This window comes from Catenulispora sp. GAS73 (genome assembly GCF_041262085.1).
In the GTDB taxonomy this organism is placed as follows: domain Bacteria; phylum Actinomycetota; class Actinomycetes; order Streptomycetales; family Catenulisporaceae; genus Catenulispora.
The window spans coordinates 1-115343 of the sequence record NZ_JBGCCM010000024.1 but is presented as its reverse complement, the minus strand read 5'-3'; the positions used below and the strand labels follow the sequence as shown (position 1 = coordinate 115343).

The 115343-nt window shown below is 65.8% G+C and carries 91 protein-coding genes, 1 tRNA gene and 9 pseudogenes (1 of these 101 running past the window's edge); 54 read left to right on the top strand and 47 right to left on the bottom strand.

The window, feature by feature from the left end:
- Positions 1-213 carry the 5' portion of a SpoIIE family protein phosphatase gene (locus tag ABH935_RS32060; RefSeq protein WP_370381689.1) on the bottom strand. The gene continues 2952 nt to the left of window position 1, outside the view, so 213 of the gene's 3165 nt are visible here — the first part of the coding sequence; it begins with the start codon at positions 211-213; its stop codon lies off the left edge, out of view.
- A 609-nt stretch (positions 214-822) separates the two neighbouring features.
- Here ABH935_RS32060 and ABH935_RS32055 point away from each other — a divergent pair.
- A tRNA-Leu gene (locus ABH935_RS32055) sits at positions 823-906 on the top strand.
- A gap of 195 nt (positions 907-1101) precedes the next feature.
- Here the strand turns inward: ABH935_RS32055 and ABH935_RS32050 are convergent.
- On the bottom strand, positions 1102-2652 hold the full coding sequence (locus tag ABH935_RS32050) for a recombinase family protein (protein WP_370381688.1): 1551 nt from the start codon (positions 2650-2652) through the stop codon (positions 1102-1104).
- A gap of 340 nt (positions 2653-2992) precedes the next feature.
- On the opposite strand from ABH935_RS32050, the gene ABH935_RS32045 reads away from it, so the two are divergent.
- On the top strand, positions 2993-3439 hold the full coding sequence (locus ABH935_RS32045) for a hypothetical protein (RefSeq protein ID WP_370381687.1): 447 nt from the start codon (positions 2993-2995) through the stop codon (positions 3437-3439).
- On the opposite strand, the pseudogene ABH935_RS32040 reads toward ABH935_RS32045, so the two are convergent.
- A pseudogene (locus ABH935_RS32040) lies at positions 3434-4498 on the bottom strand (integrase core domain-containing protein). The gene ABH935_RS32045 and the pseudogene ABH935_RS32040 sit on opposite strands and share 6 nt — an antisense overlap.
- A gap of 56 nt (positions 4499-4554) precedes the next feature.
- Between ABH935_RS32040 and ABH935_RS32035 the strand changes: the two are divergent.
- Positions 4555-4677: a hypothetical protein gene (locus ABH935_RS32035; RefSeq protein ID WP_370381686.1), complete on the top strand. Its 123-nt coding sequence runs from the start codon at positions 4555-4557 to the stop codon at positions 4675-4677.
- 515 nt (positions 4678-5192) lie between these two features.
- Here the strand turns inward: ABH935_RS32035 and ABH935_RS32030 are convergent.
- Both ABH935_RS32030 and ABH935_RS32025 read right to left on the bottom strand, forming a co-directional pair.
- Positions 5193-5711: a hypothetical protein gene (locus ABH935_RS32030; protein ID WP_370381685.1), complete on the bottom strand. Its 519-nt coding sequence runs from the start codon at positions 5709-5711 to the stop codon at positions 5193-5195.
- Positions 5712-6203: 492 nt separating this feature from the next.
- A complete protein-coding gene (locus ABH935_RS32025) occupies positions 6204-7685 on the bottom strand; it encodes a helix-turn-helix domain-containing protein (RefSeq protein WP_370381684.1) in 1482 nt (493 codons plus the stop codon).
- 150 nt (positions 7686-7835) lie between these two features.
- Between ABH935_RS32025 and ABH935_RS32020 the strand changes: the two genes are divergently transcribed.
- The 7 genes from ABH935_RS32020 (at position 7836) to ABH935_RS31990 (ending at position 12840) form a co-directional block, all read left to right on the top strand.
- Positions 7836-8207, top strand: coding sequence for an anti-sigma factor (locus ABH935_RS32020; RefSeq protein ID WP_370381683.1), 372 nt, complete (start codon positions 7836-7838; stop codon positions 8205-8207).
- Between the two features lie 270 nt (positions 8208-8477).
- Complete coding sequence (locus tag ABH935_RS32015) at positions 8478-8975, top strand: transcriptional regulator (RefSeq protein ID WP_370381682.1); 498 nt, start codon at positions 8478-8480, stop codon at positions 8973-8975.
- A 548-nt stretch (positions 8976-9523) separates the two neighbouring features.
- Complete coding sequence (locus ABH935_RS32010) at positions 9524-10861, top strand: hypothetical protein (RefSeq protein WP_370381681.1); 1338 nt, start codon at positions 9524-9526, stop codon at positions 10859-10861.
- Between the two features lie 4 nt (positions 10862-10865).
- Positions 10866-11288 (top strand): roadblock/LC7 domain-containing protein, encoded by a 423-nt coding sequence (locus tag ABH935_RS32005; protein WP_370381680.1) that lies wholly within the window; start codon positions 10866-10868, stop codon positions 11286-11288.
- Entirely contained in the window at positions 11288-11659 is a 372-nt protein-coding gene (locus ABH935_RS32000) for a DUF742 domain-containing protein (protein WP_370381679.1), read from the top strand. The genes ABH935_RS32005 and ABH935_RS32000 overlap by 1 nt, the downstream gene beginning before the upstream one ends.
- A gap of 31 nt (positions 11660-11690) precedes the next feature.
- Positions 11691-12245 (top strand): ATP/GTP-binding protein, encoded by a 555-nt coding sequence (locus ABH935_RS31995; protein ID WP_370381678.1) that lies wholly within the window; start codon positions 11691-11693, stop codon positions 12243-12245.
- A gap of 13 nt (positions 12246-12258) precedes the next feature.
- Positions 12259-12840, top strand: a complete 582-nt coding sequence (locus ABH935_RS31990; protein ID WP_370381677.1) for a GAF domain-containing protein — start codon at positions 12259-12261, stop codon at positions 12838-12840.
- A gap of 227 nt (positions 12841-13067) precedes the next feature.
- On the opposite strand, the pseudogene ABH935_RS31985 reads toward ABH935_RS31990, so the two are convergent.
- The 5 genes and pseudogenes from ABH935_RS31985 to ABH935_RS31965 form a co-directional block, all read right to left on the bottom strand.
- Positions 13068-14068: pseudogene (locus ABH935_RS31985) on the bottom strand (IS5 family transposase).
- Between the two features lie 392 nt (positions 14069-14460).
- Complete coding sequence (locus tag ABH935_RS31980) at positions 14461-15462, bottom strand: beta-ketoacyl-ACP synthase III (RefSeq protein WP_370381676.1); 1002 nt, start codon at positions 15460-15462, stop codon at positions 14461-14463.
- Positions 15463-15498: 36 nt separating this feature from the next.
- Positions 15499-15777, bottom strand: a complete 279-nt coding sequence (locus ABH935_RS31975) for an acyl carrier protein (protein ID WP_370381675.1) — start codon at positions 15775-15777, stop codon at positions 15499-15501.
- Positions 15778-15838: 61 nt separating this feature from the next.
- Complete coding sequence (locus ABH935_RS31970; protein WP_370381674.1) at positions 15839-17389, bottom strand: acyl-CoA dehydrogenase family protein; 1551 nt, start codon at positions 17387-17389, stop codon at positions 15839-15841.
- A 515-nt stretch (positions 17390-17904) separates the two neighbouring features.
- Positions 17905-18459, bottom strand: a complete 555-nt coding sequence (locus tag ABH935_RS31965; protein WP_370381673.1) for a hypothetical protein — start codon at positions 18457-18459, stop codon at positions 17905-17907.
- A gap of 535 nt (positions 18460-18994) precedes the next feature.
- Between ABH935_RS31965 and ABH935_RS31960 the strand changes: the two genes are divergently transcribed.
- Both ABH935_RS31960 and ABH935_RS31955 read left to right on the top strand, forming a co-directional pair.
- Positions 18995-19336 (top strand): sigma factor-like helix-turn-helix DNA-binding protein, encoded by a 342-nt coding sequence (locus ABH935_RS31960; protein WP_370381672.1) that lies wholly within the window; start codon positions 18995-18997, stop codon positions 19334-19336.
- 610 nt (positions 19337-19946) lie between these two features.
- Entirely contained in the window at positions 19947-20291 is a 345-nt protein-coding gene (locus tag ABH935_RS31955; RefSeq protein WP_370381671.1) for a hypothetical protein, read from the top strand.
- 220 nt (positions 20292-20511) lie between these two features.
- Here ABH935_RS31955 and ABH935_RS31950 read toward each other — a convergent pair whose 3' ends face one another.
- Entirely contained in the window at positions 20512-21690 is a 1179-nt protein-coding gene (locus ABH935_RS31950; RefSeq protein WP_370381670.1) for a hypothetical protein, read from the bottom strand.
- 198 nt (positions 21691-21888) lie between these two features.
- On the opposite strand from ABH935_RS31950, the pseudogene ABH935_RS31945 reads away from it, so the two are divergent.
- Positions 21889-23462 (top strand): annotated as a pseudogene (locus ABH935_RS31945) (IS1182 family transposase).
- Positions 23463-23624: 162 nt separating this feature from the next.
- Here ABH935_RS31945 and ABH935_RS31940 read toward each other — a convergent pair.
- A pseudogene (locus ABH935_RS31940) lies at positions 23625-24305 on the bottom strand (uridylate kinase).
- A gap of 406 nt (positions 24306-24711) precedes the next feature.
- On the opposite strand from ABH935_RS31940, the gene ABH935_RS31935 reads away from it, so the two are divergent.
- The 7 genes from ABH935_RS31935 to ABH935_RS31905 all read left to right on the top strand — a co-directional run bounded on the left by ABH935_RS31935 (position 24712) and on the right by ABH935_RS31905 (position 32946).
- Positions 24712-25956, top strand: coding sequence for a hypothetical protein (locus tag ABH935_RS31935; protein WP_370381669.1), 1245 nt, complete (start codon positions 24712-24714; stop codon positions 25954-25956).
- On the top strand, positions 25953-26156 hold the full coding sequence (locus ABH935_RS31930; protein ID WP_370381668.1) for an MbtH family protein: 204 nt from the start codon (positions 25953-25955) through the stop codon (positions 26154-26156). The genes ABH935_RS31935 and ABH935_RS31930 overlap by 4 nt, the downstream gene beginning before the upstream one ends.
- Positions 26157-26218: 62 nt before the next feature.
- Positions 26219-27127 (top strand): hypothetical protein, encoded by a 909-nt coding sequence (locus tag ABH935_RS31925; protein ID WP_370381667.1) that lies wholly within the window; start codon positions 26219-26221, stop codon positions 27125-27127.
- A gap of 7 nt (positions 27128-27134) precedes the next feature.
- Positions 27135-27737, top strand: a complete 603-nt coding sequence (locus ABH935_RS31920) for a hypothetical protein (protein WP_370381666.1) — start codon at positions 27135-27137, stop codon at positions 27735-27737.
- A complete protein-coding gene (locus tag ABH935_RS31915) occupies positions 27734-28765 on the top strand; it encodes a BtrH N-terminal domain-containing protein (protein WP_370381665.1) in 1032 nt (343 codons plus the stop codon). Before ABH935_RS31920 ends, ABH935_RS31915 begins: the two co-directional genes overlap by 4 nt.
- A gap of 216 nt (positions 28766-28981) precedes the next feature.
- Positions 28982-32155 (top strand): amino acid adenylation domain-containing protein, encoded by a 3174-nt coding sequence (locus tag ABH935_RS31910; protein ID WP_370381664.1) that lies wholly within the window; start codon positions 28982-28984, stop codon positions 32153-32155.
- Between the two features lie 164 nt (positions 32156-32319).
- Complete coding sequence (locus ABH935_RS31905) at positions 32320-32946, top strand: hypothetical protein (protein WP_370381663.1); 627 nt, start codon at positions 32320-32322, stop codon at positions 32944-32946.
- 83 nt (positions 32947-33029) lie between these two features.
- Here the strand turns inward: ABH935_RS31905 and ABH935_RS31900 are convergent, their stop codons facing one another.
- On the bottom strand, positions 33030-33485 hold the full coding sequence (locus ABH935_RS31900) for a tRNA-binding protein (protein WP_370381662.1): 456 nt from the start codon (positions 33483-33485) through the stop codon (positions 33030-33032).
- Positions 33486-33675: 190 nt separating this feature from the next.
- Here ABH935_RS31900 and ABH935_RS31895 point away from each other — a divergent pair, with 190 nt between their 5' ends.
- Positions 33676-33975: an acyl carrier protein gene (locus tag ABH935_RS31895; RefSeq protein WP_370381661.1), complete on the top strand. Its 300-nt coding sequence runs from the start codon at positions 33676-33678 to the stop codon at positions 33973-33975.
- Between the two features lie 26 nt (positions 33976-34001).
- Here the strand turns inward: ABH935_RS31895 and ABH935_RS31890 are convergent.
- The 6 genes and pseudogenes from ABH935_RS31890 to ABH935_RS31865 form a co-directional block, all read right to left on the bottom strand.
- Positions 34002-34196, bottom strand: a pseudogene (locus tag ABH935_RS31890) (hypothetical protein); the annotation flags it as partial.
- Positions 34197-34207: 11 nt separating this feature from the next.
- Complete coding sequence (locus ABH935_RS31885; RefSeq protein WP_370381660.1) at positions 34208-35509, bottom strand: MFS transporter; 1302 nt, start codon at positions 35507-35509, stop codon at positions 34208-34210.
- Positions 35510-35654: 145 nt separating this feature from the next.
- Complete coding sequence (locus ABH935_RS31880; RefSeq protein ID WP_370381659.1) at positions 35655-36986, bottom strand: FAD-binding oxidoreductase; 1332 nt, start codon at positions 36984-36986, stop codon at positions 35655-35657.
- The gene (locus tag ABH935_RS31875; RefSeq protein WP_370381658.1) at positions 36986-38266 is read right to left on the bottom strand and encodes a condensation domain-containing protein; all 1281 of its coding nucleotides are present in this window, start codon (positions 38264-38266) and stop codon (positions 36986-36988) included. The genes ABH935_RS31880 and ABH935_RS31875 overlap by 1 nt, the downstream gene beginning before the upstream one ends.
- A gap of 31 nt (positions 38267-38297) precedes the next feature.
- Entirely contained in the window at positions 38298-39527 is a 1230-nt protein-coding gene (locus ABH935_RS31870) for an aspartate aminotransferase family protein (RefSeq protein WP_370381657.1), read from the bottom strand.
- Positions 39528-39850: 323 nt separating this feature from the next.
- A complete protein-coding gene (locus ABH935_RS31865; RefSeq protein ID WP_370381656.1) occupies positions 39851-40735 on the bottom strand; it encodes an aminoacyl--tRNA ligase-related protein in 885 nt (294 codons plus the stop codon).
- Between the two features lie 332 nt (positions 40736-41067).
- On the opposite strand from ABH935_RS31865, the gene truD reads away from it, so the two are divergent.
- Together truD and ABH935_RS31855 are read left to right on the top strand one after the other, a co-directional pair.
- On the top strand, positions 41068-42105 hold the full coding sequence (gene truD, locus ABH935_RS31860) for a tRNA pseudouridine(13) synthase TruD (RefSeq protein WP_370381655.1): 1038 nt from the start codon (positions 41068-41070) through the stop codon (positions 42103-42105).
- 253 nt (positions 42106-42358) lie between these two features.
- On the top strand, positions 42359-43228 hold the full coding sequence (locus ABH935_RS31855; protein ID WP_370381654.1) for a hypothetical protein: 870 nt from the start codon (positions 42359-42361) through the stop codon (positions 43226-43228).
- Positions 43229-43507: 279 nt separating this feature from the next.
- Here ABH935_RS31855 and ABH935_RS31850 read toward each other — a convergent pair whose 3' ends face one another.
- Both ABH935_RS31850 and ABH935_RS31845 read right to left on the bottom strand, forming a co-directional pair.
- Entirely contained in the window at positions 43508-43756 is a 249-nt protein-coding gene (locus ABH935_RS31850) for a phosphopantetheine-binding protein (RefSeq protein ID WP_370381653.1), read from the bottom strand.
- Between the two features lie 113 nt (positions 43757-43869).
- Complete coding sequence (locus ABH935_RS31845; RefSeq protein WP_370381652.1) at positions 43870-46872, bottom strand: AMP-binding protein; 3003 nt, start codon at positions 46870-46872, stop codon at positions 43870-43872.
- Between the two features lie 421 nt (positions 46873-47293).
- On the opposite strand from ABH935_RS31845, the gene mraY reads away from it, so the two are divergent.
- From mraY to dapF, 11 genes and pseudogenes are all read left to right on the top strand, one after another.
- Positions 47294-48370, top strand: a complete 1077-nt coding sequence (gene mraY / locus ABH935_RS31840; RefSeq protein ID WP_370381749.1) for a phospho-N-acetylmuramoyl-pentapeptide-transferase — start codon at positions 47294-47296, stop codon at positions 48368-48370.
- A gap of 538 nt (positions 48371-48908) precedes the next feature.
- Positions 48909-49658, top strand: coding sequence for a thioesterase II family protein (locus ABH935_RS31835; RefSeq protein WP_370381651.1), 750 nt, complete (start codon positions 48909-48911; stop codon positions 49656-49658).
- 109 nt (positions 49659-49767) lie between these two features.
- Positions 49768-50754, top strand: a complete 987-nt coding sequence (locus ABH935_RS31830) for a trans-aconitate 2-methyltransferase (RefSeq protein WP_370381650.1) — start codon at positions 49768-49770, stop codon at positions 50752-50754.
- 120 nt (positions 50755-50874) lie between these two features.
- Positions 50875-51630: a 2-keto-4-pentenoate hydratase gene (locus ABH935_RS31825; RefSeq protein WP_370381649.1), complete on the top strand. Its 756-nt coding sequence runs from the start codon at positions 50875-50877 to the stop codon at positions 51628-51630.
- 23 nt (positions 51631-51653) lie between these two features.
- Entirely contained in the window at positions 51654-52547 is an 894-nt protein-coding gene (locus ABH935_RS31820; RefSeq protein ID WP_370381648.1) for an acetaldehyde dehydrogenase (acetylating), read from the top strand.
- On the top strand, positions 52544-53641 hold the full coding sequence (gene dmpG, locus ABH935_RS31815) for a 4-hydroxy-2-oxovalerate aldolase (protein ID WP_370381647.1): 1098 nt from the start codon (positions 52544-52546) through the stop codon (positions 53639-53641). The genes ABH935_RS31820 and dmpG overlap by 4 nt, the downstream gene beginning before the upstream one ends.
- Before the next feature lie 274 nt (positions 53642-53915).
- Positions 53916-55073, top strand: coding sequence for a PLP-dependent transferase (locus ABH935_RS31810; protein ID WP_370381646.1), 1158 nt, complete (start codon positions 53916-53918; stop codon positions 55071-55073).
- Between the two features lie 76 nt (positions 55074-55149).
- Positions 55150-58194 carry an amino acid adenylation domain-containing protein gene (locus ABH935_RS31805; RefSeq protein ID WP_370381645.1) on the top strand — a complete coding sequence of 1015 codons (3045 nt, stop codon included), beginning with the start codon at positions 55150-55152 and terminating at the stop codon, positions 58192-58194.
- Positions 58195-58273: 79 nt separating this feature from the next.
- Positions 58274-59261, top strand: a pseudogene (locus ABH935_RS31800) (aldo/keto reductase).
- Positions 59262-59304: 43 nt separating this feature from the next.
- The gene (locus ABH935_RS31795; RefSeq protein WP_370381644.1) at positions 59305-60024 is read left to right on the top strand and encodes a sulfotransferase family protein; all 720 of its coding nucleotides are present in this window, start codon (positions 59305-59307) and stop codon (positions 60022-60024) included.
- Positions 60014-60901, top strand: a complete 888-nt coding sequence (gene dapF / locus ABH935_RS31790; RefSeq protein ID WP_370381643.1) for a diaminopimelate epimerase — start codon at positions 60014-60016, stop codon at positions 60899-60901. Before ABH935_RS31795 ends, dapF begins: the two co-directional genes overlap by 11 nt.
- Here dapF and cysC read toward each other — a convergent pair.
- The 6 genes and pseudogenes from cysC to ABH935_RS31760 all read right to left on the bottom strand — a co-directional run bounded on the left by cysC (position 60898) and on the right by ABH935_RS31760 (position 66960).
- Positions 60898-61470, bottom strand: coding sequence for an adenylyl-sulfate kinase (gene cysC, locus ABH935_RS31785; RefSeq protein WP_370381642.1), 573 nt, complete (start codon positions 61468-61470; stop codon positions 60898-60900). The genes dapF and cysC overlap by 4 nt on opposite strands.
- Before the next feature lie 207 nt (positions 61471-61677).
- Positions 61678-62985: an MAB_1171c family putative transporter gene (locus tag ABH935_RS31780; RefSeq protein WP_370381641.1), complete on the bottom strand. Its 1308-nt coding sequence runs from the start codon at positions 62983-62985 to the stop codon at positions 61678-61680.
- Positions 62986-63085: 100 nt separating this feature from the next.
- The gene (locus tag ABH935_RS31775) at positions 63086-63328 is read right to left on the bottom strand and encodes a hypothetical protein (protein ID WP_370381640.1); all 243 of its coding nucleotides are present in this window, start codon (positions 63326-63328) and stop codon (positions 63086-63088) included.
- 251 nt (positions 63329-63579) lie between these two features.
- Positions 63580-64053, bottom strand: coding sequence for a hypothetical protein (locus ABH935_RS31770; RefSeq protein WP_370381639.1), 474 nt, complete (start codon positions 64051-64053; stop codon positions 63580-63582).
- Between the two features lie 507 nt (positions 64054-64560).
- Positions 64561-65781, bottom strand: a complete 1221-nt coding sequence (locus ABH935_RS31765) for an IS701 family transposase (protein WP_370381638.1) — start codon at positions 65779-65781, stop codon at positions 64561-64563.
- Between the two features lie 157 nt (positions 65782-65938).
- Positions 65939-66960: pseudogene (locus ABH935_RS31760) on the bottom strand (IS5 family transposase).
- A 527-nt stretch (positions 66961-67487) separates the two neighbouring features.
- Here ABH935_RS31760 and ABH935_RS31755 point away from each other — a divergent pair.
- The 4 genes from ABH935_RS31755 (at position 67488) to ABH935_RS31740 (ending at position 70092) form a co-directional block, all read left to right on the top strand.
- Positions 67488-68027, top strand: a complete 540-nt coding sequence (locus ABH935_RS31755; protein WP_370381637.1) for a winged helix-turn-helix domain-containing protein — start codon at positions 67488-67490, stop codon at positions 68025-68027.
- On the top strand, positions 67937-68554 hold the full coding sequence (locus ABH935_RS31750; protein WP_370381636.1) for a transposase: 618 nt from the start codon (positions 67937-67939) through the stop codon (positions 68552-68554). Before ABH935_RS31755 ends, ABH935_RS31750 begins: the two co-directional genes overlap by 91 nt.
- Before the next feature lie 377 nt (positions 68555-68931).
- The gene (locus ABH935_RS31745; RefSeq protein ID WP_370381635.1) at positions 68932-69687 is read left to right on the top strand and encodes a hypothetical protein; all 756 of its coding nucleotides are present in this window, start codon (positions 68932-68934) and stop codon (positions 69685-69687) included.
- A 234-nt stretch (positions 69688-69921) separates the two neighbouring features.
- The gene (locus tag ABH935_RS31740) at positions 69922-70092 is read left to right on the top strand and encodes a hypothetical protein (protein WP_370381634.1); all 171 of its coding nucleotides are present in this window, start codon (positions 69922-69924) and stop codon (positions 70090-70092) included.
- 412 nt (positions 70093-70504) lie between these two features.
- On the opposite strand, the gene ABH935_RS31735 is transcribed toward ABH935_RS31740, so the two are convergent.
- A complete protein-coding gene (locus ABH935_RS31735) occupies positions 70505-70753 on the bottom strand; it encodes a hypothetical protein (protein WP_370381633.1) in 249 nt (82 codons plus the stop codon).
- Between the two features lie 1856 nt (positions 70754-72609).
- On the opposite strand from ABH935_RS31735, the gene ABH935_RS31730 reads away from it, so the two are divergent.
- On the top strand, positions 72610-74535 hold the full coding sequence (locus ABH935_RS31730; protein ID WP_370381632.1) for a radical SAM protein: 1926 nt from the start codon (positions 72610-72612) through the stop codon (positions 74533-74535).
- 85 nt (positions 74536-74620) lie between these two features.
- On the opposite strand, the gene ABH935_RS31725 is transcribed toward ABH935_RS31730, so the two are convergent.
- The 3 genes from ABH935_RS31725 to ABH935_RS31715 form a co-directional block, all read right to left on the bottom strand.
- The gene (locus ABH935_RS31725) at positions 74621-78520 is read right to left on the bottom strand and encodes an amino acid adenylation domain-containing protein (protein ID WP_370381631.1); all 3900 of its coding nucleotides are present in this window, start codon (positions 78518-78520) and stop codon (positions 74621-74623) included.
- Positions 78521-78584: 64 nt separating this feature from the next.
- Complete coding sequence (locus tag ABH935_RS31720) at positions 78585-78809, bottom strand: MbtH family protein (protein ID WP_370381630.1); 225 nt, start codon at positions 78807-78809, stop codon at positions 78585-78587.
- A gap of 239 nt (positions 78810-79048) precedes the next feature.
- Positions 79049-79840, bottom strand: coding sequence for an inositol monophosphatase (locus ABH935_RS31715; protein ID WP_370381629.1), 792 nt, complete (start codon positions 79838-79840; stop codon positions 79049-79051).
- Positions 79841-80015: 175 nt separating this feature from the next.
- On the opposite strand from ABH935_RS31715, the gene ABH935_RS31710 reads away from it, so the two are divergent.
- Positions 80016-80306, top strand: a complete 291-nt coding sequence (locus ABH935_RS31710) for an acyl carrier protein (RefSeq protein WP_370381628.1) — start codon at positions 80016-80018, stop codon at positions 80304-80306.
- A complete protein-coding gene (locus ABH935_RS31705) occupies positions 80303-83254 on the top strand; it encodes an amino acid adenylation domain-containing protein (protein WP_370381627.1) in 2952 nt (983 codons plus the stop codon). The genes ABH935_RS31710 and ABH935_RS31705 overlap by 4 nt, the downstream gene beginning before the upstream one ends.
- Positions 83255-83604: 350 nt before the next feature.
- Here ABH935_RS31705 and ABH935_RS31700 read toward each other — a convergent pair whose 3' ends face one another.
- From ABH935_RS31700 to ABH935_RS31685, 4 genes are all read right to left on the bottom strand, one after another.
- Complete coding sequence (locus ABH935_RS31700; protein ID WP_370381626.1) at positions 83605-84444, bottom strand: phytanoyl-CoA dioxygenase family protein; 840 nt, start codon at positions 84442-84444, stop codon at positions 83605-83607.
- Between the two features lie 31 nt (positions 84445-84475).
- Entirely contained in the window at positions 84476-85402 is a 927-nt protein-coding gene (locus tag ABH935_RS31695) for a TauD/TfdA family dioxygenase (protein WP_370381625.1), read from the bottom strand.
- 77 nt (positions 85403-85479) lie between these two features.
- Entirely contained in the window at positions 85480-85731 is a 252-nt protein-coding gene (locus tag ABH935_RS31690) for a phosphopantetheine-binding protein (protein ID WP_370381624.1), read from the bottom strand.
- Positions 85728-86753, bottom strand: a complete 1026-nt coding sequence (locus tag ABH935_RS31685) for an LLM class flavin-dependent oxidoreductase (RefSeq protein WP_370381623.1) — start codon at positions 86751-86753, stop codon at positions 85728-85730. Before ABH935_RS31685 ends, ABH935_RS31690 begins: the two co-directional genes overlap by 4 nt.
- Before the next feature lie 280 nt (positions 86754-87033).
- Between ABH935_RS31685 and ABH935_RS31680 the strand changes: the two genes are divergently transcribed.
- The 3 genes from ABH935_RS31680 (at position 87034) to ABH935_RS31670 (ending at position 90410) form a co-directional block, all read left to right on the top strand.
- Positions 87034-88575: a GMC family oxidoreductase gene (locus ABH935_RS31680; RefSeq protein WP_370381622.1), complete on the top strand. Its 1542-nt coding sequence runs from the start codon at positions 87034-87036 to the stop codon at positions 88573-88575.
- 96 nt (positions 88576-88671) lie between these two features.
- Positions 88672-89541: an aspartyl/asparaginyl beta-hydroxylase domain-containing protein gene (locus ABH935_RS31675; protein ID WP_370381621.1), complete on the top strand. Its 870-nt coding sequence runs from the start codon at positions 88672-88674 to the stop codon at positions 89539-89541.
- 50 nt (positions 89542-89591) lie between these two features.
- Positions 89592-90410: a Rossmann-like domain-containing protein gene (locus ABH935_RS31670; RefSeq protein WP_370381620.1), complete on the top strand. Its 819-nt coding sequence runs from the start codon at positions 89592-89594 to the stop codon at positions 90408-90410.
- A 107-nt stretch (positions 90411-90517) separates the two neighbouring features.
- Here the strand turns inward: ABH935_RS31670 and ABH935_RS31665 are convergent, their stop codons facing one another.
- The gene (locus ABH935_RS31665; RefSeq protein WP_370381619.1) at positions 90518-92206 is read right to left on the bottom strand and encodes a carbamoyltransferase N-terminal domain-containing protein; all 1689 of its coding nucleotides are present in this window, start codon (positions 92204-92206) and stop codon (positions 90518-90520) included.
- 435 nt (positions 92207-92641) lie between these two features.
- On the opposite strand from ABH935_RS31665, the gene ABH935_RS31660 reads away from it, so the two are divergent.
- Positions 92642-93256 (top strand): GNAT family N-acetyltransferase, encoded by a 615-nt coding sequence (locus ABH935_RS31660; RefSeq protein ID WP_370381618.1) that lies wholly within the window; start codon positions 92642-92644, stop codon positions 93254-93256.
- A gap of 415 nt (positions 93257-93671) precedes the next feature.
- Here the strand turns inward: ABH935_RS31660 and ABH935_RS31655 are convergent, their stop codons facing one another.
- Complete coding sequence (locus ABH935_RS31655; protein ID WP_370381617.1) at positions 93672-93818, bottom strand: hypothetical protein; 147 nt, start codon at positions 93816-93818, stop codon at positions 93672-93674.
- Positions 93819-93974: 156 nt separating this feature from the next.
- Between ABH935_RS31655 and ABH935_RS31650 the strand changes: the two genes are divergently transcribed.
- The 3 genes from ABH935_RS31650 (at position 93975) to ABH935_RS31640 (ending at position 95429) form a co-directional block, all read left to right on the top strand.
- Positions 93975-94427 (top strand): hypothetical protein, encoded by a 453-nt coding sequence (locus ABH935_RS31650; RefSeq protein ID WP_370381616.1) that lies wholly within the window; start codon positions 93975-93977, stop codon positions 94425-94427.
- Between the two features lie 21 nt (positions 94428-94448).
- Positions 94449-94970, top strand: coding sequence for a hypothetical protein (locus ABH935_RS31645; protein WP_370381615.1), 522 nt, complete (start codon positions 94449-94451; stop codon positions 94968-94970).
- A 162-nt stretch (positions 94971-95132) separates the two neighbouring features.
- Positions 95133-95429 carry a hypothetical protein gene (locus ABH935_RS31640; protein ID WP_370381614.1) on the top strand — a complete coding sequence of 99 codons (297 nt, stop codon included), beginning with the start codon at positions 95133-95135 and terminating at the stop codon, positions 95427-95429.
- Positions 95430-95953: 524 nt separating this feature from the next.
- Here ABH935_RS31640 and ABH935_RS31635 read toward each other — a convergent pair.
- Complete coding sequence (locus ABH935_RS31635; protein WP_370381613.1) at positions 95954-96211, bottom strand: hypothetical protein; 258 nt, start codon at positions 96209-96211, stop codon at positions 95954-95956.
- A gap of 562 nt (positions 96212-96773) precedes the next feature.
- On the bottom strand, positions 96774-97448 hold the full coding sequence (locus tag ABH935_RS31630; protein WP_370381612.1) for a hypothetical protein: 675 nt from the start codon (positions 97446-97448) through the stop codon (positions 96774-96776).
- A 99-nt stretch (positions 97449-97547) separates the two neighbouring features.
- Between ABH935_RS31630 and ABH935_RS31625 the strand changes: the two genes are divergently transcribed.
- Together ABH935_RS31625 and ABH935_RS31620 are read left to right on the top strand one after the other, a co-directional pair.
- Complete coding sequence (locus ABH935_RS31625) at positions 97548-99794, top strand: protein kinase (RefSeq protein ID WP_370381611.1); 2247 nt, start codon at positions 97548-97550, stop codon at positions 99792-99794.
- A complete protein-coding gene (locus tag ABH935_RS31620) occupies positions 99791-101980 on the top strand; it encodes a PQQ-binding-like beta-propeller repeat protein (protein WP_370381610.1) in 2190 nt (729 codons plus the stop codon). Before ABH935_RS31625 ends, ABH935_RS31620 begins: the two co-directional genes overlap by 4 nt.
- A 24-nt stretch (positions 101981-102004) precedes the next feature.
- Here ABH935_RS31620 and ABH935_RS31615 read toward each other — a convergent pair whose 3' ends face one another.
- The gene (locus tag ABH935_RS31615) at positions 102005-102775 is read right to left on the bottom strand and encodes an FHA domain-containing protein (protein ID WP_370381609.1); all 771 of its coding nucleotides are present in this window, start codon (positions 102773-102775) and stop codon (positions 102005-102007) included.
- A gap of 197 nt (positions 102776-102972) precedes the next feature.
- Between ABH935_RS31615 and ABH935_RS31610 the strand changes: the two genes are divergently transcribed.
- Positions 102973-103713, top strand: coding sequence for a hypothetical protein (locus tag ABH935_RS31610; RefSeq protein WP_370381608.1), 741 nt, complete (start codon positions 102973-102975; stop codon positions 103711-103713).
- Positions 103714-104308: 595 nt separating this feature from the next.
- On the opposite strand, the gene ABH935_RS31605 is transcribed toward ABH935_RS31610, so the two are convergent.
- The 3 genes and pseudogenes from ABH935_RS31605 to ABH935_RS31595 all read right to left on the bottom strand — a co-directional run.
- Entirely contained in the window at positions 104309-104515 is a 207-nt protein-coding gene (locus ABH935_RS31605) for a hypothetical protein (RefSeq protein ID WP_370381607.1), read from the bottom strand.
- 81 nt (positions 104516-104596) lie between these two features.
- Positions 104597-104902, bottom strand: coding sequence for a recombinase family protein (locus ABH935_RS31600; RefSeq protein WP_370381606.1), 306 nt, complete (start codon positions 104900-104902; stop codon positions 104597-104599).
- A gap of 292 nt (positions 104903-105194) precedes the next feature.
- Positions 105195-105722: pseudogene (locus tag ABH935_RS31595) on the bottom strand (recombinase family protein); the annotation flags it as partial.
- A gap of 495 nt (positions 105723-106217) precedes the next feature.
- Here ABH935_RS31595 and ABH935_RS31590 point away from each other — a divergent pair.
- Both ABH935_RS31590 and ABH935_RS31585 read left to right on the top strand, forming a co-directional pair.
- Entirely contained in the window at positions 106218-107585 is a 1368-nt protein-coding gene (locus ABH935_RS31590) for a hypothetical protein (protein ID WP_370381605.1), read from the top strand.
- Between the two features lie 84 nt (positions 107586-107669).
- Positions 107670-108266, top strand: coding sequence for a transposase family protein (locus tag ABH935_RS31585; RefSeq protein ID WP_370381604.1), 597 nt, complete (start codon positions 107670-107672; stop codon positions 108264-108266).
- A 519-nt stretch (positions 108267-108785) separates the two neighbouring features.
- Here ABH935_RS31585 and ABH935_RS31580 read toward each other — a convergent pair.
- The 3 genes and pseudogenes from ABH935_RS31580 to ABH935_RS31570 all read right to left on the bottom strand — a co-directional run.
- A pseudogene (locus tag ABH935_RS31580) lies at positions 108786-108953 on the bottom strand (DUF397 domain-containing protein); the annotation flags it as partial.
- Positions 108954-109134: 181 nt separating this feature from the next.
- Positions 109135-111402 carry a tetratricopeptide repeat protein gene (locus tag ABH935_RS31575; protein ID WP_370381603.1) on the bottom strand — a complete coding sequence of 756 codons (2268 nt, stop codon included), beginning with the start codon at positions 111400-111402 and terminating at the stop codon, positions 109135-109137.
- A 41-nt stretch (positions 111403-111443) separates the two neighbouring features.
- Positions 111444-111785, bottom strand: coding sequence for a hypothetical protein (locus tag ABH935_RS31570; RefSeq protein WP_370381602.1), 342 nt, complete (start codon positions 111783-111785; stop codon positions 111444-111446).
- A 125-nt stretch (positions 111786-111910) separates the two neighbouring features.
- Here ABH935_RS31570 and ABH935_RS31565 point away from each other — a divergent pair, with 125 nt between their 5' ends.
- A complete protein-coding gene (locus tag ABH935_RS31565) occupies positions 111911-114055 on the top strand; it encodes a tetratricopeptide repeat protein (RefSeq protein ID WP_370381601.1) in 2145 nt (714 codons plus the stop codon).
- A gap of 4 nt (positions 114056-114059) precedes the next feature.
- Here ABH935_RS31565 and ABH935_RS31560 read toward each other — a convergent pair.
- The coding region (locus tag ABH935_RS31560; RefSeq protein WP_370381600.1) for a hypothetical protein at positions 114060-115343 on the bottom strand (1284 nt) is incomplete at its 5' end.

Genomic DNA, 115343 nt, shown 5'->3' with positions numbered 1-115343 from the left:
ATAGCTGAAGCCTTCGGCCAACTGCACAGCGTCAAGGTGCCGATTCAACCCCGGCTCCCCAGCCCGCCGCACCAGCACCCGAGCCGCAGCATCGGTCAGCACCACGCACACCGGCGACCCGACCAACATGCCGTGCAGCCGCTCCACCACCGGCGCCGAAGCCCGCAACAGCAACTCCTCGGCACCCATGTCAGGCGCATAGGGCAGGTCCACGTCCCCGGGCCCCAACCCACCGTCCCGACACCGCTGCCACGACGCCCAAATCGCCGCCCGCACAGCCTCCCCGGCATCAACCGCCCCAGAGGTCCCAGCACCAGCAGCACCACCGAAGGCCCCCACCCACACCCCAGCGGCTCCACCCCCGACGCCACGACCAGAGCCCCAACCACCGGCACCAAAGCCCGACCCAAAGCCGGCACTCCCCAACCGGCCAACGCCACCACCAGCGCCGGCCCCAGCACCGCCAAACCCGGCGCCACCAGCACCAACACCACCATCAGCGGCCGCCCCACCGAAACCCTCACCGGCGAAGAACCGCTCCCGGGCCCGCGCGGGCCCCCACTCCGACTCCCAGACACTCCCGATGACGCACCATCCCTGCACAGAAAGTAAGCGGCACCCACCAGAAGCTAACCCCGCACCAGCCCCCGCACCCCCAACCCCCGCCCCAAAGGTCCGAACAATCACCCGTCAGAGTGAGCCCACCCGCCCCACCCACCGCCACACGAAGCCTGTTGAAACAGCACCCCCAACTTTTGATATGGTTGACCCAACGCGAGCGGATCAAGGCGGCAAAAACCCCCAGATCGGCTCAACTCACTCGTCCGAGTGGCGGAATGGCAGACGCGCTAGCTTGAGGTGCTAGTGCCCGTTAAGGGTGTGGGGGTTCAAGTCCCCCCTCGGACACACAATTACCCCATATCGGGCTGCTTTCGGGCAGGCCTTTTTGGCACCCAGGCTTCTTCTCGCCTTATCCCGGGCGCTGGTCGTGCCTCCTATCACCTCCCAACAAATGCGTTCCTTGACGACGGCCGTCGTGTGACGGCGGGTCGCGTGTTCCGGGCTTCTCCTTTCGGCAGTCGGTTCTGATGAGCTGTTCGTTCAGATGGTGATGCGCACCGGGTGCTCGCTGCCGGTCTCCAGCGTCCGAGTTCTGGGGTCGTAGCGGAGCACGAGGGCGTGTTCGCGCAGGTGGTCGATCACCTCCTCGGGGCTTGGCGGGACAGGGCGGGCGGCGCTGGCAGTCGCGCCGGTGATGACCGCAGCCGGTTCGGCGGCGGTAAGTCTGTGGAGCAGCAGCGGCAGCTTGGAAAGGACCCGGTCCTCGCGCAGATAGGTTGCTGCCGCCGGCCGCGTTCCGGGGTCTTTGGCGCTGCTGTGGCCGTGGCGGCAACGGTAGCCGGGCACATGATTGACCCAGTGTCCTTCGAAGGCGCGATCGCAGCTCGCGCAGCGCAGCAGCCCTTTAAGCCGGTAGTCGTGCTTCGCTTTCGCATGCTTGGCGCGCAGGGCCTGCACGGCGACGAAGTCGGCCTCGCTGACCAGGGCCGGGTGGGTACGCCGTTCGGAGATCACCCACTGGTCCGGGGTGTTGCGGCGCCGCACGTCACGGTGCCCGAGCGCGAGGTTGTCCGGGTCGACCAGGTCGCGATCGGTCCGGCTGCGATTCCAGACCATGCGGCCGGTGTAGACGGGGTTCTGAAGGATCTCCCGGACCGTGCCCAGGGTCCACGCGGCGCCGCTGCGGTGCGGGTTACTGTCCGGGTCGGCCGCCGACGGGCACGGGATCTGGGCGTCGTTCAGGGCCCGGGTGATCCTGGCGATGCTGTACTCCTCCAACCGCATCGCGAAGACCCATTCGATGGTGGGGGCCGTGGTCGCATCGACGCCGAAAGTGTGCAGCCGCACGCCCCGCCGGGCCTCCCGCCGGTTGGGGTGCGGGCCGGCATCGACCAGCAGGTAGCCGTACGGCACCCGGCCGCCTTCATAGCGGCCCTGATCGCGAACCTGGACGGTCATGGCGTTGGTGACCCGGGCCCGCGCGCGCAGAACTTCACGACGCGCCAGGATCCCCAGCAGGTCCATCAGCTCCTCGACGGTATCGATCGACGGATCGACCCGGCCACCGAGCTCCGGCATCCACAACTGCACCCCGTGCGACGCCAACAACGGGGCGACCAGGGAATGCTGGTTGCCCGAGAACGCCCGCTCGTTCGACCCGATCACCACGGCGTCGAAGCCGCGATTCGGGTCGGCCAGCGCCGCCAGCAGCGCCGCCGACCCCGGGCGCAGCAGCGGCGACATCGAACGGCTCTTGCCCACATCGGAGAACTCGACCACGATCCGGCCCTCGCCGCCGACCGTCGCCAACGCCTGCCCCAGCTGCCAGGCCCGCGATGTGACTGGGTCCTGATGATCCTCGGTCGAGCACCGCCAATAGAACGCGAACCGCAGCCCGCCCACCGCAGTGTCAGCCACCCGCCGGGCCCGGCCCAACGCCCACGAACCGAGCAGGTCCCGGTCCGGCCGGTCGACGGGGACGAGCGCCTGAGGCGCCGGCACGCACGCTTCGGGGACCGGAGCGCGGTACAGGGGCTGTACCGCGGACAGGGGGAACAGTGCAGGTATCGCGGTCCGCTTCCGCCTCGCCATGTCGCACCACCTGTTCCCGCTGGTCAGGGCCCTTTACGTTGTTCCTCTATCGGTGTCTCAGCACGTCAGACGTGTGGCAAGGATGGCGTCCAGTGGCAGTCGCCAGCGATGACCTGGCGTTTTGCCGACAGACGGCGCCGAGCTCGGTCCGGTCCTGCTGCGGTTCACGCTGCGGCCCGTCAGGAGGTGTCGTCCGGCGCAGCAGGGCAAGAGCTGAACCGGCCGACGCCACTCCGACTTCGAGCCGGCTCGGGCTCGTTGATCGCCGCACGGTGAGTCCAGGACCGATCTCGAGCCGAAAGGCGCCTCGAGCTCTACGGTGTGGCTCTAGATTGGTGCGGTGTCCTTCGAACCCGGCGATGCCCGGCTGAGCGCCGCCGAGTTAGTCATGATGGTCGAGCCCCTTGACGACGACGGCGCTGACGCGGCCGACCGGTTTGACTGGCAGGCCGCGACGGCTGCTGCAGATTGCCTGGCTCTCTACTTGGCCGCACTCGACCACGACGGCCGACTCGCCGAAAACGAGGATCGCCGGATCGTGTGCGAACGGCATGAGGATTGGGTCCCCATTCACGGTGACGACGCGGAAATCGTGTCCGGGAAACACCGTGAGCCGGCGTACGGCTCATACACGACCCTCAACAAGCTCTTCGACGACGGCGGGATTGCTCACCTCTTCCTTCGTTGGCTGGCGCTCGATGAAAAGCCGACGTGCCTGTCGGGTTCCAAAACCCCTGCGTGTGCCCTGACCTTGCCGTCCACGAACACGATCGCAGGGGTCTTATGAGGCTCTGTGGTACTCGTTGAGAAGTCCGCCGAGGATGGGTTCGCGGCGTATTAGGTTTGCGGCGAAGGGAATGACGTTCGGGTCGTCGGCGGGCGCGCGAAGTTTGAGAGCGCGGTGGGGTCTCGCGGTGTTGTAGTGCCGGGTGTATCGGTCCAGGACGGTTCGCAGGTGGCGTTCTCCGAGGATCAGCATGCGGTCGGTGCATTCGGTCCGGGCGGTGAGGACGAATCTCTCCGCGTAGGCGTTCATCTTTGGGGCCTGCGGGGCCGATTTCTTGATCTGGATGCCTTCGCTGGCGAACACGGCGTCGAACGCGGCGGTGAACTTGGTGTCGCGGTCTCGGAGAGGTGGCGGAACTGCGTGGCACGCTGGCCAAGATCCGCGATGAGGTTTCTGGCGCACTGCGTCGCCCACGCCGACGTGGGATGTTCGGTGACGCCGAGGACGTGCACGGTGCGGGTGCCGACCCATGACGAAGAAGACATAGATCCGCTTCAGGGTGACGGCGCAGTCGACGTGGAAAAGGTCGGTGGCGAACAGGGTGGCGGCCTGACTGCGCAGGAAGGCGCGCTAGGTGAGGTCGTTGGCGCGGTGCGGGGCGGGTGGGATCTTGAGGGCGCGCAGTATCCGGCGGATCGTGGAAGCACTAACTCGTCGGCCCAGCCGGCGTAGTCCGCCCTGCACGCGGGTGTAGCCCCAGCACGGGTTTTCTCTTGCCAGGCGGACGATCAGTGCGGCGAGATCGTCAGGGATCGGCGGCCGCCCCGGTGGGCGGGGCTGGCGCCACTTTCGGGCTACGAGTTGGCGGTGCCAGGCCAGCAGCGTTGCCGGGGTGACGAGTCGGTGTGTGCGAAGGGTGCGGGGGAGTAGTCGGGTCAGGGCGGAGAGGATCGCGCGGTCGGCCCAGTCGAGCTTTGGTTTCGGGTTGCCCCGGCGTAGCACCGCGACCTCGTGGCGGAGGACCAAGAGCTCAGCGTCCTTGGACGCCGAGGACCGGGCGAGCAGTGCCAGCCATCCGACAGTGCGGATGAGGACGAGGTACAGCATCCGAAACCACATGATCAGAGTTCATCCCGGCGATCTCGCTGGTGCCGTAACGCGGCAGGTCAACGACCGTGAGGGGATTTGGAACCCGGCAGGGAGCCGACACCCCGTGGGCGGTCGCGAACCTGCCGGGGGACATCACCAGGATCGAGCCGTTCTTCAACACCTGGTACGCGGCCTGGGAAGGGGAGTAGGACACGGAGGTCGTGCCGCGGTGGCCGCTGATGGTCCTCGGCCGTCACGTCCAGTGTCTACCGGCGTTGAGCTTCACGGCGTGACGCCCGGCGCGCTCAGGGTATCCGTGTCCGGGAATCCCGGCAGTCGGTAACGCTCCGGGGCACAGCCGTCCTGCCGGCTCTGGTTGAGGATCGCGGCGGCATCGTGCCAGGGGACCATGAAGTAGTCGTCTGGGCTGGTGACGAAGCCGACGATTTCCGCCCCCGGAGCAGGAACTCCGGGGCCAGGCCGGCGCCGATGGCGGCCGTGGTGACAACGCGGCCGGACGGGATGGTGACGGTCTGCATCGGGGTGATGTAGGTCCCGGAACCGAACTGCTTCGTCTCGCGCATCGTGTTGGTCTGCCAGGCGTACGCGTCGTCAGTCAGCAGCTTCCGGGCCCCGGGCAACGGCGTCGGCCGAGGTGCGTCGGCAGGACGCCAGCCGCGCGGTCCTGGTCAAGGCGCTGCAGGCGATGCCGATCCCGGGCTCATCAGAATGACAGCCGACGATTTAGCGTTGCGATATCTACCACCCGTCGGATCGTTCTGGCGCGCACGGACAGGCTCTCCTCTGCCTCCAAGTACATGGCGTCGGCGTAGGAAGCAAACATCTCCGCGCGGTACTCCGCGTCGGTGCTGAACGCGCCCGAAGAACCCTGATCACGGCGGAACACAGCCAGCACCACGTCTGGATCCAGGTCGGGAAATCTGCTCAGCAGCGCCTCCATCTCGGCTTGGCTTGAATCCAAGTCGCCGAAGGCGATGTGCGCCAATTCGTGAAGCACGTTGTGCAGCCTGACCTGCTCGTCGGGGTGCTTGACGTACTCCACAACGCACCGGCCGGAGGCCTGTCGGTGGACCGTGGCACAAGGCCGATCGGGACTGTATTCCACCTCGACCAGCTCGATCGGCGGGCCAGGGCAGAGCTCGTTCATGCGGTCGCAGAGCGCCTGCAAGTCACGCGTGTGCGGTATTCCAAGATCGCGGGCTAGCTTCTCGTAGTCGGACACCGTTGGCCCCCTATTGTTCCTTGCCGTTGCTGAAGGCGGCTGCGTGTGCGAACAGGCGGTCTGCCTCGGTAGGGGCGAGCGGCGCCCAACTCGCCCTGCCAAGATGCGACGTTCGCAAGCAAATGCGCGCATCCGATATCGGCGAGCCGCCAGGCCTCACCGCGGGCAGCTTTTGCCGTACATCGCCGTGCAGCGTTGTTCAGGCAGGTCGTCTACCCGCACGGCACCTATGGAGGCTCCGGCCGGCAGCTGCCTGGTGGCCAACCAATTGTCGACTATTGATCAGCTCTCAGTGCGCGACCCGCTTGCAGAACACAAAACTTCCTGATTGGAGGGGGTGGCGTCTACGGTGAAGTGTGCACGGTCGGTTCGGCGAATGGTGGATCGTGCCCAGTCGTATAGTGAGGCGGCGGCGATGACGGGGCGAGGGGCCACCGGGCTGGCTGTGGGCCAGAAACACCTCGTACGAACGTAGCGGCAGCACCAACGCCGCTAGCCGGCCGGAAGCAGCTCAAAACCCTCAGTTGCCGCCAGAGCGATTGCTATCTCGTGGGCGCCACCGAATCCGTGCCGCAGCCGCATTCCACCGGCGGCTTCGGCCGCTACCAGCCAGCGACTGGCAGAGTTCGGACTCAACCCGATTCTATGAGCGGCGGCGGTGATGCTGCCATTGGTATGGGCGAATGCCCGCAGCAGGTCGCGCATTCGGGCCCGGCCACGCGGGATCACGGCGGCGTCAAGCTGCTCAAGGAGGCACACCGCCCAGGCCCTGAGTTGCTCGTCTTGTAGGACCTCGGCGAGCGTGGTGTTGCCGCCTCGGGCGACATCACCTGATGGCGCGCACAGCGCAAGGTGAAATGCAGAACGGTGCGGGAGCCGTGCCAGATCCACGTTCAACGCGCTCGATGCCGTAGCTAGCCGGGCGTGTACTGTATTCCGATGCACGCCCAGGATGGAGGCGGCCTCGCTCCGGGTGAAGGTAAGTGCCATCTCCAGGGTGTAACGCAATGTCCCATCATGATCGACATCAGCTAACGGCTGAAGCAGGCCGACAGCCCAATCGACAGCGGTGGCCGGAACCAGTTCAGCAAGACTCCGCGATTGTTCGGCGTTCGCTGTCCGGTTGGGCAGTACAGCGGCTGTGGCCAAGGCGCCGATAGCCTGTGCGTATCCGGTGGCTGTTGCCACGATCGGATGCTGGCGACTGCTGCCTAGGCTGCGGCTGGTCGATTGCGCGACCAACTCGCTCAAGGCTTCGCTGACTCTTGCCTGCCTACCAGTGCTCGGCTTGCTGCCGGTGAGGGGCTCTATCACGATGACGTGGCCGGACCGCGCCGGGCAGGCGATGGGAATGGCAAGCGTGTCGAGGCGCAACTCGCAAGCCTCCAGCAGCGAATCACGATCTCGGATACGGCCAGCGATCACGTGCACCCGGACCAACTCGGCATCCAGGATCCGTGGATGCAGGGCATTGGCCACGCGCTGAGCCTCAGCCACTTGGCCGATCATAAGCAGCTGAAACACTGAGCGGCAGATCGCGCGCCGCCCAGCAGCCAGGCGGGTCCGCTCGGCGCTGTTCTCGTCGGCAATCAGGGTTGTCGCAATGATCGTTGCTGCGCGTAAGGCCTCAGCCTCGTTTTGCAGTGACCACGGCTGTCGGCGCACGGCTACCAGAGTCGGCGTTCCGCTGGCCGCCAGCGGCCAGACGCGGACATGCCAGCCCTGAAATTGGATCTCGTGTCCGAGCTGCCCACCGCCCGCACCAGAGGCTGCTGCGTGTGCGACTTCAGCCCCTGCCGCACTGCCGGCCCGGATGAGCACCGCTCCGTTAGCCCCGAGCAGGACGACCGCGCCGTTCAGATCCGCCGCGAGCGCTGCGATCAGTGCCGCGCCACTGGGCCGGGCTGTCGGATGGCCTAGCAGCCTCTGAAATCTTATCAGCCCACTGTCAGGACCGGCGCCCCTGCTTGTCATGTGACCTGATGTTAGGGCTGTTTGGCCAATCTGTGCACGACCCACCATTTGCGATTGGGAACAGTGCACGCTCGACGATAGACGCCGCCCCTCCGATCAGGGATCTTCGGAGTGCGATACTCAGAGACCGCACCGAGGAGGACATTTTCGATGGCAGCTTTCGACGCCGTACTGCCCAGCCGCATTGGCGGGGAGTTCCAGATCAGCTCGGACATCACGGCCAAGGTGCTGCGTACCGCCGCTGACGGGTCCCCGGCGGCGCTTGAGGTCGTCTTCGCCGCAGGTGCAAAGTGGCCGGGAGAGGACGCGCACACCGACAGCGACGAGTTGGTCGTGGTGAAGTCGGGTGTCCTGCACACCGGAGTTGCCGGTGCCGGGATCGACGGCACTGACGCGTGCCCGGCTGATGCAGTGGTGTGTGCGGAGCAGGGCACCGCCCACGTCCCCTACAGCCCCACCGGCTGTACCCTGCTCCTGTTCTACCCAAGCAAGTGGGCCGGCTCGCAGCCAGTCGCCGAATAAGCCCGCCACCGCAAAATGGCCGTCCGGATACGAGCCACCCGTGTTCGGACGGCGCAAGAGTGCTGTCGCAGCGAGCGGCCGCACAGCCGCTAGGTGAGGTGGCGGGACAACAGGTTTTCTTCGTATCCTGATTTCCGAAGCTATGGGCGATCAGGGAATGCGGCAATCGATGCCATCATTGAGGTCGGCATGGCTGCCTGGGCGCATCCCGACCGCCAGGTGTGATGAACAGGACGCGACCGTGGAGGCGGAGGTACTTCGGTGGATCGGATGAGTGCGGCCGAACTGCAGGTCATCCGTGAGCATCTCGGCTTGCCTGAGTCCTGGTTTGCCGCATATCTGGGCGTGTCCGAGGGCGATGTCGTGTTCTGGCAGATCGGCCACAGCGTCATCCCGGAGGACATCGCCACGCAGGTGTCGATGCTTGCGGACGAGGCCACGGCGCTTGTAGCGGAGATCGCCTCGGACCTTGCAAAGGAACCGCAACCAGTTCTGACCACTTACCTCCATGACGACGACTATCGGAGCATTGATCCTGGTGGGACTATGCCAGCCTCCTGGCACAGGTCGATCGCTGCTCGGGTTGCGGACCGCGTGCCGCGCCTGCGTATTCGGTTCGCCACGGGTTCCGAGCTGCCGGCGTTGAAGGGACCTCTCGGCGATCCTACGGACCGGGAACTTCAGGAAATCGTCGAGGAACCTGAGTGGCAGATGCGCGAAGTGATCCAGCAGACAACGCTTGGTCGCGGTTGGCCCGGACAAAGCTGAGCTACGCGGCCGATGTCGAGCAGTCCAAGGTAGCCAGTCGCCCTGGCGGCAACCGAGGGTTTTGAGCTGCTTCCTGCCGGCTAACGGCCGTAGTGCGGTCGCTGCATCTTCGTACGAGGTGTTGCTGGCCGACGGCCAGCCCGGCGGTACCTCGCCCGTGACCGCCGCCGCCCCGCCATGCGACTGTGCACGATCCACCATTCGCCAAACCGACCGTGCACACTTCACCGTAGACGCCACCCCCTCCAATCAGGAAGTTTTGTGTTCTGCAAGCGGGTCGCGCACTGAGAGCTGATCAATAGTCGACTGTGCGTACCTGACCTCGCCGCAGGCTTGCTACTACCTCGCGGCCGGGGCAGTTCGCGCTTGCATCGCCGAGTCCATCAGGGCTTTGAGTTCAGGCTGAGGGGAGCGTGTGAATGTCGGGTCTGCCCGCAGGGCGGCATGGGCGGCAGGACAGCGAGGACGCTCCAGCCCGGAGCAGATGGGACGGGCGGATCGCCTACGGAGTCGGGATCGCGATCACTGCGGGCGGGCTCGGATCCGGGATGAGCTGGGCCGTCCACAGTCTGAACCTGCCGGCACGGCCGCAAATCGAGATTGCCATCGCGGGCATCTATGGCGTGATCACGCTCTTCTTGATCGCTAAGTTCGCCAGCGCTTCGCAGCAAGCGCGGCCAAGACAGGCCAGCTCGCGTGCTGATCCAACGCACCTGCAAGCCACGTGGACGACACAGCTTGGCAACGCACTGATAGCTGCTGCCGGTCGTCTCGACCAGCAGCAGCCACATACAGTCCAGGCCGTGCAGAAGGCGATTTCCAACGGCGGCATCGCCGGAATCTCGGCCGGCATCGCGAAGCTGAGTGAACAAGCTGCGCTGCCCGTTGCGCCCGCAGAGGATGTGGTCCAGGCGCAGGCATCGATGACGATCGCCCGCAGGGTCCTGACCATGGTGCGTAAGGCTCTGCAGGAGCTCGACATTCTTGAACGCAAGACTGACGACCCGGCAGCGTTGAAGGCCCTGTACTCAGTCGATGAATTGGTCACCCGCGTTCGCCGAGCCGTCGAGACTCTGGCCGCGCTTGGTGGGGCAATCCCGCGCAGCGCCACAGGTCCCGAAGAGTTGAACACCCTGCTGCGCCAAGCCGTCGCCGAGATCGAGGACTACCGGCGCGTTCGGATCCTGCCGCCGGTGAAGGGCCGCGTCCATGGGGTCGCCGCTGCGGACATCATCCACCTGCTCGCCGAACTCCTGGAGAACGCCACGAAGTTCTCCAGGCCGGACACCGAGGTTACCGCCCGGGTCCAAGAGGTCGCCTCGGGCCTGGCCATCGACATCGATGACCGTGGTTTGGGCATGGATCGGACCGGTTACGAGCGAGCCTGCGCCCTCCTATCTGGGATCGACCTCGGCCAGGTACATCAGCGCCTCGATGATGGACAGCTCGGATTCCTCGCCTCCGCCGCGTTTGCCGGGCGCCACGGGATTTCAGTGCTCGTAGAACCGAATCTGTTCGGTGGAGTTCGAGCCTCGGTGCTATTGCCGCAGGCATTGCTGGCTACTTCGACGGCGGGGGCAACGGATGCATCGCGGCAGGCGACGATCCTCGCTCGTGCGCCAATGGCCGGGCTGGGCGACGCTGCGTACCCCGGTCAGGAACTCAACCGCCGCCCGGATTTGGTCGGCTCTGCAGCCAGGCCATCGCTGCCCCGCCGTGACGGCAGCTATCTGTCGGGGCAACCCTCCGCCCCAGGTCCCGGCCCGCAACCAACCGGGATGTCCCCCGCTTTGCTGGCGAAGTACCACAGCGGACTCCGCACAGGCGCCGGCGAACAGCCCAGCGACCGCATAGACGGAGACACCCCGCCCCAACTGGAAGCGTAAAGCAATGACCACAACCGAACCGGCGACGAACGACTTGTCCTGGCTCCTCGACCGCATCGTGCAGCGGCTGCCCGACGCCCGCGCCGCGGTGCTCACATCCACCGACGGCATACGTGCCCACCACACTGGCGTCGATATAGATGACGCCGACCGGCTGGCCGCCCTCGCCGTCAGCCTATTCGCGCTGGCCCGCGGCATCGATAGTTCCGCGGCGCACAGCACCGACGTAGTTCGCCAAGTGATCGTCGAGCGCGATGACGCCTTGCTGTTCGTTGCCAGCGCCGCGCCGCGCACAGTTGTGGCCCTCCTCACCAGCCCCAGCGCCGACCCCGGCCTGGTTGGTCACGAGATGGCGCAGGCCATAGCAGCCGTTTCCAAGCATCTGGCGACCCCCTCGCGCAGCCCAGACGACGAGCTGGAGCGGTAATGGAACATGTGGGCCGAGCCTGGACAGACGATGCCGAGCTCGGTCGGCTGCGGCTGTACACCCTCACAGGCGGCCGTACAACACCTACCCGGCCGCTGGATTTGGCCTCCCTCGTCCACGCCAATTCCGCCGACCCGCCGCAACTGGACGGCGAGCTCGAACAGATCCACGTGCTGTGCCGCTCCGAGACCCGCTCGATCGCCGAACTGGCCGGACTGCTCCGCCAACCCGCCACCGTCATCAAAATCCTGGTTGCAGACCTGCTCGACCTCGGGGCACTGGCCCATGCGACCCCAAGCTTCACCGCCGACCCCACCGACATAAGAATTCTGGAGCAAGTCCTTGCTGGCCTACGCGAACTCAAAGTCTGAGTCTGACGCTCGCGCGGCACGCTCAACGGCCATGAAAATCTTGATCGTTGGAGGCTACGGAGTCGGCAAAACCACCCTAGTCGGCGCAATCAGTGAAATCGATCCGCTGACTACGGAGGCCGACGTGACGGAAGCCTCCACAAAACAGGACCATACGGTCGGGACCGAGAAGAAGACTACGACCACCGTGGCGCTTGACTTCGGGCGCATCACTTTGCCGCGGCAGGGGATGCAGTTGCTTCTGTTCGGCGCCCCCGGCCAGCCGCGGTTCTGGTTCATGTGGGACGACCTGGCAGCGGGCGCGCTAGGAGCCGTGGTGCTGGCCGACACCCGGCGTCTCGCCGACTGCTTCCCGATCGTCGAGTACTGCGAACACCGTCGGCTGCCGTTCGTAGTCGCCGTCAACGAGTTCGACCGTTCGCACCGCTACCTACCCGACGAGGTTCACGAAGCCCTCGGTCTAGCCCAGTCGGTGCCGACCCTCACCTGCGACGCTCGCGAGCGTGCGTCGGTTCAGACGGTGCTGATCACCCTGGCCGAACATGCATTGGCCCTGCACCGCGCACAACAGTCAAGCGAACAGTAAGGATCACGCTGGCATGGCCACAATCGACGCTACCGGTCGTTTTCTTCTGGCTCCCGTAGAAGCGGAAGAAGCGGGGCAGATCCGTGAGATGCTGCAGGCACGGCACGGCCTCCGAGCACATCCGGACCCCGAGCTCGATGCCTTCGCCCTCGACCTCGCACGCGCGGCTGCTGCCCTAATCGGCGCCGGTACCCCGCCGTTCGCGATGGTGAACGTTATCGGCGCCGGCCAGCAGCAGTACTTCGCAGGGTTGCATGTGCCAACCAGTCCCAGCGGACAAAAACCCGACGTAGCTCGGACTATGGCAAGAGACCTCGGATTCTGCGTGCACACACTTGATCGGGGGGAGGCCCTAGTGCTAGAGGATCTCACTGATATCGCCCGCTACGCTACCAATGGTGTCGTCGCCGGAACCGGGATGCGCACCTATCTGGGCGCCCCACTCGTCGATGCGGACACTGGCGTCGCGTATGGAACAATTTGTGTGCTAGACACCCAGCCTCGACCATGGGGCCGTTCGGGGCTTGAGCTGATCAGGAACTGGCGCGACGAGCTTTCCCGCCAGCTGAGCGCCCACAGGGTTACCGAGCGATGACCTCAGCCATCACTACGGACGACGGACTCCGCGGACACCCGCGCCCGGCGACTGGAGCACTTCCTAGTGGTGGGCCACGCGACGACAGAGAGGTAGCACAAGCCGCGGTCGGCGAATGGCGTCGCGGGACGCCAGACCGCGCGGCCTCATTTCCCGAACGCCCCCGGTCGGCCTTCGGCATCGGGTTCTAGGCTGATCGGCGCACTAGGGCCTGTCTGGAGTTGTGTTCATGTGGCGGGGCGGAGGCTGCGGATCCAGATAATTGATCCGCGAAGCTGAAGTCCCGCCATGTAGCTGTCGGGTGTCTTGTCGTATCGGGTGGCCAGGCCACGCCACGCTTTGATCTTGTTGATGCAGCGCTCCACCGTGTTGCGGTCCTTGTACTGGACTGCGTCGAAGGCGACCGGCCGGCCGCCGGCGCTTCCGCGCTTCTTGCGGTTGGCCGCCTGGTCGGCCTTCTCCGGGATGACCGCCTTGATCCCGCGCCTGCGCACGTAGGCACGGTTGGCCCGGGAGGAGGAGTACGCCTTGTCGGCGGCCACAGCATCCGGACGGGTGCGCGGACGACCGACCGGCCCGCGGACCTTGACCTTCTCCAGCACCGGCACGAACCTGGGGCTGTCGGCGGCCTGCCCGGGAGTGAGCACGAACGCCAGCGGACGACAGCGCCGGTCCGCAGCCAGGTGGACCTTGCACGTCAGCCCGCCGCGTGAACGTCCCAGCGCAGCCTCGGCCAGCCGGACCCGGCGACGGCGATGGGTCCGCCGCCGTTCGGCCCGCTCGTCCTCCCGGGCCCGCTCCTCGGCACTCAGTGGGACGGTTTGCCCGGTATCGACCGCCCCTTTTCCTCGGTCGCGGCCTGTTCAAGCGCCACCAGCACGGCCGGATCCACCACCATCCCCGCCGCGTCATGATGCGCACGAGCCACCGTGGAGTCCACGCTGACCAGCGACAAGTCCGCCTGCCGACGGCGCGCAGCCTCGGCGATCATCCCGTTCATCAACGCGGCGAACACCCCGGCGCTCCGCCAGCGGGCGAAAGCGTCGTACACCGTCTGCCAGGGGCCGAACTGCTCCGGCATCTCCCGCCACTGACCGCCGGTACGAAACTGCCAGATCACGCCCTCGAACTGCTCACGCAATCGCTGTGGATAAGGGCCGAACCGCCCGATCGGCAAGAACGGCTCGATCAGCGCCCATTCTTCATCGTTCAGCTCACGCCGCGTCACATCAGTGTTCTACCAGCACGGACATGATCATCGATCCGAAACAACCCTACTGATCACAACCACAGACGCGCCCTAGCGCCGATCAGCCCCTAACCTCTCCTATCGGTGGGTTCGCTGCGTCGCTGTCCCCGCCACAAGACGCCGCCCGGCACTGGCAAGCCTGTATGACGGCGCAGCTGCCTCCAAGTCGAGAACGACAGGGTGAACGAAAACGGACCGTCGCCCCTGGACCCCGACGCGGGCCTAAGACCTAACGCCACCGAGATCTTCCGATCCGGGCAGCTTGCCGCCGTCGAGACCGGGATTGACGGGGCAACGCCGGCGCTACTTTCCCTGACGACCGACCCGTGCCGCCGACCAACCGCCCGCATCATGTAACACAGCGCACAGCGTCAGATCGGTTTGACATCGGGCCACATGAGCGTTGCGGATCCCCACGTCAACCCGCCCCCGAATGCCGTGAGCAGGAGTTTGTGACCGGGCTGGACCGTGCCATCAGTTGCCGCACGGGCCAGCGCGAGCGGAATCGATGCCGCCGAGGTATTGCCCACGCGATCGAGGTCAACGACAGCTCGGGCGCGCGCAAGACCCAGCTCATCAGCAACGCGGTGCACGATGCGAATGTTCGCCTGGTGCGGGACCAGCCGGTCGACGTCGGCCACCGTCCAGCCTGTTTGGCGAATAGCAGACCGACACGACTCGGCCATGCGGACGACCGATTCCCGAAGCACCTCCCTGCCGGCCATTTTTAGGTAGGTGTCAGCCGTCGTTGCAGCGGACTTGGTAGAGCGCTGCCGGGATCCGCCTGCCGGAACGGTGATCAAATTTGCGCTGGCGCCGTCGCTACCCAGATCCAACGCCATCAGCGCCCCCGGTGTGGTCTCCTCGCCGGAACGTAGGATCACGGCACCCGCGCCATCACCGAAGACGACGCCTGTGCTGCGGTCGGCGGGGTCGAGGATGGTGCTGAACGTGTCCGCGCCGATCACCATGACGTTGTCGGCGAACCCGGCGCTGATCAATCCCGCGCCGGCGGCGAGGCCGTACAGGAACCCTGAGCAGACCGCACCGACATCGAAGGCTGCAACACTAGGCAGTCCCAGCCGCCATGCCACCTCTGGAGCGGTCGCCGGACAAGGGTAGTCCGGTGTAGTCGTTGCCAACACCACAGCGTCGGGCCTATCGCCTCCAGCGGACTCGATGGCTCGGGATCCTGCTTCTACGGCCAGATCTGACGTCGCTTGACCGGGTCCGATCCAGTGTCTGGCGGTGATGCCAGTTCGGCCCCTGATCCACTCGTCGGTCGTGTCCAATCGCTCGGAGATCATGTCATTTGTAATTGCGGGCCCTGGCACACTCGACCCGATTCCTGCGATGACAGCGGCCCTACTCACGCTCTGACCTCCGCGCCTTCGACTCGCCCTCGGCCATCACGCTTCCGCCACTGCGGGAATCCCCTTCTTGCCAACTTCGACTTGGATGAATGTCACGATGCTGTCAACTGTAGTGAAGGTGCTGATGTCCTCATCGGTAACGACTATGCCCCACCGCTCCTGAACCTTGTCTGCGACCTCAAACATGCCGAGCGAGTCAATGCCGAGTTCGCCCTTGAGGTTGCCGTCCGCATTGATCTCGCCGCCGTCTAGATCATCGACGGAACTCTCGATGATGCTGCGAAGTGTGTCGAGAACATGCTGATACGACTCCATGGGGATCTTTCTCCTTGGTGGGGAAGTGGGGGGTGACCGCACCTGATATAACACGGCAACTCTAGGCGAGATCGCGATGCAGATAGGCATCGACGGTGCGCCGTTCGCCACCGTAGCTCTGTTGCGTATCGCCGATCGAACGGACATATTGCGCGATGTGGCTGGCCAACACCTCTGCAGGCAGTTCCAGCGCCGGCCTTACCTCGCGATGCGCAGCAGCTAGGCGTTGCTCGAGCCTTTGCACGGCCCAGTGCGCGGCGTAACAATCGAGTTCCGTGCGAGTGTTCTCTGCCGCCTCTGCGATCGCCGCTGCTGTGACGCCCCAACACGCCACTTCACCGACGGCCCGTGCAAGCAAATGCCGCTGCCCAGGGGTGAGGTCTGACCCTGCCCGATCTACAAGGTCGTGAAGGCTGGCCTTGAGATCGCTCCCCAGCTTCGTGGGACCGAAAGTCTTCACCATGGTGGTGTTGAACGACTCCAGATCCCTTAGGATCCGAGTTCCGATGTAGACGGACATGGCCTCGGTGGCGCCTTCAAATATACGAAGGACTCGGAAATCGCGGAAGTATTTCCCCACAATATCGGTATCGACGAAACCCCGCGCGCCCAACAGTTGCACACACCGGTCGACAACTTCACCGGCCAATTCACATCCGATAATCTTGCAGGCGAAAAAGAACTCGTCGGGAACGAGCTCATCGCCATCCATCTTGGTGGCTGCCGAGAATACGAGCGCTTCCACTGTGCGCGCCGCAGCAGTGCAATCTGCCAGTATCCGCTGCGTCACGCCGTTGTCAAGAAGTCGTCCGGTGGCGATGCTCCGGCGGCTGGCAAATCTCTCGGCGAGCTGGATGCATCTTTGCATCGCGCCGGTCCCAGTCGCTGCGAGAAAGGCGCGCCCAGTCCTGAAGGAGTTCTGAGCCACTGCTGCGCCGTCGCCTTCTGCTCCAAGGACTGCCGAGGAAGACAGCCTCATATCCTCCAAGGCGATGTGATCCTGGGGTATCGCTCTTAGCCCAATCGTCATGGCTTCGCTGCGGGGATGGAACCCAGGCGTTGAGGTCGGAAGGAGGAACGCCGTTATGCCTCTCTTTCGGCCGTTGGGCTCTTGTAACTTCGCAAGTACCGTTACGAAGGTCGATGCGGCCCCAAGACTGATCCATGACTTCTCGCCATTGACTATGAATCCCCGATCGGCTTGCCGGACCGCGGTGGCAGTCATTCCGCGTACCACATTCGAGCCCATGCCAGGTTCGCTGGTGGCAACTGTGGTCAGACCACGTCCCGTTGCCAGGATAGGCAGGACTTGTTGTTTCGTAGCCTCATCGGCGAAATCCCGGATCGGCGGTATACCGAGGGAATTGTGGACTACCAGCAATACGGCGAGATTCGGATCTATGGCGGCCGCTTGCCTTATCACTCTGAATGTGTCGACATAGGAAAGCTCGCGGCCTCCATGCTTTCGATCTACTCGCAGCCCGAGCAATCCTTCTGCGCCAAATTGTGATACTAGTGACGGTGGCAGGGTGCGGCGCTCGTCTATTAGCCATGAATCAAGACTGCTATCGGCATAATGACGGAGAAATTCAATCATCCCATCCGCCGTCATAATCTTCCTCTCGCAAAATAAGTTACCTACTTGCAGGCAGGCCAAAGGAGATTCGCGTCGCTCATATCGGAGTGGAGGGCGGCGGAATTATTGTAACGAATAGCATGAGTGCTTCGCAAATTACTATGTGTGAACGTTTACTATTTCACGTGTGAGCTTAGAAGATTCGTTACGTGCATGGCAAGACCCTCCGTCGATCCAAGTTCGACTTGAGGCGTATTGGCAGGTTGGGGATGCTCTCTATGGTTTTCAACCGGTTGAGACACCGCGGTTCTTGACTGCGGGTGCAACGAATCTCAACCGAGCAGCCATGTCCACCCCTCGTATCAATAATGTGTTCGAATCAACGCGGGATTGGAACCTCCGCCGAACATCTGCATCTTCTGCGGTTGGGTAGGCGGTGCGGGCGCGGCAGGACTCAGCGGTGTCGGTCGTGCCGGGGAGAGGGGATGGCCAGCTACGCGGTCCGCAGCCCTAGATGACTGATGTGGGTTGGTGGCGGGGGTCTAGCGTGGTTAGTGGCCGTAGGCGGTGAGGGATCGTTTGTGGTTGGCGCCGATGAGCCAGTTGTGCCAGATCGCGGCGTTGAGTGGGAGTAGGCGCTGCACGATGCGGGTGAACAGTCCGTCGGGCCGGTGGGCTCCGGGCTGTTCGATCCCCTGTGGGTGCTTCAAGGACTGGTTGACCGATTCGATGCGCTGACGAAGCCAGGCCGGGTAGTACCTGGGGTCGGGCTCGTTGGCGTAGGCCGGGCGGATCAGGCGTAGGTGGCGCTGGGCGAGTTCGGCCTCCAATGCCTGGCTGCGCAGGCCTTTGTCGGCCACGATCGTGGTGCCTGGCGGTGGGACGTTCGCCGGCCGGGTCATCACCATCGCCGTCGCCGCTGCCTCGCCGAACAGCTTCGGATTGACCAGTACGTATCCGGTGACCAGGCCATCGGGTTTGGCTCCCCAGTAGTACAGGTTGTGGGAGCGGTCGTAGCCGTAGCCGCACCAGCCGAACAGGTTCGAGCGTTTGGTCGTTTCCCGGGACATGCCGCAGATGATTTTGGTGCCGTCCAGCAGCCGCACAGTATCGAAGCTGGGGGGTGTCGGCGGCCAGCCAGCGCATGGCGGCGTCCATCAGCGGTGCCAGGTGGCGCAGGCGGCGGTTGTACTCGCTTTGCGAAAGCAGGCGCGGGAACAGGTGCCCGACCCGGTCGGGGGCGGCGCGCAGCCAGCGTCGTTCGCTGGTGAAGCCCAGGTGGGCCTGGGCCACGGCCAGGCAGACCAGCTCGGCGTCGGTGACCGCCGGCGGGCCGCCTGGCGAATCCGGGCGAACTTTACGGGAGGGGATGATGCGATCAGTCAGCGCGACATACAGTGCAGTCAAGAGCGTGTCCAGATCGGTGTTCATGTTGACTCCCCGGCCAAAGGGTTCCTCGTCAACACCGATGCTGGACACGCTCCCTGCCGTCGTCAGCCGAACCGGCTACACGCCAGCCCCACGCCACCAACCCACATCAGTCATCTAGTCGTGAGATGGAGCGGCGGATGGCCGCGGTAATCGAGACGGAGTCGGCGCCGTCGGAGTTCAGCACAATCGACCTGTCCCATTTACGTCACGATGCTGCCGGCTCGGCAGCGTCCGGTCTTCATGCTGGCCGTCGACGGGTTGGACCCTGCAGCGATCAGCAAGACACTGCACATCACTTCCGACCACGCCCGGGTGCATCTGCACCACGCCAAGAAGGCCGCGGCCGGCTCCGGCCACCGCAACATCCGGACCGCGGCCAGATTCAGCGGAAGCTGTGGGTGCGGTCTAGGGAGGCGGCGATCGGCAGCCGTTCCAGCCGGCCAGCTTGCCTGCGTTGTTACCGACGCTGCGCAGCGCGGCCCCAGGCCCAGGCGGTCTGGCGGCTGCGGTCCGGTGGTGCGTGCCGGTGGGCCAGGCCCCAGACGGCTGTGATCTCCGGATCAGCTCTTCCAGGGTTTCGTCGGCCTGGCTCGCGTTGACGCGACCGCTGAGCGCGGGCGCATCTGCGCCCTGGCCGCCGATCTGCCCGCGCTCTGGCAGGCCCCGATCACCGGCATGGCCGACCGTAAGGAGCTGCTCCGCACTGTCGTCGACTTCACTACCGTCGCCGTGGTCGGCGAGTCCGAGTTGGTCGACGTCACGCTCCTGGGCCGGAGGACACCAGACTTGCGGTCAGGCCGTCCGCACGGATGCCGGTCTCGAGGTTTCTGCACGTCGACCGGCATCCCGCGCCGCACCGACCACCGGCATCCGGCGGAGCGCACCGGCGCGGCGAGTCGATGACCAAGGGCCTGTGGCAGGTGCCGGTGGTCGAGGCCGTGGAGCCGGTCGCGGCCGAGTGCGCTGCGGACTGGTCGGCCTGTGGCCACCGGAAGATCCACGCTCTGATGGTGGTCGCGACGGGCATGCCGCCTCGGCTTCCACTGTCGAGCGGGCCCGCGCCGCCGCGGTCTGCTGCAGCCGGTTACTAGGGCGAGCGCCGCGAGTTGACCCGGGCCCGCAAGGCGGCGTTCGCGACCCAGCTGCGCCAGGCCCCAACGAGGTGTGGCAGCTGGACTTTTCCGAATACGAGACCACAACCGGCGGGATCTGGCGCCTGGCCGGCGTCACCGACTACTTCACGAAGTACGAACACGGCTGGCACATCGAGCCGACCTGCACCGGTACGGATGCGATCGAGGCTGTCCGGATTGCCATCGCCGAGGCCGGATGCCTGGGCGGGGTACCGTCGGCCCAGCTGCTGTCGACCGACCCGGACACCGGACAGCCGCATTGGATCAAGCTGGTCACCGACAACGGCGGGGCGTTCAAAGGCTTCGCGTTCGCGTCACTCGCGTCAAGAGTTTCGGCCAGAACGGCGTCCGCAAATACGATTTCGGTTCGCTGAAGTACGAGCACTGCTACCGCGTCCACGAGCATATAGCCACCGTCAAATGACCTGCACCGCGAGGCTGAGGCATACCGGGTCGTGTTCAACCACATCCGGCCGCACGAGGCCCCGTGGGCTTCCACCGCCCGATCGAAGTCCTGGCCAACCCGCGGCTACACCCCATCTACAAGAGTCAACCCTAAGATCTTGTGCCACAAGCTTAACGCGCGACACGCGCTCACGCGGAAAATGGTGAGAGTGCCTCATCTAGGCGATGGCGCCAGCGAGTGCCAAGTTCTTCGGCACTGTAGCCTGTGACGTCCTTATCAAGGATGAGTTGGAGGCTGAGGCGACCGTCATGCATGTCCGCGGCGACCGAGAACGGTGCCATCAACTGGCTGTGGCCGTACTCCGCCGGGATCTCGACCGCTGGAACGCCGGCGATGGTCACGTCGGTGACAGGGTCGACCGTGTAGTTCAGAAGCCCGGCGACCGAGCCGGAGAAGGCTGATCCGAGCCCGGCGAGCGTGAGGAACGGTACCTCAGCGTGGTCGATCTCGCTGTACCAGCCGTCGAGGAAGTCCGGTATCGCCTCCGTGAGACCACGCGACCCGGTTAGGTCGACGGAGATGGCGGTGTTCACGAAACATCCTGCGACGGTGGTCTGCTTTCCCCATGGATAGCCGATGACCGCCGACTCGGATTTCGTGATGTCGCGAAGACTCCGATGCAGCGAAAGGAGGATGTACGGAAAGCAGGGGCCAGGGAAACCGCTCGGGACGACGACGTCCGGGACCCGCACGAAGCGGACGATTCGCGGGTTGTCTGGTACCGCCGGTCTAGGGAGCTTATCGGGCAATGCCGCCAGACGGGCCCTCCAAAAATCGAGTGCGCGATCGGTGACGGCGGCGTCGGCCTCGGCCTGTTTACGAACAGCGGCTGCGAAGCGCTCCCACTCGTCGCCCGCGGGAGGTGTCGGACCGGCGAGCTGCTGTCTGAGGGGGATCAGCGATTGGCCATCGACCAACGCGTGGTCATACATCGTCAGTATGTAGTCGGCATCCGGGCAGCGAACAAGGAATCCCGACAACGGCGTGCCGTCCGGGTCGGTTTCGAACTTCTCGACCGCCTCCGCGACGCGGGCCAGGACGGCCTCTTCGCTCTCTGCTCGCAGCTCAGTGAACTCATATGTGGCTGAATAGCGCTCCAGGTACGCGTCGCCACGTCGCAGCCTTATCCGGTGAGACAGTGTGGGATTCCTGAGCATGATGGATTGGAGAACCGTCTCCAGGTCGACAGCCGACAGGAGCGAGGGCTGCGCGCGAAAGAGCTCGTAGACGGCAACTCGCCGGCCTGTCCGCTCTGTCATCAGCGCGAACCCGAGCTGCATGCTCATCAGCGGCAGTCTGTCTTCCATGCGCGCCCCTTTCGCGCCGTAACGACACAGTCGCGGATCTGCGCCGACCGAGTCGAGAGTCTGGTGCACGGTACTGACGCACACGGTCGTCGAGGCACTAGCAATTGACAGGAGCGAGCGCGGCCCCTAGGAGTGTTCTGAAAATCATGGCCGGTTTGGCCCCGGATCGGCTGATTCGGGGTCATGCTGGTTGGTGTGATGGGGAGGTGTGCTGAGACTCCGGTGGGTCCAGATGTGTGGGCTGAGTGCCGGGAGCTGATACCGGCAAGGAGCGTGTTCGCGTTCTTGGCCGAGCATCGGGACGAGCTGTTCCCGGAGTCGATGTTCGCGGGTGTGTACCCGTCGCCGAACGGGCGGCCGTCGGTGCCGCCGCAGGTGCTCGCGGTGGCCAACGTGTTACAGGTGCTGCAGAACATCTCCGACCCGGAGGCTGCCGTCATGGTGCGGGTGGACCTGCGGTGGAAGGCCGCAGCCGGGCTTGGCCTGCACGATCCGGGGTTCGATGCTTCGCTGTTCGTGTACTTCCGCAGGCGGCTGGCCGCCGCTGGTTCCACCGACTGGCTGTTCGAGCGGGTGCGGCAGGTCGTGGACGCCACCGGGGTACCAAAGGAAAGCGGCGGCGGGTGCTGGACTCCACGGTGTTCACCGACGCGGTCGCCACTCAGGACACTGTGACGCAGCTGATCGCCTCGGTGCGGCGGGTGATCCGCGAGGTTCCCGGCGCCACCCAGGTCGGCGAGCGGCACTGCTGCGCGCATGACTACGCCGATCCGGGCAAGCCACGGATCGCCTGGGACGACGAGCAGGCCCGGGATGACCTGGTCGACGCCCTGGTCTGGGACGCGCACCTGCTGCTGGCCCATCTGCCCGAGCGCGAGTTGGGCGAAGCCGCCGCGAACGCGGTGGGCCTGCTGCCCCTGGTCGCGGGCCAGGACGTCGAGCCTGCCCCGGGCTCCGACGGGCGTGACGGCCGCTGGCGGATCGCCGAAGGCACGGTCCGGGACCGGATGATCTCCACCGTCGACCCGCAGGCCCGGCACATCCACAAGACCGTGTCCGACTACCGGGCCGGGTTCAAAGGCCATGTCTGCTTCGAGCCGGAGACGGGGCTGTTCACCGCGGTGGCGATGACGCCGGGCTGCGGGCCGCAGTTCCACGAGGCCGTCGTCGCGGCGGACCTGCTGGCCGGCGAGTCGGGCCCGCGCGCGGTGCTGGGCGATTGCGCATACGGCGGCGCGCAGTCCCGGGCCGAGCTGGCCTGGGCCGGGCACGTACTGTTCGTCAACCCGCCACCGCTGCGCGCCACGGTCCCCGGCGGCTACACCCTGGACGACTTCATCATCGACACCGCCGCCGGCACCGCAACCTGCCCGGCCGGGCACACCGCACAACTAAGCAAGCCGCGCCCCGCCGGAGAACGCAACGCCTCGTTCACCCCGTTCTGCCACGACTGCCCACTGTGAGCCCGCTGCACCAAGGCCAAGGACGGACGCCACCTGACCATCCCGGCCCATCACGACGCGCAGGCCGCCGCCCGGGCGCAGGCCGCCACCGACCGGCACTGGCAGCACGAGTACCGACAATGGCGCCCCGCCGTCGAACGCGGCATCGCCCACCTGACAGCGCACGGCAGACGCCTGCACTACCTGGGCGTCATCAAGAACGACGCCTGGCTCCAGCTACGCGCCGCCGCCCTGAATCTGCGCCGCCTGGTCAACCTCGGCCTCGCCCCGGCCAACGGCACCTGGACCCTGACGGCCACCACCACCTGACCAACACAGCACCCACCCCAGCCAACCCAGGCACACCCAAACCGGTGAGGCCGCCCCACACGCGCGGCGACCTCACCGGAAGATTTTCAGAACACTCCTAGCGCGACAGCCGCAGCCGGGATCTGCCGCAGTGGCCTGGGCCGGCTCTTATCGGAGCAATTATCAAATCCCGTGTATCGATGATGTTGGTCGGACTTCCCAGGTTGGCCAGTCGATTCGATCGTTGTAGACGATGTGTCGGTGTAGCCGGTTGGGCGGGCGAGGGCGAAGTAGAACTGTTGGTGGGATGTAGCGGTCGCGCCAGGACCGATCGATGTTGGCGGTGTCGGCGCTGGATCCGGCCAGCGCGGTGCCTCGGTTCTTGGCGCGATCTACCGTCTGCTCGAAGGGGACGGACACGAAGATGCGCAGGTCCCATCGGTCGATGAGTTCTGGGCGTAGAAGTAATACGTCGTCGAAGAACAGTATGGCGTCCGCGGGTTTGGTCGAGGCCGGTGGGGACGATGGGGTGTCAACGTCGGTATCGGTATCGAGGACCGCGCGGTGGAACCTTCGGTCTCTGCCTGGGCCTAGCGGATCGAGAAGGACCCGGCACGGCGCGGCGCGGGTCGTGAGAGTAGCAGCCTTCGGCCGAGTACCGCCCGCGCCAGTAGCGCCGCGCACGAGGGACGAGGAAGTCGCCGATGGTCGCGCGAACCATGTCTCGGCCCTGCGCGGGCACGACGACGGCGAGCTCGTCGGTCAGGGTAGTGGACCCGGGGCGGGCGGCCCGCCGACAGCGCCCCGCAGCGGGTGCGAGGCCGTGAGCGACGAGATCGCCTTGGCCAGCCGGCTGACGAACACGCCGCGGGTGCCTTGGCCTTTGCTGCCTCTGTCGCAGTGCCTTTATTAGCACCGCATGCCGGGCTGCGTTCGCTGCCTCGTGTTCGACGAGGACTCCCTTCGAACGCCAGCAGCACGTCGGCGTCGTCGACGGCCTTCGTGACGGCCTTCGTGACCGCCTTGGGAAAACTACGCGCCGTACTGCTTGGCGAGCGCCCTGTCCGGCCCGTCGGTTCGCAGCATGTCCAGAAATGTCGATCGAGTCCTTGCAATCCTGTTAGCTGTTAGTACCTCGTGGATCGCTTGTTCCAGTAATTTTGGCGAAGTCACCGTGCGATTCGACATGGGCCAGTTGCTTTCCTGCGCTCATCCGTTGCCAAGCCGTCTCGGGGTCGGTGATCGTGTGATTGCGGCTGGAAGGGTGCGAATGACGGACGAGCTGCCGCTGGTGGGAGCGCAACTCGGGTTTGCGCTGATGGCGGAGCGTTCCGGCAGGCGCACTGCCATATACGGCCTCTACCGTATAGCACCCTCCCTTTTGCCGGCAGCTGACCTGAACGTGATTCTGCAGTCAATCGTGCATCGCAATCCCACGCTGTCCCACCGGATCAGGTTCCGCCGGGGTGTCGGATACCAGGAGCGATATCAGGCTGCGCATGAATTCGCCGAACTGGGGGCAGAGAACGAGGACGAGTCACTGCGGCGTATAATGGAGGAGGTCGCCGCGTTCGAAGGCGCTCCGGATGGCGCGTCGATGGTGGTGCGTCTGGTGCGGAGCCCTCATGCCGACTATCTGCTGTTGATATGCGAACACGCACTCGTCGATGGCCAGGGATTTGATCTCATCAAGAAGCAGCTGGCTGCTCCGGCTCCTCCACGTGAGGGAGAATGGGACCGCTTCGAAGCAGCAGTATACGAGCAAGCCGAGTTTGAAGCCGCGGCGGAGAAGCGTGGAGTCGGTTTCTGGACGGAGCGCCTGAGCGCCTTCCCTGAAGGGCTCCGCAAGGGGGCATTGCGGGGGGACCCGCAGGGCGTCCGTTATGTCTTGGCCCCGAGTGTCGCTATCCCGAGTGTCTTCCGCGGCTCCTGTTTCCCGCTGGTCCTCTTCTCGCTTCACCGCGCAGTGCGTGATGTCGCGGGGGTAGAGCCGACTGTCATCGCATACCCGTGGGGAAGGCCGAGGAAGGCTCCCTCCGCCGTATGCTTCCTGAATACCGTCATCTCACTTGACTTGACCGGTCCGCGAGACATCTCTGAGGCAGTGGGAGACTTCCTCGACGGGTGGTATTCCGAGATCGACTGTGCGGACGTGCCGTTCCAGTCTGTCGCCGCGATCAAACCCGCGGTCTCCGGCTCTATTGCGGGACTCCTGACCTACCAGGTGGCGTCCGGGGATAGCACCGTGAACATCGCTGGGATCCCGGCCGTCGAGATTTCACCCACATATGGGCGTAGTCAGTCGATGGCGCCGTTCACGGTCGCCGCGGTAGTCCGAGGCAAGCAGGTTGAGCTCACGCTTGTCGTCGATGAGGAGATCACAGGCTACAGCGGGGAGCGTCTCGGGGCCCGTTGGCATCATCGGCTCGGCGAAGTGCTCTCCTGTTTCGCAGATGGTGAACAGGGCGCGGTGCGAAGTAGTGAGTCCTCTGAGTCAGGGAGATTGAAAGCGTGAGCTGGGACCCCGATGCGGCGGCGGCCTACACGGTCGTGGTGAACCGCGAGGAGCAGTATCCGGTCTGGCTCGCCGGCCGTGACCTACCGGAGGGTTGGCGCGCCGAAGGCTTCGGCGGCTCCAAGCGGGAAGGCCTCGACCACGTCGACCAGGTGTGGACAGACACGCGGCCGCTCAGTCTGCGGAACGCCACGCGCTGAAGGCGAATCGCATGGAGGCGTCTCTTGCGACCGGTGGATCGGTTCGCAGACCGGATGGACCGGTGTTCCTGGACCGCATCGACCGTCCGGGCCTCGTCATGGCTGGGCGGATTGCGCGGCTCACCAGGGCGGCGTACACCGGCTCTGATCCGCTGCCCGGCCTGCCGGAACCGGACGGGGCCCGTGACAGCGCCGCGTCCGTCCTCGCGTTCGCCGCCGGCGGAGGCACGATCTGGAGTGCGGTTGGCGGAGATGGCAAGCTGGTTGCCACGTTGCGTACCTCGACCCCGGCCCGGGCTGATGGCGAGTCGTTCATCTCTCGCGTCGCCGCCGTGCGGACGGGCGCCGGGCGGTGGCTGCTCGGTGCGGTCGAGCGGCAGCTCGCAGCTCAGGGCATAAGCAGGGTCCTCCTGGACGCCGTCGTCGAGCGCTGTCTGCCGGACTACTATGCGCGTCTGGGTTACCGGCCGGTCGAACTTCATCTAGCAGTCGATGACAAAATGCTGACAGAAGTGTCCATGGAGCGCGACCCGCGGACCACCCGGCGGCCAGCACCGCCGTGGACCGGCGCTCCGGATGGAACGGCGGAGCACGCCGGCACGCTGTGCTGGTTCCTCGACGCGAGCGGCATGATCGCGGTCCCGGGCCCGGCCCGAAGGCTGCTGCGAACCGCTGCCGCCGAGGCGGCGAATCTGCTCGACGGCTCTGGGGTGCTGATCGGCATGGATATCTGGCGCGGGCCCGTGGATGCCTTCGACGAGGTTCTGTGCCGCCTGCCGGGAGCGCGGGCCTGCGGTGGCCGGCGCGCCTACCGGTTCACCGGGGGCAGGCCCGACGTGGCGGCGCATCTCATGCCCAGGGCACATCACCGGCAGTTGTGGGCCGCGCTGCGTTACCGGCCCGGTCGCGAGCCGCAGGCCGTTCCGTGGCTTCACAGTCCACAAGACCAGGCAGGTGCTGACGAGGAATGAGGAGACCTTGACGTTACGGTCGGCTCTCGAGGTTCAGGGCGCTGTCCCTGTTCCCATCGCAAGCCATTTCGACAACCGCGGCATAACCCGGCAGGAAGACAAAGCCCGCGGCGAGTTCAATATCTGGTTCAACAGCTTCCCGGCCGAGCAGCTGCCACCTGTGGGCGGCCGAATCACCCTGGGCGCCGTGCCCTTTCTCTTTCCCGCACGTGACGATCACGGCCACGATAACCTGCGCTGCGGCGAGCAGTGCATCGAACTGCCGCTTGGCCGCTACGACTGGATTTACCTGATAGCCGCCTCCGAGCGGCGCAGCGAGGATCCGCTACACCTCCGCTACGCGGACGGTTCACTCGACCCGGAGTGGCTGCGGGTTTCGGACTTCTGGCCCGAGACCCCGGCCCACTTCGGCGAGCCGGACGGACTGCACTGTGCGGACATGCACTATCCGCGCCATGTGCAGAGGGCGATGGGCCCCTCTGTCTGGCGTAGCCGTGTGCCTGTCACCCGTGAGACGGAGTTGGCGGCGATCAGCTTGCCGGACAACCCGGCCATCCATGTGTTCGCCCTCACCCTTGTGCCCGCGAACCCGATCGGAGCCTCAGTGTGATCAATCCGAGCAGCCATGTCATCGAAGCGGTGCCTTCCTGGCGGTATGACGTCGTCGGCTGCTTGTGGACCAGCGCGGGTACGCTGCTGGGCTTCCACGGCGCGCCGATTCTGGAGACGCTCGGCGCCGCCTGGGGATTCCGGCACGACCCTGCGCAGCTGCGCCGCGAGGAGTACTACTTTCCGTGCCCGCCGGGCGCATCGCTGTGGGAGGCCATCGCTCCGTATCATCCGGTGCGCTCGACCTGGCGCGAGCCGGCCGACGCGGAAGAGGGCTGGGCGCAGGTGCGGGACGAGGTACTGGCCGGCTGGCCGGTGATCGTGGCCGCCGACAACTTCGACCTGCCATTCCGGCCCGCGTATCAAGACGTCCACACCAACCATTTGGTCGTCGTCTACGGCTTCGACGAAGCACGTTCCACAGTGCGGGTGCTCGACGCGGTCCCGCCCCGGTTCGACGGCGACATCGCCATCAAGGAGCTGATGGCAGCGCGGGACTCGAACAACCCGGAGCTGCATGCCCGAGACATGTTCTTCACCAACCGGCCGATCGCCAACCGGTGGCTTGAGGTCGAGATCGACACCGCCGCCTTCCCCGCGTTCGATCTCGACACCTTGCGTCGCACCATCCGCTCCAACCTCGACGGCTTCCGTGCCGAGAGCTCCGTCGAGGCCTTCGTGGGCGCGGGGGGCCAGCGCCGTTACCTGCGGGACGTCGTCGTCAGACTGCGCGCCGGCGAGACGATCTGCGATGAGTTGTTCCTTGTCGCCGGGGCTGTGCTCGCCCAGACCGCGCTGCACGCGGCCTGGCTCGCGCTGGCCGCCCAGCGGTTTGACATCCCGCGGTTGGCTGTCGCGGCACGCTCGGTGGAACGGATCGCACACCATTGGAGTGCCGTGCGCATCGCCGGGGCACTGACCCGGAACGGCGAATACGAACCGGCACGCCTCGAGCGCAGGTTCCATGTCCTCGTGGATGATCACGGGCGTGCCCTTGATGAGCTCGAATTCCTTCTCCCCTCGCTCTGAGCGCCGAGGCTGAGCATCAGCGGTGCCACGGTGAGCGCACGAGCGGCACCACAGAAAGGACGCACGCAAATGGCTGCAGAAACCGGCGGTTTCGTCGCCTCCGATGGCTCGGCGCCCCTAAGCGCTTGGGGAGCGATGCCGGGGCCGCAGACGCACCGGCAGTCTGTTGGGTCGGCCGGGGGCGGCCAGATCACGCCCGTCCCGCGCGAGGGCGTGTTGGCCGCCACCGAGCAGCAGCGGTACCTGTGGCGTCTGCACCAGACGTCACCCGGCGGGCTTGCCTCCAACATCACCTGCGGGCTCCGGTTGCGTGGACCGCTGGATACTGCGGCGCTGCACACGGCCTTCGCCGATTTGCTCGCACGGCACGAAGGACTGCGCACCCGGTTCGGCTCCGAGAACGGGGTGACCCATCAGCTCGTGGACCCCGTTCCCGAGAGCGTGCCGGTGGGCGGACCGGAGCAGCAGGACCTCGGTGCCGATCACTGGGAGCACGTCCTGGCCCTGGCCGTCGATGAGGCTCGCCGGCCGTTCGACCTCGCTGACCAACACCCGGTGCGGTTCTGGCTCGCGCGGATCGCGGACGGCGACAACTTGCTGATCCTCACCCTCCATCGGATCGCCGCCGACAGCTGGGCCGCCGGGGTCCTTGTTCGCGACCTTGCGGCCTACTACTCGGCGGCGGTCCGGTGCGAACCAGCCGACCTGCCGCAGGTGTCAATGGCCCCCGTGGATTTCGCGGTCTGGCAACGCCGACAGCTGGACGGCGAGACGATGCCCCGTCAGCTCGACTACTGGCGATCCGCACTGGCCAGCGTTCCGACGCTCGACTTCCCCAGTGATCGAGCCCGTCCGATCGAGTCTGTCGGGACCGGCTCCTCGGTCGCACGGGACCTGCCGGCCGGACTGGTCGCTCAGGCCAGGATGTTCGCTGCGGACGCGGACGCGCCCCCGCTTGCCGTGTTCGTCGCCGCGCTCCTTCTAGTACTCGGCCGTTGTGCCGGGCAGGAAGATCTGGCCGTCGGCTCGATCTTCTCCGGCCGGATACGTCCTGAGACCGCGCCGGTGGTGGGCAATTTCACCAACATTCTGGTGTTGCGCGCGAGCCTTGCCAACGACCCCACCGTAGGCGAGCTGGTCGCGCGCTGCCGGGATACCGTGCTCGGCGCGATAGCCCACCACGACGTTCCTTTCGGCACTCTTGTAGAGACCATCCAGCGCGAGACGGCGTTCGGCCCCGGCCCACTGGTGCGGATCGTCTTCAGCCTGTTGACGAACGAGGGTTTCGATGACTCTTGGCCTCGGGGGCTCGACGTCGAAAGTGTGGAACTGCCGACCGGCATCGGCGAATTCGACCTCGCACTGCGGCTGGCTGTGCGGCCTGACAACGGGGCCAGCCTGTGGGCCGACTACTCGGAGGAGCTGTACGACCGGCCTCGGATCGAGCGGCTGCTCGGCTACTTCGTCATCGCCTTGAGCGAGATCGTCACCGATCCGAAACGCCGGATCAGTCGGATCGGGATCCTGCCGCCGGCGGAGCGCGACCGGCTGATCCACGGCTGGAATCCCGTGGCGGTCGACTTTGCCACCTCCACGCTGCGGCTGCACGACCTGGTCGCCGAGCACGCCGCACGGGCACCCGGGCATCCGGCAGTGCGTTTCGAGGGCACCGACGTGACCTACGGCGTGCTGATGGACCGCGCCTACCGGCTGGCCTGGCTGCTCCAGGAGGAGCATGGCGTGGGTCCCGACATCGTGGTGGCGTTCCTCCTCGACCGCGGCCCCGACGTGCCCACCGCGCAACTGGCGGTGCTCGCGGCTGGCGGCGCGTGGCTGCCGCTCGACCCGGCCTACCCGGCGGATCGATTGGCGTATCAGCTCCGGAATTCCCAAGCCCGAGCTGTGATCACCGTGAGCAAGCTGGCCGATCTGCTGCCATCCGGGATGCCGAGCATCATGCTCGATGACCCGGAGCTCGCAGCGCGCATGGCGGCACAGCCCGGCGGGGCGCCGCCGTGCGCCGCTCAGAACGAGCATGTTGCCTACGTGATCTACACTTCGGGCTCGACCGGTACGCCCAAGGGCGTTCAGGTCACGCACCGGGCTGCGGTCAACTTCGTGGGCGGCGCGGCCGACCGGCTGTTCGCGGTCACTCCCCGGGACCGTGTGCTGCAGTTCGCGAACCCGACCTTCGACGTGAGCGTCTTCGACGTCTATGCCGCGCTGTGTTCCGGCGCCACCTGCGTCGCCGCGCCGATCGAGGTGCTCCACAACCCAGACGCACTGACTGGATTGATGCGTGACGAGGCTGTTACTGTCGCGGACATCCCGCCCGCAGTCCTCGGCATGCTCGACGATGCCGGCCTGCCGGCGCTGCGCGCCTTGTTCGTAGGCCTTGAGGCGTTCTCGGCCGAGCTGGTCAACCGTTGGCGTACCGCGGACCGGGCCTTTCACAACGGCTACGGTCCGACCGAGGCCACCGTGGCCTGCGTGGACTATGAGTGCCCGACAGAGCCGCTGACCGCCCCGCCGCCGATCGGCCGCGCCATGGCCAACATGCGCTCCTATGTCGTGGACGCCCACGGCGATCTGGTGCCGACCGGGGTACCCGGCGAACTGTGCGTCGCGGGTGCGCAGTTGGCTCGTGGGTATCTGGGACAGCCGGGCCTGACCGCGGATCGGTTCGTTCCATGCCCGTTCGGCGAGCCCGGCGAGCGGATGTACCGGACCGGCGACGTCGTGCGCTGGCGCGGCGACGGTCAGCTGGAATTCCTGGGCCGGGTCGACCGGCAGGTCAAGATCCGGGGCTTGCGCATCGAGCTGGGCGAGATCGAACACACTCTGGCCGCGCATCCGCAATTGCGGCAGGCCGCGGTCGTGGTCGCGAATGGTTCGGGCGGTCCTCGCCTCGACGCGTACGTGACTGCCGAGTCCGGCGCGGCCCCTAGCGCCGAGCAGCTGCGCGAGTACGTGGCCGAGCGATTGCCGCTGCATATGGTGCCGACTACCTTCACCGTACTGGGCACACTGCCGTTGACCTCCAGCGGCAAGGTGGACTACCGCGCGTTGCCGCAAGCGGACGTGTCGGTTGAAGGGCAGTCCGGACTACCGATGACCGAAACGCAGCGCGCGATGGCGCGGATCTGGCGCGACCTGCTTGACACACCGCCCGAACAGCAGATTGGCCTACGAACCGACTTCTTCGCGCTGGGCGGCAGCTCGCTGGACATGGCCCGCTTGACCGCCGCGGTCCAGGACTGTTTCGCAGTTGTGGTGGAAGCCAGAGCACTGTACTTGGCGCCGACCCTCGACGGGGCGTCTGCGCTGGTGGACCGTGCGAAGGCGGGAGGTTGGGCGGAGCATAGCGCTTCGGGTCACGCGGTCTCGTAGCCCGGTATGCGCGGACCTTGATGTCAAACCGGGTCGGCACCGGCCGCCACCTGTTCCGGGAGTCGCAAATGATCCGGACTCTTGTCGCGCACGGGGAGCAGCGTCACAGTAAGGATGGGTTGTATGTGTGACGCGCTGATTTTTGTATCGTCGCTGGGTGGGCAATGGCTGACAGACATGCGGCATCGGCCGCACGGCAGGTCGATCTGGCGGGGACGCCCGGTGCGGTCGTGGACTTCTTCGCTGCGCTGACCCCGGGCGAGGTCCTGGTCGTGACGCGGGATGGCGAGCCGGTGGCGACGGTAACCGCGCCGGGAGGCCTCCGGACGAAAAAGGTCAGCGGCCGCGAGACCGAACCGAAGTCGTCGACGGGCCGTCTGGACGTCAGAGTCGTCGCCACGGCGATGAAGCTGTCGGAAACGACGCGCACATCCTTGTCCGCCGAACTCGGCGCGGACTACGCGGTCCTCGACATCCACGCGGCGCCGCAGACCGCCGATGTACTTCTGGTGCCGCCGATCAGCGCGTGTCTGTTGGGCAAACTGCGCTCGATGTTCCCGGCCGCGCAGGTGGTGGTGGCCGAGTTCGACGATCCGGAGCTCGGCGCGAGCTGTCGCGGTCCAGTCCGGCGACTGCTGGACTCCGGTGCGGACGCCTATGTCGCCTCGACGACCGTCGCGACCTTGGCCAGGTATCTCGACCAGGCCGTGAGCCGGTGGGAGGTTGCAGCCGCGGTGCCGTCGGGAAACGGCGAGATCGCTGGGCCCGGGTCCGGTACCTTCGCCTCCTGAGTCGGCGGGATCCCCCGGATCCCGCCGAATGTGTGCCGCGTGGTGTGCCGGTCGTGCCCTTATGCCGCGCGGACGGGGGCGTGTCAGCCGACCACGTCTCCCGGAGCGGACGCTGCCGCCGGTGACAGCAGATGAACGTTGCCGTCGGGACTGTAGGACCCGAGCAGCAAAAACTCGCTCGTGAACCCCGCGATGCGCTTCTTCCCGAGGTTGACCACACCGACGACGGGGCGGTCGATGAGTTCGGCGGGACTGTAGTTCGTCACCTGTGCGCTCGTGTGAAGGACGCCGACTTCCCCGAAATCGGCCTGGATCTTGTAGGAAGGCTTCCGGGCCGCGGGGAAGTCCTCAACCGATACGATCCGGCCGACTCTGATATCGGCGGAGAAGAAGTTCTCGGCCGGGATGGTCTGCTTGTCAACGGGAGTGCTCATCGGGATCCTCCGTCGTGGCTGACTCGTGAACGGTCGCTCAAGCCCCGAGAGTAATGCCATCAGTCGGCGGCCGGCATCGGGGCGGGACAACACCCGCCCGAGCATATCGGAATTCCCAACGGCGAAACCCGAATCCGGAGATCCTGACTGGTGGCAGTATGGGCGGGTCCAAACCCGCGAGTATGGTCACGCATCAAGCCACGATGCTCGGCCGCTATGTGGTCGTCCAGCGACCGCTGGAAGGCTATAAAGTGACCGATGCCTCGCAGTATCGACTGAACCAGCAGGAGATTTCGTGCTCACGGTTGACACGCCACTGTCTGGCGGCGAAGAGTCCTCCGGCTCACTCTGGCTCCGGGTGTTTCGCAGAGTCCTGGAAGACAGCGACGTTGACATAGAAGTAGCCATAGAAGAGGACACGAACTTCTTCAACGTCGGGGGGCATTCGCTCCTTATACCTCTGCTGCTGTCGCGCTACGAGTCCGCATCAGGATGGCGTCCTCCGGCTAGCCTTATCTTCAGGTGCCCGTCGCCGCGCCAGCTCGAGGAAGCCTCAGCCATGCTTCGCGCGGAAGCCGCCGCGGAAGAAGGCTGAGCGGCGGCCCGGGTTCAGCTCCGCAGGCATGCCTCGCCGCCGAAGATCAACAGCCTGGCGTCGGCCAGCGGCTCCACCGGCCACAACGAGGCCAGCGTCGGGACCGTCGAGACCACGGTGATGCCGTTCTCCACCAGCCACGGACCCAGGTTCACGCCGCTGTGCACCAGTGCCCGCGGCGCCGGAACCAGGCACGCGCTGTCGCGCCAGGCCAGCCACATTCCCCGACCGTTCAGAGCCCGTTGAGCGCGGGCACGCCCGACTCCTTGCCGGGCTCGGCGCCGTCCCGCTCCTCGGCGGTCGTGGACGGCACCGGTTCGGACGCGCGCCGCTGTTCCTTGCGTGTGGTCAGGTAGATCGCCGCAGCCCCGACGCCGACGGCGACCATGAAGCAAAGATCGCGGTAGTCGACGTGGTCGATGACCGCGGCGCCGACCGCGATACCCACCGACTGGGGGGCGGTGATCGACAGGTCCACCACGCCGCCGACCCGGCCCATCATGGCGTTCGGTGTGCTCTTCTGGGTGATGGTCATCGCCCCCACGAACACCCAAGGCATGCCTAGCCCGAAGAACACCGCGGCGACCAGAACGACCGCCGAGACCGGGACCGCGGACAGCAGGCTGAACGCGGTCATCGCTGCCAGCCCGGTCACGGTCAGCAGACCGTCGCCGATCCGCCGCGCGATCCGGCCGGCCGTGAACCCGCCCACCAGTCCGCCGACGCCCTGCATGCTCACCATCAGACCGACCCAGCTGGGTTTGTGGTGCAGCCCGACGGTGGCGATCTGCAAGTCGATGGTCTCGTAGAAGCTCATGAAGAACACCGTGACCGCCAGGGCGAAGCACATCTGGCGTAGAACCGGAGCGCTCGCGACATACCTGAAGCCGGTGGCGATGTCCGCGGTCCACCGGCGCCGGTCGGCCGGGCCATCCTCCTGCCCCGGCTCGGTGTCGGCCGACGCCTCGGCCTCGTCGACCCGGACTCCGAGCAACAAGCTGGCGGCCACGAGGAAGGTGCCCATGTCGACCAGTACGACAGCGTGCGCGCCGAGCCAGGAGAGCAGACCGACGCCGACCAGCGGGGTGATCAGGCGCATGCCCTGGGTCGTGGTCTGCTGGACCGCGTTCGCGTCGGCGAGCAGGTCCTCGGGGACGATCTTCGTGATCAGGGCCTGCTGGGCACCGAAGCTCATCGGGCCGGAGATACCGTAAAAGAAGGCCACCACGTAGATGATCCAGACCTGGTCGCGGCTGTGTACCGCCAGCATGGCCGCCACCAGGACAGCGGTGCCGAGGTAGGTGCCGATCAGCAGCCGTTTGCGGCGCACTCGGTCGACGATGACGCCTGTCAGGGGCAAACACAGCGCGCCGAGGATTGGCATGAGAAACGTCACGCCGGACTCGCCGGTGGAGCCGGTGAGGATCTTGACCCACACCGCGAGAGCGATGTAAAGAGCATAGTCGCCGAAGGTCGAGATCGCGCTCGCCAGATAGAACGCGCGGACGCGCGAGTCGGACATCACAACTTTCACAGTTCTATTCTTTCCCCAGTTCGATGGCAGATCCGCTATCGCAGTGTCCGTAGATGTTTATCACGGGATGGCGCCCATCGGGTGCGCGCTGAGCTGGTCCACCCCGACCCGGCGAGCACTCGGTCCGCGAGCGGTCCGCCCGATCTCATTGCGCCGGAGCGCTCAGGTAGCCGGGGAAACGGCCTTCGGGATCGCGGGCGGCTCGGATCCGCTGGAACTTCGACCAGGCCGCGTCGGACATGATCCGGTCGGGACGCACGGTGAAGTCGCTGTCCCCGAGATAGCAGCCGGCTGAGTACGGCGCCAGCCGGTCCATGGTGGCGTCCAGCCACGAGCGGCACCGGTCGTCGTCAGCTGGGTCCCGGCTGATGACGTACGCGGCGAAGTACAGGTCCGGACGTACTGACAAGGCCATATCCGGCAGGTCCGGCGAGTCCTGGGGTCTGAAGTCGCCCAGAATGGTGAACGTGTTGGGGGTGGGCAGGTCGCAGAAGGCCGGCGCCAGTTCCGCGATCACGTCCGAAGCAGCCCCGGCGAGATAGGCGTTGTCCACGAAGTAGCGGTGGCTTTCGGGATTGGCGCGCGCGTGCTCAGCGAAGAGATCGCGGATGTCCACCTGCCGAGCCGGTGTGTAGGCCAGCGCCTTGCCAGCTACGGGGCAGGTGTCCAGCGCCGCCAGCGAAGACGGGCCGCCGTCGAAGGACAGGCCGTCGACGATCAGCGCCGGAGTGTCCAGGGCCGGCGGGGTGGCTCCGACAGCGACTAGCGCCACCGACGAAGGCACATCCTGTCGGACGGAGTGAAACCAGGTCAGCACCTCTGACGCCAGCTCGGCGGGATAGACGTAGCCCGAACGCGTCAGACTCCGGTACCGGGGGCGAGTGTGCAGCCGGAACGCGGTGACCACACCGAAGAAGCCGGGGCCCGACCCGCGGGCCGCCCAGAAGAGATCAGCGTTCTCCGTTTCGGAACACCGGACCAGTTCCCCCGAAGCGGTCACCACGTCCATCGACGCGATGGACTCCGCGGAGAATCCCCAGCCTCGGCAGTTCCAGCCCATCCCGCCTTGGAGAAGGAACCCGCCCATGGCCACGGTGGGATGGTGGCCGACGGCGAAGAACCGGTCGTGCCCGGCGAGGAACGGGTCGAGGTCCAATCCGCCGCGCACCCCCGGACCGACCGTCGCGATGCCGGTTGCGGCGTCGTAGAGCATGTCCTTGAGCAGAGCCAGATCGATGAGCAACGCGTCCTCGCGCAGCGACCAGGCGGCCCAGCTGTGGCCACCGGAGCGGACCGCGACCTGCCAGCCCTCCGCCGCGGCCAGCTTCACCCCGGCCACGACGTCGGCGGCGTCCGCGGCGCGCAGCACTGCCGCCGGGCTCCGGGCCGGTCGGCGATGGTTGAAGACGCCCGACAGGGCGGCGTCGGCGATCGCGGGATCGCGGCCATGCCGGAAATCGCCGGTGAAAGATATCATCAGGCCCCGCTTCCGGCCGCCTGCAGGAACCCCTCGGCCGATCGGACGAGGGCGGCGACAGTGTCCCGGGAGAACATGTTCTCGTCGTACCGCACGCTCACGTGCGGGGCCGAATCGTCCAGGCGCCACGCGAAGATGAGGGAATCGCTCATGAACGTTCCGACCGGCATCTCCAACGGGACGAATTCGGCTCGGGTGCCGGCCAGGAGCGAAGTCCCCATGGTCTCCACCTTCTGGTTGAGTGTCACATGGACGTCGCATCCCCTGCTCATGGACACGAGTTCTTCGTTCCAATACCTTCCGGCTGCCTGCAGCGGAAGAAGGTGCTCGAAAACGTCGAGACCGTGGGTGAAGACTTCGCGCACCGTTTCCAGCGGATCGCTTCGACGGTTTCGCAGACGCAAGGGGGCGCCCAGTGCGAACTGGCCGAGCATCGCGGACGTACCCGGCATCAGACGGCCATGGTGAACGGTGTCGAGCCCGACGTCCGTCGCGCCGCTCACCTCCTGCAGGGCTGCCAGGACAGACGCGTTCACCACCGCGGACGACGTCGCTCGGACGTACCTGGCGGCGTTACCGACGCGCACGCTCAGGTCCGCCGGCAACGGCTGCTCAACGAAGTTCAGCGAAGGCTCGGCACTCGGCTCGCCCACGGACGGGAACAGGGGAGGATAAAGCCCGTGTGCCTCGGTGTAGGACAGCCAGAAGGCCTTACGCTGATAGCCCCACTGCGTGGTCAGCTCGTGGCGTAGCAGCGTGGCGTAATTCTGGTAGGACTTGTCGCGTACCGAGTCGGAAGTGATCGCCTCACCGGCGACGGCGCGCGCGTAGAGCTCGCCGAATTCCTTCACGAGAAGGCCCCAGGAACTGTGATCAGTGATGATGTGGTCCAATGCGATCCCGAAAAGATGTCGTCGGTCGTCGCGGCGCACGACAACGATACGCGACAGTCCCACAGCGTCGAGCCGGAAAGGGGTCCCGAGGATCCGGTGCATGACCTCGATCGCTTCAGTGTCCGTGTCGGCGGTGTGGAACTCCACGTCGCTCAGCACATCGTCATACGTCCACGCATCGTCCGGCGACGCGTACGCCCGGCGCATAACGTCGTGACGCAGACACAAGGCCCGCCAGGCGTCCCGGACCGCGGGGAGGTCCAGGCCCCCGGTCAGCCACACCGCGCAGAAGACCAGATTGTGCCAACCATCGAACTCCCCCGTCAGCCGCGCCTCCTCGACGAGCGAAGTCGGCCCCGGGGTGGCCGCAGCTCGACCCATGATCATCTCCCTTCCTCGGTGTTAGGGCTTTGTTGCCTCAGTTGAGATGGGAGACAGCCGCACAGAGCTTGTCGACGAGTTCCATCGCCTCGTCGGTGGTGATCGTCAACGGGGGCGCGATTCGCACCACCGAACGCTCGTCGCGCACCAGCAGGCCGCCCCGGACGGCCTCCGCGGCGATGACTCCCGCCGACTCCGGGCCGTCAGCCTCGATAGCGATGACTAAGCCCAGTCCGCGGACGTCGGCGATCCTGGGGTGCTCCCCGAAGGCGGCCTTGAGGCCGTCCAGGATTCCGGCGCCCTGGACGGCCGAGTTCTCCACGAGCTTCTCCTCGGCGATGATGTCGAGGACGGTGTTCGCGACCGTGCTGGCGACCGCGTGACCACCGGTCGTGTGCCCGTAGCGGAGTCCCTGGGGGACCGACAAGTTCCGGAAAGTCTCCTTGATCGCAGACCTGGCCGTCACCGCGGCCAGCGGTATCAGGCCGCCGCTGAGCCCCTTGCTCATGATGACGATGTCTGGGGTGATCTCCGCGTGGTCGAACCCGAACATCCGGCCGGTCCGGCCGAACCCGCAGAACACCTCGTCCAGAATAAGCAGCGTTCCGTGCCGGTCGCACAGCTGCCGGAGCCCGGCGAGGAATCCGTCGGGGAGCACGAGGCAGCCGCCAAGGCCGAGCAGCGGCTCGACGACGACTGCGGCGGCGGGTGTGCCGTTCTCCAGCGTCTGGGAGAAGCGCGCGAGCAGTGTCTCGGCGCCTTCCGCCGTGCGCAGCGCGCGGGGCGATTCCGGCGTGGCCACCTGGTTGACCGGGAACCGGTCCTTCCACTCGTTCACGGTGAAAGGCAACCCCGACAGCTCCTGGGCGAGGGCCGTGGAGCCGTGGTATCCGGCCTCGAAGGTGACGACGCGGTCGCGGGGCTCGCCGATGTTGTGCCAGTACTGCCAGCAGATCTTGAGCGCCGCCTCGGTTCCCTCCGATCCGCTGTTGAGCAGGAAGGTCTCGCCCAAGTCGCCCGGAAGCAGCTCGGCGAGCCGTGCGGCGAGAGTCTGGGCGGGCTCGTGGCTCGCGGCCATCGGGTCGTAGTGGGCCAGCCGTTGCATCTGCTGGGTCGCGGCCTCGACGAGCCGGGGATGGCCGTGACCGCAGGACGCGTTCAGGACGCCCGAGATGCCGTCCAGGTACCAGGTCCCTTCTGCGTCACGGACCCGGCTTCCCTTCGCCTCGACGATGTGCAGCGTGGAGGCCGGCTCACTGACGGGCATCCAGGGCCGCCATAGCGGACTCGTGGAAATGGATCGGCTCACGTTTTGTGCCCTCCAAGGGTGAGGTCGTCGGGAATGCCGAAAGGGAACGCACCGGCGCACCTCGTGCAGCGGACCCGGGCATGGCGCCTGTGACATCCGGCGGCGCCGTGTCGGGCCACAGAGGTGCGGATCTCGAAGTGGTTGGGTGACAAGGACCGAAGCAGGGCTGGTCGCACCTGCCGTACGAAGCAGCCCTTTGTACCTGTGCGAGCCTGTTCCGAGGTACTGGTATCCATCAGGGCCGGAGCACGGATGAGCCGCTGCCTGGCGCCGCGGGGCGGTCACGCGGCGAGCGCCTCGTCGCAGCCGGCATGCAGCACCGCCATCGCGAGGCGTTCGAGCCCGAACCCGATGCACGCGCTGTGGGCCGGGCCGCCCTCCGGCAGCCGCACGCCGAACGTCTCCCCGAAGTGGGATTTGTGGCAGTTGGCTGAGACCACCGCCTGCCGCACCCCGTCGGCCACCGGCGCGGCCAGCTCGAACTTGAGCTCCTGGGCGCGCTGGCTGCCTGAGAGCAGCTTCGCCCCGGTGCCGAAGAAGGGATCCGTGGCTGCCTCCACGGTCACGTCAAGCCCCAGCTCCGTCAACCAGCGGCTGGCGCGCTCCCGCCATCGGTCGCGGAACTCGATACAGGCCTTTGGTTCGCCGACATACACCAGTTCACGCATGCGGAAGGAACGCAGCCTTCCCGGCTCTGAGGTCGCTTCGTGCCGGTAGCACCAGGACTCCACCGCGAAGCGTGCGGGCAGCGCTTCGGGCTGTGCGGAGAGGAACGGGTAGACGTGGTAGCAGGCCGCTGGAGTGAGTACCACGTCGGCGATCGTCTGAGTCTCGTGCCACAATCCGCCCGGTACCGCCGCGGTGCGCCGGGTGAGCCAGTCTGTCGCGTCGCCGCCGTAGTTGTGCACGGAACCGAGCAGGTGTGGGAACTCGCGGACGTACCCGGACCGTTCGACCACCTCTCGCGGCAGCACCGGGGGAGCGGTGAGCGCCGTGAAATCCTCGGCCGCGGCGATCTCTTCGATGGCCGCGCGCAGCTTCGCGACGATGCGCTCGAACGCCTCCGGAAACAGCGTCACGCCCGGCGCAGAAGTGGCCGAGAGAAGGGCTTGTGCTGCACTGCTGATCATCGATTGCTTCCTCGTAACCTCGGGGGAGTAAACCATTGAGCCGTCCGCGGTACGGCGGCGCTGTCGCACGAACCAGGATGAGAACCAACAGTTCCTCGCTCCGCAGCCGCCGCGCCTCGGCGCTCTCGCAGCCACCCACAAGGATGCCGCCGTACCGTCGGGGACGAGATCCTGACTCGTGTCAGTACAGACGCTTCTCGCCGGGCCAATAGTGTGACTCCTGTTTGAAGATCGCCAGCTGTCGCATGGATATGGCTCGATTCTCCGAGATGCTGCGTCCCGCCAACATGGACGCCACCAGCATGATGACCAGTGTTCATCCGATCCCCTTTTCTGATCACCGGAGGCATACTTGTGGGAGGGCTGCTGTGAGTGGCGATATCAGGGTGAAGCACCTGCCCGAGGATTTCCTGGTTCGCGAAAGCACAGCGATTCGCTGCGTTTCGCCGAACGATGCCCGGTATCGCCTCTACCTGCTCCGCAAGTGCGGTTATACGACCTTCGAGGCAGTGGAATGGATAGCGGAATCGGTCGGGATACCACAATCAGAGGTCGGCTATTGCGGACTGAAGGATGAGGACGGCGTCACTGAGCAGGTGATATCGGTGCCGATCGGGCTCGGCGATCCGGCGGATCGGCTGACTGCGGCCGGCGGCGACCGCTGGATGCGTTTCCTGCGCTACGGTGAGAGTGCCGCGCCGCTTCGGATCGGGGAGCTGGAAGGGAATAGCTTCAAAATCGTCCTCCGGAATCTCGATCCCCGGCAGGGCGAAAAGGGTCTGTTGGCGGCCAAGAAGGTGATTCTCTACTTCCTCAACTATTTCGACACGCAGCGGTTCGGTGTACCGGGAGGGCCGAAGGTCGCCCATCTCATCGGCGCGGCGCTGTCGGACGGACAGTGGGCGAAGGCTCGGGAACTGCTGGCCTCCTCGGGGTCCGGCGAAGCGGCGGCCGCCAGGGAATGGACCGGCGCGGACGCCGACTTCTTCGCCGAGTTGGACGGGCGGGTGACATCGTTCTTCCTCGCCGCGCACGCGTCGCAGCAGTGGAATCGGACGCTGGCCGAGCAGGTGGAGAAGTGCCTGCCAGACGCGCGCCGGGTGGACGTCGAGGGCATCGGTTTCACCTACGCGCGGGAAGTCGGCGACTGCGTGAGCGTCCTCGCCGCGCAGCCCGCCATCCCGATCACCCGCTACACCGTGCGTGACGGTGTCGTGAAGGAACGGCGATCCGTGCGCGCGGCAGTGGTGCAGACCGTCATCGAGATCGACGACCGGCGATCGGACGAGCATTTTCCGGGGCGGATGCGGGCGGAATTGAGCTTCTTCCTGCCTTCGGGATCGTACGCCACCGCGGCTGTGCGTCAGCTGACCACCTTGATGAGCGATCGCGACGATCGCACATGAGTTCAGAGCGGGAGATGGCGTACATCGAGGAACATCTCTGCGGAACCGGCTGCAAGGCCCGGTAATCCCGCCGCCTCGCACCGCGCCCGCTCTGACGTGGCCTGAGGCGGCGCTCATCGACCGGAGTTCCGGGCACAAGCCCGGAACGAGGGGGACGCGCCGCCTCAGGTTCCCGACATTTCCGCGGCGGACGGCGACCGGGTCGCCCCTCCCGCTGCTTCCCGTCGCCATTTCCCAACAGAAAGCGCCATAGATGACTGAGAACGCCGCGCCCCGTTCCGTGACGCCCGTGCCCCTGCCGCCCATCGCCGAGCCGTTCGGCCTGCCCTTCTACTGCGGTGCGCTGCACAGCCTCGGCGTTGACTACCTGGTCGACAAGGCATCCGCGGCGAAGGTCCTGGGCCGTCTCCACCCGCGCCTGGACCCAGCCGAATTCGACGGTCGCGCGTGCGTTTCGATCAACTACATGACCTTCTTCGCACAGTACGGCGACGGCTCCAGCATCACCGAGGAAGTAGAGATCAGCATCGTTGCGTACCCGCGTGGGCAGGGGCATCGAATAGCCACCGTGTCGTACCCGGAGTATGTCTCGGGTGTCGATCAGAGCAAGCTGCTCGGCATCGGCAGGATCCACGTGCTCTGTGACAACACGGTCGCGATCGAAGCCGGAACCAAGCTTTTCGCGGAGCCAAAGCGCCCGGCGCGATTCACCGCGAACATGCCGTCGCTCAATGGCTCGCACACGGATCCCTGGCGTATCCGTGTGCTGGACGCCGACCTGGCCGACGACGGGACGGTCACCCCTGGAGGGGAACTGCTGTTCACCATTTACGCGCGATTGGCCGGCCTGGTCGGTGCTCCGGTGAACAACACACCCGTCACCGGCTACGGAACCGACCCGGAGGGTCGTCTCCTGAGCAGTCGGCTCAGCGTGTACCATCCTTTTCAGTTTTACCCGCTGAATCCCGAAACGGCGAAACTGGTCTCAGTGCACGTGGCGGACAGGGGCTCACCCGTGGGCGAAGACCTCGCGATGCTGATCGACGGCCTTGATCCAGCCGGTGCGTGGACCTACCAGTCTCCTCCGGTCCTCGCCCACAATCGGCCCTACTACCTGCCGTAGCGCACGTCGTCGCAGGGCCGGCTACCACCGCTGAACCGGTGCCTACCCAGGGGGAGCCGGGGTAGGCGACAGGTGGATGACCGCTCTGCCGCTGGACCGCCACGGTGGCCATCGTGCGGGTGTGGCGTATCGCCTGCTCCCCTGGGGGACGGCCCGACCAACTCGGCGCTGTTCCGCGGCATCGGAAGGCCGCCGCATCCGAGCGACCCGGACTTGCCGTCCCGTCGTACCCGAGGAGGTCTCGTACCGGTTGGCACAGAATCCGCTCAGTCGCGGGAGTCAGGCGCCCTGCTCCCCGATGAACGCCGACAGGCTCTGCGGTGAGGCGTGCTCGAAGATCTGGCGCAGCCGGAGGTCCAGGCCCAGGACGTCGTAGACCCTGCCGACGATCTCCAGCACGTGTATGGACGTGCCCCCGACATCGAAGAGGTCCGAGGTCTCGTCGATGTCGTCCATCTTGAGCACATCGCGCCAGATCGTGGTGAGCGCCGCCGTACGGTCTGTCACATTCGCGTATTCGGTGTTCATCGGTGAAAGCTCCTTGAATCGGCTGGGACTCCGGCTCGCGTGCTCGGCTGGCTCGGTCTCTTTGCTGAAGCGGACTTCGTCTCCTGCGTGTGTGCCGGTGGATCAGCGACGGTTCAGCCCTCTGATCCATGGGCCGTGCCCTCCGTATCCAGCAGTCGGGCGATCACTCCCGCGCTGACGCGCCCGGCTGTGGACGCGGTCACCAGGGCGGAGTCATAGGCGACCTGGACTCCTGACGCGACGCCGTCTTCCGCGATCAGCTCGACGAACAGCGGAGCGGCGAGGTGCTGGTACGGGAGGTCGATCGGATCCACGGCGCAGTCACCGAGCTGGAGCTGCGCGGCGGGGGAGTCCTGCACCGCTGCGATGACCTGGTACAAGGTCTGCCCGGTCTGTCCGGCGGCCCGGGCCACCTCGGCGATGGAAAGGTCGCTGTTGCGCAGGGCGGCCTGGACGGCACCCGCGGCGTGGGCCGTGGCGTCGCCGGCGCCGTCTGTCCGCAGCCTGACACACATCATGTTGATCAAGCACGCGACGGTGTCCTGCAGTGCGGGGGTCGACCGCTGGGAAATCGGAATGCCGATGGTGACGTCCTCGGCGCCGGTGACATCGACCAGCGTCTCGCCGAGCGCAGCTATGAACCGCGCGAGCAGGCCACTGCCGATGGCGCGGCGGCCGACGAGATCTGCCTCCGCCGCTGTCAAGGGCACATCGATCCGCTTCACGCCGCTGTCCGCGCACAGCGTGGGAGTGATCCACGGTGCGGGACCGGCCGGTATCCCGGCCAACTCGGTCGCCCAGTACTCCCGCTGCTTCGCGAGCTTGGCCAAGCTGCGGACTCGTTCGGTTTCCGCGTACACCGCCGACGGTACGGTCGCTGCGTGGGCGAACCGCGGCTCGCAGCCCGCACACCGGGCACGGTACGCCTCCGCCACATCCTCCACGAGGATTCGCACCGACCATCCGTCAAAGGCGATGTGGTGTACGGATACACCCAGGAGATGCTGCTCGCGCTCTTTAAGCCGGCAGAGCACGGCACGCCAGACGTTCCCTTCGAACAACGAGAAGGGTGTGTCAAGCGTGGACTGGAGCAATGGGAGAGCACTCTCCTCGGTCGGAGCCTCCAGGTACTCGATCGTGATCGGGCGTTCGGCGCGATTCCAGGTCGCCCGATCGGCGAAGGCGTAGCGGCCCTGAAGGTAGCTGTGTCGGTGCTGGACGTCCTGGAGTGCCTCGGCAAACCGGTCGACATCGAGCGGGCCAGAGACACGCCAGGCCAGCTGGGCATGGTTCTGCGCGTCATTGCCGTCCAGATGCTGGAACAGGAACGCGGATTGCATTCCGGTCAAGGGCGACGATGCGGCCGGGCCGGCCGCATCGGCACTTACGGGCGGCACCGTCACCGGCTGCTCGGCGATCCAGGCCCGCATCATGCTCACCGACGGATGACTGATCACGACGGACGCGGGAACGCTGAGACCGGTTACCCGGCTTAGCGCCCTGCACAGACGGACCGCGCTCAGCGACGTGCCGCCCAGGTCGAACAGAGAAGCTTCGGGATCCACGTGGGCTCCACCGAGAACTTCGGCGAACGCGGCTCCGACGGGATCGCTCGCATCGCTGTCTCCATGAGCGGACATCACCTTGGCTGCGGCAGCGTGCAGCGCGACCGTGTCCAGCTTCCCATTGCCAGTCAGCGGAAACGCCGTCAACCGGACTACAATATCCGGGGCCCACCCCGGGGGGAGACTGTTTCGCAGCGTGTTCTTCAGACTTCCCTCGTCGAAGTGATTGCCGGCCGGGACGACCGCGAGGGCGATCGACTCTGGTCGGCGCGAAGGACCGAGCAACGGGACCACAGCGCACTGCGCGACTCCGTCGAAAGCGGATGCCGTCCGCTCGATCTGTCCGGCATCGATACGGTTTCCACGAATCTTCAGCTCGCGGTCCCGACGGCCTGCGAACGTGAACACCCCATCAGCGGTTTTGGCCCCGTAGTCCCCAGTACGATAGATCCGTAGACGGCGGCCTCCGATGAGCACCTGGACGAACTTGGCCGCGGTCGACACCTCGTCGCCGAGGTATCCGGGAGACACCCCGTCGCCGGAAACACAGAGCTCCCCGACCTCATCCGGGCCGCACTCGCGCTCACCGTCAAGTATGTGTACGCCGGTTCTCGGTACCGGCCTGCCGAGCGGGATGGCGCCGCGTGTGTCGTCGGACGTCACCCGGTGTACCAGTGCGAAGCACGTCGATTCGGCGGGACCGTAGCCGTTGAATAGAGGGATGCCGGGGTGCCTGGCCAGGAACCGTGCGACATGCGCAGAGGAGAGCTCTTCGCCACCGACGTAGACGACGCGAAGGTCGTCGAACGCCGACGCATCCTCGTCGACTAGGACGTGGAAGAGGGACGTGGTGAAGAAGACGGAATTGACACCGCGGTCGGTGATCTCCCTGCGGAGCTCTTCGGGGGCGAGCGCCCTGTGCTTCCGGAGTACGGATACGCCGCCGTTCAGCAGCGGTCCCCAGACCTCGAACGGAAGGGCGTCCCAGGCGGACGACCCCAAGTGCGGCATCACCGTCTGGTCGTCGAAGTACGCCAGCCGCTGCTCCCCGACGAACAGCCGTACAGTCGCGTCGTGCGTCGAGAGCACCGCCTTCGGCTCACCGGTGCTCCCCGAAGTGAAGAAGATCGTTGCCACATCCCCACCTTCGACGGGGGCGGCTTCCCGGGCGGAGTCCGCGAAGACGAAGGGCTCGTCGAAGACCGGCAGCTCGATCTCGTGGCGGAAGCAGCCACTGACCCGGCCAGGCCCGGCGACCGAGAAGGCACCGCCGAGTACCTCGTCGATCCTTCGGAGACGCTGCACACTCCACTCTTGGTCCATGACCGAATAAGCGGCGCCGAGCTTCAGTACACCGACGGCGGTGGCGATCAGGGTCGGCGACGTCTCAAACTGGAGGGCGACGATGCTGCCGGCAAGGACGCCCGCCGCCGCGAGATGGTCGGCGATGGCGTCGGACCACGCGTCGAGTCGGCCTCGGCTGATGATGCCATCGCCGTGGATGAGCGCAGGGTGTTCCGGATCCGCCAGAGCAAGATCGTGCAGAATCATGTGGATGGATGTAGCGCTCATATCTCATACACCCTTCCATTCTTGTAAGAATCCTCGCTCGCGCATTCGTCAGGACAAGTGATAACGATCCGCTGCGCCGTCGCGCGTGTGGAAACAGCCATCCAGCGATGGATGACACGGGGCAGTCTAGGCTGGAGGGCCCGGCATCGCCCCTGACACGTGCCAGCAGCCGACACTGAAATGATTCCAGCAACCATCCACAAACCATCTTGTGCTCGAACCGTTCGATGGCCGTCGCGGCCTGACGGAGATCTGGATGCTCGAACGCGGGCACGGCATGTCGATTGTCACAGGCCGCTGATTGAGGTCTGCCGGTGCGACGCAGGATCGCAAAGCCCTATGCTTGCGCCTCGTGCCACGCGCTTTCCGCGTGGTCGTGCCCGTATTGGAGATCAGTGCCTTGAGAGCAGTCCTGTTCGCCACCGTCATTGGCCTGGCCCTCTCGCTGGTCGGCACACCGCTGGCGATCCGCTTCTTCGCGCGTCGCGGTTATGGACAAGAGATCAAGGACGTTCTGCGGTCGCATCAGGTCAAACGCGGCACGCCCACCATGGGCGGCACGGTGATTGTGCTGGCGGCGCTGGTCGCGTATTTCCTCACCAAGCTGCTGACCGCGAAGGTGCCGACTGCTTCGGGATTGCTGGTGCTATTCCTGACCGCGGGGCTCGGCATGGTCGGATTCGTGGACGATTTCATCAAGATCTTCAGGCAGCGATCGCTCGGTCTGCGCGCCCGCGCGAAACTGATCGGTCAGCTCATGGTCATCATTCCCTTCGCGTGGCTCTCCCTGCGCCAGCCGAACGCCAGGGGTCTGACACCGGCCAGCGACCACGTGTCGTTCCTGACGGACATCAGCTGGCTCGGCCTCGGATCGGTCCTTTTCGTGGTCTTCGCCTACTTCGTCATCGCGGGCTGGTCGAATGCGGTGAACCTCACCGACGGTATGGACGGCTTGGCCACCGGCGCCTCCGTGATGGCGTTCGCGGCGTACGCGGTGATCGGCGTGTGGCAATACGGCCAGCCCTGCGGTTCGCACGTGACCGCCGGCTGCTACCAGGTACGCGATCCGCTGGACCTGGCCATTGTTGCCGCCGCGCTGATGGGTGCATGCTTCGGCTTTCTGTGGTGGAACGCCACCCCCGCCAAGATCTTCATGGGCGATACCGGCGCGCTCGCCCTCGGCGGTGCCTTCGCGGGCCTGTCGATCTGTTCGCGCACCGAGCTGCTCGCACCGGTGATCGGCGGACTATTCCTGATGGAGCTGCTGGCGGTGATGACCCAGGTCGGCTACTTCAAGCTGTCCAGGCGGATTACAGGCACGGGCAAGCGCGTGTTCAAGATGACGCCGATCCACTTCCACTTCGACCTACTCGGCTGGTCCGAGGCGAACGTCGTCATCCGCTTCTGGCTTATCGCCGGAGGCTGTGTCGCGTTGGGGCTCGGCGTGTTCTACGGCGGGTTCGCCGCCACGAAGTGATCTTCTCGGCGCGCCGGTCCCAGCGGCGGCTTCATCTGCGGGCAGGGCTCTTCCACTGAAGGCGCGGCCTGTCGCTGTGACTTGGTGCCTGGGAACAATGCGCGGAAGGGTCGATCGGGCGTCATGCCGCAGTCCCGACGCGGCGGCCCGATGGCCCCATTCCGTTCGTGAGCCGGCCCGAACGACTCCGCGACCTCACCGTGGCAGAAGACGCACCGCGGGCCCACATCGCCCCTGCTCCTTCCCACCGGCATGCGCGGCCGACGGCTTTGAGAATCCGTGTGCGAAGGAGATCCTGGCCGGTGTCAGTACGGCCGCCATCCAGCCGTGCAGTAGCGTTTCTCATGGATCTTGGTACCCGGCCGCTTTGAGTTCGCTCCAGAACCGACGCTCAAAGCCGGGGCCGTCATGGCACCGCGCGCCGATGTGATCGCTTCAGCGTGCACGCGTCACCTCAGCGTACTACCCGGGGGCCGTCCGATCACCGCAGCTCTCAACCACCGGCCGAAGCTCAATCAGCAAGGAGGCGAACCAGCCGATGACCAATGCGACAACGGGCAGGTGGTTCTTGCGTACGCCGCTGGCCGAGTCGTCGGCGCGGGTGTTCTGCATCCCCTACGCGGGCTGCGGGGCGAGTATGTACCGCCGTTGGCCCGAGACTTACCGCGGTGTCGACCTGTGCCGCCTGCAGCTGCCAGGGAGGGAGAACCGCTTCACCGAGCCGATCATGGCCACCTATCAGGAGCTGGCGCAGGCGCTGGCGGACGCCGTCGAGCCCTACCTCGATGTCCCGTATGCCTTCTTCGGCCACTGCAGTTCCGCGCTTGCGGCCTACGAGACGTCCGCGGAGATCGAGCGGCGCGGCTGGCGGAGGCCGGACCGCCTGTTCGTCTCCTCGCAGGTCGCGCCGCAGGACGGCCCGGTCAATCGATGGTTTTCCCTGGACCGGTCCGAGCTCAAGGACGAACTGGACGAATTGACCGTCGCGATGGGCGGTACACCGATACCCGATCTCACCGAGCTTTTCGTGGACGTCCTGGAGGCGGACATAGCCGTGAACAAGCGGTACGTCATGCCGAACCCGCGACGGCTGGCGACGCCGATCACCAGCATCGGGTGGAGCCAGGACATTGAGGTCGATCATCGGCTCATGGGGGGATGGACGGCTTGTGGGGACACCCGATCCGTGCTCCTCGACGGGTCTCACGAGCGCTTCATCGAAGGACCGTCAGAGCTCTTCGAGACGTTCGCCATGGGCCTGCAGGTCCTGGAGACGAAGACCGGCTGACGGCGGCAACGGCGAACCGCGCGGGCCGACAGCCATGGCGTCCCGCCGACGTCCGAGTATGGAAGCAGGCGACCCCCTGCGAACCACCCACCGGTGATCAGGAGCTGATATGGGCTTGGGGCACGACCGTGATGTGGCAGCGGATCTGGCCGCGTACACCGCACTCCTCGAGATCGCGGACAACCTCGGACTCTCCAAGGTCTTGGACGCGGCGCGGCCCTTCACGCTCGCCGAACTGGCGGCCGCCGCAGGGGTGACTGAACCGATGGTGAGCGACTTCCTGACCGCGCTCCTGGCGGCGGGCCTCGTCGAGCCGGGCACGAGCCCCGAGCATTTTGTACCGTGCCCCGACATGGCTGAGCACAGATACCAGGCGGGGTATCTGGCCTGGTCGCTGAACGCGAACCGGCCCTATATCGACCACGGCGCCGAATTCCTCCGCGATGCCGAGGCGGCGGGCTCTTTGTACCAGCGAGTCGGACGCACCGTGGCCGTCACTTCCCGCTGGATCGGGACGAAGGGCTTCTACCCCGTCGTCCACGAGGAGATTATCGGCCGCGAGCCCCAGCGGATCGTCGATCTCGGCGCGGGAGCTGGTGCGCTGCTGATCGACCTGCTGACGGCTGCGCCGACGGCCAGCGGCCTGGCGTTGGACATCAGCGCCGGGGCGTGCGAAGAGGCCGAGCGTGCCGCCCGTGACGCCGGTGTGGACGACCGGCTCCAGGTCGTGAACCGGTCCATCGAGTCGTTGGCTGACGATCCGTCCCCACTGTTCGGCGCGGACGTGGTGCATACAGGCTTCGTGCTGCACGACGTCGTGAACCAGCCGGAACTGATCGGCCGCGTTCTGCGCGCCTGCCGGGAGTCGCTGAGCGAACACGGGTGTTTCGTGGCCGCGGACGCCGTGTCCTACGCGAACGATGAACGAGAGCGTGCTTATAGCGCGCTTTTCACCTATCTACATCGGGCCTCTATGGGGGTCAGGCTGCCCTCTGAGCAGGCCTGGCTCGCACTCTTCCGGGCCGCGGGATACCGCGAGGTGACCTGCCGGCCACTGCGGACACCCGGAACCAGGTTGTTCGTCGCCACTGTCTGACGAGTCCGGCGCGGACGCGGCGTTTCCTCAATACCCTCATTGCCTGATCATGGATATGACGAACTCGATATCGGAGCAGATGTCGTGAACCTTCCGCACAAGCCGTCGGTCTATCGGGCTTTGGCGGCCGAACTCCGTGACGCCAGAGTCCAGCGCCGCCCGATGCAGCCCATCACCTCGCGCTATCCGAGCCTGGCGTTCGAGGAGGCGTCGGCGATTCAGCACGAGCTGCGGGAGTTGGAGACCGCGGACGGCGCCGTTCTCGTCGGACACAAGATCGGTGCCACGAGCACAGCGATCCAGGAGATGTTCGGTATCGACCATCCCGACTTCGGCTTCCTCACCGACCGGATGCTGCTCCGAAGCAGTGCGGTGCTCACCATCGACCACTTCATCGCACCGTTGGTCGAAGCGGAGATCGCGTTTCGCATGGCGACGGATTTGGCCGGCGAGGATGTCACAGCTCAGCACGTCCTGACCGCCACGGCGGAAGTGTTCCCGGTACTCGAGGTGCTCGACAGCCGGATCGCCGACTGGAAGATCCAGCTCGGCGACACGGTGGCGGACAACGCCTCGTGCGCAGTGGTCGTTATGGGCGAGCCAGTGCCCGTGACCCGGGCCGACCTGGCAGCGGAGACCATGGTCCTGGAAGTGGACGGCCAGGTGGTGCGAGGGAACGGCGCGGCGGTGCTCGGCCACCCGGCAGAGTCTGTCGCCTTCCTCGTGCGGATGCTGGCAGCCCAGGGCCGTGGGCTGAGAGCTGATGAGCTGGTGCTGGCAGGTGCGTGGGCTTCCGCCCTCACGCTTCGTGCCGGCAGCCGCGCCCGAGCGGTCTTCGAGAATCTGGGTTCGGTTTCGTTGTCGGTCCACCAGTAGCAGTATCCAGAATGGGAAGTCGCATGCATGATCGACCGGACTCATCCCCGAAGACCCTGCGCGCCGCGATCATCGGTACGGGCAACATCGGGACAGATCTTCTGCTCAAACTGATCGCATCGCCGATGCTGGAGTGCACGCTGTTCGCTGGCCGTAGAGCCGACTCCCCAGGGATGTCTCTCGCGGCACAGCGCGGAGTGACGGTGAGCGACCGGGGACTCGACGCCGTGATCGAGGCGGCGGCCGACGTGGACGTCGTTTTCGACGCGACCTCGGCCACCCAAGCCGCACATCACTGGTCCGTGCTTAAGCCTCTGGGCATGTCCTTCATCGACCTGACTCCCGCCAACATGGGAAGTCTGTGCGTGCCAGCGCTCAATCTCGAGGAATGCCTCGACGAACAGTACGTCGGCATGGTCTCCTGCGGCGGCCAGGCGGCCGTGCCAATTGCGCACTGCATCAGCCGAACAGCGGGCGGACTCGACTACCTGGAGATTGTCTCCGCCAGTTCCTCGGCTAGCGTCGGGCCGGCGAGCCGGGCGAACATCGACGAGTACGTCGGTACCACGGAGCGGGCGACGTACAAGTTCTGCGATGTCGCGCAGACCAAGACGGTGCTGATCATCAACCCGGCCGAGCCCGGGATCGTCATGCGCAACTCCATCGCCGTCACCGCCTCCACCGAGGTCGACATGGCAGCGCTTCGCACATCGGTCGCGCTGATGGAAAGCGAGATTAGTGCCTACGTTCCCGGTTACCGGGTCGTCGTGCCGCCGGTGCGAACCGATGACCGGATCATGGTCACGGTAGAGGTCGAAGGCCGTGGGGATTGGCTTCCCCGGCATGCCGGAAACCTCGACATCATCACGTGCGCGGCGGTGGCCGTCGCCGAAGCCCGAGCGAATAGGAACCCATGACCGTGGCCCCGCGGCATAACCTCACCATCTGCGACACGACGCTCAGAGACGGCAATCACGCTGTGGCCCACCAGCTCGGCCGCGCGGACATCCAGGTGTACGCGCGAGCCGCGGAGCTCGCGGGCGTCGACGTTGTCGAAGTCGGACACGGCAACGGCATCGGTGCTTCCTCGATCCAGGTCGGTCGTGCCGCGCTCAGCGATCTCGAGATGCTCAGGACGGCGAAGGCGGAACTGCGCGAGTCGAAACTGGGTGTGCTCTCCATGCCCGGCTTCGCGTCCATCGAGCGGGACCTCAAGCCGGCCCTCGACTGCGGAGTAGACGAAGTGCGCGTTGGTGCACACTGCACCGAGGCGGATGTCACGCGCCAGCAGATCACTGTGCTGCGGAACATGGGAGTGACGGCCAAAGGGCTGCTGCTGATGACGCACATGGTCTCGCCGGAGAAGCTGCTCGAACAGGCACGGCAAATGCAGGACTACGGTGCCTGCGCACTGATCCTCATGGATTCCGCTGGCGCCTACCGGCCCGCCGAAGTCGAAGTGAAGGTCGGCCTCCTGGTCGCCAACCTGGATATCGAGGTCGGCTTCCACGCACACAACAACCTCGGTCTGTCCGTGGCGAACGCACTAACGGCTCACAAGGTCGGCGCAACCATAGTGGACGTCACGGCAAGAGGTTTCGGTGCGGGTGCCGGGAACGCGCCGTTGGAGCTGGTGGCCGCGAACCTCCATCAGGAGGGCGTGGATACACGGCTGCGACTCTACGGCGCCCTCGATGCCGCGGACGTGGCCGCCCGGCAATTCGTCCTGCACGTCCCCGGCAACGACAGCGTGACGATAGCGAGCGGAATCGCTGGCGTCTTCTCCGGTTTCGCGGGGCCTGTGCGCAGGGCCGCTGACCAGTTCCGGGTGGACCCGCGGGACATCCTTCTGGAGCTTGGGCGCCGGGGTGTGGTGGCTGGCCAGGAAGACACCATCGTTGAGGTCGCGATGTCGCTTGCCGACAGGTGGAATAAGACCCACCGCACCGAACCGGAAGCCGAGGGACTGATGACCGCTGAGAGGGCGAGGCCGCCTGCCTGGACGATGTGAGACCGTCATCGGCTAGAGGCTTCCAGGCCGAGGATCTGTCGGCGGATCACTGGTAGAGCGGCAGACCGCACGCGCTGTCACGGTGAGGTTGTGGGGCGGGAACTGAGCCCTGATACCTATCAGCACCCTGAATGTCGATGGACTGGTACCGTCCGGCATGCGCGCGAGGGTAAGGAATGGCCTCCCCGGATATGGGTGCACCTGATGCGCGCGGCTATATCAGGCATATTTATTCATCGGTTTGTTGATGCCGGGGTCCAGAGGGGTGATGCGGGTGACGCGAAAGCGAGCCTCAGAGGTCTATACCAACAGTATAGCCGCGCCTGTTTATCAGAGCGCTTCTTACTATTTCGATGATGCCGCTCATGTCAAGGCGGGCCTTCATGAACGGTCGGCCCCGGCGGGTCGCTACGGGCGTTACAGTAATCCCACCTGGGTCGCGGTTGAGGAGCTGCTCAGCGAATTGACCGAGGCCGAGTCCTCCTTGCTGTTCTCCTCGGGAATGGCCGCGCACGTCACCACGTTCTTGGCCTTTCTGCAAGCCGGTGACGAGGTCGTACTGCCGGCCGAGTCCTACCGGCAGGTGCGCAATGTGTTCCATCGCATCCTGCCCAAGTTCGGCGTGGTGGTGCATGAGATTTCTATCAGTGACCCCAGGGCGTTCCTCGATCGGCTCGGCGAGCTCGCCGAGCGGGTCAAACTGGTCCACCTGGAGATGCCTTCCTCCCCGCACATGTTCCTGATCGACATCAAGAAGGTGCGCGCGATCCTGGGGCCGGACGTCCTGGTCACCCTGGACAGCTCCTTCTCCCCACCACCCAACTTCTATGCGCTCCGCTGGGGCGTCGACCTTGTGCTCTTCAGCGCGACCAAATATCTGAGCGGACACGGCGACATCGTCGCGGGCGTGGTGTCCGGTCGAGCCGACCTGGTGGAACAGATCCGCTGGTACCGGGACACCACAGGCCCGGTCGTCGACGGGCACACGGCCGCTCTGCTGCAGCGCAGCCTCTACACGTTGCCGTTGCGCATGGAGCGGGTCAATTCGTACGGTATGGAGGCCGCCTGCTACCTCGATGCGCACCCGGGGGTCAGCCGGGTCTACTACACGGGACTGCCCAGCCATCAGCACTACAAGCTGGGCATGGAGTACCTGGCGGGACACGGCGGTGTAGTCACCTTCGAGCTCGGGTTGAACGAGGCGGACACTGCGAAGGTCATTGACCGGCTCAGGCTGCCGTTCATGGCGTCCAACTTCGGTGCGCCGCAGACACTGGTCGAGCAGAGCACCTTCTTCACGTACTTCGAGTACGACGACGCCGGACTGCAGAGCATTGGTGTCGACCGAAGTACTGTGCGCTTGGCACTGGGATACGCAGACGACATCGTTCGAATCATCGAAGATCTCGATCGCTCGCTACCTGGAGGGTGAGAGGCCGGCCCGGGAATACCCGGGCTCGGCTCGAGCACCGAAATTTGCCGGACATCCGATGAATCTGGAGCGATCTATGTCAGCCCTCTCCCACAGTGGTCGTTCGGTCGACTACGGGCCATTCCGCGCGGTTCCGGCGCTGATCGAGGGGCAGGCGGATCTGGCCCCGGAACGACCTGCCGTGTCCCATGACGGAAGAACCCTGAGCTATGGCATGCTCGACCAGCTCGCCAACGGCCTCGCGGCAGAACTCGCACAGCGCGGCGTCGGCAGGGGCGACACCGTGCCGGTACTGCTCATCAACAGCCTTGAGCTGCCGGTCTCCTATTTTGCGCTGATGAAGCTCGGCGCTGTTTTCGTGCCGCTCGACCCGGCGTGGCCGGAGGCACAGGTGCGGACGATCCTAGAAACGCTGGGCCCGAAAGCGGTGTTGTGCGCGAGCGCGAGACATGTGCCGGGCGACGACCATCGCCTCGCCGTGGTGGTGAACGTTGACAGGATCGTGCCGACCGGAGTCCGCCCCGGTGTTGAGCTGCTACCAGGGGAGCCAGTCTACGGGTTCTTCACCTCTGGGACGACCGGCAGGCCCAAGTGCGCGATGAACCTGCACGGCGGTCTGGCGAACCGGTTCGAGTTCATGACCCGGTATTTCGAGGCGACCGGAGAAGAGGTGGTGCTTCAGAACAGCAAGCACACCTTCGACTCCTCGGTGTGGCAGCTGTTGTGGCCGCTGACGACGGGTTCGCGCACGATACTCCCCATCCAGCAACGGTTCCTCGACCTGATCCAGACGGTAAATACCATCGAGGCTCACGGAATCACCGCCTGTGATTTCGTCTCCAGTATCTTCAACACCCTGGTGACACTCGTCGACAACGATCCCGCGGCGGTGACCAAGCTGCGCTCGCTGCGTTGGCTCGTCGTCGGCAGCGAGCCGGTCAATCCGGCCATGGTCCGCCGGCTGACCTCGCTGTTGCCGGGGCTCAAGGTGACCAACGGGTACGGTCCGACCGAGACGTCGATCGGAATGGCCTTCCATCCGATGTCCGAGTCCGACGGCGATAGCGTGCCGGTCGGGCGGCCGATCGACAACTGCTACGCGGTGATCGTGGACGAGGGACTCCGGCCGGTGCCACAGGGCGACATCGGCGAAATCGCGGTCGGTGGAGCGTGTATGGGCGCCGGCTACTTCGGCGCGCCTTCGGTGACTGCGTCGGTGTTCGTGCCGAACCCGTTCACCGCGTGGATCCCCGGCGACCGGCTCTATCTGACCGGCGACCTCGGTCGGCTCGACGAGCAGGGCCGGCTGTTCCTGTCTGGGCGGAAGGACTTCCAAGTCAAGATCGGCGGGGTACGGATCGAGCCGGGCGAGATCGAGCAGGTCGCCGAGCGCTGCCGCGGAGTGCGCCAGGCCCAGGTGTTGGTCGCTGGCCGGGACAACGCGAAGTCCCTGGCTTTGTTCGCAGTATGTGACCCCGAGGTGACCGAGGAGACGGTCCGTGCGTGGCTGCGTTCCGCGCTGCCACATACCAGCCTGCCGCGCCATGTTCTGCTGCTTCCGGCGATGCCGTTGAGTGACAACGGCAAGGCCGACCGCACCGAGCTGCAGCATCTGCTGGAACGCCGACTGGCGGCGGACGCGGTGCGGCTGTCGCAGGGCGTGGCGCCGCCCGGCCTGGAGGGCTTGGTGCTGTGGGTGATGCGGGCGGCGCTCGAGCGCCCCGACTTCGGCCCGGACGAACACTTCATGGACGCCGGTGGCGACTCGCTCAAGGCGCTGGTCGTGATCAATTCGGTACGTGCCGAGATGGATCTTCCCCAGCTGTGCGTCCAGGACTTGTTCGACCAGCCGACGGCGGCGCGCCTGGCCATGCTGATCGAGAACTACCGGTCCGACCGCGCCGTGAACCTGTCCGAAGTCGAACTGATGGAGCAGGACGCCGCGCTCGCGCCGCTGGAGGTGCCCCGGTACCCGGACCAGGCTGCAGACCTGCGCACAGTGCTGGTCACCGGTGCGACCGGATTCGTCGGTAGCCGCGTCGTCCACGAACTGTTGCGCACCACCGACCTGCGAGTCATCGCCCTGGTGCGGGCCGGAGACGACGAGCGGGCGCGCGGCCGGGTGGTGACGGCGTTGGCGGAACGGGACCTATGGGATCCGCAGTTCGCTGATCGGCTCGAGGGTTGCGCCGGGGACCTAAGCCTGCCCTCTCTCGGCCTACCTACCGCTACCTGGGGTAGGCTTGCCGGGACTGCAGACCTGGTACTCAATTGCGGGGCGATGGTCAACTTCCTGTTCGATTACCGCGCTCATCGGCGAGCCAACGTGCTCGGCGTTCATGAGCTGCTGCGACTGGCGGCCGAATCCCGGCCGGTACCCGTACATCAGGTCTCGACGACGGCCGCGTTGCAGAGCTCGACGGACATAATCGGGCCGGGCCTGGCGGAGGACTGCGATGTGGAGGCGGTCGACGCCCCGCCCGGCGGGTACAACCGGTCGAAGTGGGTCGCCGAGCGCTATCTCGACAGGGCTAGGCGTCGTGGTGCGGCGGTGACGCTGCTGCGGCTCGGTGAAGTGATGCCGAGCACGGACACCGGCATGCCCAATCCGGTCGCGCTCACGCACCTGCTGCTGTCCTCGTTCGTCCGGCTCGGTGTCCGGCCGCGGGCCGAGATCCGCTCGGACTTCACCCCCGTCGACTACGCCGCCAAGCGTATTGTCGCCGCGGTCCTCGACCGTGAGATCTGGGGCTCGACCCTGAACATCCTCCACCCGGGCAGCCGGAATTTCGCCTGCCTGCTCGACGACACGGACGAAGCACCCCGGGAGATCTCCTGCCGGGATTATCTGGCGAGTGTGGACCTTGCAGCAGCGCAGAGCGGAGAGCGCGAGCTCGTCGCGCTCTCCGCTCTGCTGCCGGATCCGTCAGCGGACGACGAAGCCGGCCTGCGGCGCGGCCTGGACCACCTGCTGACCGACAACGCCGCGCTCTACCGCAGGGACAATTGCCAGGCAGCCGAACAGCGCTGGCGCCTTGACGAGCCGGTGCTGGACGATGCGATTGCCGCCTACGCGAAACACCTCGTCGACCATTACCGCATGCCCGGACGCCCTCGGTAGCGCGTGCCGCGTAGGCCGCCCGCCGGCAGCCCCCTCATTCAGCTGCTGCTCGACGATCGACTGAAGGATTCAACCACTCATGCAGTACCGTAAAATGGGCCGACTGGGCTGGCAGATCAGCGAGATCGCCTACGGCATGTGGGGCATCGCCGGCGGTTCCGGGGGGTTTGCTGCCGGTGCCGATTACGAGGAGGCGCCGCATTGTCTGGACGAAGCCGTCCGGCTGGGTTGCACCTTCTTCGACACCGCCTCGTCCTACGGCCGGGGTGTGAGCGAGTTGATGCTCGGGGCCCTACTGCGTCGCCACCGAGACCGCAAGGTCTATGTTGCCACCAAGATCCCGCCGAGGAATCGAGAGTGGCCGCCCGGTCCGGACGACTCGCTCGACGACGTCTTCCCCCACGGACCACATTCGGGACTATACCCGCCGCAGCCTCGACAACCTCGGTGTGGACCGTATCGACCTGCTCCAGTTCCATGTGTGGGAGGACCGCTGGGCGACGGATACGCGGTGGCAGGAGGCTGTGGCAGGGCTCAAGCACGAGGGCCTGATCGAGGGCTTCGGAATCAGCGTGAACCGATGGGAGCCGGAGAACTGCCTCGCAGCGATCGACACCGGGCTGGTGGACGTGATCCAGGTCATCTACAACATCTTCGACCAGGCGCCGGAGGACGAGCTGTTCGATCGCGCCCAGCACGCGGGGGTGGGCATCATCGCTCGTGTCCCGTTCGACGAGGGCACGCTGACCGGGACGCTCACAGCGAAGAGCAACTGGCCCGTCGAGGACTGGCGAGCCACGTACTTCGGTCCGGAGAACCTGGGCCCGAGCGTGGAGCGGGCCGAGCGACTCAAGGCGGCTGTGCCACCGGAGGCATCGCTGCCCGAGCTCTCGCTGCGTTTTATCCTCCATCACCCGGCAGTCAGCACGGTCATCCCGGGCATGCGCACACTGAAGCACGTGCGCACGAACCTGGCGGTCAGCGACCTGCCGCCACTGAGCGAGGAGGAGATCGCATCACTGCGGGCGCACCGCTGGGATCGCAAGCCGACGGCCTGGTCGGGATGACGGAGTATCGGCGGAGCCGAAACAGCGGCGGAAGGGGGCCGGCATGGCTGTGATTGCGATGTGGGCGCACTCGCGTTCCACCTCAACAGCGTTTCTGCGCATGATGATAGAGCGCGGCGATGTGGTCGTTGTCCACGAGCCATGGCTTGAGTTCACAGACACAGGGCGGGTCGAACTGCCGGGAGCGGACGGCCGACAAGCTGTCGCCACCTCCGATCAGGAATTGATCGACCACTTGACGGCGCTCGGCGCCAATAGCACGGTCTTCGTCAAAGAGGTACTCGACCACCGCTATCCCGGGGTCTTCGAGAACCCGGCGCGGCTCGCACCGTTCGTCCACGTCTTCATCGCTCGCGAACCACGGCAGACGATCGCTTCACACTATGCCATGAAGCCCACGGTGACCAGACCCGAGATCGGCTTCGAGAGACTGTACGAGTTGTTCGAGCTTCTGCGGGGGGTTTGCGACCGGCAACCCCTGGTACTTCGGTCTGAGCGGTTACTTACCGACACCGAGACGGCAGTGCGGACCTTCTGCCGTTACACCGGGTTGCCGTACCTGCCGCGTGCGATGTCCTGGCAGCCGCAGGAGCGCGCGGAGTGGCAGCGGCACCGTGCCTGGCACATCGACGCCATCAACAGCAGCGGATTCGCGGACCGGGGTAACGACTACGAGGTCACGGTGGACAACAGCCCGCTGCTGAAGGACTTCTACGACCACCATCGGCCGTTCTACGAGAAGCTCGTCGAGCATGCCGACTAAGGAGCCGAACGAGGTCGGCCGTGAACCGACGCGGTCCGTGACCTTTGCCAAACTCGTTGCCGCCGGCAACGACTTCATCCTGCTGGACGCGGACCGGCATACTCCGCCGCGGGAGCTGTCGGCGTTCGCTGTGTGGGCATGTCGCAGGGAGTACGGCATCGGTGCTGACGGCGTACTGGTGATACGGCGTCATACACCTGACCACATCCTGCTAACTGTCGTGAACCCAGACGGGTCGGTGGCGAAGATGTGTGGAAACGGCGCGCGATGCGCTGCATTCCATGTCCTGCAATCAGGGGCTTCGACACAGCTCACCGTGGAACTCCGGGGCCGAGAACGCACGCATGTCCTGAAGGCACGCCGGGCTTCTGGCGACATGGTGGAGGTGACCTCTCCGCAGCCGACGGCGTTGGAAGGACCGTTTTCGCTCTACGGATTCGATTTCTACCGGATAGACACCGGTACGGAGTATGCAGTGACCTTCGTCGAGGACGTGAACGAGCTCGACGTCACCGCCCTCGGCCGCGCGGTCCGAAACCACCCCTGCTTCGCACCCGGCGGTACGAGCGTCGCGTTCGCCGAGTGGCAGAGCGAAGAGCTCAAAGTACGGACATATGAGCGCGGCAACGAAGCAGAGACGCTTTCATGTGGCAGCGCCGCGGTCGCATGCGCCATGACGGCACGCCATTTGGGTTTGACTGTTCATGACCCGATACGCGTGCACAATCGGTCAGACACTCCGCTTGCAGTTCGGATCACGGGAGTCGGGCCGGGGTTCACAGAACTCGTCCTGGCTGGACCGGCGCAGCAGGTCTTCACCGGGAACGTGACGTGGCCGAAAGAACCGGGCATCATGCCGACGCGTCGAGCCTGCTAGACGACACCCCGCTGTACGAGGAAGGTGTGCACAGCATCGACGGACTCCGACACGGATTGTCGGTGCGTCGGCACGCTCAGGTCGGGCGCCACGGGAATCTCGTAAGGATCGCCGACGCCGGTGAGATTGCTGATGACGCCGGCGGCCTGCTTCGCGTACAGGCCTTTCACGTCGCGGCCGGCGCAGACCTCGACCGGAGCCGCAACGTGGACCTCAAAGTACAAGGTGCCCTGCTCGGCGTGGCGAGCCCTAACCGCGGCGCGCGTAGCGGCGTAGGGGGCGATGGCCGGTACCAGTACCTTGACGCCGTGTTGGGCGAGTAGCTGCGCCACGTAGCCGATCCGACGGACGTTGGTATCGCGGTCTTCCTTGGAGAAGCCCAGATCCGGCGACAGATGGGTGCGCAGTTCGTCGCCGTCAAGTACTTGAGAGCGGTGCCCGTTGGCGGCGATACGGGCGGCCAGTTCGTTTGCGAGTGTGGTCTTTCCTGAGCTGGGCAGGCCGGTCAGCCATATGGTGACCCCCCTGACCGCCGCCGGACAGTGATTATGTACGGTCGGGTTCGGCATAGTCCTCAATAATAGGTTCTCTGCGTGATCAACGTGCCTCGAGTGACGCTAGGAAGCCCTGACTTATGCCAGTACGATCGCAGTCGGCGACGGACCACGCCGTGATGCCGCCTACGAGGACTACGAACATGATCGAAATCGCGTTGCGTTGCTCGCGCCGTCCGACATGAATGTCAGAGAGATTGTCGGCAGCAATCCCAAACACGATCACCGTAATCGGCGCAAGGGAAGTGGTGACCACCGGTATAATCCCATGCCAAGCCACATAGGCTCGAATTGTGACGCAGGCGGTGATGCCGAGGATGACAACCTACGGGGCGAGGACATCGGTAATGATCTTGGTCGGGCGAGGATTCTCCGCGTTACCCTAGCGGTTGGTCGCACGGCCGTGTTCCTAGGCAGGCGGTTGGCGACGGCGAGCATCCAAGGCAGTCCTCTACTCTGCCCGGCGAGGGTGGTGGTGTCTTCGGGAGGCGGGCTTCCGGCCGCTGCGGACTGGACGGCGTCACTAATGATCATGGCATCGACGGTGTCAGGCGACGGGCGCCACAACACGCCGAATCGTCGGCGCCCGGCAGATTGGGCAACAGAAGGGTCGAAGCGCGTCGCCAGGGCCGCCAGGCTGTCGGAAATCTCGGTCATCCGACGACCGAGGAGGAACGCCGGCTGTTTCTGAGCCTCAGCATCGACGTGCAAGATCGCGCCTGAGTGGACCGACGTAACCAACATCCATAGCGGCTCGATGGCCTTAGTGCTCTGCGCGATGCGACGCAGTCGGCGCCGTTTGGACCACCGCCCACCGATCGGCGGCATAAGACTCGCGACGGTGGGGGCGGAGGCATAGGCGAACGTGAATGCGGCAACCATTCGCGCCTCAAAAGCCACGCTCAGTTTGGCCCCGAACGCGATCTGGGGCAGGTAGACGCCCTTGTATGCGAAGTAGCCGTAGCCCATGAGAGTTCCGGCCGACATCCAGTGTATGCTGCGGCGGGTCCAGCGATCGGGCGTGACCGATGCGAACTGGTATGTTCGGCGAACTATGTCGATCAGGCTCCAAGCCCCGTAGGACAGGAACACGGCCATGTACCAGTACAGCAGCCGGTGATCGTCACGCTGCACCATGTTCAAATTTCGGCGCAGACCCGGCGAGGCGGAGTACAGGTTCACCATCGCCGCAATGCTCGCCCCAAATATCCAAAGCCTCCGGCGCGAGCGAGACTTGGCTTGTGTCGGGTCGTCGACATTGACTAGGTAGATCACCAGACGTTGGAATCCGAAGCCGGACAGAAGTGCGAAGCAGTGCCCGAAGAGATAGCTACTATTTGCGGCCCCGAACAGAGCGTACCTGTCGACTAGGCGTTGCAACGGTTTGATGAATATGGTGAAAGCGACGGCCAAGGATCCGATTGCTAACAGCGCCGACTGCTTGGCGGCATCCGTGCGGTGTGCTGCCCAGCGCCGCAGCAGATTGGCGGTCGCGAACCACAAGACGGCTACAACGACATCTTCCAGCATTTTCGAACCCCCGACCTCGAGCCCCCATGACGACGCCATAGCGGCGATTCGCCGAGTAGTATCGCGTGGTTTCTATTGCGAAACAAGAAGGGTTGCCACGTCAGAACGTGTTCTGCCGTCGTTGCGCGCATACGTTTTCCTCTGTCTCCAAAATTAAAGCATTCGCATAGGAAGAAGACATCTCTCTGAGATACTCCGCCTCAGGATCGAATGCCCCCAAAGAAAGCTGATCGCGACGGAAGACAGCCAGCACCACGCCTGGATCCAAGTCCGCGAACCTGCTCAGCAGCGCCTCCATTTCCGCCTGGCTCGGATCCAGGTTGCCGAAGGCGAGGTGGGCCAACTCGTGGAGTACGTTGTGCAACTGGACCTGCCCGTCTGGGTGCTTGACGACTCCACAATGCGCCAGTGGTAGGCCTTTTGTTGGACAGTGTCGCAAGGCCCGGCAGGACTGAACTCCACTTCGAAAAGCTCGATCGGTGGACCCGGATAGAGTTTGCTCATCCGGTCGCACAGCGCCTGTAAGTCATACATCTACGGTATTCCATGCACGCGGGCTAGGTGCTCGTAGTCGTCGGCCATGCCCAACCTACATCAGTCTTCGGCGTGGGATGTTTCGCCCTCAGCGAGGGTCAAGGCGGCCATGACGAGGGCCTGGCGTTCAGGCGACAGGTTCGACATTCGGTGCGCCACGGCCACAACATTCGCGTCCTGCTTCAAGGCTGACAGCTCTTCGAGCTGCTTCTCGATCCGCAAAGCGTCGGGCCCGTCGGCGAAGAAGGAAATTGGAGTACCGAATTCCTCGGCGAACACGACCAAGTTTTGAAAGAGCGTATCCGGCCACTTGCCGTTGCGCTGGCGGCGAAGTTGCCACGACCACTGCTTGGTGACGCTCAGCAGCTCAGGCAGCCGTCCCTCCCGGTACATAAGCTCTGCTCTGGCGTTCATGCGTTTCGCGATCTCATCATTCGACGGTGGCTGCTGGCCAACGGGCGTGGTCGCCTGGAGCACAAGCTCGATTTTTTCGGCAAGACCGCGCCGGGGCGGTCGCTCATCCGAACTCGACATTGAACCCTCCGGGGACACGTTGCGATCGGTGACCCTTCATTATCAGGACACGAAGAGGTCTGACAAGCCGCGAGCCAGAGAACACGGACTCAACATCAGCTTCAGATGACAACAGTGTCGCGCCTTAAGCTTCTGCCGACAAGCTCCCCCTGATGGGAGGTGCGTTCATGCAGCAACCCACATCCCGCCAGGAGGCTTGCCGCAGGTGAGGCAACGCTCAACCAAGTCGGCCCAGTGTATTTGGTTTCACCTGCTTGACCAGTGCGGGGGAGAGTATGTCACGCGCCTTGCTGTCTGCCGACGATGGCAGGAGCCTAGTACTCCAGCAGCGGTTTGGTGTTTGTGCTGGTCATCAGCCTCGTCCTGATTGTAGGGCGGGGTCGTGATCGTTGGGGCTGGTTCGGGCGCGGCGCTGGTAGTGGCAGCGGCGGGCGACGGCCTGCCGCTGCCGGCGCCAGGTCGACCAGGCCAGGACTGCGAGGATGGTGCGTGGGATCGGCGGCGAGGTCAGAGCCGCCAGGAGTCGCCGGATCTCTGCCACTGACAGCGGTATAACAGCGGGTTGACGTTCGGGTTCGCCCCTTTTTCGACGGCGTCGGCGGCCTGGGCCGCCAGGAACGCGTGCGCGGCCATGGCCAAGGTGATGTGCCGATACCAGCCGGTCCAGCGCCGCACCTCGTACGGGTCCAGGCCGCATTCGTTCTTTGCCGCACCGAAGCATTCCTCGATCGCCCAGCGCATCCCCGCGACTCGGGCCAGGTCGTCGATGGTGGTGCCGGCCGGGCCGTAGGCCATGTAGTAGGCGATCTCGCCGGTGGCCAGGCTGCGGCGGGCCAGGATCCAGCGTTCGAAGGCGGGGCCGCCGTCGTCGAGATCGTCGAAGTCCGGGACGTAGGGCAGCAGGCCCACGACCCAGTCGTAGATCCGGGGGCCCTCGGCGCCGTCACCGGCGGAGATCCGCTCCCAGGCCTCGTCCGGCGCGGTGCCGATGACCTGGTCGATCCGCCAGATCCCACGGTCGGTGCGGACCTGTTGCGACTTCGGCACGGCCAGCACGTAGCCGACCCCTGCGGACTCGCACATCCGCCGGAACTTGAACTCCTGACCGTAGGCCTCGTCGGCCGCGACCCAGGCGGCCGGCAGCCCGGCGTCCAACAGCCGGGCGACCATCGCGCGGGCGATCTGCGGCTTAGTCACGAACTCCCGACCCGGCGGAATCCGCGCAGCGGCACACCGCTGGGGGTCTTCGGTCCAGGACTTGGGCAGGTAGAGATCCCGGTCGATCAGAGCCCGGCCGCGGGATGAGGCGTAGGCGGCGAACACGCCGATCTGGCAGTTGTCGACCTTCCCCGACGTGCCCGTGTACTGCCGGGAGACCCCGGCCGAGGTTACGCCCTTCTTGATGAACCCGGTGTCGTCGACGATCAGGACCCCGTCGGGCTCGCCGAGGCGTCCGGCCACGAAGTCTCGTACGTCATCGCGCACCGCGTCGGCGTCCCAGACGCAGCCGGCCAGCAGCCGTTGCAGCCCATCGGGTGTGGCGTGACCTGCATACTCGGCCAGCTGCCAGCTGTTCTTCCGGCTCACCGGGCCCAACAGGTCGCGGACGTAGTCCCGCATGCGTAGTCGAGGCTCACGCCGACGGAACCGTTCCCCCAGCCGCAACAGGAACGACTCCAGCTCGGCCTGCCACACCCCGACCTGCTCGATCTCCTCGGATATCGCCATGACCTGCACAACGACGGCTCAGAATACTGAGTTATTCCGAATCCGCGCCCGAACCAGCCCCAACGATCACGACCCCGCCCTACAATCAGGACGAGGCTGATGACCAGCACAAACACCAAACCGCTGCTGGAGTACTAGGGGCTGTTCGGGGTTCGGATCATGTGGTTGAGGTGAGGAGTTTCAGCCACATGATCGAGCCTTTGAGGTGGAGTCCGGCCGCGTGGCTCTCCGGGGCTTTGTCATAGCGGGTGGCCAGGCCCCGCCAGGTCTTGATCTTCTGGAAGCAGCGTTCGACGGTGTTGCGCTGCTTGTAGCGGTCCGCGTCGAAGTTGACTGGCCGGCCGCTGGCCGAGCCCCTCTTCTTCCGGTTGGCCTGCTGGTCGGTCTTTTCTGGGATGACCGCGGTGATCCGGCGTCGCCGCAGGTAGGCCCGGTTGGCTTTGGAGGAGTAGGCCTTGTCCGCGGCCACCGCGCCGGGGCGGGTGCGTGGGCGGCCGACCGGCCCGGGAACCCGGATCTTGTCCAGGACCGGGATGAACTGCCGGCAGTCAGCAGCCTGCCCTGGGGTCAGCACGAACGCCAGCGGCATCCCGGCCGCGTCAACCGCGGCATGGACCTTGCTGCTCAGCCCGCCTCGGGACCGGCCGAGCCCGGCTGCCGCAGCGCGGGCTTTGCGGCGCCGTCGTGTGGCGGCACGATCCGGACCCGGCGATGCGTCCTGTTCGTCCGCACCGGGCGTGGCCTGCGGCGCACCACCCGCCACACCGGCGGTTGATCGTCCAGCAGAGCCCCTTTTTCCTCGGTCAGAGCCTGCTCCAACGCATCCAACGTCTCCCCGGCGATCGCCAACCCGGCTGACTCGTGGTGAGCCCGGACGATCGTGGAGTCGACGCTGACCAACTCCAGCCCGACCAGTCCCCGAGATGCAGCCTCAGCGATCAGTGCGTCCATCAGGGCCTGGAACACCTCAGCTTTGGACCACGCGTTGAACCGGTCGTAGAGCGTTGACCAGGAACCGTAGCGCTCGGGCACGTCACGCCAGCCCGAGCCGGTGCGGAACCGCCACAGGATCCCGTTGAACTGCTCCCGCATCCGCCGCGGCAACGGCCCGGTGGCAGCCACCGGCAGATGAGGCTCGATCAAAGCCCACTCGGCATCCGTCACATCAAAGCGCGCCACATCCGAGTTCTACCAGCCACCACCAGCCCGCCACCGGGCCACACCGAGATCCGAACCCCGAACTGCTCCTAGTATGAATCGACCGGGTCGTTGAAGTGCGGGATCGAGACGGCATCGTTGTGGCTCGTACGGCCGACGGCCCTGTCACCTCGCGCGACGTGATCGGAACTCGTTTGCGGAGCCTCAGTTCCTCGGTTCCGATCTGACGGCCGCAGGGAACCCGGCCGGTGAACCGGCCCGTCACAACAATTGGCCGCACCTTGTGTCTGTCGTGGTCGAGGACATGAGGTCTACTGACGGTCAACCAGGTGTACGGGCCCGATCGTGTAGCTGCCCGGATCCGGAAGAGGGCTTTCCGGCCTCGACGTGCAGCCGGCTGTGAGTACGTCGCCCCGGCGCTCGTAGAACCTCGTTGCGCCCCTCAGGCTCGCAGTTCATAGGGCTCATCCGCTTTGTTTGTCGCTACTGACTTTGAATGCGTGATGTCGTGTACTGACAGGTCTTGATCCCTGCGGTACGTCGTAAGTGTGAGGTATCCGCAGGGTGGGGGCCTGACCGCCAAGCAGCGCGAGTTCCGCGAGCAGGTCCGGCTGTCCGCGATCGACTTCTTCGAGACCGGCGACGACAACAAGGCTGTGGCCAAGGCACTGCGGGTGTCGGTGCGGTCGATCGAGCGGTGGCGTGCGGCCTGGGAAGCCGACGGCGAGCAGGGCTTGCACTCCAAGGGGCCGGCGTCGCTGCCGAAGCTGAGTCCGGCACAGTTCCAGGTTTTGGAGGATGAGCTTCGCAAGGGCCCGGCCGTGCATGGCTGGGACGACCAGCGCTGGACGCTGGCCAGGATCAAGACGCTGATCGGTCGCCGGTTCCACAAGTCCTACACGATCCGCGGGGTGTGGGGGTTGATGCGCCGTAACGGCTGGTCCTGGCAAGCCCCGGCGCGTCGTGCCGTCGAGCGGGATGAGGCGGCGATCGAGTTGTGGAAGAAAGAGGTGTGGCCGGCCGTGGAAAGGCAGCCGCGGCTTCAGGAGCGTGGATTCTCTTCGAGGACGAGTCCGGATGCGTCCTGAGGCCGCCGCATGCCAAGACCTGGGGTAGGCGTGGGCAGACGCCGATCGTCACAGTCCGTGGGCGCGGCTCGGGCCGGGTCAACATTGCCGGCCTGACCTGTTACCGGCACGGACACCGCTCGCGGTTGTTCTTCCGGCTGCTGGTCTACCACGGTCGCAAGAACGAGAAGAAGGGCTTCGGCTGGAACGACTACCGTGACCTGCTGACTGCCGCGCACCAGCAGCTCGGCGCCTCGCTGATCGTCATCTGGGACAACGCGCGCGCCCACTGGATGCCCGGGATCACCGAATTCGCTGCCGAACACGACTGGTTGACTCTGGTGGCGCTGCCCAAGTACGCCCCGGAGATTAACCCCACCGAGGGCATCTGGTCGCTGATCAAGCGAGGCCCGCTGGCAAACCTGGTCCCGGTCGGCCTCGACGAGCTGGCCGGCACCGTGCGCTTCGCGCTCAAACGGATCCAGTACCGGCCCGAACTCGTTGACGGCTGTCTCGCCGAGACCGGCCTGGTCATCCACCCGCCCTGACCCGCGACGACATCACGCATTCAAAGTCAGTAGCGGTCGGGTCGCCGCGACCTCGCGGGGAAGCGTGCGGCGAGCTCCGCTGCCCTTCTGGCAGTTCCGGGGCGAACCGTGAAGAGGCTTGACAAACAGTAAGTCAGAACACATAGACTCGTATCAGCTTAAGATGACGGCTGTGTGGAGCCTTCATCTACTGCTGACGCACTGTCTCCTGGCGGGATGTGGGAAGGCGAATCGTCAACCCCATCCTGCCAGAAGGCGGCCGATCAACTGCAGCCAGTCAACCCATTGCACTCTTCATCGCAAGGTAGGCATAGCTGCGGTTGATCACTGCATTCACGGGAAGAGGGCAACATTATGTGTGAGCGTTGCATGGGCAGTTGGCCGGGAAGGTCGGTGGAGAGGTGATCGTGACATGGTCGAACCACTCCGGACGCCAGCGCGACAGCGGGGGGCAGATTAACCTCAAGGTCGGCGATGAGCTGAAGTTCGGGATATCAGAGCGCACTGGAAACTTTCAGCCAAATATCGAGACGGGCATCGGCATTCTCAAAGCCTCGAATCACCGTCCACTGATCTCCAATCTTACCGCCACTACCACCTATGCAGTTGAAAATCTTGAGGGCGGGGCAGAGTTGATCAAGGTTCGCCCCCGTCAGCTTGAGATGGCCATACCGTTCGAGATATCGCGTATCCTCATCCCCACAGGTAGCGGCATCGTTGAACTGATCGTCTACGCCTCGCCTCCACGCCTGCTCAGATTGGAACTGGCCACGAGCGCGCTTACCTCTTCGATCCACCTCGACAAGGCCAGTAAGTACTTCGCGGTCCTCGTCGCGCTGTGCGAGCCACGCCTGCGAGGGTCGTCCATGGCGGCGGTGCCCTCGGTCCGCGAGGTCGTCGCGAGACTGAAGAGGATCGACCAATTCAAGGACGCGAATCGCAGCAGCATCAACTATCACATCGACTACCTGGCAGTGCACAAGCTTCCGGTCAGGCAATGGTCGAAGTACATGGCCGGGGGCCGTATGCATTCGAAGCGTGAGGCTTTGGTTGCCTTTGCGCTCCGGTTCGACCTGGTGAGTGAGGAGCATCTCAGCCTGCTCCCCAGCGCCCGCCTTCTGACAAGCAGCTGACTCGGCTCGGACCGCCGCGCTGTGCATGTCGCCGGTTGGATGGCCCCGGCAGTAGACATGACGGGTCGGGTACCGCCGTCACGCCTGTGGCAGGCCGATGACGATGATCTCAGGGTTGCTTTGTGTATCCGCCGGTCGACCTTGAGACTTTTGTAGACGTAGCAATACAGCGGCCGTTTCACCGCGCGTGGGACTGACCCGTAGGCGACGATCGGGCATGAGGTTGTCCACGACGTGGCGGCCATTGTCCTGAGCTGGTCGCTGACGGTGTCGGCGATGACGCCGGCGGCCTTGACGACTTGGTCCGGAGTGGACCCCAACGCGACGCTGATCGAGGCCTGGTCCGGATCGACGTCGTGGGCCGTGTCGGTGACATCGGCGATCGCGATCTGGATCACCTGGTAGTCGAGGAGCAGCGCGTAGATCTCCTGGGCGATCCCCGCTGGAGTTCCGGCGCGCAGCACTCGTCGTGCGAGCATCGTCTTCTTGATCTCGGAGCAGGCAGATTCCACGTTGCGGCGCTCGTGATATAGCTTGACCCGTGCGAACGCCGGATGTCGGCCAGAGTCCAGCAGCGTGGGTCGCCAGCCGCTAGATCCTGGTCTGGCGTCCTTGGGAGGTGGCGATGGTGATTTCGCATTCGATGATCCGCACCGGCCCGCCGCCGAGCACCGATGGGGTACGAGCCGTCGGCGAGGCGGCACAGCACCGGCGGGCGGCGCAAGCCCGACAAGCGGCCCAGCACATCGGCGCCGGTGTCGGCGATCGCGGTGAAAAACGCGTTTGCCGGTAACCCCCGGTCCAGCAGCACGATCATTCAGGCCCGCAGTGACCGGGTCAGCCGTAGTCCGGCCACGCTCTCCCCGACGCTGGTCGGCCCGAACACCGCGCAGATCACGGCGCGGGTGCCGCAGGCCACCAACGTTATCAACCGAATCTGCGGATAGCCGGCGGCCTCGTGCTGATAGCCGTGCTTGCACAGCCGGTGGACGTTCGACACCGTGGCGGTCACGTCCAAGCTGGTGCCGTCGACCGCGGTCACCAGCAGGTCGAACAGCACCCGCAAGCGGACGGATCCGTAGCCGGGCCCTGGTCTGCCTCAGCCCCGAGCCGGTGACGGTCGCCACCGGCAGAGCAACCAGCCCGCCGGTGAGTTTGTGCCACACCCCCAGGTAACCGGTCTGCTCGAACGAGCCAGCCGCGAGCAGCAAGTAGACTTAGGGATCGGTACCTGCGCGCTTCCGATCTCGGTGAGGACCGCATCAACTATCCCGAACGGCATGATCTGTTCAACTCGTCCAGATACCCCGGCGAGAACGTGCCTTTGGCTACTTCGACCGTACCAGTGGTGACGGCCTGACCAGGCAGCGGAACAACAAAGGATCGACTCGTCTTGGCGGACGCGTCGTTCTACCGGAGCTCCGCTGTTCGCGTCCTGCGATCGATCGAGCCGATCAGGATCCTTGACACCGCACCCCCGCAACCTTCGCGGCCTTGTCCTAAAGACCGTGTTCGGAACGGCAGATCGGGTGGATTCGCGGCTCGTGGTCGCAGCCGAGAGGCGATTTTCAAGCGGGGAGGGCTGGTGGCGGAGCACCGATTCGGGCTCCGCAGCGGCCGGGGAAGTGGTCCGAGAGGGACCGACGACGCGACCCGATAGTGTCCGAAACGCGCTCCGGGCCTTCAGGGTACATCTGGTGCCACTGCGGGGCCCTGCCAGGTGTCGCTGGGTGCCTCCCAGGCACGATGGCTCACAGCTCTGTGGACCTATCGTGCTGTTCTCGCGCCAATAGTCCTGGCGGACATCACTCGGCCGCGATTTCCGCCCTTTTGGCTGCTCTCTGCTTCGCGGGTACTGAGATTCGCGTTGTGGGATCGTTGGGTTCGTCATGGGGTGGCGTCCACCCGCGTGGTGTAAGTAATCTTCGCCGCCGACGGGACCCAGGGCACAGCTGATCATGTGGTGATCTCTATCGATGTGAGGGATCGGGCTACCGGTGGCCGATGCCTCACGTCCATGACTCACATGCCCGATGCGGTAGCTGTGACCTGGTGCTTCACTGCTGAAGACTACTTACACCACGCCAGTAGACGTGACCCGTCATGGTGCCGCCAGCGGTCGTCGTGGGCCGAGTCAGGGTCGCGAGCCATGGCGGCTTTTGTCGTCGGTATCCGCACACACGCGGCTCATCAAGATATCTCATTGGCGGATCGAGGCTGAGTGCGTACAGACCCTAGGCGCATGAGCCGTGAATGACTCGGCGGCAGCTCGCCGATCAGCTTAGCGGAAAATGCAGAAGACCTGAGGCAGCACGGGCTGGAACGTCCGGCATAGGCTCCGCGAGTTGTCAGCACCAGACTGGAGAGCAGACCTAGTCGACAGGATCTCTGACGGTCACCTGCGGGTCGTGGTCGCTCCTGTTATGTGTTAGTGCCTCGGTGGCCACCTGCGCCGGTATCGTGCAACAGACCTTCGGTTCAGCATGCGCACATCTGAACTTTCTTCTGCGGATCCACGAAACCGGTTCGAGATCTACGACTGCGTCGTTGTGGCTGAAAGGGACACGGATGACGGGCGGATGGAATTTCTCAATCGAGCTTAAAACTCGGGTTCGCACTTGTGCCAAGACACACCGGGCCGCGGGCCGACATGTACGAGTTTGATCGTAGGGCGTCATCCCGTCTGGAGGCGGCTGACCTCGATACGGTTCCATGGCCGGGTTCCTATGGCGTCGTTCACGGTTGTCCCGGATCTTCGGGACGGCGAGATCGGGCTCCGGCTCATCCTCGATGAGGACGACACCGGTTACAGGACTCATGGTTTAGAAACCGGCCGACGCGACTTCACGAGACGCTCTCGTCCATCGCCGCGTGAGAGTTCTCAGTAGCGACTGATCGACGCACCTGCATGGAAGGACTCGGATGCTTTCTCGTCAGATCATTGTCAACTCCTGTTTCGAGCGTCAAGCCGACACATCGAGTGCTGACGGGGGATCGCGACAAGTCCTCCGTGAGTTGCTGGCCGGCCGGCTTTCGGACCTGTCTGCTCGCACGGGCGACCACTCCTCGGACATCGCGTGGGACGTGCGGCGGTTCCCGGTCCTCGCTGCGCTCGCACCGGTCATGACCTCCGCAGAGGGCGAGATCACCTATCCCGGTGATCCGATGTGCCTTTACGCGGCGTTGAGTGTCGTCGTGGACAACGCCATCACCTCCGCCAGGGAGGGAGCAGGCGAGACCTCCGCGTTCGCGGATCTGTGCCCTGACTGGGCAACGCCGCCCTCCGAGGAGCAACGGATGTCAGCAGAGCACGGAATCCGACCTTGGCACGAACAGGACAGCTGCACCGACCACACGGTCTTCGATCCGCGGATCTGGGATGACACGGCGCGCGACGAGCTTCGTGCCGTCTTGCGGCAGCGCCAGCCGAGGGTCTTCCTGGTCAGCACCGTTTCTCCGGGCCATCGTTACGCACTGGAGATGGCGACGATCGTCAAGCAGGAGCTTCCGACCTGCTTGGTGGTCTTCGGGGGTCGGCATATGGATGAGACGGTCAAGTATGAACCCGCCTCGCGGACACTCGTCGTGGAGTACAGCAGTACGCTTCGCGCTGTCGACGACGGCAGGGTAGAAGCCGTGGTCGATTTCCTAGTTGCCGGCGAGGGCTACTACGCCCTCGACGTCCTCATGCGGGCCATAGCCCTCGCCATGGACCTCGATCGCACCGGGGCGACCGTTGCGGATGTCATCGACCGGCTAGACATCCTCGGCAAGGCCGGCGCCGATGTTCCCGGAACGTCGCTCATCTGCGCCGTCACGCCCGAAGCCGTCACCGCGTTCCCGGTCCGCGGCCGGAGGTTCGATCTCGCCTACCTGCCCTCGCCGTACCAGGGCTTCGCAATCCGTGCCCGCTTCCCCATTTTTCCGCGGCCCGATGGAGGTGCGGCCCGCACGGCTCACATGACCGTCTCTAACGCGTGCCCGTACCACTGTGACTTCTGCTCTGAGTCCGCCTTACTGGTGGGCGGGCTCAAGCGTTTCGGCGACAGCCCTGCAGCCACCGCGCTGGAGCGCGTCTGTGAGTACGTCAGTTACGGAGCCGAGGCAGTCTTCTTCGACGACTCCATCTTCTGGAGCGGCAGCTTCCCAGCGATGATGGCGTTCTGTGAAGCCCTTCGTGACGCTCGCGCGGCTAAGGACCCGCAGGAACTGCCCGAAGGCTGTCGGAAGTGGATCCGCGACTGTACAGCACTTGCCCGGCTGAAGGCTCTTCAGTTCGGCTGTCAGCTGACCGTGGACCTTGTGACGACTCTTCACAAGGAGCGGCGCGTGCGTGACACGCTCGGCCTGCTGCGTGAGTCCGGCTGCACCTATATATATGTGGGCATCGAAAGCATGTCTGCCCAAGTGATGCAGCACGTGCACAAGAACGTTCGCCATGTCGACGGCTTCCCGTGGAAGGCCAAGGTGCGGGAGGCGCTGGAGCGTATCCGCGACGCCAAGATCCCAGTGGGGAGTTCCGTGCTGTTCGGCTTGGAGGGCGAGAACCGGCAAACGATCGAGGAGACCATCGAGGAGGTTGGCCTCCTCATCGATGCCGGTCTGCTCATAGTGGCCAGCCCCAACATCCTTACCTACCATCCGGCGACCCCGATAACGCGGGATCACGGCATGGCGGACCGCCTCGATTACCACTCGCCCGACATCGAGAACCGCGCGCCTTACACGTACTTCGAAGAGGCTTTCCCCGAAGTCGTCTCGCAGTTGCTCACTGAGAGCGACATCTGGTTCATCCACGACTCCACCGCTAAGCGGTGGGGGGTGACGCGGAACGCAGCGGAGGCATAGAGACCGCCGATGGCGTCACCGCTCTCGCTCCCGATGATCCGAGCAGGTGGCCCGACCCAGCGCAGCCGTAGCGGACGACATCCGGCTACTCGGCTGGCGGCGCCACGTGCCCGAGCTGCTCCAAAAAGGCCGTCGCGATCGACTGGGCGTCCTGAGGCGAGAACGCGTCCACGGCGTACTCCAGAGCGCCGGTGATCCCCTGCGGCGAGCCGTCCCCCGCGAAGCGCTCGGACATTGTAAAGCAGAGGTCGAACGTCGCCGCGCCGAGATCTACCCGCCCTTGGCTCACCACCAGCCCGCGCATTACTGGCGGCTCTACCTCCGCCATCTGGTAGGCCAGCATGATCTGGACCACCGGCTGATGGGAGAGCGAGCGCTTGGGATTGACGAGCTCCACCACGTGCTCGAAGGGCAGCTCGCGGTGGGCCAGCGCGCCGAGGTCCGTCTCGCGGACCCGATCCAGCAACTCCGCGAAGGGAAGCGCCGCCGACGCGGCCGCCGTGTCCACACGCAGTACAAGAGTGTTGACGAAGTGGCCGACGAGCTGCTCGAGCACGTCGTCATCACGGCCGGATACCACGGCCCCGATGACGATGTCCGTGCCGCAGCCGAGGTCCGTCAGCAACGCGGCCAGAGCGGCGTGCACCACCATGAAGCTCGTGGCGCGCGACCGGCGCGCCACCTCCGCCAGGCGCGCATGCGTGGCGGCGGGCACGTCGAGGTCGATGGCGGCTCCCACGCCGTCCCGCGCCGCGGGGCGGGCGCGGCCGCCCGGCAACGGGATGGCTTCCGGAAGGCCTGACAACTGCTTCGACCAATATTCGATCTGGCGCATCGCCAGCCCGGACCGGTTCCGCGAGCCGAAGAGCTCGTGCTGCCAGGCCGCGTAGTCGCCGTAACTGACCGGCAGCGGAGCCCAGTCCGGCTCCGAACCCCGCAGCCGTGCGTTGTACGCGACGGCGAGGTCGCGCAGCATCGGCTCCACAGACGCCCCATCACAGGCGACATGGTGGGTGACCAGCAGCAAACGGTGTGAGTCCGCGGCAAGCTCGCACAACAGGGCCCGGATCGGCAGCTCCACTTCGAGGTCGAAGGCACGTCGCGCGGTGTCCGTCAGTGCTCTTTCGAGGTCCTCGGCGGAGACGCTGATCTCCTTGAACTCGGCGCTGGAGTGAGCCTGCGGCTCCTGCCGGATCTCCTCGCCTGACAACCGTAGGATGGTATGCAGGGTCTCATGCCGTGCGACCACGTCCACGAACGCTTTGCGCAGCGCACTCTTGTCGAGCGGCCCCTCGAGCCGGAGCACCACCGGCTCGTTATAACCGGCGCCGGCGCCCTCGATCTGATCCAGAATCCACAGGCCCCGCTGGGCGAACGATGCGGGCGGCCGCGAGCCGCCGGCTCCCGCGCGGATCGCCGGCCGCGCCGGTTCCGCCAGTTGCAGTGACTCGGCCAGGCGCGCGACCGAGGGATTCCTGAAGATCTCGCCGAGGCCGGCCTCGACCTCCATCGTCTTGCGCACCCGTACGGCCAAATCGGCCGCCAGCAGCGAGTTGCCGCCGAGCTCGAAGAAGTCATCGTGGATGCCGACCGACGTGCGGTGCAGGACCTCCGCGTACAACTCGGCCAGCTGGATCTCCTGCGGAGTGCGCGGCGGGGTCAGCACGCCCGACCTGGTGAGTTCCGGTGCTGGAAGCGCCTTGCGATCGATCTTCTTGTTGGCGTTCAACGGCAGCTCGTCCAGGATGGTGAACGTCGCCGGGACGAACGCCGCGGGCAGCTCGGACTCCAACTGCCGCTGAACGGTGGCGACCACCTCCGCCGGATCGGCCCCAGGCACCGGCACCAGATAAGCGTCCAGGCGGCGATGGTCGTCGGCGCCGGTCGCGACCGTCACCACGTCCCGAATCTGCGGGACCTGCCGGGCCAGGGCCTCGATCTCGCCGAGTTCGAGCCGCATGCCGCGGATCTTGACCTGATGGTCGGCTCGCCCGCGATAGTCCAGCGCGCCGTCGGGATGCCAGCGGACGAGGTCGCCCGTCCGGTACATCCGGGACCCGGGCGGCCCGAACGGATTGGGCAGGAAGCGTTCCGCGGCCAGCGCGGGACGGCTGTGGTACCCGCGGGCCAGGCAGTCACTGGTCGCGAACAGCTCGCCGGTCACTCCTGGCGGTACCAGCTGCAGGTCGTCATCCAGCACGTAGATACGGGTCCGATCGAGGGGACGTCCTATCGGCACCGGCGTGGGCCAGTCCGACACGTCGGCAGGTAGCGTGCACGCCGCGAGTCCGTGGGTCTCGACAGGTCCGTAGAGGTTGTGCAGCGTGCGGCCGGGCATGATGTGGAAGATCTCCCGCATGGCCTTGCCGGGGGAGAGCGCCTCGCCGGACTGGGAAATGTGCCCCAGATGCGGGAGCGTACGGCCTTGCTCGAGCGCTGCGCGACACGTCAGCTCCAACACCAGGTTCGGGGCGTAGAAGTCGGTCACCCGCTGCTCGTCCAGCCAGGCCGCGAGCTGGTACGGGCTGTTCCGCACGTCGTCCGGAGGCAGGGCGAGCAGGGCCCCGGTTAGCAGAGCGGCCAGCAGCTCCTGGACGGAGATGTCGAAGCCCGGAGAGGTGAACTGGGCGATGATCCGTCCAGGGCCGGTCGGAACCTCGGCGAGATGCCAGCTGAGCAGGTTGACGAGCGCCTGATCTGACATCAGGGCGCCCTTCGGCAGTCCCGTCGAGCCCGAGGTGTACAACATGTACACGGCCTGTTCGCCGGATACGCCAGCGGTTCGTCGGGCGGACCCCGCGTCGGGGGCGCTGTCGTCTTGCGGACAGCGACCGTCGGACGTGACCGACAGTTCCCGGCCGGTCCACCCCTCGATCGTCCGGCCGTCGGTAAGCACCACCGCCGGATCGGCGTCCTGCAACATCATCGAGACCCGGTTCACCGGCAGGCCGACGTCCACCGGCAGGTAGACGCCGCCGGCCTTGAGGACGGACAGGAAGGCCACGACCCACCCCGCGGACCGGGGCAGCACGACGCCGACGATGCGCTCGGTTCCGACACCTTGCCGGACCAGCACGTCGGCGAGCCGGTCCGCCCGCTCGTTCAGTTCCGCGTAGGTCAGAGACACGTCGTCGCCGACCACCGCCACCTCGTCCGGCCACTGGCCGACGCCGCGCTCGAACCAGCTCACGATCGAGGCGGCGGCCGGCTCGGCGGCTGGTCCGATCCCGGCGGCCAGCAGAGCGGACGCCTCGCCAGGCAGCAAAGGACTGAGAGATGTGACCGGGACGTCCGGCTCCCCGGCCGCGGCCGCAAGCAGATGGACCAGCCGGTCGCACCAACTGCGGGCAGCCGCCGGATCAAGCGATGCGGCGGCGTGCGTGAGCCGGATCCGGTCGGGGTTCCGGGCCGGATCCGGTACCCCGGAGTCTTCAAGGGCGAACCAGACGGATCGGCCCTCCAGACGCAGCGCGGCTGTGACACGTTCCTCGTCCGGCGCGACGCCGATTCGGAACAAGGGCTGTCCGGGGGTTTGTCGGGCGGCGTTGACAGCCCGGGCGACCTCCTCGTAACGAACTACGGTGTTCTGAGATGCAGCTTGTTCCGCTGCGTGCACCGCTGCTACCAGCGCCCGGAAACTCGCACCCTCGGGGACGGCGATCCGCACGACAACCGGGTCGCCCGTCCCCAGCACGGCACCGAGCGGCAGGTCATCGCCCGCCCCCAACCTGGCCAACAGGACGACGACCCCGGCGCGGAGGGCGGTAAGAAGGTCGCCGCCCGCCGCGCCAGCCAGGCGCGCCAGCGCAGCGGAGAGCTCTGGGTCGAGATCTGCCCGGGACACGACTGAAACAGCCGACGTATCCGCAGCACCTGCGGTTCCGCCGGCACGTCGCAGCCCTGGTACGTCGATCTCCTCGGGCAGACCGGCCAAAGCCTCGCACCAGTAGGCCAGCGTCGCGTGCGCCGGATGCGGGTTGGACATGGACTCTCCGTATGTCGTCGACCCAGGAGCCGATCGCCCCGAGATCCGATGGGTGCCGACCGGACTAGCGGATCCCCGCCTCGGCCATGGCCACGCGCAGGCTCAGTGGACGCATGTCGGTCCAGAGTTCCTCGATCCTCGCCAGGCACTCTTCCTTCGGGGCAGCGGCACCCACCGTTTCCCAGCCTGCGGGGACCTCGCGGTTCGCACGCCAGATCGAGTACTGCTCCTCGTGGTTGCGCACCACTACATATGCCTCACCACGGGTGTCATCGTCCGTGCTGCTCATGAAGGCCTCCTGCCGGCGTGGGTCGATGGCGTCGTCCCAGAATCTGTCCCGGTCCGGGGCGTTCCGGCCTGGACGACCATCTGCGAGGTGAAGGGATTTGGTTCCGCTCTGTGCGTTCGGAAGGCACGACCATGCCGGACGGGGATAACAGGGAATATGGTGGCGGCGTTGCCTCCGTGGCAGCAGTTTAAAGTGGGCCGCCGGGCATTACCCCTGACATATGGCAGTAAGCGGCCGGTTCATCCGATGACATCCCGCACCGTCGCCCAGCAGTCGGGATCGGAAGCGATCAGCAAGCCCGTGCGTCCGTCGCCGGGCTGGTAGGGCGCCCCATCGAGGCGCAGGACCGTGCCGCCGGCCTCGGTCAGCAAAAGCGCCCCTGGCGCGTGATCCCACGGCAGTGTCCGCTGGTACCGCGTGAAGTCCTGGTAGCCGTCGACCACCCGCGGGTAGTCGATTCCGGCGGCCTTCGTCCCGGGTCCGAGATCGTTGAACGCGCTGCCAGCGGCGGCGATCCGCGCCTTCGTCTCCTCGTCGAGGAAACCCGTCAGTACCACACCTCGTAGCTGGGAAGTCGCCTCGGGCGCCGGCGAGCGCCGCACCCTGGATCCGTTGCGGTACGTCCCGGAACCGAGTTCGGCCTGGTACAGGGTTCCGGTCGTCGGCTGCAGGATCCATGATGCGACTGCGCGGCCGTCGCGCAGGAGTGCGACCATGATTGCGTAATCGGGGCGGCCGGCCACGAAGTTCGCGGTTCCGTCCAGGGGATCCACCAGCCATGCCGTCGGCTCGGTCGCCACGGCCGCCAGCAGGCCGGGGTCCGCCGAGGCGGCCTCTTCCCCGACGATTGGAACGTCCAGGAGCGTCCGTAGCCGTCCGCTGATCAGTGCCTCGGCCTCGCGATCCACGGCAGTTACCAGCTCACCAGGTGATTTCTCGGTTACATCGACGTCCGTCAACCGCTGGAACCGGGGAAGCACGACGGTTGCGGCTGTCTCGTTAAGTATCTCGACCACCTCGTTCATGACCATGAGTGCCACAGTAGAGGGCCAGGCTTGACCCGATTGGGGATTATGAGGACTCTGGATCCGTCGACGGTCCAACGGGTGTGAAAGACCCCGGTGTGACGGCCTGGCCCCGGGAGTATCTGAGGGCCCGATGGCTCTGACCTGCCCGCACTTTACCTCTGATGTGGAGGAGAATGTAATGCCGGAAACATCGCAGCAGTCTGAGTCGCATTCTGCCGACGAGCTGCGGCTGGTGGTGCGCCGGGCATGGGAGGAAGTCCTGGGCCACGCGGATTTCACCGACGAGGACGGTTTTTTCGACCTAGCCGGAGGTTATTCGCTGACCGCCGTCCAGGTGATGGTCGTGTTGAGTGACGAGCTGAATCTCAAGCTTCCGGTCCGGCTCATCATGCGCCACCGTTCTCTGACGGAACTGGCTTCCGCCATCTCCTTGTTCGCATTGAAGAGCACAGTGGGGAGCGAGCAGTGACTAGGCGAATCGACGGGACGCAGGGGCGTGGCCTGGTGCCCCAGGGCTCGAACTACCAGCTCACCTGCGCGCAGCAGGCCACCTGGCTGGGCGAGGCTTCAACCGAAGGGGGTTCTCGGCGAACCATACTGTGGGCTTACCGGTTGCGGGGCGACATCGATCCGAATGCAGTCGAGTGGGCCTTGGCGCAAGTAGTGAGCAGGCACGAGTCGCTACGCAGCCGTGCTCTCGTGGCGTCCGATGGTCTCGTGCAGATCGATGATATTCAGACAGGCCATCCTCTATCTCGCTTGGAATTCCCCGATTCCGGCCTCGACGAACTGCTGACGACCCTCGCGACTGAGCCCTTGGATATAAGGAAGGGGCCGATCGCGCCGACGCTTGTGCATCTGGCGCATGATGACTGGGTTATGGCTGTTGTGCTCCATCGGACGGTCGTGGACGAGCACTCTCTCAATGTGCTCGGCAGGGAGTTCTCGCACTTCTATCGACAATTCGGCGGCGAGCGGAACGAAGCCGCCGGCGTTGCCGGCGAGCCGCTGGACACGCCGATGCAGCTGGGCGCGTATGCGGAGGCGCAGCGCTCTCGTCCCCTTGATGAGGACGCTTTCGCCTACTGGCACGAGCGCCTGCGGGATCTGCCGGAGCCGACGACCATTCCGGGCGACCATCTGAGGCCAGCCGAGCCCGGTGACGCGGGGGACCGCATCCGGTTCGTTGTGGAACCAGAACTTTCTACCGCTGTCAGGCGATTCGCCCGGGCTTCGCAGACTGGTCCGGTCACCGTGATGGCCGCCGCCGTCGCGGTGCTGCTCCAGCAGCACTCGCGCAGCACCGATGTGGTGCTGGGCGCAGCTGTCTCCCGCCGCCAGGGCGCTGGAGCCGAACTGGACACGATGGTGGGCTGTCTGGCCGACCTCATGCCCCTTCGGCTTTCTGTGAGCCTGGACGGGTCGTTCGGCGAGCTGGTGAGGCAGGCCGCGAGCGAGATGCTGGACATGGCCGAGCACCGGGAGGTCTCCCTGCCGGAACTGGCCCGAAGCACCGGCGCTATCCACGACTCGGGCCGGTTCCCGCTGTTCCAGACCGTCGTGACGATGGGCCAGGGTGATGACCGGGGCCTGAACCTCCCCGGGGCGACCGCCGAGCGGTTGTACGTCCATGCCGGCACCAGCACGTTCGATCTCTGCTTCGACTTCGTCGCCGGACACGACGCGTTCCTCGGCTGCCTCGACTACGCCACCGATCTCTACGAGACGGACACGGCCAGGCGGATCGCGCAGCGCTATTGCTTTCTGCTGCAGGCCGTGATGGCCGACTGCGATCGACCCTTGAACGAAATCACGCTCCTGTCGCCCGACGAGTTCGCTCTGGTCACGCGGACGTGGGCCTGCGCCGAAGACGCGGAATGCACCCCGGCTTTGGTCCATCATGCCTTTGAAGCCCAGCGCGGCCGCACTCCCACCGCGGTCGCCGCCATCCACGGTGATCAGCAGCTCACCTATGCCGAACTCGGCGAGGCGTCGGATCGCCTGGCCCGGCTGCTGGCCGGCCCCGGAGCCGCACGGCAGGCCGTGGGCATCATGATGGAACGCTCACTAGACATGGCGGTGGCGGTCCTCGCCGTGTTGAAGTCGGGAGCTCCCTACGTTCCCCTGGACCCTGCCTATCCGGTCGACCGGCTTGTCTACATGATTCAGGACAGCGGCCTGCGGACCCTGATCACGCAACCGTCGTTGCGCGCCGGTTTCACAGTCCCCGACGACGTTCGGATATGGGAGCCCGCGGACTGGGCCCAGACACTGGCGACAGCCGCGCAGCCACCTGCCCAGGCGCCGGCGGTCAGACCGGACGACCTCGCGTACATTATGTACACATCCGGATCCACCGGCCAGCCCAAGGGCATCGCCATGCCGCACGGTCCTGTCGCCGGTCTTGTCGACTGGCAGTGCCGGGACTCGGCGGCTGGCCCGGGGGATCGGACACTCCAGTTCTCAGCGCTCAGTTTCGACGCGTCCTTTCTGGAGTTCTTCAGCACCTGGTCCACCGGCGGCACGCTGGTGATCATCGACGCCGAGGTCCGCACCGACTATGACGCACTGCTCGACATCATTGCCGAGCAGCGGGTAATGCGGATCTTCCTGCCGTTCGTGGCCCTCCAGAGCATCGCCTTCTACGCCACCGCGATGGACCTCCCCACCCCTACACTGAAGGAGTTCGTCACGGCGGGCGAACAGTTGCACGTCACCGAGGCCATCCGCGAATTTTTCGGGCGGCTCGACGGAGCCACCCTGTTCAACCAGTACGGGCCGACGGAGACGCACAGTGTCAGTTCTCTGCGTCTGGCAGGAGACCCGAACGGCTGGCCGCTGAAGCCCTCGATCGGCTACCCCATCAACGGCGCGCATGTGCTGATTCTTGACGCCGACTTCCGACCCCAGCCGATCGGCATCGCCGGCGAATTGTGCGTCGCCGCAACCCCGGTGTCTCGCGGCTACTGGCAACGACCTGGGCTGACTGCTGAGAAGTTCATACCCCACCCTCAAGCCGGATCCGGGAAAAGGCTCTACCGGACCGGCGACCTCGCCCGTTTTCTTCCGGACGGGCAGATCGAGTTCCTCGGCCGTGAAGACGGAATGGTGAAGATAAGGGGGTACCGGGTGGAACTCGGAGAGGTGGAGGCCAGGTTCCGCTCTTTGCCCGGCATCATGGACGCCGTGGTCGTCGCCGACGCGTCCAGGACGGGGGACACTCGCCTCATTGCCTACTATCGGTCGAGCGAGCAAGCAGCACTGGCAGCTGCGAGGCTGAGGAGTGCGCTGGCCGAACACCTGCCGGACTACATGCTCCCGGCACGCTACGTCGCCGTCGAGGGCGCCTTCCCGCGTACCCCAAGCGGGAAGGTGGACCGTGCCGCCTTGTCCAGGCTTCTGGTGGACTCGCGTTGACTTGAGGCGGCGGGGCGCTGGGCGGTTATCGGTTCAGCGCCCCGCCGACGGCTTGGGCAGAGCACGCTATGAGACGGTGTTAGTGATCACGGCGCCGGCGGTACCGCCGTACGGCCTGACACGATCTCTGCCGAGACGGACTGGATCCGCGTTGCTGACGGGGCTGCGGAAGTCGCAGGGATCCGTTAGAGAGCGGCGAACGAGGTCGTTGGCCGCCCACAATCGGCAGCGAAGCATGGCGCAACGACCGTTCGCCTTCTGTGCCCATCGGTCATGCCGCTTAGGTCAGTGCAGACGCTCGTACAGCTCGCTTCACCACCCCGCGGCTTTAGGCCCAAAGCCTGGTGTCCTCAGTCGAGCGTGTCGGGTTCGAGGCGGAAACGCTCGTCGTCGACGGGGACGAGCGGATCGCAGTTCCGGCTGACCAGGAAGCTGGGCCGCGTGGTGCGTGTCGGGGCGTTCCCGACGGCGTTGTAGGTGATCAGAAGTAAGGCCCGGCCGTCCGCCGAGAGGTTATCCGACGAGGAGTGGATGATGCTCGGGTGAAATACGTGGATCGAGCCGGTTCTGCCGAGGACGAGGCGCTTTCCGTGCTTGCGGGCCAGAGTCTCAGCGCGGTCGGCGTTCACGGTGTACGCGAGATCGGCAGCCACGTGGCTGCGCCAGTCCTCCTCGCTGCCGTGTGACTTCTTAGGCGGCAGGTCGAACAGGCCCAGGCGGTGAGTGCCCGGGATCAGGATCATGGGGCCGTTGCCCTCGTGCATCTCGTCCAGCGATATGGCTATGTTCACGGCGTCAGGTCGCGGCATGCCGTCCTCTTCGCTCCAGAACGCGAAGTCCTGGTGCCAGGGCCATGCGGCGCCTTCACGCGCCGGCTTCAGGTTGACCTTGAACTGGTACACGTAGGCTGCGGGAGCGCCGATCAGAGCCGTGGCCAAGGAAACCAAGGCGGAGCAGTGCACCAGGGCGGCACATGCCTCGTCGAAGTCGTGGCAGCCGTGGATCGCCCGGACCGCGTTGCCACCCTTCTCGTGGACGACCTCTGGCCTGGACTGCGCGCTGATCGACGCCACTCGCTCGCGAAGCAGCGCGACGGAGTCCCCGGTGAAGCGATAAGGGAACCTGAACCAGCCGTGTTCATCGTAGACGGACTTGTACTTCGCCACGTGCTCGTGGATTGCGGTGGTCATGGGTGAGTCCTCCTGGGGAACCGGGTGTTGATTACCGCTGAGCACTCGAACCGGAGCGTTTGGAACCAAGAGCGATCAGGAACTCGGGGGTGCCGTCGAAGGGCGCCCGTCCCAGGGATGTCATGATGTTGTCGACGACCAGCACGTCCCCTGGTTGCCAACTGATGCTGGAAGTCACTTGTTCATAGGCACGCTGAATTGTGCTCACATCCTCCGCGGACAACGGCGTGCCGTCGCCGAAGGCGGTATCCATGGGGAGGTCGTCACCGAACGCCGCGGTCAGAACCGTCCGCTCATGCGGTGTCATGCTGGCGGCGTTGAGGAACGCCAAATCATTGAACCAGCACTCTTTGCCGGTGACCGGATGATCCACGAGAGCTGGCAGGCTGCGGACCGTGTGGAGCGAGTCGGACCGCCATTGGTGATCGATTCCCTCCCTGGCAAGCAAGTCTTCCAGTTCGGCCCGGGAGGTGACGGAGAACGCCTCCTGCCACGTGATGCCGAACCCCATGTGGAATACCCGAGTCATGGTCCACCCGTGCTTGCGGGCTTTATCTACGAGCTCGACGGGAAGATGCTCTGGTATTAGACGGGTGTCCGCAAGGTGCGCTTCTCCGCCGCTACTTGGTGGTTTCACGCATGCGGCGAGCACGAAGGAAGGCGAATCCATGCTGAACGACCCCTCCTGGAAGTGACACAGAAGCCGCTCATCGGGCCATTGAATCGGCGAGACGACACCGTCTCCGAAGTCGTTCCTACGCACGAAGGCTTCGGTCGGAGTGAAAGCTTCGATGGCCAAAGCCTGTCTCGCTTCGGCGACGTCTGCCGGGGTGTGCATACAGATGCCATGGATGAGTACCGCGCCATGAAGCAGTATATTATCGTGTATTGTCGCAGCCATATCGTGCAGCCAGGAAGCTGGCGATCCGGCTGGGGCGTCAACGCTGGGGATCGGCATGGCGAACCTCCTTGCTGGACGTATCGGTCTACTGATTGATTCAATGCTGGTGGGTAACGGGGGCATGAGGCATGCCGCTAACCCGATCCGAGTACCTTGGATACCAGCGTCCACAGGGTGCCTGGGGTGCTGAAACTCGTAAAGTTCAGCAGCTCTTCCGGGACAGCTATGGAGTACGCGGCTTGGATGCGCAACAAGAGTTCGACGGCCGCGAATGACGTCAGGCCGACGTCGACCATGCTCAGATCCGGAGTCAGCTCCTGGTCGTCTGCAAGATCGCGCAAGGCTGCGCGTAGCAGTGACTCGAAGCGCTGGTCCCAAGGGTTCATGCTTCGCCTCTATCTTGGTCGGCGGTATCGGCTGTGAATCGTGCCCACGCTTGACGCAGAGACCGAACCGAATAGAGCAGATCCTCCATGCTCGGGGGCTCATCCAAGATGAAGGTCGACGCGCCGAGTCTCATGTACCGCAGCAATAGGTCCACCACCTCTGTGTGGCTTCCCACGATGTACGGGCAGAACGTTTTGTAGGCCCGAAAGGGGTACATCCAATAGTTGCCCTCCGGCTTGGACGTCCTCAGGGCATCCTGCGAAAGCCGGCGATGCCAGTGGGACTCCACCGTTTCCGCGGCGAGGTCGTGAAACTCCTCGCCGACCCGATCGACAGGGAAGCGTTCACGAGCAATTCGCCACGCGGCGCGCGAATCGTCCCGGGCGACGATGCCCAGCCGTATGCCGCCGTTGACGAACGGCGATTCGTGCTCGTACTGGTCTGGCTGCCGCGGGTAGCACAGTCGCGTTACGTCGAGAAGGCGTTGGACGCGGATACAGTCTTCGGATGCCCCTGACACATACAAACGTGGTGTCATGCCGATGGGAGGAGGAGGGGACGAACAGATCGCGTTGAGCTTGTAGTATGTGCCGGAATACTTGGCCGGCCTTTCCGACGTCGTCAGCTCGGCGATGATGCTGCCGAACTCCGCGAGTCTGTCGTATCGCTCGCTGTGATCGAGTGTGCACCCCATCTGCGTCAAGTGTCTGGAGAAGCCGCCAGCCACCAGATTCAGGTCGATGCGACGGTTGTGGACTGCGGCTACGGAGTTGACGCTTTTCGCAACCGTCACAGGATGCTGATAGACCGGGTTCGCCGCAATGAGCGGAATCAAGCGGTCCGACTTACCCAAAATCCTGCCCGCGACGACCCAGGGGTCGTAGGACACGTTGTCCGCGAAGACGAGCATCCCGTCACAGCCCGATTCCTCGGTCCAGGTGGTGACGTCGTCGAGACGTTCAAGCGACTCTTTGACTGTGCCGCCTGTCAGCATGGGGCTCGTGGTGTGGATCGTCAGCATGAGTCCGCTCTCATCGGGCTGCAGGCCCGCCTCCACAGCTCCGGGCGCGATCCGGCAGCGATCGACCGGGATGGCTGAGCGATGAGGCTATTGCACCGGGTGGGCCGGGTCGTACTGACACCGGTCAGGAGGTTCTCCCGTACTCGAACAACACCACGTCGAGATGCTCGGCAGGAACCTGGCATGTGTGAGGACCGCTGGATTCGTCAGGGCTTGTACTGTGCCGCTGACGTTATAGGAGTTAGCCGGTTGATCCCGGTTCAGGTGCGGAGGGCGGCCCGTGGCGATTCACTATGACCACGTCGTGATCGGCGCCGGTTCGGCTGGATCGACACTCGCCGCTCGGCTTGCCGCCGGTTCGGATAGAAGGATTCTGCTTGTCGAGGCGGGCCCGGACTACCCGACCGGCGAGCTTCCGTTCCCGCTGCGAGACGGCCGCACGCCGGCGCTAGCATCCCATGACTGGGGGATTCACGGTCGGGGTACCGGAGGCCGGCGCATCTGGCTTCCTCGCGGCAAGGTGGTCGGTGGGTCTTCATCGATCAACACGTGCATAGCGCTCCGTCCGGAAGAGGCCGACTTCGGCGATTGGCCGTCCTCCGAAATCGGTGACTGGTCCTGGGCGCGGGTTCTCGAGAGTTTCATTTCGATCGAGACCGACCTCGATCACCAGGGCGCGTACCACGGAGCAGAGGGACCGCTTCGTATTTCGCGACCTGCGGCGGCGGACGTTGCCGGGGTGTCGCAAGCCTTCCTTGCCTACTGTCGGTCGGCGGGCTTTCCGGAAGTGGCCGACCTCAACCAGCCGGACACGACCGGCGCCGGACCGCTCCCGCTCAACCTCGACGATTCGTGGCAGCGGCAGTCCGCGGCCACCGCTTTTCTCGCGGCGGCCCGAAGCCTCCCGAATCTCACCGTGCTTCCGCAGGCACTGGTTGACCGCGTCGTCTTTGCCCGGAATCGCGCCGTGGCGGTGGACCTGGTAGTCCGCGACCAGCGTTCCCGCGTCTTGGCGGACGAATTCACCCTCTGCGCCGGCGCTTTCGGCACGCCGGCCGTCCTTCTCCGGTCGGGGATCGGACCTTCGAACGAGCTTCGCGCGTTGGGCGTCGACGTCGTGGCCGACTGCCTCGGAGTGGGCGCCAACCTGGCTGACCATTCCCAGGTGCCTGTCATTTGCGAGCCTGTTCCGGGCACGGTTGAGGCTGCCGGGCCGTGCGCCCAAGTACTGCTGCGCTACAGCGCGCCAGACTCGCCACGGCGCAACGACATGCAGCTGTGCTTGCTTAACCACGTGGAGATCAAGCTCTATGCTCCACACCTGGCACACCACACGAGCAGCGACCACACATTCGTCGTAGCCTCCGAAATCGTCATGCCTGAATCGCGGGGCCGAGTACGGCTCGTGTCTCTCGACCCCCACGCCTGTCCGCTGGTGGAGCTCGACCATCTCCAGACCGCCGAAGATCGTCGACGGCACCGGGCCGGGGTGCGCCTGGCCTGGGAGGCGGCACATAGTTCTGCGTTGGAGTCGTTCCTGGGTGCCGTCGTGGGGCTCGCGCCCGCGACCGTGAGGGACGACGCACTCCTCGACACCTACATCGCGCAGTCGGTGGAGACAGCACACCACCCGACCGGCACGGCCCGCATCGGGACTGCCGACGACCTCGGGTCCGTGGTGGACGCCGAACTCAGGGTTTATGGAGTCGACGGCCTCCGCGTCGCCGACGCTTCCGTCATCCCCGCGTCGGTGAGTGCCAACACCAATCTGACGTGCATCATGCTCGGCCACCGGCTGGCGGATTTCATCTGCGGGAGCTGACGGGCCCACCGGCGTGCGACGACGCGGCTGTCGGCCGTTTCGCGTGGGGTGGATCGAGTGCTTCCGGCTCCGAGGTAAGAAGGGAACTGAACGACCGTGGCTTCAGCACTTCTCGGCCGTCTCGACCTTGATAACGGCCGGCTGGCCCCCGATATCGCGGCTTTGGGCAAGATGCCCCAACCGCCCGAGACCTATGACGAGTTCACCTCCGGTCGGTGGGTTAACCTTCCTCTCATGAACGCCTCCGGCTGTGGAAGCGACGGTCTCTTCGTCGCGGGCACGAAGGCGGTCCCCACCGAGCTGCTCGCAGAGGTTCCCTACATCGCCGAGTTCATCTCCCAGAACTTTTCGAGCGATCGCCTTTTCATGGTGCGCGCGCGGGACGTCACGGACTGGTTCATTCTTCCCCATCGCGACTATCTCGAGCTGGATGATCCGGCGAACGAGTTCTATCGGGTCATCATCGTCCTGGAGGACAACCCGCACACCGTCAACTCGGATGAGGACATCGTCTTCAAGATGCGAAAAGGGGAGGTGTGGCACCTGGACGCGGCTCAGGCGCACTCCGGCATCAACGACTCGCACCAGAGCCGTTGGTCGCTGTGCCTCGACTTCCGCGTCGACGCCGGGTTCTCTCCCGCCGACGTCTTCGCTGATCGCAAGGTCTACGATCCGACGCTGGAGCCTAGCATCGTCGACCGGAAGCCGCTGTCGGAAGCCGATCTCCAGGATCGTCTGAACGCCCTTTCCAAGATCGTAAACCGTTACAACATCCGTGACGTCGCTTTTCTGTTGGGCAAGGCGCATCTGACGGAGCAGCTCCCAACCGCGGCCGTGTGGCAGTGGCTGATCGACATCACCCGGGACTCGGACGACGCCCAGCTCGTCGACCTGGCGGAGCGGGCGTTCGACTACTTTGTGCGGACACGCAGGATGCACGAGACGTTCTCATTCACGGTGAACTGAGTCGCGCTTCGCCGCCAGCCACCTCATTGCCATGGAAGGGATCCGGAAGGATGAATCGCGTTCTCCAGAAACTGCGCGAGGTCGCGATGCGTCGGACCGCGTGCCTCGACGACGAGGAATTCCTGCTCCGCGGACTGTGGCGCGTCGACCATCGGTGCCGGCCCAACCGGGAGGAGAGGCTGCTTAACTTCTCCTTTGTCATGGCGCAGACCGAGCACCAGGGCTGCTCCTACGCCGATTTTGGATCGGTGGACATCGCACGATACGCCGACGAGTTCATCGGCAAGGACGCCCGCTTCATCGAATGCACTGATCCGTCGATGGAGATCGCGCTGCTCGACACCGTCTACGCCGGTATCAAGGAGCCCGTGGACGTCGTCCACGACCTGCAGGGCAGGCTGAGCGCGAAAGCGGTCCGCCGGGCGGAACTCGTCGGAGACGAGGTGATGGCGCTCCTTGAGGAGACGTCCGGACGCCGGGTCGCGAACGTGGGTGTCATCGGCAACTATGTGGCCGAGCTACAGCGTCGGGGGGTCGAGATCGTGGCGACCGACTACGACCCGATCCTCATCCAGGACGGGATCAACGGTGTCCCTGTCCTGCACGGAGACCAGACGCCCGCCATCGTCGAGGCCGCGGACGTCGCCCTGGTCTGCGGCGAGACTCTCATCAACGGGTCGCTGGATGACGTTCTCGACGCGGCTCGGCGTGGCGGCACCCGCCTGATCGTCTATGCGGTCACGGGTGCGCACTTCGCGCACGAGTACTGCCGCATTTTCGGCATCGACACTGTCATCGCCGAACCGCAGCCCCAGTACCTTTTCCAGGGGACCACCCGCCTCGGAATCCTTCATGCCAAGACGCTGTGAGCGCCCGGGGCCGGTCTGATTCGGCGATAACGCTCTAAAGAAACCCGAGGCCGTCGCGAGGGACTCTGCGACGGCCTCGGCGTTCGGTGCTTTCGCCGTGCTCGGCCTCAGTTCTTGGGGTGTTCCGGTCCGGTGTAGAGCTTGCCGTCGGACCAGATGTAGCGGGTCCGGCCCCACTCGGCGGCGGTCTGGACGTCGGGGAAGAAGCCGTGTCCGTTGAGGTTGGCGCTGGTGTTGCACAGGACGGGGATCCCACTGATCCGCTCGTACTCGGTGAGGATCGCGAGGATCGGGCTCCGGGTGGACTCGTCGATGGTCTGCAGGCGCGCGGAGCCGTCCAGGTGGACCACCGCCGGCACCTTCTCAGCCCAGCCGGGACGCATCATGTGCTCGAAGAGCATGTAGGGGTCCGGCGTGCCCGGCTCGAATACCTCTGGGGCCCGTGACGCCAGGCATATCGGCGCCACCGGGCGGTAGTGCTCGCGCTTCTTCACGTCGTTGAGCCGGGTCTTCATGGCCGGATCCACCGCGGGTGCGATGATGCTGCGGTTCCCGAGGGCGCGGGGGCCGAGTTCGGTGCGGTCCGACAGCACGACGACCGGTTCCCCGGTCTCGTGCAGAAGTCCGGCCAGCTGCCGCTCGTCGCAGTCGCTAACCGTCCAGCCCTGCGGGACGGCGCTCGGCTTCAGCCGCGGCCCGCTGTATACGTCCCAGTCCAGCCAGGTCCGGCCGGTCTGGGTGAACATCTCGCAGCAGGCAGTGCCGATCGCCGCACCGGAGTCGTTCGGGAACGGCGGAATCCAGATCCCCCGGAACAGGCCGCTCTCGCGCAGCTGGCTGTTCCACTTGATGTTGAGCGCGCAGCCGCCGCCGAGGCATAGATTCGGCGGCTCGCCCGGATAGCGCTTGTGGACCAGCCGAGTCAGCGAGACGAGGAGCTCGCGGCCCAGGTATGCCTGGAACGAGGCGATGATGTCGGCGTTGGTCAGCCCCGGCAGGAGCTGGTCGCGGTTGGCTGAGATCTTCTCGCCCAGCTGGAACGCCTGGTGCGTCGAGATCTCGGACAGCTCGCCGAACTGGGTGTCGATAATGGCGAGCGCGGCTTCTGTCACCGTGCCTAGCGCCGCGTAGGCCATGGCTTTGCCCGCGATCTCCAGGTGGCGCCGCATGTTCTCCTCGGTGACCAGGTCCTGGATCACCTTCTGGAAGGGCTCGAAGTGGCTGCAGAAGTCGGCGAAGATGTTGCCCATGATCGGGAGCAGAGGGGCCAGGGCGGTTACCCGAGAGTCCGAGGCGCTCACGTGGTACGCGCGGGGGAGGATGCCGCCGTCCCAGACGACGACGAGCGAGTCCTCGCCGCGCCGCGCGAACGGACTGGTGCAATAGGACCCCATGATGTGGTTGCCCACGTGGTGGTAACTGGAATACCCGACGGCGGGTTTGCCGGTGTCGAAGCGGACCGGCGTGAATTCGTAGCGGTGCAAGGGATCGCGGACGACTCCGCCGTCGACATAAGGGGCCACCGGGAGCGGGAATATCCCGCCGTCGATCTCGACGTCCACCGACTCCGTCTGCGCCCCCGCCTCGACCCGCCAGCCGTCCACGACATAGCGGTCTACCGTGGCCGGGTCGACGTCGAGGGACCGCAGGATCTCCCCGACACGGGCTAGACGCCCCAGCGCGGAGTATCGGAGTCCGTTGTCGACCTTCTCGATCTCGATGCTCGCCAGGAGGTGGCCGTTCTCGATCAATGCGATGCCGCCGTCGTGTGATGCCTTGACTCCGCAGATCAACATACGGTTTCTCCTCCACCTCAGGGGGTTTGGGGATCTGGTTCGCCGAGCTTCCATCCGACAATTCGACATGACCACACTGCCAGAGCAGGAGAATGTGGTGATCCTGACTTGTGTGCGGGTGGTGCATCCCGGGAGTATCGCCGAGCTCGGCCTCGCGGCTGATCCCTCGTCGAGCACCGTGATCGAGACGAACCGTCCGGGCCTTCGTCATCGTGTTGCCGCGACCCGCGGCGCTGGGGTTCCGGTCGGGCCCGCAGTGACGCCGGCGCGATTTGTCCGCTGCTGGTACATTGGCGGGGACCCTCAACGCCGTAGTTTGACATGGTGGAGTGTGCGGCGAGGTGACTTCGGGCGTCGGGTTTCGGTGCTGTGCGCCGGTGATCGGCTGTTGGACGTCGTTCGTTGGCTGTCAGTGCGCCGCGCTACGGTGAGGACGTGATCTCAGCCGACATCCGTCCCTACCGGCCCGAGGATCGGGACGCCCTCTATGACATCTGCATGCGGACCGGTGCCGCCGGCGGCGATGTGCGTGGTGTCTATCGGGACCAGACGCTGCTGCCGGACATCTTCGCCGGACCCTATGCGACGCTGGAGCCGGATCTCGCCTTCGTGCTCGACGACGGCGGACGAGCGGTCGGATACGTGCTGGGCACCAGCGACACCGCGCGGTTCGCACGGGACTTCCGCGACAAGTGGCTGCCCACGGTCGCCGCGCAGCATCCGCTGCCGGGCGGGGAGCCGGGCACGCCTGATGCGGTGATGACCGCGTTCCTGCACCGTCCGGAGGTGATGGTGACTCCGGCGCTCGCCGACTATCCGGCGCATCTGCACATTAGTCTGCTGCCAGGGTATCAGGGGCGCGGGTATGGCAGGACACTGCTTGCCACGCTGTTCGCGGCTCTTGACAAGGCTGGCGTGAAGCGGGTGCACCTGGTGATGTCCTCTGCGAACACCGGCGCGCGGGCGTTCTACGACCGCATCGGGTTCCACCAGATCTCCATCCCCGCTCCCGAGGAGCTGACTTTTCTGGGGCGCTCGACGACGGCCTGACGCCCGACGTATGACTTGTTTCCCGCGTCTGTGCACGCGCTTCATGCGGCTGTGACGAGCCGGACCCGATCTTGCAACAGGGTCGGACACAGTCTTCGCGGCCGTGCTGACCTCATCCAGCGGCCGGGTGCCGATGGTGTTGTCGTGCACCGAGGCCGCCACGACACCACCGCGAAGATCAGCCCTACCACGTCCACGGCCAGACCCCGCTTGCGCCCAGGCGTCTTCTTGTTCTCTTCCAGCCTGGTGGTATCCGCCGAGAGGCCTGTGAGGTTCAATAACGCTGCCGAGGCGTTGAGCTGGGCCTATTCTGCGGCGTCGTATTGGTTGATGAGACCGCCGAGGATCTTTGTTCGGGTGATCCGGTGAGCCGGGAACGGGGCGATGTCCGGATCATCTAGTGATGTACGCAGGCTCAGCCCGTGGCCTTGATGCGTCCGGCCGCGTTGTAGTGCTCCGTGTACTGGTCGAGGACGACACGCAGGTGGCGGCCGCTGACGATGAGCATGCGGTCGGTGCCGGGCCGCAGTGGGATGCTCGGTGACCCCGAGGAAGTGCGCACGCCTGGACCCCACCTCCAGGACGAAGGACACGTACAGCCGCTTGAGCGTGGCCGTTTCGATCTGGAAGAAGTCGGTGGCCTGGATCGTCGCGGCCTGAGCCCGCAGGACGTACGCCAGGTCGGGCCGTCGTCCCGGTTCGGGGCGGGCGGGATGCGGTGGCTTCGCAGAATCTTGCGGATGGTGGCTGCGGCGACCCGGTGGCCCAGGCGGCGCATCTCGCCTTGGATCCGGGTGTAGCCCCACGACGGGTTGTCCCGCGCCAGCCGGAGGTTCAGTCCGACGAGCTCTGGCTGGGTCAGGACCCGAAGGTTGTGTGCCGTGTGGTGCTGAATGATCTGGATCGCATCGACCTGGTCGACGCCGAACGGCTCGTGCGCGAGGCCCGCGAGATGGTCAGCGTGTGGCCGAAGGTCGCTATCCTCGCGACGACCCAGCCGGGCACGACAATGGATCGTGCCGTCCGTCTGGACGTTGACTTGTGGAGTGCGGAACGCGGCGCGAAGCTGATGAAGGTCGCCTCCGACGTCGAGCTGCCGTGGCGGCAGTGGAACTCCGAGACGACCGATCTGCTGCGGCGGCCTTTGAGTGCCCTGGCGCTGGCTACCTGACCGTCGGGACAGGGCGCAGACGTGACCCGTATGCAGCTGCTGCACGACCTCTCGAAGAGCATCATCCAGAGGCGCCGGCCGAGCGCGGCGTCACCGGAGCTTTGGAAGGCGCTGGCCCGGTTGGCCGTCCTGACCCTGCAAGCGCAGAGGCCGGTTTCGACGACCGCGATCGGCAACGAGGCGCAGATCTGGCAGCTGACCGACACCCGGTTCGTCGTGGAGCACAACGGCACGTTGAGCTTCGCGCTCCCAGTCTTCGAGCAGCACTTCGGCGCGCAGTCGATCTCATCCGGGACCATCGAGATCGAGGCCGCAGCCAGCCGTGACTCCTTTCCCTCCTGGCGCTACGCGATCGCATCCGTGATCGCCACCTGCTCGGGTTCAGCGGAGCGGGAGCAGCTGCTGTGCCGGGTAGCCCGCACCAGCCCGGCCGCGCTGTCCTGGGTACTTGACGAGATCGAGCCGGAGAACACCCGCCGGAAATTGAACGTCGTCTCTCACGAAGCCGCGTCGAGCCAGGATCGAAACGCGGGGGCGGCATGACACGAACAGTGATGCCCAGGCCGACCCGGCGATCGCCGTCGGCCTGTGGCTGCGCGAAGCGCTCCAGGCACTGCTCGATGGCTACGGCCCTTTGGCCTCCTCGCTGGCACACCATCACGAAGGCCGCCTCGTGCAATGGGCGCTCACCTCGCCTCCGGATATATGACCCTGGCAGAGCACTGGGACCAGACCGCCCCCACAGTGGTCTCGCTCCCGGACTTCGCCCACCTGCTCGACCTTCGCCCCGGCGGCTGGCGTTCCTCGCAGATGTTCACCGAACCCTCCGGCGACTACAGCCGATGGCAGTGGGCCCGCAACCGGATCCAGAAGACCCTTACCGGGGTGATCCAACACCAGGCCCTGCCCACTCCGTCGGTACCCGCATCAACCACGAGCGACTGTGGATCCTCGCGAACTTCGCCATTAGCGATGCCGGAGTGCAGCTGGGACGGGATTTGATCCTGCTCGACGCACTCCGCGAGAAGGTCGCTCAGATGATGGAGAAGGTAAACACCAGCGTCTCCTCCACCTGGCAGTGCGGCGGCCACACCTTTAAGTCGCCGGACATCATCTAGCTGAACGAACAGCTGGCAGAACTGGATGGCGAGTACCTGCAGCGACCGTGGCCGCTGCCCGACCATCCTCCGGGACGGCGGTGGCGCTGGCAGGGGTACTCCACCGAACTTGCCATCTCGACCGCCGCCGAGATCCTTGCCGAGGCGATCGCCGGCTACCGCGACCTGGTGGAAACCAACCTCCCGGGCTTCGGGCCGGCCCGCGGGCTCTACAGCATCTTGCCCGCCCGGATCGAAGGCACGATCACCTACCCCCAGAACTCCGACGACCACCCGGTCAGACTGAACTTCGCCTGGGTCCCGGACCCCAGCATCGATCCGCAGGCCCCTGCGCCCGTCGAACTTCGAGCCGAAACTGAGCCTGGGAGCTGGCCGTACTGGCACCGGCCCCAAGGCCCGCGCCCGGGATCACTCGGCCGCGGCGAAGCGGCGAACGGTGCGCGGGTTGAGCCCCTGTTCACGTGCGATCCGGGAGAGCGACCCGCGGGCCAGGATGCCCAGCAGGTCCATCAGTTCCTCGATGGTGTCGATCGCCGGGTCGATCGCCCCGCCGAGCTCGGGCATACACAGCGGCACGCCGTGCAGCGCCAGTAGCGGCGCGACCAGCGAGTACTGGTTGCGTGCGAGCCGATCACCACAGCATGAAAACCCGATCAGGATCCGCACGGCCTCCAGCAATGACGCTGGCCCTGGTCGCAGGAACGGCGAGAACAGTGCGGCTCAGCCCCACATCGGAGAACTCCACGACGATTCGGCCCTCGCCAGCGATCGTCGCCCGCGCTCGACGCAGCTGCCACGCCCGGGACGTCACAGGATCCTGGTGCTCCTCGGTCAACACCCGCCAGTAGACGTGAGCCGCGGACCACCGGCCACCAACCGAGTAGGAGGGCGCGCACGACCTGCGGCCCACCCGACCAGGCCCTCCTACTCGCCCGGGCGCTTCATCGTCGTGGCGGCACTGGGTTTCGGGCAGCGCTCTGGAGCCGACGGTAACGTGAACAAGGCTGGTATCGCCGTCTGGTTTCGTCTTGCCATGAAGTGCCGCCTGCTTCTGCTGCTGAGGGCCTCCGACACGGCCCTATTGTTGGTGTCTCAGCACGTCAGGCATGCGGCAATAGTGGTGCGTGGTGGCGGTCGCTGGCGATTATCCGGCGTGTTGCCGCTGTCCTGCCTTGCGAGAGAAACACGCAACTGCCTTTCGAGGGACGTCCGCTGTTGAACGGGCAGATTAGGACAGCTGGCTGAGCACGTCGTGCGCCATCGTGATCACTGCTGCCTCGTCCTCGGCTTTGGACGCCGACTGGCCGCGCGTGTAGTTGAGGTCGACGAGGGCGTTGCCTTCCGCGATCTGCAGATAGGTACGGCCGGGTGCGTGGGCGAGGTATGCCTCGTCACCGAGGCCCTGGACGTTGCGGACGTCGTCCGGCGTGCCGCCCACCATCGTTGCGACATGCGACTTCAAGGTGGCGAAGACGGTCGAGGTTTCCGGGCTCAGCAAAACACCGACCTCCAGCATGTAATAGCCGCTCGCGCCAGCTCCTAGGGCTGTCCATACGCCTCGGCTTCCGCTTTCGCTGAAGCCGGGGGTGCATTTGGCGCCAGGAGCGTATTCGGCCGCGTGCGCCGTGCTGATCAAGGAGCATGACCGCGGTGCGTGCTGGTAGACGTGGCCGGCCGGGCTCGTCGACACGTGGCTGGGTGACGTCGTTGCTGGCGTGACCGTCGTTGACGTCGTCGCGGCTGTCCCCGACGAACTGCCGGTCAGGGCCATGACGATGCCGAACGTCGCGGCGGCGCACACCGTCATCACCGTGCCGCCGAGCAGCCACGGACGCACCGGGCCGGTCGATGGCCGCGTCCTTTGCGATGGCGGCGGAGTCGGAGGAACGGTCGTCATGCTCATGGATCCGGCTCCTCTGTCAGGCACCTGATAGCGCCGATACGTCAGACTTCAACAGCGGACTGTATTACCTTCGGCACTCTTCGTCGATAAAGTTCCTCTGTGTTTGGGCAGTATCAGTTCCTTCATGAACTTGGCGAGGGCGGGATGGGCAAGGTCTACCTCGCCCGCTCACCCGGGCTCCGGCTGGTCGCTTTGAAAGTGATCCGCCCCGCGTACGCGGCCGAGCCGGAGTTCCGCGAACGGTTCCGGCGGGAGATCGAGGCGGCGCGGGCGGTCAGGGGGATGTTCACCCCGCCGGTGCTTGACGCCGATCCCGATGGCAATCCGCCGTGGCTGGCCACTACATACGTGCCGGCGCCGTCTTTGAGCGAGGTCGTCCGCTACAGCGGCGTCCTCGGGCCCGCCGCGCTGCGGGCGCTGGGCGCCGGGCTCGCCGAGGCACTGACCGCGATCCACCGGGTGGGGCTGGTGCACCGGGATCTCAAACCCGGCAACGTGCTGATCGCCATGGACGGCCCCCGGGTTATCGATTTCGGGATCGTCAAGGCGTTCGGCGCCGCCGCGCCCGAGAGTCCAGAGGGCGCGAGCGCACTGACCGTCACCGGGCACGTTATCGGTACCCCGGGGTACATGGCGCCCGAGCAACTGTCTTCCGACATGGAGGTCGGGCCCGCGACTGACGTCTTCGCCCTCGGCTGCGTCCTGAAGTACGCCGCGTCCGGAACGAATCCGTTCGGGCGCGGCACGCCGGAAGAGATGCTCGGGCGCGTGCTGCGCGGTGATCTACAGCTGGACGGCGTGCCCGACGAACTGCGTCCGCTGGTCGAGGCCTGCCTGGCCAAGGACACGGCCAGCAGACCGTCTGTCGATGAACTGCTCCTGGCCCTGTCCCCGGCCGATCCCGTCGACCTGCTGACACCGGCCCTGCGTCAGGAACTCGCGACACGCGGGGAGAACGCGACGGCCATGATGCGCCAGGAATCGCGCGCCATCCCGACGCCCTCTGACTGGCTGGACCCGGCCGAGCGGCCCCGCCAGCAGCCGTTCGCCCCGGGACGGCGCGGGTTTCTCGCCGCGGCAGCCGCGGCTGGCGTCGTGCTGGGCGGGGCGACAGCGGGCGTCGTCCGGCTGTCCTCCCGGCAAGGTTCCCCTGTCTGGCTCGGCGGCATCGCCCCCGGCTCCCTGAAGCAGACACCGAACGTCCCTGGCCGGTCCACGACCTCCGTTGCGACCGCCTCCACGGCACCGGCGCCGATCTGGCGGCGGAACGTGTCCGTGCTCGTCGACCCCGCGACCCTCACGCTCCAGTCCGACACCACCTTGGTCCGCTGGATCCAGAACGAAGCAGATACGTATTCCACCAAGGACGGCTCCTCGCGAGCGAAGAAGTCCGGAGATCTCTCCAACTGGCTGGGCACTGCCGACGGCCTGCTTCTCGGCATCGGTTTCAGCTCGGGCGCACGGCACTTCCAGGCCCTGGACGCGACCGGCGCACTGAAGATCGATGTATCGATCGATGATGCTCTGACCAGTGCGTCGGCACCCCAGATGGCTTCATACGCCTGTCTGGGCATGTCGGGCGGCATCGCGGTGATCGCGGTGGTCGGCATGATGTCGGGGGAGTCGGCGCTGAGCACCTCGACCCTCGTCGCCTTCGACACCGGCAACGGCAAGGCCCTGTGGCACCGCGCGGCCACCTGGGGGTTCTACGCGGTCAGCGCCGGGACCTTCACCCACGGCCCGCCCGTCGGAGGTCTCGTCGCCGGGAAATACTGCCTCATCCAGGACGGCACCGCGACTAGGGCCATTGACCTGCGCACCGGCTCGGTCGCGTGGACAGTCCAGAACACGGGAAGCAGTCAGGTGCCGCAGACGATGGCGATCGACGGAGCGACGCTCATCACCCTGAGCACGGTCCTCACCGCCGTGGACACGACGACCGGTTCCCCGCTGTGGACGAAGGAAGCGGGCTCCGACCACGCCCTGAACATCCTGCAAGCCGATCACGGTCGCGTCTTCCGCGTCACCGCCGACTACAGCGTCACCGCACTCGACAGCCGGACCGGTAAGCCGCTTTGGTACACCCCCGACCCGCTCCCCGCGTCGATCTCCGCGGATCCGCTGGGGACTCTGGTCGTCATCTCTGCCACGGATAAGTACGTGGCCGTCCCTCTGGGTGGCACGACGACGTCCGGCGTGCTGGTGTTGTCTGCGACCGACGGAAAGCCGCTGTGGGTGTATCACGACGCGATCGCGACCGGCACCACGTGGTCGGTCCTGCTGTCCGGCGCCACCCTGTACGCCGACACCGGCTCCACGCTGTTCGCCTTCCCGGTCGCCGCATGATGACGCCCGCAGCCGATCCGGGAACAGCCTCGAGCGCTACGCTCGTCGGCACGTTCGTCGGCCCCTTCCGCATCGTCCGGCGGCTCGGCGAGGGCGGCATGGGCCGTGTCTACCTCGGCGTCTCGCCCAGTGGCCGGGCCGTCGCGGTCAAGATCCTGCTCAAGGAACTGCTGCACGAGCCGGATTTCCGCGCTCGCTTCCGTGCCGAGATCGCGGCGGCGCAGGCGGTGAGCGGCGCGTTCACTGCCCCGATCGTCGATGCGGACCCGGACGCCACGCCGCCCTGGTTCGCCACCGTCTACATCGCCGGACCCTCGTTGCATGACGCGGTCGTGCAGAACGCGCGCCTGGGAGAGGCCGACTTCCTGCTGCTCGCCGCCGGCGTCTCCGAGGCGCTGGCTGCCATCCACCGCGCGGGTCGGGTACATCGGGACCTCACGCCGGCGAACATCCTGCTGGCCGAGGACGGTCCGCGGGTCATCGACTTCGGGATCAGCCGCGTCGTCGATGAGCGCGGTGAGGCGGTGCCGAGCGGCCTGGTCTACGGCGTTTCCGGCTACATCGCCCCCGAGCGTCTGCGCGGCGACGCCGCCACGGCGGCCACTGACATCTTCTCGCTGGGTGCGGTGCTGGCATTCGCCACGCAGGGCTTCCCGCCGTGCGGCACTGGTCCGGATTTATGGATGCGGCAGCGGACACTGAACGATCCGCCGCGTCTGGACGGCGTGCCCCAACGGTTTCGCGATGTGGTCGAGGCGTGCTTGGCCAAGGACCCGGCGCTTCGGCCGGCCGCGGAAGACCTTCCCGCGCTGTTCCGACGCGGTGCGGGCGCTGGCTGGTCGGCACCGGCGGTCGTCGGCGAGGTGCACCGGCACACGGTGACGTTGAGGCAGATCCTCGGCCCCGCACACCCGAACCGTCGCAAGATTCTGATCGGTGGCGGGGCCCTTGCCGTCACCGCGATCAGCGGTGGCCTCGCGGCACTGCTCACCGAGGGTTCCACGCCGAAGACCGGTGTAGGTGGCACGTCGCATCAGACTCTGGATGCGATGAAGACCCGCTGGGCGTCATCCCTTGCCCGCTCGACGCTGGCTGTCCGGGCGTACGACGCGAAGACGGTCGTCTGCACTGACCGGACCGGCATCGCCAGCTTCGACGTGGCTGCCGGGACCGGATTGTGGTCCGACGTCGAGTCCCGCGGCGGCTCGATCATCACTGACGGCACAACCGTCTACGTCGTCCGCTCCGACGGACGCACTTACGCCTTCGACGCCCGCACGGGGAATCCGGTATGGGCCTCCGACACCGCGACGAACCCCGATCCCCGTTTCGTGACGAAGACCGATCTCGTCGGGACAGAAGCGTCGAATCTGGTCCGCAGCATCAATCTGACCGACGGGACGACGCGCTGGACGCATGCGTTGGCGAACGTCTACGACGTGCTCGATGCGACGTCGACCGGCACGGTTATCCCTTACCTCACGAATGGCACATCGTGGGTCTACACGGTGCTCGATGCGAATTCGGGGCGCCAACGGTGGACGAAGCCCTGCGCAGGGCTGTGCGCCCCAGCCACTGGCGACGTCTACTACGCACTGGACGAAGCGTCGATGAATCTCCTCGCGTTGAAGGCCGCTGACGGAACACAGGTGTGGAGCAAACCGACTACGTTGCCGTCGCAGGCGGCGCCGCAGACCATCTTCTACACGACGGCGCTGCGATTGGAGCAGGGAATCCTGTTCTGCTATCCCGGGATGGCAGGCAACCAGACTGGGACCGGCCTGCTTTCCGCCTTCGACCCCTCTGACGGTCGGCAGCTGTGGACAGTGAACCCCGCCCTCGCAGGCGATGGCACCAGCGGCGGCTACGCGATCGTGGACCAGACCGTGTGCTACCTCGATGGTGTGCTGAAGGCTATCAACGCCCGGCACGGGACACCTTTGTGGACTGCTGGGAACGATCTGGGGCAGCTTCAGCTCGGCGGTGCGGTCGGCGGGTTCTTCGTGGCGGCGGCGCTCGACGCCGACGGGGGCCAGGCGGGCCTCTACGGCTGGGAGGCCAGGACCGGCAAACCGGCCTGGAGGTTCCCGGTTTCTGACGGCACCGGAGCGTGGACCTTTCTCATGCAGCCCAACGGACTGCTCGCCTCCAGGAACGGTCACCTGTTCGCCTTCATGCTGCGCTGATACCGAGATGGTCCCTTGCCGGTATCAGTCGTCGTCTTCGTGGAGCAACCGGAGGTCGTCAGGCAGCAGCATCGCGCTTCGCAGCAGAGCGTGGATGAGATTGTGGTTGAGCGTGTTGCCGACGGGCTCGTTCATCTCCTCGCGGCTGGTGAACGGGATGGCCAGGCGTTTGCGTATCGCGCTGACCCGGTTGTCGACTTGCTTTTCGTCCCAGCCGTTCTGGCCGGGGATCCGGTTAAGTATCTCAGCCGTCTGCTTTCGCGTGGCCGGCTGTGGATGGCGCTCCCCGCGCAGGTAGCGGTGTGCGAGCGCTGTGAGCAGCAGATGCTCGGTTTTCGTCAGGTGCCCGGCCACCGGCGGCGCGGTTGTTTTGCCCGGCTGCGGTGCTGCGGTGAGGCCGCCGTACCCGACCACGCGGACGTGGATCAGATGCGACCGGCCCAGCTCGGTGACGATGATGAGGGGCGTGTAACCGGTGCCCATCTTGTGGACGTGGCCTTGCAGCACTAGCGGACCGTCTGGGATCTGGATCGGCCGCTGGCCCCGGTTCACCAGCCACCACGGGCCGCCGTCGCACTCGAAGGCCACGTGCACGCGGCTGATGCGGTCGTCGTCGAGACCGAACGGGACATGGACCTCGTCCTCGTTCCGGCCGCAGGTCAACGCGTACGTGCGAGGTGGCACCGCCCACCCCCCGCGATCGGCGATCACGAAGATCGTGCCCGGCGGCGCAGGCTCCGGCACACCGCCGCTCAGCGGCGTCGAGGGCGGAAGGGCATGCGGTAGGAACGCCATGGACGGTCACCTCACTCACGGATCGCGGCCGACGGAGCCGACCGGTGATGACAGGGTACTGAGTAGGCCGAGGCTAGTGCGGCCGGTTCAGGACCGGTCCTGGCGGCGACTGCATAGCCTCCCGCTCGGTGGCTGGCATCTGTGCGTGCCCAGCGCCACGGAAAGAGGCGTCATCAATCACCGAGAAAGGCCCGCCCGTGAACAACACCGAACCGTCCCCCTCGCGCTTGCTCGCCACCGACGGCGACAAGCGCATTCGCCGCGCCGTACCCTTCGTCACGGCCGTCGCGGTCAGCGCCGCAATGGTCGCGAGCACCGCCGGCCCTGCGAGCGCTGCCGTCCAGCACCGCGCACAGCCGGCATCAGTCTCGCTCTCCTTCAGCGGCAGTGCCGTGTCCGCCGCATCGTTGATGGCAGCGGTCCCGTACGTGCACGTCAACGACGGATACGTCACGGTCGACACCCTCGGCGCTGAGAAGGCCGGGGTCAGCAGCCAGGCGCTGAAGACCGAAGCCGCCCTCGCCGCCAGCCTCGACCAGCTTCTCGCCCGCCGAGCCGCTACTTCCGGCGCCGCCCGCAACGGCGTAGCCCTTGATGTGGCCGCGGTCGTCCCGGCCGCCGTTCAGGACACCACCATCACGCTTCTGCCCGGAATCGTTCTTACGATCGACAACTCCGGGATCCAGCTGGCTATGAGCAAGCAGGCTGTCACGGAAGTCGAGAGCGTCGTCGGCTTCGGACAGAGCGTGGCCTCGCTCGTCGGCGCGATCCTCTCCGCCGCTCAAGTCCCGCTCGGCGGTCAGATCGCTGGCATCGTCGCCTCGGCGCTTGGAGTCGGCAACACCTTCCTCAAGCTCTGCACGGCCGGCGATGGCAGCGCGACGTTCACGGTTCCGTGGTTCGGGATCCCATCCTGCAGCGGCCTGACCATCTTCTAAACACCCCTCGCCACGCGCAGGTGGTGGCTTCCGCGACAGCGCAGACGAGGGCAGTGCCAGCCGCCAGCTCCTCGCGTGCAGGACCGATAGAGATTCGCCCTGCACGCGAGGACATCCAAGAGATTCTCGAAGGCGGTAAGGACGTTTTCCGGATCAGGGAGAGGCGCTACAACAACGACCTAAGCACATATCGTGAAGCGCGTCGCGGAATGAGGAATTGTACGGGATGAAGCAAACGGCAAGGTGTGCGCCTGTCATCCACGATTGCAGATGACAGGCTCGATCTTGGCTATATTACCGGAATGGGTTGCACCCCGAGTCGGATGGCGGTACCATCTTCTTAGATACCTGGTCAGCTACTGAATCGATCACACAGTGAAGTCGTCCAGGTACTGAAAGGGCAGATCGATCGGAATTTTCGCCCAAATGGGGCTCCGATCGCGTGTATATAAAGTACATGACGCCCCTCGGACACTTTTTGACCTGATATGTCCGGATTTTGCGGGTCGCTTGCGCCCCGGCCGGACGGTAAAGATCCTGGTCGGGGCTTTGTGGGGGTTCAAGTCCGGTAGGACTGAGGGCCCCTTTCAGTTTGCTATCGGTGGATTTTGATCTGGATCGGACCGTCATCGCTGTTTGCGGTGACGGTTTTGTCGTTGTGGTCGTAGATCAGCGTCGCCCAGGCTTCCTGGAGCGTTCTGACGTGAGCGATGTGGTCGTCGGCCGCGGCGTGGGAACTGATGCCCAGCGCGACGGCAAGTGCGGGGATGTGTTCGCGGATGCAGTCCTCGCGTACTGACAAGGTCCGGGGCAAGGGCTGTCTCGCGGTGTCCGATGCGGCGCTCTCAGGATGTTTGCATCGATAGGTAGCTCGGCCGTTGTTCTAGGCAGCCTTCAGGCGCTTGCCGCAGTGCGCGCAGCGTATGAGCCCTGAAAGCAGATAGGTGTGTCCTTCTGCGGTGACTGAGCACTGGCTGCGTATCGCCTGCGCCTTGTTCCACGTTTCACGATCCACGAGTGCCGGCTGGGCGCAGTCTTCTGACCAGATCCAGTCTTCTGACGGGTTGTCGATGAGCAATGGCCTGGTGCCGAGTTGGACGTTCGCAGGGTCGACGAGCACGTCGGTCTTCCTGGCCCGGCCCCATACTTGGTAGCCGAGGTAGCGCGGATTGTGCAGGATCGCCAGCACTGCACCGGCCGTCCAACGGGAGCCGGTCCGGTGCCGATTGCGGGCCGGATCGTGCGCTGACGGGGAGGCCACACCCCCCGGCGTCGAGCTCCCGGCAGATCGCCGCCGCGCTATGCCCGGCAGCGCGCCGGGTGAAGATCTGCGTCACAACCTGCCCCGCAGACGGGTCAACGGCCAGCTGATGCAGGCGGACTCCCATCCGGTGCAGCTCGGGGTTCGGATGCGGGCCGGCGTCAGCCAGAAGATAGCCGTATGGCGGGCGTCCGCCTAGGAACCGCCCTTCATTGCGGGCCTTCGCGCCCATCGCGGTGCGGACCCGGACCTGGATCCGCTTACGCTCGGCCTTGGCTAGTTGCGCGAACACGGCCATGGTCAGCTCGTGCGCCTCGTTGTTGGGGTCGACCGGGCCGCCGAGTTCCGGGACCCACAGTGGCACCCGGTAGTGCGCGAACAGCGGTGCCACCATGCCGTATTGGTTGTCGTAGAACACCCGCTGCGGCTCGCCGATGACGACGGCGTCGAACCCGCGCTCCGGATCGGCCAAGGCCTCCAGCAACCGGCACGACTGTGGCCGCCGCAGCCACGACGTCGCCCGGGACTGCCCCACATCGAAGAACTCCGCCACGATCTCACCGTGCCCGGCCACGAGCCCCGAAGCGCGTTCGAGCTGCCAGCCGCGAGATTCGGTTGGCGACTGCAAGTCCTCAGTGGACACCCGCCCCGCGAACGCGAACCGCACCCCAGACGGCTCGCTGATGGGTTCCGCCGATGCACCGCTGCCCTTGACGCTTCTGTCGTTTGCAAGCCGGTGAGAGCTCATGTGCCCAACCTGCAGGCCGGCCGCCCCGCCCGTCTCCAGAGGCGAACCCTTTAGGGTTTTATATACGGCTATTGCGGTAGGATTTTTGTAAACTATGTTTGCTGCCGAGGCATTGGCCACGGGGCCGACATCCAACAGGGATTGACAGCTGCGCCTGGTCCTGCGGCGTGATACGCGAACTCCGGCATCCCGCCGCCGAACACAAACGTGAAGGCCACCGCGTAGAGTCCGTGCTCTGCTCGCGGTGGTGAAGGCTCAAGTGCACGTGCTGGCCGGTGTCGCCGCCGAGGTGGCGGTTGCGACGAGCTCGGCAAGGTCCAGCCCTAGCTCAAGCCGAACACGTCACTGCGGAACCCGTTCTTGACCAGTGGCCAGCCACGATGGCGACCTCGGTTTTCGGTCAATCTCCGCAATTCATGAGAGTTCGACCTTCTCGGTTCCAGCATGGCATCCCTATGTTGTCCGCAGGGCACGCGAACGGTGGGTGGGGGCATCATGGATGTCGTATCAGCACTGCAGAATCTCGGTGAGTCGTCCGCAGTTGAGATCCAATCGAGCACGTACCTTGCAAGCCACGTCAGGAAGAAGTCGGCGAGGGTCGACGCCGAGCGTACAGAGAAGAAACTCCCACTGCAGGCTCGCAAGCCCCGGCTCACCCCGGTGCCCAAGAGCGAGCACGGTGGCGTAATGTCCATCACCCCGTGGGAACTCCTCCACACCCTAGGACGTGCCACCGTCCTGGCCGGTAACGGTTCGTCGCGCGCACTGGCCCAGCACTGGGGTTGTTTGAAGTACATCACGACGCTGCAGGCCAACGACAAGGGCCGCATGGAGCTGTCGGACGACGGTAAGGACCCGTCGTTCCACCGAAAGTCTGTCCAGGCCGAGGACCTCGGCATTGCGTTCGCTCTGGCCGCAGCGTTAAGAGTCGCCTATGTGCGGCATCCCGATCATCACTTCGAAGTCGTCGATGCCGATGTTGCCCTCGAAGCAGGCTGGACGGTGCGAGGCGCCGATATTCAGCAACGCCCGAACATGAGGCTGCGCCCCGACTACTTCCTGGTCGGAGTCAAGGACGGTGAGCCTGTGCGGGTCATCACCGTGGAGTGCAAGGGCTCGCACGGCGAGATCGACGCCCAGCACATTCAGTTGGCCAAGGCCGCCGCTCAGGTCAACGCCGTGGTCATCGGCAACGGAGCGCCGCCGCCCAGTCTGCTGATGGCCACCTCGCTGGCTGGACGCGGCGGAATCGAAATGCGAATCCTCGATCCGACCGGTGACGGAGTCCTTGCTCTGCCCGAGGACCAGGTCCCGTCGCTGAACGGGCCGGTGCAGGAGTTCAACGATTTCCCGGCGATTCCCACTACCGCGCCTGATGGCCGGAAGGACTCCCGGCCGGGGTTCTATATTCCACAGGAGCGTTCCGAATGGTTCTCCCGCGTGCTGATCAGAACTGCGGCGGCGAGCCTGCTCGCCTTTGTCGGCGACCGGGCATCTGCCCGGTACCTGCTCACCGAGCGGCAACGACGTCGCGTCGGACCGGCAGTCGAACATCCCAGCACCGGCATCGTGTGTGATACCGCGATCACGCTTGCTGGGATGGACTTCGTCGGCACTGACCACGTCTTCCGTCTCGACGGACTCCGTGTCGAGGCGTTCTCCGGCATGCTCCGCGGGCTCCATCGGACCTTGGCCGAACAACACGACGTCCAACAATACGAACGTGTCCTGCCCGCAGCTCGCGACGCGTGGAGCGAGCGCCGCAGCGATGCGCAGCTGGAGTGGGGCGGACCGCTCGCTATGGATGCCGATGGCGCCGTGCTCGGGCTACGGATCATGGGAGCCGGAAAGGAGTTGTCCTGAGAGTGCGTGCGGCGCGGCTTCCCTGAGCTAACGAAGGATTCCAATACCAGCCTCGTTCTTTCACGACGAGCGCGCGTCCTGGCCGTGCTGCGCCACGACCAGCGCGCCGCCGACCTGGCCGGCGGCAACCAGGTCTCCGCCACGACCATCCGCCGCTGGACCGATGAGGTGATCACTCTGGTCGCGGGCCGGGCCCCGCGACTGGACCGCGCCCTGAACCGGATCACCCGCGCCAGCGGGGAGGCCGTCCTGCTGGACGGCACCCTGATCCGCACCCGCCGCCGCACAGGGGCGGCCAACCGCAGCAACTACAGCCTCAAGCACAAATCCCACGGCCTGCTGTTCCTGGCCCTCACCGACGAGCGTGGGAACCTGATCTGGATCTCCTCGGCCCGCCGCGGCGCGGCCAGCGAGATCAAGACAGCCCGGCACGACAAGCTCTGCGAGCATCTGCGCACCGCCAGCTTGGGAGCCCTGGCCGACCTCGGCTTCGTCGGCCTCGATCGGGACCCTGACGACCCAGTGGTCATCACCGGCATCAAGCGGACCCGCAAGAAGAACCTCACCGTCGCGAAGAAACGGGCCAACCAGACCATCGCCGCCGCCCGCGCACCCGTCGAGCACGGCTTCGCCGCCCTGAAGAACTGTCGCATCCTCACCCGGCTACCCGGCTACGCCTGAACCCGGCACGGGCCACCGCCCTGCTCCGAGCCCTGCTCGTCCTGACGAACCTCGAAACCAGCCGTTGACAGATGATCTAGAACGCGGACACCCGCCCGCCAACAGCACGAGCACCCACAAGCCCGGCCACACCACCACCCTGAGCAGCTAATCCATGTTGGTGCGATCCCAGTGGTGTGCGGCGGCGAGCACAGCTTGCTGCGTGATCCAGTCCGAGAGATCAGTCCCCGGCGGTGGCCACGGGCAGCCCCACGGGCCGGCGGATACCAGGGCGTCCAACACCAAGGCCAGCCGCCGCGTAGTCGACCACGTCTCCAGTCGCCGCCGGGCGGAGATCGCCGCGATCGTGGCACGCATGCCCGCCGCCCAACGCGAGCGTTCGTCGAGGCGCAAGAAGCCTCTATGCGGCCGGCGGCGAGCCGCCGGCGAGGCATGGCCTGATCCCGCTGGGATAGCACTAGCCAACCGGCCACGCCCGACATTCTCGTCGGGGGGTGACCCGGCGGGGACGGCCGTGTCTCAGCTATCGAATTCGCCATTTCGCGCGCCGTCGATGAAGCACTCCCATTCAAACCGCGAAAAGGCCAAGACCGGCCCCTGGCGGTCTTTGCTATCGCGAACTTCACGCCGGCCATCGGGGTGACGACGTACCTCTACACACCCGCTGCCACTACCGCTGGCTTGGGCCTTACACCATGCGCTCCAGAGGTCCGCTGGTCCGCTGGTCCGCTGGTCCGCTGGTCCGCTGGTCCGCTGGTCCTCGCCGGATTTTCTATGTCATCGTCGTGCAAATGTGGGACGTCGCTCGGCATGTCGTCTTCCTTCATCCGAAAGTGTCTGTGCGCCACCGTCGCGCCACGGTGGGACGCTAGCTGAGCACGGCGGGGTTGGAAAGAGTTGTCCCCGGTACCTCGAGCGCAGCGCGCAACGAACCGGCCCAGCGTTCGAAATCTTCTGCCTCGTCGTCACGGCCCAGGATTCGGTAGGCCTCGGCTGCGCCGGCGATCGCGCGAGCCTCGTTGACCCGGTCGCCGAGGGTGCGCTGGATCATCGCGGCGCGCTGGTAACAGGCGAGTGCTTCATCGGCGCGCTCAACGGACTGCAGGGCCCTGGCGCGGGCGATGAGCGCCTGGCCCTCCCTGGCTCGGCTGTCCAGAGTCTCGGCGGCTTCCAAGGCGAGTGCCGAGGTACGCTCGGCTTCGGCGGCCAGGCCGTTCACCAGTTGCGCGTCGCAGATGGAGACGAGGACGTGGAAACAACCGATGGCGTCGCCGGCGGCAGTGTGAAGTGCGAGCGATTCCTGATAGGCGGTCACGGCACCGTCGGTGTCTCCGTGGGCGAGGCGGACGCATCCGATGCCTTCTGTGGGATAGCCCAGGAAGCCGTCCAGCTGCTCGGCCAAGCAGATGTTCACGGAGGTCGTGAATGCGGTCATCGCAGAGTCCAGACGTCCCGCGTCGTGGTCCAAGAACCCGATCAGATCGAGGACCCACGCTTGTCCGAGCTGATCTTCGGTCTCCCGGTGGATGGCCAGCGCGGCATCGTAGTATCCGGCGGCTTCCTCGAAGCGGCCGGACTGGCGGTACGCCATGCCCAGGGAAGCCAGTAGCGCAGCTTGTCCTGCTCGGCTACCGTCGCGTTCGGCTGCGGCGAGCCCTGGGGGAGTGATCGCGAGCCAGTCGTCGAAGTATCCGTTGTGCGCGTAGGCGAACGACAACGCAGCTGGAATCTGCCATGCGTGACGGTCGAATCCGAGACGTTCGGCCAGGTGCGATGCCGCAACCAGGTTGCCGCGCTCGCTGCGGAACCACGACAGAGCAGCTGGGTAGTCCGGGAACGATGGGGAAGTCACATCGGGGTCGGCGCCGTCAATGGGGACGTGGTGTGAAGCCTGCTCGTAGGGTGCTGCGGCGCGGACTGCTTCAGTACCTTGTACGTACCAGTCCAGCAGCCGGCTCACGGCCTTGCTGTTCGTTTCATCGGTGTCGGTCTCGTCGGCTTGGTCGGCGGCGTAGGCGTGCAGCAGGTCGTGGACCTGGAAGCGGTCCCGCTCTAGTTGCGTGATCAGGTGGGCGCCGGACAGGTCGTCGAGGAGTCGGCTGGCGGTGCGCGGTGGGACGCCGGCGAGAGCTGCCGCCGCTCCGACGGAGAACTCTGATGTCGGGTGCAGCCCCAGGAGGCGGAACATACGAGAGGCCGGCTCTGACAACGCTCGGTACGACCACGCGAAGACTGTTCGTACCGCGTCGGCCTCTGCCGCGTCCTCGGAAGACAAGGCATCCCACATCGAGGACTCACTACGCAGTTCGGCGATGAGGTCGGTCAGCGGCATCATCGGGCGGGAGGCCGCGCGCTCGGCGGCGATCCGTAGGGCCAGCGGCAGCCGGGCGCAGAGCCCGGCCAGTTCGGCGATGTCCGTTGCCTCGTCCGTGCGCGCGGTGCCGAATGTAGTGGTCAACAGCTTGACGGCGTCTGGCTCGGCGAAGATGTCGGCGGTGATCCGGACGGCGCCGTCTCGGACGGCCAGCGCGGACAGCCGACTGCGGGACGTTATGAGGGTCGCGCAATGCGATGCGCCTGGGAGGAGGGGCCTGACTTGCTCGCTACTGGCGGCGTTGTCCAGCACGATCAGCAGGTGCTTGTCCGCCACGAGGGACCGGAACAGAGCCGCTCGTGCGTCGTGGTCCGCGGGGGTCATCGTTGCGGGAACTCCCAGCGCCTCGATGAAGCGCCCGAGGACATCGGCGGGGTTCACGGGCGGTCCTTGGTCGAATCCGTGGAGGTTTGCGTGGAGTTGGCCGTCGGGGAACTGAGAGCGGTTCTTGTGGGCCCAGTGCACGGCGAGCGATGACTTGCCGACCCCGGCTGTTCCGGAGATGACGACGATGAGGCCGCTGTCGCGGCCGTCCGTATCGCTGGTGCCGCCCTCGGGTGCCGGAAGCAGGGCCTCGTCCAACGCCCGCAGATCCGCCACCCGATTCACGAATCCGCGCACGTCTCCCGGCAGCTGTCTCGGCGTCGGGGTCGGGGCTTGCGATGCCGAGTGGAAGTGGATGTCGCCGCTGATGTCTCGGGCCTGAACAGCGTTGCCGGCCGAGCCGCTGATCTCAGATTGTGTCCCGTGGTCGCCGCCCACCGCGAAGGTTCTCCCGTCCCGTCGATCATCAGGCCGTGCCGCTAGTTGAAGGTGAAGTTCCCGCCGTGGAAGTCGCGGCCCTGCACGAACTGGCTCGCCGTACCTGACACGATGTTCGCCGTGTTGTCCGACCCCTCGATCGACTGATGCCATGCCAGCAGGTCGTTGGCCAGCACGGTGTCTTCCTGTGCCGCGGTGGACAGTTCGGCGGCCAGCGTGGCGACTTCGTCTGCTGACTTGGGTTTGTCCGGGGCCTTGCGGTGGTGGCGGGTGAGGAGGGCGGTGAGTGCGTCCCACGCTTTGGTGCCCGCCTGGGTCGCTGTGCTGTCGAGGAGTTTCGCCAGCGCGGTCGAGATCATGCTCGACGTGACGATCGGGTCCATGTCGGCCCCCCTGATGAGAAAAGCGAGCCCTGACATTCTACGGCCGTTGATCGGACGTCAAGGCAGGGTTAGTGCTTCGCGGTGTGTAGTGGAAAGTACGTGTGCGGTCACCGTACCCTGGGCCGGTGGCAGACGAACAGGCTGATCGGGGATCGATCCACAACGATGTCTCCGGAGCGGCGCACAGCTTTGTTCAGGGCCGGAGTTTCGACAACGCGACGATCAACTTCTTCGGATCCCGGCCGCGCCTTCCCGCGAGTGCACCGGCGATGCTGCCGGCGAGTCATCGTCCTTACACCGACCGATACTCTGTGCACGAACGCTTGGACCACTTCGCGGACCGGGAAGTCGGCGTCGTCCAGATCGGCGGTGTGGCCGGCGTCGGGAAGTCTGAGACCGCAGTCCAGTACCTGCGCAGCCGTAGCGAGCGCTACCACGGCGGCGTCTACTACGCCGACCTTGGCGGAGGCCGTCCGGGGCACGGGGTTTCCGTGGAAGAGGCGTTGGACGGCTGGCTCATCGCCAAAGGCGTACTCCCCGCGGAAGTGCCGCCCGGCCTGGTCGCGCGTACGGCATTGTTCCGTCGGATCACCGCGGACGAGCCCGTTGCTGTGCTCATCGACGATCCCGCCAGCGCCGCACAGGTCGCGTCGCTGTGCCCCACATCTCAGGGCAGTTTGACCGTGGTGACGGCGCATCATGAGATCCCCGGTATCCGAACTGCCCACGGCGCGGAGTTCCTACGGCTGCCGATGCTCGAGCGCGACTACTGCCTGGTTCTACTGGCCGAGCTGGTAGGTCCCGGTCGTGTCGACGCAGAACGGAGCGCGTTCGAACAGCTGGCGGCATTTAGCGATGGACATCCGCTGATGCTGCGCGTCATCGCCGCCGAACTGGACCGTGGCAGGTGGGACTCCGCCGAGGAGCTGGCCCGGCACCTGGCTGACGCCCGGAGCCGCATCGAGGCCTCGGCGCAGATAATGGGATCAGGCGGTGACTACTCCGTGGACGCTGCTCTCGGGCTGAGTGTCAGCAGCTTGCCGGAACCGGGCCGAGCGCTCCTCCGCGCGCTGGCATCACATCCCGGCGCGGAGTTCGGACCAGACCTGGTGGCCTTCTGCACACCAGATCGGGGCGCGCTGGCGGACTTGGTAGAAGCCGGGCTCGTCACGGTCCTGCATGAGCCTGGGGCGTCGCGCTCGGGCCGACGGTGGCGCCTGCACACTCTGGTCCAGGATTTTGTCCGCCGGGAAGCGCTGTCGGACCTCACAGCTTTCACCGCGGCTGAGAAAGCGATCGTCGGTTGGTATCTGCGGCGTACCGCAGTCGCTGATCGAGCGCGTTCTCCGCGCTGGCATCTCGGGCCCGACTTCGAGGACGAGCCCCGTTTCGAGGACACCGAGGCGGCGGTGTGCTGGCTGGAAGCCGAGCACGTCAATCTGCGCAACGTCGTGACCGTCGCGTCGGACCTCGGCGACCACGAGACGGTGTGGCAGATGTGCGAGGTCCTATGGGGCCTGTACTTCTTCAGCAACGCGTTCGGCGATTGGATCGACACCCATGAGCTCGGTATCGAGTCGGCGGCGCGCCTGGGCAACCGGCCGGCCGAGGCCCGTATCAGGCTGCAACTGGGTTTCGCCTACTACAACCAGGATGACATCGAGCAGGCAGCGACGGAGTTCGGTTCCGCGGTGGCCGTTGCCGAGGACACCGGGGTGGACAAGCTGCTGGCCGCAGCCGTCGAGTCCGTCGGCCTGACCGACTTGAGACTCGGACGTCCCGAGCAGGCGCTCGCGGCGTTCGACCGGGTGTTGGCGCTGGTCCAGATCGATTCCGGGGCTGGTGTCGCTGCCCTCGGGAACGTGCAGCGGCACCGGGCACGGGTCCTCGGGGCGCTGGGGCGGCGTACCGAGGCCATCGAGGTGATGACCGAGCAGTCCATCCCCGCTTATGAAGCCGATGGGAACAGCGCCTACAACTTGGCGCGCGCGCTTGTTGATCTCAGTGACCTGCTGATTGCCGCCGGTCGGGCGCAGGAGGCCGTGGAGCGGCTGTACCTCGCCATCGCGGAGTTCGGGCGGCTACACAACCCGTTGCAGGGCGCGGTAGCACTGACCACGTTGGCTTCGGCGCACAGCGCCCTTGGTGACAGCGAGAGCGCGGCGAACGCCTTGGAGCGTGCCGCCGAAGTCTACGAGGCGGTCGGCTCGCTCAAAGCAGCTGATGTCCGCGCTCGTGCTGAGTCCCTGAGACGCGGATCGGGGAGCTGATCGATCAGAAGTGGCGGGACGCCGGGCTGGGTACCACCTCGTTGTACAGCACTGATGCCAGCACTGAGGGATCCTCGCCAGGCGCTGCCCGGCGGACGTGTTCGGTGCCGTCTCGAAGCCACATCCGACAGGTGTCCTCCTCGACCACGGCCGCCACGGTCAGCCCCGGTAGCTGCTCGAATGCGTGTCGCGCCCACTGCGCCGAGGCTCCCGGCGCTTCCCGGACAAGCACGTCGGCCATTTGGGCTGCGCGGCCGACCGGCCTGGTGGAGTCAACGACTATGTGGCCACCGGCACGTGGCGTCGTGGCGTGTGCGACAGCCATCGGATACCGCTCTACGCGCTCGTTCACGACACGTGTCCACAGTGCGGTGGCCCGCTGGGGGCAGTGGTATAGCAGCGGCACTGGTTCCGGCACGGCCGGCCACGCGGGCTCGGGCAGCGCCAAGTGTTGGTAGAACAGAGCCCTGAGCAGTTCCAGCGAGCGACCGGGAACAGAGGTCACACACCCCGTCATCTCCGCATAGCGCGCTGGTTCGTAGGTGGCTATCAGCTTCTCGATCTGATCCCGCAACGAGGCGTTCGACACCAGACGAGGAGCCGCTTCGGCAAAGCGGGCGATAGGGGACCCCGGGTCGACTGCATCGGCGGGATACGTGGCCAGGATAGTAGGGATGCCGAGCGCTGCGCCGTAGAAAGTCACCGACCCATGGTCGCCGACTACCGCGTCGGCGGCGAGCAATGCGGCACGCCAATCCATCGGCGGCACCATCAGTAACCCGCCCCTGCGGGCATGGGCGAGTACTCGCTCAACCTCGGCCGGGCCGTGTGCGTGGATGACGTTCGGGTGGATGACGGCGGCTACCAGGTACTCATCGACCGGGAGGTCGGCCACCAGCCGCTCCACCAAGCCGACCTGCTGCCCGAACAGCGAATGCTGCCCCCAAGTGGTGTTCACGATGACGAGCCGACGGTTGCCCAGCCCTAACGCCGCACGGTAGAGCTCTCGGTCACCTGCGCTTTCCAGCAGCCGGTCGAAGCAGGGATCGCCGGCGATGACGGCAGTGGACGCCGCTGCCGGCGCGGCTTTACGGAAGCGATCTAGCTGCTCAGCATGAGAGAGCACCTGTGCGACCGCGATCGGCTTGCCCTCATGAAGGACCCACGGTTCCGACAGACCGAAAACGCTCCCGGCTCCCGGCTCCCGGCTCCCGGCTCCCGGCTCCCGGCTCCCGGCTCCCGGCTCCCGGCTCCCGGCTCCCGGCTCCCGGCTCCCGGCTCCCGGCTC

Excerpts from the sequence above, each read along its gene's own strand:
- ABH935_RS32050 (WP_370381688.1), bottom strand. The coding sequence starts at position 2,652 with ATGGCGAGGCGGAAGCGGACCGCGATACCTGCACTGTTCCCCCTGTCC.
- ABH935_RS32025 (WP_370381684.1), bottom strand. The coding sequence starts at position 7,685 with ATGACAAGCAGGGGCGCCGGTCCTGACAGTGGGCTGATAAGATTTCAG.
- ABH935_RS32020 (WP_370381683.1), top strand. The coding sequence starts at position 7,836 with ATGGCAGCTTTCGACGCCGTACTGCCCAGCCGCATTGGCGGGGAGTTC.
- ABH935_RS32015 (WP_370381682.1), top strand. The coding sequence starts at position 8,478 with ATGAGTGCGGCCGAACTGCAGGTCATCCGTGAGCATCTCGGCTTGCCT.
- ABH935_RS32010 (WP_370381681.1), top strand. The coding sequence starts at position 9,524 with ATGAGCTGGGCCGTCCACAGTCTGAACCTGCCGGCACGGCCGCAAATC.
- ABH935_RS32005 (WP_370381680.1), top strand. The coding sequence starts at position 10,866 with ATGACCACAACCGAACCGGCGACGAACGACTTGTCCTGGCTCCTCGAC.
- ABH935_RS32000 (WP_370381679.1), top strand. The coding sequence starts at position 11,288 with ATGGAACATGTGGGCCGAGCCTGGACAGACGATGCCGAGCTCGGTCGG.
- ABH935_RS31995 (WP_370381678.1), top strand. The coding sequence starts at position 11,691 with ATGAAAATCTTGATCGTTGGAGGCTACGGAGTCGGCAAAACCACCCTA.
- ABH935_RS31990 (WP_370381677.1), top strand. The coding sequence starts at position 12,259 with ATGGCCACAATCGACGCTACCGGTCGTTTTCTTCTGGCTCCCGTAGAA.
- ABH935_RS31975 (WP_370381675.1), bottom strand. The coding sequence starts at position 15,777 with ATGGAGTCGTATCAGCATGTTCTCGACACACTTCGCAGCATCATCGAG.
- ABH935_RS31970 (WP_370381674.1), bottom strand. The coding sequence starts at position 17,389 with ATGACGGCGGATGGGATGATTGAATTTCTCCGTCATTATGCCGATAGC.
- ABH935_RS31960 (WP_370381672.1), top strand. The coding sequence starts at position 18,995 with ATGCTGCCGGCTCGGCAGCGTCCGGTCTTCATGCTGGCCGTCGACGGG.
- ABH935_RS31950 (WP_370381670.1), bottom strand. The coding sequence starts at position 21,690 with ATGGAAGACAGACTGCCGCTGATGAGCATGCAGCTCGGGTTCGCGCTG.
- ABH935_RS31935 (WP_370381669.1), top strand. The coding sequence starts at position 24,712 with ATGACGGACGAGCTGCCGCTGGTGGGAGCGCAACTCGGGTTTGCGCTG.
- ABH935_RS31905 (WP_370381663.1), top strand. The coding sequence starts at position 32,320 with ATGGCTGACAGACATGCGGCATCGGCCGCACGGCAGGTCGATCTGGCG.
- ABH935_RS31900 (WP_370381662.1), bottom strand. The coding sequence starts at position 33,485 with ATGCTCGGGCGGGTGTTGTCCCGCCCCGATGCCGGCCGCCGACTGATG.
- ABH935_RS31880 (WP_370381659.1), bottom strand. The coding sequence starts at position 36,986 with ATGATATCTTTCACCGGCGATTTCCGGCATGGCCGCGATCCCGCGATC.
- ABH935_RS31875 (WP_370381658.1), bottom strand. The coding sequence starts at position 38,266 with ATGATCATGGGTCGAGCTGCGGCCACCCCGGGGCCGACTTCGCTCGTC.
- ABH935_RS31870 (WP_370381657.1), bottom strand. The coding sequence starts at position 39,527 with ATGCCCGTCAGTGAGCCGGCCTCCACGCTGCACATCGTCGAGGCGAAG.
- ABH935_RS31865 (WP_370381656.1), bottom strand. The coding sequence starts at position 40,735 with ATGGTTTACTCCCCCGAGGTTACGAGGAAGCAATCGATGATCAGCAGT.
- ABH935_RS31855 (WP_370381654.1), top strand. The coding sequence starts at position 42,359 with ATGACTGAGAACGCCGCGCCCCGTTCCGTGACGCCCGTGCCCCTGCCG.
- ABH935_RS31850 (WP_370381653.1), bottom strand. The coding sequence starts at position 43,756 with ATGAACACCGAATACGCGAATGTGACAGACCGTACGGCGGCGCTCACC.
- ABH935_RS31845 (WP_370381652.1), bottom strand. The coding sequence starts at position 46,872 with ATGATTCTGCACGATCTTGCTCTGGCGGATCCGGAACACCCTGCGCTC.
- ABH935_RS31835 (WP_370381651.1), top strand. The coding sequence starts at position 48,909 with ATGACCAATGCGACAACGGGCAGGTGGTTCTTGCGTACGCCGCTGGCC.
- ABH935_RS31830 (WP_370381650.1), top strand. The coding sequence starts at position 49,768 with ATGGGCTTGGGGCACGACCGTGATGTGGCAGCGGATCTGGCCGCGTAC.
- ABH935_RS31820 (WP_370381648.1), top strand. The coding sequence starts at position 51,654 with ATGCATGATCGACCGGACTCATCCCCGAAGACCCTGCGCGCCGCGATC.
- dmpG (WP_370381647.1), top strand. The coding sequence starts at position 52,544 with ATGACCGTGGCCCCGCGGCATAACCTCACCATCTGCGACACGACGCTC.
- ABH935_RS31805 (WP_370381645.1), top strand. The coding sequence starts at position 55,150 with ATGTCAGCCCTCTCCCACAGTGGTCGTTCGGTCGACTACGGGCCATTC.
- ABH935_RS31795 (WP_370381644.1), top strand. The coding sequence starts at position 59,305 with ATGGCTGTGATTGCGATGTGGGCGCACTCGCGTTCCACCTCAACAGCG.
- dapF (WP_370381643.1), top strand. The coding sequence starts at position 60,014 with ATGCCGACTAAGGAGCCGAACGAGGTCGGCCGTGAACCGACGCGGTCC.
- cysC (WP_370381642.1), bottom strand. The coding sequence starts at position 61,470 with ATGCCGAACCCGACCGTACATAATCACTGTCCGGCGGCGGTCAGGGGG.
- ABH935_RS31780 (WP_370381641.1), bottom strand. The coding sequence starts at position 62,985 with ATGCTGGAAGATGTCGTTGTAGCCGTCTTGTGGTTCGCGACCGCCAAT.
- ABH935_RS31770 (WP_370381639.1), bottom strand. The coding sequence starts at position 64,053 with ATGTCGAGTTCGGATGAGCGACCGCCCCGGCGCGGTCTTGCCGAAAAA.
- ABH935_RS31765 (WP_370381638.1), bottom strand. The coding sequence starts at position 65,781 with ATGGCGATATCCGAGGAGATCGAGCAGGTCGGGGTGTGGCAGGCCGAG.
- ABH935_RS31730 (WP_370381632.1), top strand. The coding sequence starts at position 72,610 with ATGCTTTCTCGTCAGATCATTGTCAACTCCTGTTTCGAGCGTCAAGCC.
- ABH935_RS31725 (WP_370381631.1), bottom strand. The coding sequence starts at position 78,520 with ATGTCCAACCCGCATCCGGCGCACGCGACGCTGGCCTACTGGTGCGAG.
- ABH935_RS31720 (WP_370381630.1), bottom strand. The coding sequence starts at position 78,809 with ATGAGCAGCACGGACGATGACACCCGTGGTGAGGCATATGTAGTGGTG.
- ABH935_RS31715 (WP_370381629.1), bottom strand. The coding sequence starts at position 79,840 with ATGGTCATGAACGAGGTGGTCGAGATACTTAACGAGACAGCCGCAACC.
- ABH935_RS31710 (WP_370381628.1), top strand. The coding sequence starts at position 80,016 with ATGCCGGAAACATCGCAGCAGTCTGAGTCGCATTCTGCCGACGAGCTG.
- ABH935_RS31700 (WP_370381626.1), bottom strand. The coding sequence starts at position 84,444 with ATGACCACCGCAATCCACGAGCACGTGGCGAAGTACAAGTCCGTCTAC.
- ABH935_RS31695 (WP_370381625.1), bottom strand. The coding sequence starts at position 85,402 with ATGCCGATCCCCAGCGTTGACGCCCCAGCCGGATCGCCAGCTTCCTGG.
- ABH935_RS31690 (WP_370381624.1), bottom strand. The coding sequence starts at position 85,731 with ATGAACCCTTGGGACCAGCGCTTCGAGTCACTGCTACGCGCAGCCTTG.
- ABH935_RS31685 (WP_370381623.1), bottom strand. The coding sequence starts at position 86,753 with ATGCTGACGATCCACACCACGAGCCCCATGCTGACAGGCGGCACAGTC.
- ABH935_RS31670 (WP_370381620.1), top strand. The coding sequence starts at position 89,592 with ATGAATCGCGTTCTCCAGAAACTGCGCGAGGTCGCGATGCGTCGGACC.
- ABH935_RS31665 (WP_370381619.1), bottom strand. The coding sequence starts at position 92,206 with ATGTTGATCTGCGGAGTCAAGGCATCACACGACGGCGGCATCGCATTG.
- ABH935_RS31640 (WP_370381614.1), top strand. The coding sequence starts at position 95,133 with ATGACCCTGGCAGAGCACTGGGACCAGACCGCCCCCACAGTGGTCTCG.
- ABH935_RS31630 (WP_370381612.1), bottom strand. The coding sequence starts at position 97,448 with ATGAGCATGACGACCGTTCCTCCGACTCCGCCGCCATCGCAAAGGACG.
- ABH935_RS31620 (WP_370381610.1), top strand. The coding sequence starts at position 99,791 with ATGATGACGCCCGCAGCCGATCCGGGAACAGCCTCGAGCGCTACGCTC.
- ABH935_RS31615 (WP_370381609.1), bottom strand. The coding sequence starts at position 102,775 with ATGGCGTTCCTACCGCATGCCCTTCCGCCCTCGACGCCGCTGAGCGGC.
- ABH935_RS31590 (WP_370381605.1), top strand. The coding sequence starts at position 106,218 with ATGGATGTCGTATCAGCACTGCAGAATCTCGGTGAGTCGTCCGCAGTT.
- ABH935_RS31570 (WP_370381602.1), bottom strand. The coding sequence starts at position 111,785 with ATGGACCCGATCGTCACGTCGAGCATGATCTCGACCGCGCTGGCGAAA.